This is a genomic window from Oceaniovalibus sp. ACAM 378, from assembly GCF_008085915.1.
Taxonomy (GTDB): domain Bacteria; phylum Pseudomonadota; class Alphaproteobacteria; order Rhodobacterales; family Rhodobacteraceae; genus Oceaniglobus.
Genome location: NZ_VSJK01000009.1, coordinates 1 through 113,287 on the forward strand (window position 1 = coordinate 1; position 113,287 = coordinate 113,287).

At 61.7% G+C, this 113,287-nt stretch carries 110 protein-coding genes and 1 tRNA gene; 60 read left to right on the plus strand and 51 right to left on the minus strand.

All coding sequences use genetic code 11. The annotated features are described in order from the left end of the window. Window positions 1-358: 358 nt before the first annotated feature. Window positions 359-781, plus strand: a complete 423-nt coding sequence (locus FQ320_RS13200; RefSeq protein WP_148472988.1) for a VOC family protein — start codon at window positions 359-361, stop codon at window positions 779-781. Between the two features lie 228 nt (window positions 782-1,009). Here FQ320_RS13200 and FQ320_RS13205 read toward each other — a convergent pair whose 3' ends face one another. After that, window positions 1,010-1,288, minus strand: a complete 279-nt coding sequence (locus FQ320_RS13205; protein WP_148472990.1) for a DUF167 domain-containing protein — start codon at window positions 1,286-1,288, stop codon at window positions 1,010-1,012. A gap of 381 nt (window positions 1,289-1,669) precedes the next feature. Between FQ320_RS13205 and FQ320_RS13210 the strand changes: the two genes are divergently transcribed. Then, a complete protein-coding gene (locus tag FQ320_RS13210; protein ID WP_148472992.1) occupies window positions 1,670-2,878 on the plus strand; it encodes an alanine--glyoxylate aminotransferase family protein in 1,209 nt (402 codons plus the stop codon). Between the two features lie 160 nt (window positions 2,879-3,038). On the opposite strand, the gene tldD is transcribed toward FQ320_RS13210, so the two are convergent. Beyond that, the gene (gene tldD / locus FQ320_RS13215) at window positions 3,039-4,460 is read right to left on the minus strand and encodes a metalloprotease TldD (protein WP_148472994.1); all 1,422 of its coding nucleotides are present in this window, start codon (window positions 4,458-4,460) and stop codon (window positions 3,039-3,041) included. A 213-nt stretch (window positions 4,461-4,673) separates the two neighbouring features. Here tldD and coxB point away from each other — a divergent pair, with 213 nt between their 5' ends. The 10 genes from coxB to FQ320_RS13265 all read left to right on the plus strand — a co-directional run bounded on the left by coxB (window position 4,674) and on the right by FQ320_RS13265 (window position 13,791). Further along, entirely contained in the window at window positions 4,674-5,558 is an 885-nt protein-coding gene (gene coxB, locus FQ320_RS13220; protein ID WP_148472996.1) for a cytochrome c oxidase subunit II, read from the plus strand. Between the two features lie 99 nt (window positions 5,559-5,657). Then, on the plus strand, window positions 5,658-6,584 hold the full coding sequence (gene cyoE / locus FQ320_RS13225) for a heme o synthase (RefSeq protein WP_148472997.1): 927 nt from the start codon (window positions 5,658-5,660) through the stop codon (window positions 6,582-6,584). After that, window positions 6,584-6,772: a hypothetical protein gene (locus FQ320_RS13230; RefSeq protein ID WP_148472999.1), complete on the plus strand. Its 189-nt coding sequence runs from the start codon at window positions 6,584-6,586 to the stop codon at window positions 6,770-6,772. Before cyoE ends, FQ320_RS13230 begins: the two co-directional genes overlap by 1 nt. Then, window positions 6,772-7,317, plus strand: coding sequence for a cytochrome c oxidase assembly protein (locus FQ320_RS13235; RefSeq protein ID WP_148473001.1), 546 nt, complete (start codon window positions 6,772-6,774; stop codon window positions 7,315-7,317). The genes FQ320_RS13230 and FQ320_RS13235 overlap by 1 nt, the downstream gene beginning before the upstream one ends. 24 nt (window positions 7,318-7,341) lie before the next feature. Continuing rightward, window positions 7,342-8,142 (plus strand): cytochrome c oxidase subunit 3, encoded by an 801-nt coding sequence (locus tag FQ320_RS13240; RefSeq protein ID WP_148473003.1) that lies wholly within the window; start codon window positions 7,342-7,344, stop codon window positions 8,140-8,142. 74 nt (window positions 8,143-8,216) lie between these two features. Beyond that, window positions 8,217-8,894, plus strand: a complete 678-nt coding sequence (locus FQ320_RS13245) for an SURF1 family protein (protein WP_187393896.1) — start codon at window positions 8,217-8,219, stop codon at window positions 8,892-8,894. Window positions 8,895-8,898: 4 nt separating this feature from the next. Continuing rightward, window positions 8,899-10,284 (plus strand): threonine synthase, encoded by a 1,386-nt coding sequence (thrC, locus tag FQ320_RS13250; RefSeq protein ID WP_148473007.1) that lies wholly within the window; start codon window positions 8,899-8,901, stop codon window positions 10,282-10,284. Then, window positions 10,281-11,543, plus strand: coding sequence for a pitrilysin family protein (locus tag FQ320_RS13255; protein ID WP_148473009.1), 1,263 nt, complete (start codon window positions 10,281-10,283; stop codon window positions 11,541-11,543). The genes thrC and FQ320_RS13255 overlap by 4 nt, the downstream gene beginning before the upstream one ends. A 21-nt stretch (window positions 11,544-11,564) precedes the next feature. After that, entirely contained in the window at window positions 11,565-12,149 is a 585-nt protein-coding gene (locus FQ320_RS13260) for a GNAT family N-acetyltransferase (RefSeq protein ID WP_148473011.1), read from the plus strand. Between the two features lie 217 nt (window positions 12,150-12,366). Further along, on the plus strand, window positions 12,367-13,791 hold the full coding sequence (locus tag FQ320_RS13265; protein WP_148473012.1) for an FAD-binding oxidoreductase: 1,425 nt from the start codon (window positions 12,367-12,369) through the stop codon (window positions 13,789-13,791). A gap of 18 nt (window positions 13,792-13,809) precedes the next feature. Here the strand turns inward: FQ320_RS13265 and FQ320_RS13270 are convergent, their stop codons facing one another. Both FQ320_RS13270 and FQ320_RS13275 read right to left on the minus strand, forming a co-directional pair. Further along, window positions 13,810-14,343 carry an adenine phosphoribosyltransferase gene (locus FQ320_RS13270; RefSeq protein ID WP_148473014.1) on the minus strand — a complete coding sequence of 178 codons (534 nt, stop codon included), beginning with the start codon at window positions 14,341-14,343 and terminating at the stop codon, window positions 13,810-13,812. 80 nt (window positions 14,344-14,423) lie between these two features. Beyond that, a complete protein-coding gene (locus FQ320_RS13275) occupies window positions 14,424-15,296 on the minus strand; it encodes an S-methyl-5'-thioadenosine phosphorylase (RefSeq protein ID WP_148473016.1) in 873 nt (290 codons plus the stop codon). A gap of 298 nt (window positions 15,297-15,594) precedes the next feature. Between FQ320_RS13275 and FQ320_RS13280 the strand changes: the two genes are divergently transcribed. Next, window positions 15,595-17,187 carry a SulP family inorganic anion transporter gene (locus tag FQ320_RS13280; RefSeq protein WP_370513067.1) on the plus strand — a complete coding sequence of 531 codons (1,593 nt, stop codon included), beginning with the start codon at window positions 15,595-15,597 and terminating at the stop codon, window positions 17,185-17,187. A gap of 47 nt (window positions 17,188-17,234) precedes the next feature. On the opposite strand, the gene FQ320_RS13285 is transcribed toward FQ320_RS13280, so the two are convergent. Beyond that, window positions 17,235-17,840: a flavin reductase family protein gene (locus tag FQ320_RS13285; protein WP_148473020.1), complete on the minus strand. Its 606-nt coding sequence runs from the start codon at window positions 17,838-17,840 to the stop codon at window positions 17,235-17,237. A 107-nt stretch (window positions 17,841-17,947) separates the two neighbouring features. Between FQ320_RS13285 and FQ320_RS13290 the strand changes: the two genes are divergently transcribed. Further along, window positions 17,948-18,433 (plus strand): GNAT family N-acetyltransferase, encoded by a 486-nt coding sequence (locus FQ320_RS13290; protein WP_148473022.1) that lies wholly within the window; start codon window positions 17,948-17,950, stop codon window positions 18,431-18,433. Between the two features lie 41 nt (window positions 18,434-18,474). After that, window positions 18,475-19,257: an EcsC family protein gene (locus tag FQ320_RS13295; RefSeq protein ID WP_255509495.1), complete on the plus strand. Its 783-nt coding sequence runs from the start codon at window positions 18,475-18,477 to the stop codon at window positions 19,255-19,257. A gap of 46 nt (window positions 19,258-19,303) precedes the next feature. Here the strand turns inward: FQ320_RS13295 and ptsP are convergent, their stop codons facing one another. From ptsP to FQ320_RS13330, 7 genes are all read right to left on the minus strand, one after another. Further along, complete coding sequence (gene ptsP, locus FQ320_RS13300; protein ID WP_148473024.1) at window positions 19,304-21,550, minus strand: phosphoenolpyruvate--protein phosphotransferase; 2,247 nt, start codon at window positions 21,548-21,550, stop codon at window positions 19,304-19,306. A 150-nt stretch (window positions 21,551-21,700) separates the two neighbouring features. Beyond that, window positions 21,701-22,456 carry an SDR family oxidoreductase gene (locus FQ320_RS13305; RefSeq protein ID WP_148473025.1) on the minus strand — a complete coding sequence of 252 codons (756 nt, stop codon included), beginning with the start codon at window positions 22,454-22,456 and terminating at the stop codon, window positions 21,701-21,703. After that, a complete protein-coding gene (locus FQ320_RS13310; RefSeq protein ID WP_148473027.1) occupies window positions 22,453-23,445 on the minus strand; it encodes an MBL fold metallo-hydrolase in 993 nt (330 codons plus the stop codon). The genes FQ320_RS13305 and FQ320_RS13310 overlap by 4 nt, the downstream gene beginning before the upstream one ends. Before the next feature lie 156 nt (window positions 23,446-23,601). Next, complete coding sequence (locus FQ320_RS13315; RefSeq protein WP_148473029.1) at window positions 23,602-24,846, minus strand: aspartate kinase; 1,245 nt, start codon at window positions 24,844-24,846, stop codon at window positions 23,602-23,604. Window positions 24,847-24,975: 129 nt separating this feature from the next. Then, a complete protein-coding gene (locus FQ320_RS13320) occupies window positions 24,976-25,617 on the minus strand; it encodes an SDR family NAD(P)-dependent oxidoreductase (RefSeq protein ID WP_148473031.1) in 642 nt (213 codons plus the stop codon). 11 nt (window positions 25,618-25,628) lie between these two features. Next, a complete protein-coding gene (locus FQ320_RS13325) occupies window positions 25,629-26,072 on the minus strand; it encodes a DUF1178 family protein (protein WP_148473033.1) in 444 nt (147 codons plus the stop codon). A gap of 83 nt (window positions 26,073-26,155) precedes the next feature. Further along, window positions 26,156-26,629, minus strand: a complete 474-nt coding sequence (locus tag FQ320_RS13330; protein WP_148473035.1) for an NUDIX hydrolase — start codon at window positions 26,627-26,629, stop codon at window positions 26,156-26,158. Window positions 26,630-26,773: 144 nt separating this feature from the next. Here FQ320_RS13330 and FQ320_RS13335 point away from each other — a divergent pair, with 144 nt between their 5' ends. Beyond that, window positions 26,774-27,907: an acetoin utilization protein AcuC gene (locus FQ320_RS13335; RefSeq protein WP_255509496.1), complete on the plus strand. Its 1,134-nt coding sequence runs from the start codon at window positions 26,774-26,776 to the stop codon at window positions 27,905-27,907. 9 nt (window positions 27,908-27,916) lie between these two features. On the opposite strand, the gene FQ320_RS13340 is transcribed toward FQ320_RS13335, so the two are convergent. Further along, on the minus strand, window positions 27,917-28,885 hold the full coding sequence (locus tag FQ320_RS13340; protein WP_148473039.1) for a threonine dehydratase: 969 nt from the start codon (window positions 28,883-28,885) through the stop codon (window positions 27,917-27,919). Between the two features lie 80 nt (window positions 28,886-28,965). Between FQ320_RS13340 and pseB the strand changes: the two genes are divergently transcribed. Genes pseB through pseF form a run of 3 tightly spaced genes read left to right on the plus strand, consistent with a single transcriptional unit; the run spans window position 28,966 to window position 31,810 of the window. Continuing rightward, the gene (gene pseB / locus FQ320_RS13345; RefSeq protein ID WP_148473041.1) at window positions 28,966-29,964 is read left to right on the plus strand and encodes a UDP-N-acetylglucosamine 4,6-dehydratase (inverting); all 999 of its coding nucleotides are present in this window, start codon (window positions 28,966-28,968) and stop codon (window positions 29,962-29,964) included. Further along, entirely contained in the window at window positions 29,961-31,106 is a 1,146-nt protein-coding gene (gene pseC, locus FQ320_RS13350) for a UDP-4-amino-4,6-dideoxy-N-acetyl-beta-L-altrosamine transaminase (RefSeq protein ID WP_148473043.1), read from the plus strand. The genes pseB and pseC overlap by 4 nt, the downstream gene beginning before the upstream one ends. Further along, the gene (pseF, locus tag FQ320_RS13355) at window positions 31,103-31,810 is read left to right on the plus strand and encodes a pseudaminic acid cytidylyltransferase (protein WP_148473045.1); all 708 of its coding nucleotides are present in this window, start codon (window positions 31,103-31,105) and stop codon (window positions 31,808-31,810) included. Before pseC ends, pseF begins: the two co-directional genes overlap by 4 nt. Here pseF and FQ320_RS13360 read toward each other — a convergent pair. From FQ320_RS13360 to FQ320_RS13385, 6 genes are all read right to left on the minus strand, one after another. Further along, a complete protein-coding gene (locus FQ320_RS13360; protein ID WP_148473047.1) occupies window positions 31,770-31,970 on the minus strand; it encodes a hypothetical protein in 201 nt (66 codons plus the stop codon). The two genes, pseF and FQ320_RS13360, sit on opposite strands and share 41 nt — an antisense overlap. After that, window positions 31,967-32,536 carry a UDP-4-amino-4,6-dideoxy-N-acetyl-beta-L-altrosamine N-acetyltransferase gene (pseH, locus tag FQ320_RS13365; protein WP_148473049.1) on the minus strand — a complete coding sequence of 190 codons (570 nt, stop codon included), beginning with the start codon at window positions 32,534-32,536 and terminating at the stop codon, window positions 31,967-31,969. The genes FQ320_RS13360 and pseH overlap by 4 nt, the downstream gene beginning before the upstream one ends. Next, the gene (locus FQ320_RS13370) at window positions 32,533-33,867 is read right to left on the minus strand and encodes a 3-deoxy-D-manno-octulosonic acid transferase (RefSeq protein WP_187393897.1); all 1,335 of its coding nucleotides are present in this window, start codon (window positions 33,865-33,867) and stop codon (window positions 32,533-32,535) included. The genes pseH and FQ320_RS13370 overlap by 4 nt, the downstream gene beginning before the upstream one ends. Then, window positions 33,854-34,903: an N-acetylneuraminate synthase family protein gene (locus FQ320_RS13375; RefSeq protein WP_148473054.1), complete on the minus strand. Its 1,050-nt coding sequence runs from the start codon at window positions 34,901-34,903 to the stop codon at window positions 33,854-33,856. The genes FQ320_RS13370 and FQ320_RS13375 overlap by 14 nt, the downstream gene beginning before the upstream one ends. Next, window positions 34,900-35,967 carry a hypothetical protein gene (locus FQ320_RS13380; protein WP_148473056.1) on the minus strand — a complete coding sequence of 356 codons (1,068 nt, stop codon included), beginning with the start codon at window positions 35,965-35,967 and terminating at the stop codon, window positions 34,900-34,902. Before FQ320_RS13380 ends, FQ320_RS13375 begins: the two co-directional genes overlap by 4 nt. Before the next feature lie 700 nt (window positions 35,968-36,667). After that, window positions 36,668-36,741 (minus strand) — tRNA-Cys (locus FQ320_RS13385). Between the two features lie 723 nt (window positions 36,742-37,464). Between FQ320_RS13385 and FQ320_RS13390 the strand changes: the two genes are divergently transcribed. The 3 genes from FQ320_RS13390 (at window position 37,465) to FQ320_RS13400 (ending at window position 40,557) form a co-directional block, all read left to right on the plus strand. Then, complete coding sequence (locus FQ320_RS13390; RefSeq protein ID WP_148473058.1) at window positions 37,465-38,118, plus strand: protein-L-isoaspartate O-methyltransferase; 654 nt, start codon at window positions 37,465-37,467, stop codon at window positions 38,116-38,118. 36 nt (window positions 38,119-38,154) lie between these two features. Continuing rightward, window positions 38,155-39,534, plus strand: coding sequence for a TolC family outer membrane protein (locus FQ320_RS13395; RefSeq protein ID WP_148473060.1), 1,380 nt, complete (start codon window positions 38,155-38,157; stop codon window positions 39,532-39,534). A 117-nt stretch (window positions 39,535-39,651) separates the two neighbouring features. Beyond that, the gene (locus FQ320_RS13400) at window positions 39,652-40,557 is read left to right on the plus strand and encodes a hypothetical protein (RefSeq protein ID WP_148473062.1); all 906 of its coding nucleotides are present in this window, start codon (window positions 39,652-39,654) and stop codon (window positions 40,555-40,557) included. Window positions 40,558-41,007: 450 nt separating this feature from the next. Here the strand turns inward: FQ320_RS13400 and FQ320_RS13405 are convergent, their stop codons facing one another. Then, entirely contained in the window at window positions 41,008-41,325 is a 318-nt protein-coding gene (locus FQ320_RS13405) for a DUF6280 family protein (protein WP_148473064.1), read from the minus strand. Window positions 41,326-41,561: 236 nt separating this feature from the next. On the opposite strand from FQ320_RS13405, the gene efp reads away from it, so the two are divergent. After that, window positions 41,562-42,125, plus strand: a complete 564-nt coding sequence (gene efp, locus FQ320_RS13410; protein ID WP_148473066.1) for an elongation factor P — start codon at window positions 41,562-41,564, stop codon at window positions 42,123-42,125. 173 nt (window positions 42,126-42,298) lie between these two features. Here efp and FQ320_RS13415 read toward each other — a convergent pair whose 3' ends face one another. Then, the gene (locus FQ320_RS13415) at window positions 42,299-43,051 is read right to left on the minus strand and encodes a folate-binding protein YgfZ (RefSeq protein WP_148473068.1); all 753 of its coding nucleotides are present in this window, start codon (window positions 43,049-43,051) and stop codon (window positions 42,299-42,301) included. 58 nt (window positions 43,052-43,109) lie between these two features. Between FQ320_RS13415 and FQ320_RS13420 the strand changes: the two genes are divergently transcribed. Beyond that, the gene (locus tag FQ320_RS13420; RefSeq protein ID WP_148473070.1) at window positions 43,110-43,793 is read left to right on the plus strand and encodes a glycosyltransferase; all 684 of its coding nucleotides are present in this window, start codon (window positions 43,110-43,112) and stop codon (window positions 43,791-43,793) included. Window positions 43,794-43,837: 44 nt separating this feature from the next. Here FQ320_RS13420 and trpS read toward each other — a convergent pair whose 3' ends face one another. Next, window positions 43,838-44,881 (minus strand): tryptophan--tRNA ligase, encoded by a 1,044-nt coding sequence (gene trpS / locus FQ320_RS13425; RefSeq protein WP_148473072.1) that lies wholly within the window; start codon window positions 44,879-44,881, stop codon window positions 43,838-43,840. A gap of 75 nt (window positions 44,882-44,956) precedes the next feature. Here trpS and FQ320_RS13430 point away from each other — a divergent pair, with 75 nt between their 5' ends. Next, the gene (locus FQ320_RS13430) at window positions 44,957-45,643 is read left to right on the plus strand and encodes a rhomboid family intramembrane serine protease (RefSeq protein ID WP_148473074.1); all 687 of its coding nucleotides are present in this window, start codon (window positions 44,957-44,959) and stop codon (window positions 45,641-45,643) included. 322 nt (window positions 45,644-45,965) lie between these two features. Continuing rightward, window positions 45,966-47,105 (plus strand): aromatic ring-hydroxylating dioxygenase subunit alpha, encoded by a 1,140-nt coding sequence (locus FQ320_RS13435; protein ID WP_148473076.1) that lies wholly within the window; start codon window positions 45,966-45,968, stop codon window positions 47,103-47,105. A gap of 75 nt (window positions 47,106-47,180) precedes the next feature. Here FQ320_RS13435 and FQ320_RS13440 read toward each other — a convergent pair whose 3' ends face one another. Then, window positions 47,181-48,554, minus strand: a complete 1,374-nt coding sequence (locus FQ320_RS13440; RefSeq protein ID WP_148473078.1) for an L-serine ammonia-lyase — start codon at window positions 48,552-48,554, stop codon at window positions 47,181-47,183. 250 nt (window positions 48,555-48,804) lie between these two features. Here FQ320_RS13440 and rpiA point away from each other — a divergent pair, with 250 nt between their 5' ends. The 6 genes from rpiA to FQ320_RS13470 all read left to right on the plus strand — a co-directional run bounded on the left by rpiA (window position 48,805) and on the right by FQ320_RS13470 (window position 55,375). Next, entirely contained in the window at window positions 48,805-49,593 is a 789-nt protein-coding gene (gene rpiA, locus FQ320_RS13445) for a ribose-5-phosphate isomerase RpiA (RefSeq protein ID WP_148473080.1), read from the plus strand. A 267-nt stretch (window positions 49,594-49,860) separates the two neighbouring features. Next, window positions 49,861-51,219: a glutathione-disulfide reductase gene (gor, locus tag FQ320_RS13450; protein ID WP_148473082.1), complete on the plus strand. Its 1,359-nt coding sequence runs from the start codon at window positions 49,861-49,863 to the stop codon at window positions 51,217-51,219. Window positions 51,220-51,279: 60 nt separating this feature from the next. Continuing rightward, the gene (gene hflK / locus FQ320_RS13455; protein WP_148473084.1) at window positions 51,280-52,461 is read left to right on the plus strand and encodes an FtsH protease activity modulator HflK; all 1,182 of its coding nucleotides are present in this window, start codon (window positions 51,280-51,282) and stop codon (window positions 52,459-52,461) included. Continuing rightward, window positions 52,461-53,525, plus strand: coding sequence for a protease modulator HflC (hflC, locus tag FQ320_RS13460; protein WP_148473086.1), 1,065 nt, complete (start codon window positions 52,461-52,463; stop codon window positions 53,523-53,525). Before hflK ends, hflC begins: the two co-directional genes overlap by 1 nt. Window positions 53,526-53,531: 6 nt before the next feature. Further along, on the plus strand, window positions 53,532-53,729 hold the full coding sequence (locus FQ320_RS13465) for a DUF2065 family protein (RefSeq protein ID WP_370513061.1): 198 nt from the start codon (window positions 53,532-53,534) through the stop codon (window positions 53,727-53,729). A gap of 134 nt (window positions 53,730-53,863) precedes the next feature. Continuing rightward, window positions 53,864-55,375 carry a Do family serine endopeptidase gene (locus tag FQ320_RS13470; protein ID WP_148473088.1) on the plus strand — a complete coding sequence of 504 codons (1,512 nt, stop codon included), beginning with the start codon at window positions 53,864-53,866 and terminating at the stop codon, window positions 55,373-55,375. Window positions 55,376-55,504: 129 nt separating this feature from the next. Here the strand turns inward: FQ320_RS13470 and FQ320_RS13475 are convergent, their stop codons facing one another. Beyond that, window positions 55,505-55,960 carry a peptidoglycan-binding protein gene (locus FQ320_RS13475; protein ID WP_255509497.1) on the minus strand — a complete coding sequence of 152 codons (456 nt, stop codon included), beginning with the start codon at window positions 55,958-55,960 and terminating at the stop codon, window positions 55,505-55,507. A gap of 379 nt (window positions 55,961-56,339) precedes the next feature. Beyond that, window positions 56,340-56,711, minus strand: coding sequence for an OB-fold nucleic acid binding domain-containing protein (locus FQ320_RS13480; RefSeq protein WP_255509498.1), 372 nt, complete (start codon window positions 56,709-56,711; stop codon window positions 56,340-56,342). Window positions 56,712-56,881: 170 nt separating this feature from the next. On the opposite strand from FQ320_RS13480, the gene FQ320_RS13485 reads away from it, so the two are divergent. Continuing rightward, complete coding sequence (locus tag FQ320_RS13485) at window positions 56,882-57,205, plus strand: 2Fe-2S iron-sulfur cluster-binding protein (RefSeq protein ID WP_148473094.1); 324 nt, start codon at window positions 56,882-56,884, stop codon at window positions 57,203-57,205. A gap of 5 nt (window positions 57,206-57,210) precedes the next feature. Next, window positions 57,211-57,996 (plus strand): VCBS repeat-containing protein, encoded by a 786-nt coding sequence (locus tag FQ320_RS13490; RefSeq protein WP_255509499.1) that lies wholly within the window; start codon window positions 57,211-57,213, stop codon window positions 57,994-57,996. Between the two features lie 28 nt (window positions 57,997-58,024). Here the strand turns inward: FQ320_RS13490 and purD are convergent, their stop codons facing one another. After that, window positions 58,025-59,290: a phosphoribosylamine--glycine ligase gene (purD, locus tag FQ320_RS13495; RefSeq protein ID WP_148473096.1), complete on the minus strand. Its 1,266-nt coding sequence runs from the start codon at window positions 59,288-59,290 to the stop codon at window positions 58,025-58,027. A gap of 91 nt (window positions 59,291-59,381) precedes the next feature. Here purD and xseA point away from each other — a divergent pair, with 91 nt between their 5' ends. Continuing rightward, the gene (xseA, locus tag FQ320_RS13500) at window positions 59,382-60,944 is read left to right on the plus strand and encodes an exodeoxyribonuclease VII large subunit (RefSeq protein WP_148473098.1); all 1,563 of its coding nucleotides are present in this window, start codon (window positions 59,382-59,384) and stop codon (window positions 60,942-60,944) included. A 27-nt stretch (window positions 60,945-60,971) separates the two neighbouring features. Here the strand turns inward: xseA and FQ320_RS13505 are convergent, their stop codons facing one another. The 6 genes from FQ320_RS13505 to eno form a co-directional block, all read right to left on the minus strand. Beyond that, entirely contained in the window at window positions 60,972-61,736 is a 765-nt protein-coding gene (locus FQ320_RS13505) for an SDR family NAD(P)-dependent oxidoreductase (protein WP_148473100.1), read from the minus strand. After that, window positions 61,733-62,398, minus strand: coding sequence for a hypothetical protein (locus tag FQ320_RS13510; RefSeq protein WP_148473102.1), 666 nt, complete (start codon window positions 62,396-62,398; stop codon window positions 61,733-61,735). The genes FQ320_RS13505 and FQ320_RS13510 overlap by 4 nt, the downstream gene beginning before the upstream one ends. A gap of 40 nt (window positions 62,399-62,438) precedes the next feature. Then, window positions 62,439-62,873 (minus strand): cupin domain-containing protein, encoded by a 435-nt coding sequence (locus FQ320_RS13515; RefSeq protein WP_148473355.1) that lies wholly within the window; start codon window positions 62,871-62,873, stop codon window positions 62,439-62,441. Between the two features lie 107 nt (window positions 62,874-62,980). Further along, entirely contained in the window at window positions 62,981-63,130 is a 150-nt protein-coding gene (locus tag FQ320_RS25685) for a hypothetical protein (protein ID WP_187393898.1), read from the minus strand. After that, window positions 63,130-63,276 (minus strand): entericidin, encoded by a 147-nt coding sequence (locus tag FQ320_RS13520; protein WP_148473103.1) that lies wholly within the window; start codon window positions 63,274-63,276, stop codon window positions 63,130-63,132. Before FQ320_RS13520 ends, FQ320_RS25685 begins: the two co-directional genes overlap by 1 nt. A 126-nt stretch (window positions 63,277-63,402) precedes the next feature. Then, window positions 63,403-64,677: a phosphopyruvate hydratase gene (eno, locus tag FQ320_RS13525; protein WP_148473105.1), complete on the minus strand. Its 1,275-nt coding sequence runs from the start codon at window positions 64,675-64,677 to the stop codon at window positions 63,403-63,405. A gap of 133 nt (window positions 64,678-64,810) precedes the next feature. Between eno and FQ320_RS13530 the strand changes: the two genes are divergently transcribed. After that, a complete protein-coding gene (locus FQ320_RS13530; RefSeq protein ID WP_187393899.1) occupies window positions 64,811-65,728 on the plus strand; it encodes a diacylglycerol kinase family protein in 918 nt (305 codons plus the stop codon). Beyond that, the gene (locus FQ320_RS13535) at window positions 65,725-66,525 is read left to right on the plus strand and encodes a metallophosphoesterase (RefSeq protein ID WP_148473109.1); all 801 of its coding nucleotides are present in this window, start codon (window positions 65,725-65,727) and stop codon (window positions 66,523-66,525) included. Before FQ320_RS13530 ends, FQ320_RS13535 begins: the two co-directional genes overlap by 4 nt. Before the next feature lie 4 nt (window positions 66,526-66,529). On the opposite strand, the gene FQ320_RS13540 is transcribed toward FQ320_RS13535, so the two are convergent. The 5 genes from FQ320_RS13540 to FQ320_RS13560 all read right to left on the minus strand — a co-directional run bounded on the left by FQ320_RS13540 (window position 66,530) and on the right by FQ320_RS13560 (window position 71,276). Next, the gene (locus tag FQ320_RS13540; protein WP_255509500.1) at window positions 66,530-67,408 is read right to left on the minus strand and encodes a DMT family transporter; all 879 of its coding nucleotides are present in this window, start codon (window positions 67,406-67,408) and stop codon (window positions 66,530-66,532) included. Beyond that, window positions 67,405-67,824, minus strand: a complete 420-nt coding sequence (locus tag FQ320_RS13545) for a Fur family transcriptional regulator (protein ID WP_148473111.1) — start codon at window positions 67,822-67,824, stop codon at window positions 67,405-67,407. Before FQ320_RS13545 ends, FQ320_RS13540 begins: the two co-directional genes overlap by 4 nt. Window positions 67,825-67,974: 150 nt before the next feature. Then, window positions 67,975-68,832, minus strand: a complete 858-nt coding sequence (locus FQ320_RS13550) for a PhzF family phenazine biosynthesis protein (protein ID WP_148473113.1) — start codon at window positions 68,830-68,832, stop codon at window positions 67,975-67,977. A 108-nt stretch (window positions 68,833-68,940) separates the two neighbouring features. Continuing rightward, window positions 68,941-69,672 (minus strand): DUF533 domain-containing protein, encoded by a 732-nt coding sequence (locus tag FQ320_RS13555; protein WP_148473115.1) that lies wholly within the window; start codon window positions 69,670-69,672, stop codon window positions 68,941-68,943. A 335-nt stretch (window positions 69,673-70,007) separates the two neighbouring features. Continuing rightward, the gene (locus FQ320_RS13560) at window positions 70,008-71,276 is read right to left on the minus strand and encodes a sodium:proton antiporter (protein ID WP_148473117.1); all 1,269 of its coding nucleotides are present in this window, start codon (window positions 71,274-71,276) and stop codon (window positions 70,008-70,010) included. A 321-nt stretch (window positions 71,277-71,597) separates the two neighbouring features. Here FQ320_RS13560 and FQ320_RS13565 point away from each other — a divergent pair, with 321 nt between their 5' ends. The 3 genes from FQ320_RS13565 (at window position 71,598) to FQ320_RS13575 (ending at window position 75,263) form a co-directional block, all read left to right on the plus strand. After that, complete coding sequence (locus tag FQ320_RS13565) at window positions 71,598-73,145, plus strand: acetolactate synthase large subunit (RefSeq protein ID WP_255509501.1); 1,548 nt, start codon at window positions 71,598-71,600, stop codon at window positions 73,143-73,145. Window positions 73,146-73,321: 176 nt separating this feature from the next. After that, window positions 73,322-74,110, plus strand: coding sequence for an SDR family oxidoreductase (locus FQ320_RS13570; protein WP_148473119.1), 789 nt, complete (start codon window positions 73,322-73,324; stop codon window positions 74,108-74,110). 163 nt (window positions 74,111-74,273) lie between these two features. Beyond that, on the plus strand, window positions 74,274-75,263 hold the full coding sequence (locus FQ320_RS13575; RefSeq protein ID WP_148473121.1) for a LysR substrate-binding domain-containing protein: 990 nt from the start codon (window positions 74,274-74,276) through the stop codon (window positions 75,261-75,263). A gap of 6 nt (window positions 75,264-75,269) precedes the next feature. Here FQ320_RS13575 and FQ320_RS13580 read toward each other — a convergent pair whose 3' ends face one another. From FQ320_RS13580 to FQ320_RS13590, 3 genes are read right to left on the minus strand one after another with little or no spacing between them, the layout of a single operon-like run. Beyond that, complete coding sequence (locus FQ320_RS13580; protein ID WP_148473123.1) at window positions 75,270-75,617, minus strand: carboxymuconolactone decarboxylase family protein; 348 nt, start codon at window positions 75,615-75,617, stop codon at window positions 75,270-75,272. Beyond that, a complete protein-coding gene (locus FQ320_RS13585; RefSeq protein ID WP_148473126.1) occupies window positions 75,617-76,378 on the minus strand; it encodes an amino acid ABC transporter permease in 762 nt (253 codons plus the stop codon). The genes FQ320_RS13580 and FQ320_RS13585 overlap by 1 nt, the downstream gene beginning before the upstream one ends. Beyond that, window positions 76,378-77,106 carry an amino acid ABC transporter ATP-binding protein gene (locus tag FQ320_RS13590; protein ID WP_305080834.1) on the minus strand — a complete coding sequence of 243 codons (729 nt, stop codon included), beginning with the start codon at window positions 77,104-77,106 and terminating at the stop codon, window positions 76,378-76,380. The genes FQ320_RS13585 and FQ320_RS13590 overlap by 1 nt, the downstream gene beginning before the upstream one ends. A 154-nt stretch (window positions 77,107-77,260) precedes the next feature. Here FQ320_RS13590 and FQ320_RS13595 point away from each other — a divergent pair, with 154 nt between their 5' ends. The 12 genes from FQ320_RS13595 (at window position 77,261) to FQ320_RS13650 (ending at window position 92,829) form a co-directional block, all read left to right on the plus strand. Next, complete coding sequence (locus tag FQ320_RS13595) at window positions 77,261-78,031, plus strand: transporter substrate-binding domain-containing protein (protein ID WP_187393900.1); 771 nt, start codon at window positions 77,261-77,263, stop codon at window positions 78,029-78,031. Between the two features lie 205 nt (window positions 78,032-78,236). Further along, complete coding sequence (locus FQ320_RS13600; protein ID WP_148473128.1) at window positions 78,237-80,030, plus strand: patatin-like phospholipase family protein; 1,794 nt, start codon at window positions 78,237-78,239, stop codon at window positions 80,028-80,030. A gap of 47 nt (window positions 80,031-80,077) precedes the next feature. After that, window positions 80,078-81,361 carry an FAD-binding oxidoreductase gene (locus FQ320_RS13605; protein ID WP_255509502.1) on the plus strand — a complete coding sequence of 428 codons (1,284 nt, stop codon included), beginning with the start codon at window positions 80,078-80,080 and terminating at the stop codon, window positions 81,359-81,361. Beyond that, window positions 81,362-82,309 carry a hypothetical protein gene (locus FQ320_RS13610; protein WP_148473130.1) on the plus strand — a complete coding sequence of 316 codons (948 nt, stop codon included), beginning with the start codon at window positions 81,362-81,364 and terminating at the stop codon, window positions 82,307-82,309. It abuts the gene before it with no gap. A gap of 85 nt (window positions 82,310-82,394) precedes the next feature. Next, complete coding sequence (locus FQ320_RS13615; protein ID WP_148473132.1) at window positions 82,395-83,456, plus strand: dipeptidase; 1,062 nt, start codon at window positions 82,395-82,397, stop codon at window positions 83,454-83,456. A 40-nt stretch (window positions 83,457-83,496) separates the two neighbouring features. Further along, window positions 83,497-85,095 carry an ABC transporter substrate-binding protein gene (locus tag FQ320_RS13620; protein WP_148473134.1) on the plus strand — a complete coding sequence of 533 codons (1,599 nt, stop codon included), beginning with the start codon at window positions 83,497-83,499 and terminating at the stop codon, window positions 85,093-85,095. 54 nt (window positions 85,096-85,149) lie between these two features. Further along, entirely contained in the window at window positions 85,150-86,154 is a 1,005-nt protein-coding gene (locus FQ320_RS13625; protein ID WP_148473367.1) for an ABC transporter permease, read from the plus strand. A 9-nt stretch (window positions 86,155-86,163) separates the two neighbouring features. Further along, window positions 86,164-87,075, plus strand: a complete 912-nt coding sequence (locus FQ320_RS13630; RefSeq protein ID WP_148473136.1) for an ABC transporter permease — start codon at window positions 86,164-86,166, stop codon at window positions 87,073-87,075. After that, a complete protein-coding gene (locus FQ320_RS13635; RefSeq protein ID WP_148473138.1) occupies window positions 87,072-87,926 on the plus strand; it encodes an ABC transporter ATP-binding protein in 855 nt (284 codons plus the stop codon). The genes FQ320_RS13630 and FQ320_RS13635 overlap by 4 nt, the downstream gene beginning before the upstream one ends. Continuing rightward, window positions 87,923-88,669: an ABC transporter ATP-binding protein gene (locus tag FQ320_RS13640; RefSeq protein WP_148473140.1), complete on the plus strand. Its 747-nt coding sequence runs from the start codon at window positions 87,923-87,925 to the stop codon at window positions 88,667-88,669. The genes FQ320_RS13635 and FQ320_RS13640 overlap by 4 nt, the downstream gene beginning before the upstream one ends. Window positions 88,670-88,721: 52 nt before the next feature. Then, window positions 88,722-89,087 (plus strand): glyoxalase, encoded by a 366-nt coding sequence (locus tag FQ320_RS13645; RefSeq protein ID WP_148473142.1) that lies wholly within the window; start codon window positions 88,722-88,724, stop codon window positions 89,085-89,087. Between the two features lie 160 nt (window positions 89,088-89,247). Beyond that, window positions 89,248-92,829, plus strand: a complete 3,582-nt coding sequence (locus FQ320_RS13650; protein WP_148473144.1) for a hydantoinase B/oxoprolinase family protein — start codon at window positions 89,248-89,250, stop codon at window positions 92,827-92,829. A gap of 56 nt (window positions 92,830-92,885) precedes the next feature. Here FQ320_RS13650 and FQ320_RS13655 read toward each other — a convergent pair whose 3' ends face one another. From FQ320_RS13655 to FQ320_RS13665, 3 genes are all read right to left on the minus strand, one after another. Beyond that, the gene (locus FQ320_RS13655) at window positions 92,886-93,785 is read right to left on the minus strand and encodes a 5'-methylthioadenosine/S-adenosylhomocysteine nucleosidase (RefSeq protein ID WP_148473146.1); all 900 of its coding nucleotides are present in this window, start codon (window positions 93,783-93,785) and stop codon (window positions 92,886-92,888) included. Window positions 93,786-93,880: 95 nt separating this feature from the next. Next, window positions 93,881-96,025: a serine/threonine-protein kinase gene (locus FQ320_RS13660; protein ID WP_148473148.1), complete on the minus strand. Its 2,145-nt coding sequence runs from the start codon at window positions 96,023-96,025 to the stop codon at window positions 93,881-93,883. Between the two features lie 84 nt (window positions 96,026-96,109). Continuing rightward, window positions 96,110-96,685: an OmpA family protein gene (locus FQ320_RS13665; RefSeq protein WP_148473150.1), complete on the minus strand. Its 576-nt coding sequence runs from the start codon at window positions 96,683-96,685 to the stop codon at window positions 96,110-96,112. A gap of 233 nt (window positions 96,686-96,918) precedes the next feature. Here FQ320_RS13665 and FQ320_RS13670 point away from each other — a divergent pair, with 233 nt between their 5' ends. Together FQ320_RS13670 and FQ320_RS13675 are read left to right on the plus strand one after the other, a co-directional pair. Then, window positions 96,919-97,809 (plus strand): M15 family metallopeptidase, encoded by an 891-nt coding sequence (locus FQ320_RS13670; RefSeq protein WP_148473152.1) that lies wholly within the window; start codon window positions 96,919-96,921, stop codon window positions 97,807-97,809. Window positions 97,810-98,091: 282 nt separating this feature from the next. Then, the gene (locus FQ320_RS13675) at window positions 98,092-99,567 is read left to right on the plus strand and encodes a caspase family protein (RefSeq protein ID WP_148473154.1); all 1,476 of its coding nucleotides are present in this window, start codon (window positions 98,092-98,094) and stop codon (window positions 99,565-99,567) included. A 96-nt stretch (window positions 99,568-99,663) separates the two neighbouring features. Here FQ320_RS13675 and gph read toward each other — a convergent pair whose 3' ends face one another. Further along, complete coding sequence (gene gph / locus FQ320_RS13680; protein WP_255509503.1) at window positions 99,664-100,317, minus strand: phosphoglycolate phosphatase; 654 nt, start codon at window positions 100,315-100,317, stop codon at window positions 99,664-99,666. A gap of 321 nt (window positions 100,318-100,638) precedes the next feature. On the opposite strand from gph, the gene FQ320_RS13685 reads away from it, so the two are divergent. From FQ320_RS13685 to FQ320_RS13700, 4 genes are all read left to right on the plus strand, one after another. Then, window positions 100,639-101,742, plus strand: a complete 1,104-nt coding sequence (locus FQ320_RS13685) for an ABC transporter ATP-binding protein (protein ID WP_148473156.1) — start codon at window positions 100,639-100,641, stop codon at window positions 101,740-101,742. Window positions 101,743-101,900: 158 nt separating this feature from the next. Then, window positions 101,901-102,992, plus strand: a complete 1,092-nt coding sequence (locus tag FQ320_RS13690; RefSeq protein WP_148473158.1) for an ABC transporter substrate-binding protein — start codon at window positions 101,901-101,903, stop codon at window positions 102,990-102,992. Window positions 102,993-103,064: 72 nt separating this feature from the next. Next, window positions 103,065-104,375 (plus strand): ABC transporter permease, encoded by a 1,311-nt coding sequence (locus FQ320_RS13695; protein WP_148473160.1) that lies wholly within the window; start codon window positions 103,065-103,067, stop codon window positions 104,373-104,375. A 62-nt stretch (window positions 104,376-104,437) separates the two neighbouring features. Beyond that, on the plus strand, window positions 104,438-105,349 hold the full coding sequence (locus FQ320_RS13700; RefSeq protein ID WP_148473162.1) for an ABC transporter permease: 912 nt from the start codon (window positions 104,438-104,440) through the stop codon (window positions 105,347-105,349). A gap of 35 nt (window positions 105,350-105,384) precedes the next feature. Here FQ320_RS13700 and FQ320_RS13705 read toward each other — a convergent pair whose 3' ends face one another. From FQ320_RS13705 to FQ320_RS13715, 3 genes are all read right to left on the minus strand, one after another. After that, window positions 105,385-106,314, minus strand: coding sequence for an AEC family transporter (locus FQ320_RS13705; protein ID WP_148473164.1), 930 nt, complete (start codon window positions 106,312-106,314; stop codon window positions 105,385-105,387). An 81-nt stretch (window positions 106,315-106,395) separates the two neighbouring features. Continuing rightward, a complete protein-coding gene (locus FQ320_RS13710; RefSeq protein WP_148473166.1) occupies window positions 106,396-107,697 on the minus strand; it encodes a homoserine dehydrogenase in 1,302 nt (433 codons plus the stop codon). Between the two features lie 117 nt (window positions 107,698-107,814). Beyond that, window positions 107,815-108,108, minus strand: a complete 294-nt coding sequence (locus FQ320_RS13715) for a hypothetical protein (RefSeq protein WP_148473168.1) — start codon at window positions 108,106-108,108, stop codon at window positions 107,815-107,817. Between the two features lie 73 nt (window positions 108,109-108,181). Here FQ320_RS13715 and FQ320_RS13720 point away from each other — a divergent pair, with 73 nt between their 5' ends. Beyond that, on the plus strand, window positions 108,182-108,898 hold the full coding sequence (locus FQ320_RS13720; RefSeq protein WP_148473170.1) for an aspartate/glutamate racemase family protein: 717 nt from the start codon (window positions 108,182-108,184) through the stop codon (window positions 108,896-108,898). Here FQ320_RS13720 and FQ320_RS13725 read toward each other — a convergent pair. Further along, a complete protein-coding gene (locus FQ320_RS13725; RefSeq protein WP_148473172.1) occupies window positions 108,879-109,790 on the minus strand; it encodes a pirin family protein in 912 nt (303 codons plus the stop codon). The genes FQ320_RS13720 and FQ320_RS13725 overlap by 20 nt on opposite strands. A 168-nt stretch (window positions 109,791-109,958) precedes the next feature. Between FQ320_RS13725 and FQ320_RS13730 the strand changes: the two genes are divergently transcribed. Next, window positions 109,959-110,453, plus strand: a complete 495-nt coding sequence (locus FQ320_RS13730) for a hypothetical protein (RefSeq protein ID WP_148473174.1) — start codon at window positions 109,959-109,961, stop codon at window positions 110,451-110,453. On the opposite strand, the gene FQ320_RS13735 is transcribed toward FQ320_RS13730, so the two are convergent. From FQ320_RS13735 to FQ320_RS13745, 3 genes are read right to left on the minus strand one after another with little or no spacing between them, the layout of a single operon-like run. Next, a complete protein-coding gene (locus tag FQ320_RS13735) occupies window positions 110,450-111,010 on the minus strand; it encodes a TadE/TadG family type IV pilus assembly protein (RefSeq protein WP_148473176.1) in 561 nt (186 codons plus the stop codon). The genes FQ320_RS13730 and FQ320_RS13735 overlap by 4 nt on opposite strands. After that, the gene (locus FQ320_RS13740) at window positions 111,007-111,531 is read right to left on the minus strand and encodes a TadE/TadG family type IV pilus assembly protein (RefSeq protein ID WP_148473178.1); all 525 of its coding nucleotides are present in this window, start codon (window positions 111,529-111,531) and stop codon (window positions 111,007-111,009) included. Before FQ320_RS13740 ends, FQ320_RS13735 begins: the two co-directional genes overlap by 4 nt. Further along, window positions 111,528-113,150, minus strand: coding sequence for a TadE/TadG family type IV pilus assembly protein (locus FQ320_RS13745; RefSeq protein ID WP_187393901.1), 1,623 nt, complete (start codon window positions 113,148-113,150; stop codon window positions 111,528-111,530). Before FQ320_RS13745 ends, FQ320_RS13740 begins: the two co-directional genes overlap by 4 nt. Window positions 113,151-113,287 lie beyond the last annotated feature (137 nt).

Genomic DNA, 113,287 nt, shown 5'->3' on the forward strand with positions numbered 1-113,287 from the left:
TGTCCTCTGTCAATCGAGGCAAAATCACCTCGATCAACAGCACACACCCAACATCACAAAACGCGAAACAAATCCCAGCTCAGCACATAGGCAGAAACAAGCGCCCTATCGCGGAGCGATTTAGTGCAAGAGCCCAAAGTTACGTGATTCTGCATTATGCGCGAAGGTCCGGCTCGTTCATATGATTGACGTTCTGCCGTGTTCAATTAAGCTGCGACTACCAGAAACAGGTTAGGTCGGTGCGGTTGGCCCGGCCCCCAATTCCTAGCGGGTCCTTACGTGCATCGGCGCTCCGATAGTCGTGTCCCATGGTCCAGATACCCGCGCATGTCGTGCGGGCAGAGCAAAGGACATGGAAATGCAGCAACAGATCGCAGTTGTAACACTTGGGATATCCGACCTCGAAAGATCAAAGGCTTTCTATCGCGACGGGTTCGGCTGGACTCCGGTCTTTGAGAACGCGGAAATCGCCTTCTACCAGATGAACGGATTTGTTTTAGGCACATGGCTGAAATCGTCCCTTGAAGAAGACACAAAGCACCAAGTTCTTCCGGGATCGGGTGCTGTGGCGCTTGCGCACAATGTGTCTAAAGAAGGCGATGTTCAAACTGTCCTCGACAAGCTCGTTGCCGCCGGAGCGACGGTGCTTCGTGAAGCTGATGAGCCTCCCCAAGGCGGACGTCGCGGATATATCGCAGACCCGGACGGTCATATCTGGGAAATCGCATTTAACCCAATGTGGCCAATCGACGAAGACGGACATGTGACATTCAAAATGTAGCGCGATGAAAGCCTGTCGAGCGTCGTGTCCGGTGCGTCGCTCGACAGATCTTTTAAACCAGATGCGAAATGTCTTGCGACAATGTCAGACGGCAGCTTGGTCCGCACAGTAGACCTCGGTGCCCCCGAGAACCCGGCAAGGTGATCGAATGGCCGATTTGAGGAAGCTATGATGCGCCGCCTGGAGAGCTGGTGAAGGTGGCGGTTGTCGCCAACAAGGGACCAGGAATCAGGGCCCGCGATAGACGAACATCTTGTCCCGCGAAGTCTGACCACGCTGCAATGTCAGATGCGAAGGGGCGACTTTCATCGCACGCGCCAACACCCAGCGTACCGCGTCATTTGCTTTGCCGCCCTCTGGCACGGTCGTGACTGCGATCCGCACAACACCATCCATAACCGTCACGGCGTTTTGACGCGCTCCCGGCGTCACCTGAACCGTGATTTCAGCATCGGGACGGGCCAGATCGGAAAGGTCCGGCAGGTTACGAATTTTCGGTTTCGCCATGGACACACTATGCTCCGGCGCGGGGCGAAAAACCATAGCTTGAATATTAATTGAACGGTAGAAATAGGCCAAGAATGGCGGTAGGGCGGGATATTACGAACGGCGGGAAAGTCCGCAGCGCGGCCGTTGATGATGCTGGATGCGACGCTCAGCTGCCCGGCGGTAAGGGCGAATCTGTTTGACGGATCGGCCGAGATTGCATGCCGGTAAATGTGCACGGATTTCGCGATTTGTGCCAAATGTGTCGAGATCGGCTGAAGGTCCACACGCGGGCCATCTGGCACCTTGCCCAAAGACGCAAGGATGCGCCATATTCGCGATGGATTGACGGCGGGTGGGCGAGGCCCTAACTCCTGCGCCATATCACCGCAGGAGCCGCAGATGAGCCTTTCGAACGGTCGCCAATATCTTGCCATTCCGGGTCCTTCGGTCGTGCCCGACCGGGTGTTGAACGCCATGCACCGCGCGTCGCCCAACATCTATGAGGGCGAGTTGGTTGAAATGATGCCCGGTCTGATCACAGGGCTGAAATCCATCGCCCGCACCCGCCACCACTGCGCGATCTACATCTCGAACGGGCATGGCGCATGGGAAGCGGCGCTGGCGAATGTGATTTCGGACGGCGACCGGGTTCTGGTGCTGGCAACCGGACGTTTCGCGCTGGGCTGGTCCGAGGTCGCGACGCGGATGGGAGCCGTGTGCGAGATCATCGACCATGGCCGCCAAGCGCCGGTGAATATGGGAAAACTGGCCGCGGCACTGGCGGCAGACCCGGATCACCGGATCAAGGCTGTAATGGCGGTACAGACCGACACATCGACCAGCGTGCGCAATGATGTGGCGGCGATGCGCGCCACGCTGGATGCGGCAGGACACCCTGCGCTGCTGATGATCGATTGTATCGCCTCGCTGGCCTGTGATGATTTCCACATGGACGACTGGGGCGTCGATGTGATGGTCGCCGCTTGCCAGAAGGGGTTGATGGTGCCGCCAGGACTGGGATTTGTATTTTTCAACGATCGCGCCGACCGGGTGCGCGAAACCGCAGGTCGGGTGACGCATTACTGGGACTGGCGCCCGCGCGGCTCGGCCGACGAGTTGTGGCAGTATTTCGACGGCACGGCCCCGACGCACCACCTCTATGGGCTGCGCGAATCGCTGGCGATGATCGACGAGGAAGGGCTCGACAACGTATTGTCACGCCACGCCACTTTGTCGCGCATGATCTGGGCGGCCTTCGATGTCTGGGGGCAGGGCGGGCCGATGCAGTTGAATATTTCCGACCCCGCCCTGCGCAGCCATGCCGTAACGGCGGCCCGTCTGGGCGCTCCACACGGCAAGGCGTTGCGCGACTGGGTCACAGCAAACACCGGAGTCACACTGGGAATCGGGCTTGGCATGATCGAGCCCGGCGATCCGTTGGCAACCGGATACTTCCGGATCGGCCACATGGGCCACGTCAATGCACATATGGTGCTGGGCGTTCTGGCAAGCATCGATGCGGGGCTGAAATCCATGGATATTCCCCACGGACGTGGCGCACTTGATGCCGCAGCCGAGATCTGTGCCGAGGCGGTCAGAAAGCGCTGACGCGCTGCCTTCGGCGAGAGTATTTTTGCAAAGAAGAAGCCGGGGGTCCGGATTCGTCAATTTGGCAGATTGCCGGAAGGGGCGGGCGGTGCGTGGCCTTGATCGCACCGGCGTCCGCTTTGCCCCGTTGCCGCCAGAGGTGCGGAACGGGGCGGACGGATCAGGCCGCGCTGCCGCCCACGGTCAGGCCGCCGATCATCAGCGTTGGCTGGCCGACGCCCACGGGCACCCATTGGCCCGCCTTGCCGCAATTGCCGATGCCGGGGTCCAGGGCGAGGTCGTTGCCGATGGCGCGGATCTGTTTCAGCGCGGTTGCGCCGTCACCGATCAGGGTGGCACCGCGCACCGCCGCGCCGACCTTGCCGTTCTTGACCCGGTAAGCCTCGGTGCAGGAAAACACGAACTTGCCACTGGTGATATCCACCTGTCCGCCACCGAACCCGACCGCATAGATGCCGTCCTTGAGATCGGCAACGATATCGCCCGGCGCGGCATCGCCCGACAGCATATAGGTGTTGGTCATCCGCGGCATCGGGATATGCGCAAAGCTTTGCCGCCGCCCGTTGCCTGTGGGATGAACCCCCATCAGCCGCGCATTCTGCCGGTCCTGCATATAACCGACCAGCACCCCGTCCTCGATCAGCAGGTTGCGCGCGCTTGGCGTGCCTTCGTCATCGACCGAGATCGACCCGCGCCGGTCAGGAATCGTGCCGTCGTCCAGTACGGTCACGCCCTTTGATGCCACTTGTTGCCCCATCAGGCCCGAGAAGGCGCTGGACTGCTTGCGGTTGAAATCGCCCTCGAGCCCATGGCCCACCGCTTCGTGCAGCAGGATACCGGGCCAGCCCGGGCCAAGCACGACATCCATGATTCCTGCGGGGGCCGGTTCGGCCGAGAGGTTGACCAGCGCAATGCGCAGCGCCTCGCGCGTGACACCTTCCCAGTGATCGCGGATCAGCAGGCCAGTCAGCCCGGTGCGCCCGCCGCCGCCCATGCCGCCGGATTCGCGCCGGCCATTCTGTTCGACGATCACACTGACGTTCAGCCGGGTCATCGGGCGGATATCGCGCACGGAATGGCCCTCGGGGCGCAGAATTTCGACCTCCTGGATCGATGCCGCCAAAGTGGCCGAGACCTGCACAACGCGGGGATCCAGCGCCCGGGCGAAGGCATCAATCTCGCGCAGCGTATCAAGCTTTACCGCAAACACCGCGTCACCCATCGGATCGCTGTCGGAATAGAGCCTGACGTTGGTGGCGCGGGGCGGTTCAGCCATCGTGCCGCCACCGTCGCCCACGGCAAGCCGGGCGGTTTCGGCGGCGCGGCGCAGCGCCGATTCTGAGATTTCCGTCGAATGGGCATATCCCGCCACTTCGCCGCGGACAGCGCGCAGGCCGAATCCTTCGGAGGCGTCATAGCTGGCGGTGCGCACCCGACCGTCGTCAAAGGCGATAACCTCGGAGCGGGCGCGTTCGAAGAACAGTTCCCCGTCGTCGGCCCCCGAAACGGCGCCGCGCAACACAGACAGCGCGGTATCGGCGTCAAGCAGGGTGTCGAGCGGGCGGAAAGGCGTATCGGTCATGGCGGCTCCTGGTCGGCTTTGCAACGGGTCGGGCGGAAAAACACGGGAAGCGGCTGAATGCCGCAATAGACGTGCTTGTCCCTTCCGGTCTAATATGGTTTCACCACACGGGAACACAACGGGAGTCTGCCCGGGCAGCCGCCCGAGGGGCGGCAGCCGGATGAAGATCGGACGGGGCGGCGCAACCGCTCGCAGCCAAAGCAGGAACGGGACATGCGCATGAACACCAGGATCGCGGGCCTTCTGGCCGGATTTCACGGTCTTTTGATCCAGGGATTTTTCGTCGGGGCCGCCTCGGCCCAGGATGGAATCGACGGGCTTGAGATTGTCGGCAAGCCGATCGCCGGCGGAGTCAATTTTCAGTTCGCCGCGACCGAACTGGCGCGCGACATCCACTGGCTGGACTGGGGGCTGGTGATTGTCTGCACCGTGATCACCCTGTTCGTCGTTGGTTTGCTGGCCATTGTGGCGATCCGTCACAACCACCGCGTCAATCCGGTGCCGGCAAAATTCACCCATAACACTCCGATCGAAATTGCCTGGACGATCGTTCCTATCGTCATTCTGGTGTTCATCGGTGCGTTTTCCCTGCCGGTTCTGTTCAAGCAGCAGGAAATTCCGACAGCGGATGTGACGATCAAGGCAACCGGGTATCAGTGGTACTGGGGCTATGAATATCCTGACAGCGAATTTGCCTTCGACAGCTTCATGCTGAAGCGCGACGAGCTTGAGGAATACGGCTATACTCAGGGCGAATACCTGCTTGCGACTAATGCCGCCATGGTGGTTCCGGTGAACAAGACGATCGTCGTACAGGTGACCGGTGCCGATGTGATCCATTCGTGGACGATTCCCGCCTTTGGCGTGAAACAGGACGGAATTCCGGGGCGTCTGGCCGAACTTTGGTTCAAGGCCGAGCGTGAAGGCATCTATTTTGGCCAGTGTTCCGAACTTTGCGGTAAAGATCACGCCTTTATGCCGATCACCGTCAAGGTTGTCAGCCAGGAGGCGTATGACGCCTGGCTGCAACGCTCGATCGAGGAATATGCCGGAGTGCCGCAGGCCGTGACCGGTGTTCAGGTGGCCGCAGCCGAATAGGTGACGTTCCGGGTGCCGAAGACCGGTTTTGATAAGCCGGTCCGCAGCCGCGAAACCGGCGGGGTGAAAGCCCCGCCCCTTAGTCAGTGAAAGCAAGCCATGACCGACGCAACAACATTCGAGATGGAGAACGAAGCCAGCTTCGGTGATTATTTCGCCCTGTTGAAGCCGCGCGTGATGTCTCTGGTTGTCTTCACGGCCTTTGTCGGGTTGATGGTTGCGCCGGTCTCCGTTCATCCGATGATCGGGTTCTGCGCGGTTTTGTTCATTGCTGTCGGGGCGGGCGCCGCCGGTTCGCTGAACATGTGGTGGGACGCCGATATCGACGCGGTGATGAACCGCACCAAGAACCGTCCGATTCCGGCTGGCAAGGTCACCGGCGACGATGCGTTGGCAATCGGTCTGACATTGTCGGTGTTTTCGGTCGTCATGCTGTGGCTGGCGACCAACGTTCTGGCGGCTGCACTTCTGGCCTTCACCATATTTTTCTATGCCGTGGTCTATTCCATGTGGCTCAAGCGCAGCACGCCGCAAAACATCGTCATTGGTGGAGCCGCAGGGGCCTTTCCGCCGCTGGTCGGCTGGGTTGCGGCGACCGGCTCGGTCTCGCTTGAGGCGCTGTTGATGTTTGGGCTGATCTTCATGTGGACGCCGCCGCATTTCTGGGCGCTCGCGCTGTTCCTGAAGAAAGATTACAACAACGCCAACGTGCCGATGCTCACAGTGACCCATGGGCGTCGCGTGACGCGGGCACATCTGCTGGTCTATACCCTGTTGCTGGCACCCTTGGCGGTTGGTCTGGGATTCACCACAATCGGCGGACCAGTCTATCTGGCGGTGGCGATCGGGGCGAACGCCTGGTTCGTCAAAGGCGCCTTCGACATTTTTCGTCGGGACGAGGAACAGGCCGAAGCCGACAGCTATCGGACGGAAAAGGCGTTTTTCCAGTTTTCGCTGCTGTATCTTTTCCTGCATTTTCTTGCGCTTCTGGCCGATGCCGGACTGCGTGCAGCGGGGGCAATCTGATGGCAATTCGGGTGGAACATGAACTTCACAAGCGGCGGTTTTCCCGCAACTTGGGTGTCGGTCTGGTGCTGGTGGCCTTTGTCGTCATCGTATTCGGTCTGACCGTGGTCAAGGTCAAACAACTGGGCGCAGTACAGGGATTCGACCATGTCGTGCGCCCGGAACTGATTCCGGAGGTGAAACAGTAATGGATGGCAAACTGCGTACATTGTGCCAGACGGTGACGGTTGTCGTCGGCATGGGCGCAATGGCCTGGGCTTCGGTGCCGCTTTACAGCTGGTTCTGTGCCGTGACCGGGTTTGGCGGCACGACGTTGGTCGGGGCGGGCAGCGATACGGTGCTGGACCAGACCATCGCCATCCGGTTTGACGGCTCGACCGAGCGCGGCATGCCGTGGGAATTCAAACCTGTCGAGCGGCAGATGACCGTAAAGATCGGCGAAACCGGGTTGGCCTTTTATGAGGCATACAACCCGACCGATCGTGTTGTCGCCGGATCGGCTGCCTATAATGTGGCGCCGTTCAGTGCGGGTGGTTTCTTTACCAAGATCGATTGTTTTTGCTTCGAGGAACAGGTTCTGCAACCCGGTGAACGGGTGTTGATGCCGGTTACCTTTTATGTCGATCCTGAAATTGTCGATGACCGTGACGGGAAGTTTGTCAAACACATCACACTGTCCTACACGTTCTATGAAATCGATCTGCCTGAACAGCAGGCATCGCTGATCCAATAAGCCCGAACCGAGGGAACGCTCATCATGGCGCACGAAAAGAACCACGACTATCACATCCTTCCGCCGTCGATCTGGCCTTTGATCGGCGCTATCAGCGGCTTTATCATGCTGTTTGGTGCCGTCATGTGGATGAAGGGAATCACCGCCTTCATGTTCATGATCGGCCTGGCGGGTGTACTTTACACCATGTACGCTTGGTGGTCCGAAGTGGCGGTCGAGGGCAATCAGGGCGATCATACCCCGGTTGTGCAGATCGGCCTGCGGTACGGCGTCATCTTTTTCATCATCTCCGAAGTGATGTTCTTTGCCGCTTGGTTCTGGAGCTTTTTCAAACACGCGATGTATCCCGGCGGCCCCGAGCAGCCGGCCGAGTTTCTGACCTGGCCCCCGACGGGTATCGAGACTTTTGATCCCTGGCACCTGCCATTGATCAATACGCTGATCCTGCTGTGTTCGGGCTGTGCCGCCACTTGGGCACACCACGCCTTGGCCCATGAGAATAACCGCAAGGATACGGCAACCGGCCTGATCATCGCAGTGGTTCTTGGCCTGCTGTTCACCTTTTTTCAGGCCTATGAATACAGCCATGCGGCCTTCGGGTTCTCGGGCAATATCTATGGCGCCAACTTCTTTATGGCGACCGGGTTTCACGGGTTCCATGTGGTGATCGGAACGATCTTCCTGTTTATCTGCTATATGCGACTGCGGGCCGGGCATTTCACACCGGAGCAGCATGTCGGGTTTGAGGCGGCAGCCTGGTATTGGCACTTTGTCGATGTGGTCTGGTTGTTCCTGTTTGCCGCCATATATGTCTGGGGCAGCTGAACCTTCGGGTTGTTATCAATACGGATTGAAAGGGGCGCGGGACATGGTCCGGCGCCCTTCCGGTTTCAGGGGGTATGATGGGGCGGTTCATTCTGCCGGTTCTCTTCGGAGTTGTTGGCTGCGCGATCCTGCTGGCGCTGGGTGGCTGGCAGGTGCAACGTTTGACGTGGAAAAACGAGATCCTGTCAGATCTGCGTTCCGCGATTACGGCAGCGCCTGTTGCTGTGCCCGAGTACCCAACGCCTGACATGCGGTATCTGCCGGTGCATCTGGCGGGGCGGCTCACGGGGGCTGAACTCCACATTCTCGCGTCGATCAAGGATCAGGGCGCGGTGTACCGTATCATCTCCGCCGTCGAATCGGAGGCAGGGCGGCGGGTCATGGTCGATCTGGGCACCGTTCCAACCACGGCCAAGGATGTGGCCCGTGCTGGCACCGTCGCAGTGACCGGCAACTTGCACTGGCCCGAAGAAACCGACGGGTTCACTCCCGAACCCGATCTGCCGAAGAACATCTGGTTCGCCCGCGACGTGGCCACGATGGCCGCCGCACTGGACACCGAACCGGTGCTGATCGTGGCCCGCAATATCGACGCGCCACTGCCGGGCGTCACGCCTTTGCCCGTGGGCACCGAAGGAATACCGAACGATCATCTGCAATACGCCATCACCTGGTTTTCCCTCGCCGCGATCTGGGCGGGGATGACAGGGTATTTCCTGTGGCGTATGAGGCGGACGGAACAAGAGGGATGAGCCGTTGAAATACGTTTCTACACGGGGCCGTGCGCCTGTGCTGTCGTTCGAGGATGCGATGCTGGCCGGGCTGGCCCGCGATGGCGGGTTGTATGTGCCCGAAACCGTGCCGCAGATGGCCGCTGATGACATCGCCGCACTTGCCGGGCTCAGTTATGAAGAGGTGGCGTTTCGCGTCATGCGCCCCTTTGTCGATCTGCCTGACGATGTGTTCGCCGGGCTGATCGCCGATGCCTATGCTGGATTCGGCCACCCGGCCCGCGCGCCGCTGGTGCAACTCGCGCCGGGGCATTTCCTGCTGGAGCTGTTTCACGGCCCCACCTTGGCGTTCAAGGATTTCGCGATGCAACTGATCGGTCGGCTGTTCGCCGAGGCGATGGCCCGCAAAGGCGAGCGGATCACCATCGTCGGCGCCACATCGGGCGACACCGGGTCCGCGGCGATCGAGGCTTTCCGCGGCTTGGAAAATGTCGACGTTTTCATCTTGTTCCCCCATGGCCGGGTGTCCGAGGTGCAGCGTCGCCAGATGACCACACCGGTGGAAAGCAACGTTCACGCGCTGGCACTGCACGGCGATTTCGATGATTGTCAGGCGGCGGTAAAGGCGATGTTCAACGATCACGCTTTCCGCGATGCGGTGAACCTGACGGCGGTGAATTCGATCAACTGGGCGCGGGTTCTGGCGCAGGTGGTGTATTTCTTCACCTCTGCCGTCGCCTTGGGCGCGCCGCACCGCAAGGTCAGCTTTACCGTGCCGACGGGCAATTTCGGCGATATCTTTGCCGGGTATATCGCGCGCCGTATCGGGCTGCCGATCGACCGGCTGGTGGTGGCAACGAATCGCAACGACATCCTGCACCGCACTCTGGCCACCGGTGAGCATCGCAAAGAAGGCGTTGAGCCGACGATCAGCCCGTCAATGGACATTCAGGTGTCGTCAAACTTTGAACGCGCGCTGTTTGATGCCTATGGCCGCGATGGTGCTGCGGTGACGCAACTGATGGACGAATTGCGCGACAATGGCGGGTTCCCGGTGTCTCAGGGTGCGTTACAATCCCTGCGCGAAGTCTTTGATTCGGGCCGCGCATCTGAGGATGAGACCGGCGCGACGATCCGCGCCACCCATGCCGAAACCGGCGAACTTCTGTGCCCCCATTCTGCCGTTGGGGTCAAGGTGGCGGCGGAACATCTGGACCCCGCGGTGCCAATGATCACGCTGGCCACCGCCCATCCGGCAAAGTTTCCCGATGCAGTTGAGGCTGCAACGGGGTATCGTCCGCCTCTTCCCAACCGCATGGCCGATCTTTATGACAGGCCCGAGCGGATGACCGAGGTCGCCAACGACCTGACCGACATCCAGTCCCTGATCCGAAAGCGTATTGCCTCGTGAACGTCCAGATACATACCCTGAAGAACGGTCTGCGCATCGTCACCGAAAACATGCCCGGGCTGAAATCGGCCAGCGTCGGCGTCTGGGTGTCGGCAGGCGGGCGACATGAACGCCCCGAACAGAACGGCATCGCGCATTTTCTGGAGCATATGGCCTTCAAAGGCACGGCCCGGCGCAGCTCGCTTCAGATCGCCGAGGCGATCGAGGATGTCGGCGGCTATATCAATGCCTATACCAGCCGCGAAACCACCGCCTATTATGCCCGGGTGCTTGAGGCCGATGTGCCGCTGGCCTTGGATGTGATTGCGGATATCGTGTTAAATCCAGTGTTTGCCGAGTCCGAGATCGAAGTCGAGCGGGGCGTCATCCTGCAGGAAATCGGCCAGGTTCTGGACACACCCGACGACATCGTGTTCGATTGGTTGCAGGAAGTTGCATACCCGGATCAACCCATGGGCCGCTCGATCCTTGGCCCCGCCGAGCGGGTTTCGGGGTTTGCCCGCTCTGATCTGTCCACTTTTGTCAAAGAACGTTATGGCCCCGGCGAAATGATCGTTGCGGCGGCGGGTGCGGTCGATCACGACGCCATCGTCAAGGCGGCTGAAAAACTGTTCGGCGATCTGGCACCGCGCCCCTCGGACCCGTTTACTCCGGCGCTGTTTTCGGGCGGCGAACGCCATGAAACCCGTCAGTTGGAGCAGGTGCACTTTGCACTGGCCTTCGAATCGCCAGGTTACCGCGATCCCGCGTTCTTTACCTCGCAGATCTACGCCAGCGCATTGGGCGGCGGCATGTCGTCGCGACTGTTTCAGGAGGCGCGTGAAAAGCGCGGTCTGTGCTATTCGATCTTTGCCCAGTCCGGCGCCTATGCCGATACGGGAATGATTACCGTCTATGCCGGCACCAGCGCGGCACAGATCGGCGAACTGGCGGATCTGACGGTTGATGAACTGGCCCGGGCCGCCCGCGACATGACCCCAGAAGAGGTGGCCCGCGCCCGCGCGCAGATGAAGGCCGGGCTGCTGATGGGGTTGGAAAGCCCGTCATCGCGGGCCGAGCGGCTGGCGCGGCTGCTGTCGATCTGGGACCGTATTCCCGACCTCGACGAAACCATCGCCCGGATTGATGCCGTCACCACGGGTGACGTGCGCGATTTCGCCGCGACTCTGGCGGGGGGCGGGCGTGCTGCGCTGGCGCTGTATGGTCCGCTTAAGGGAGGGCCGCGTCTGGCCGAACTGACAGGCAGATTGGCCGCGTGATGGCAGTTTGGGGCTGACGCGGTGTTTGCGGGGCGGAAGAGGTTTCGGATCGACGCCGAGCGCTTGGTCCTGCGCGCGCCTCAGCATGGAGATTTTCGTGCCTGGTCGTCCCTGCGCCATGACAGTGCGGGTTTCCTGACCCCTTGGGAACCCACGTGGTCGGCTGACCACCTGTCGCGCAAGAGTTTCACCAATCGGGTGTATTGGGCGCAACGCTCGATCAGCAACAGCACGGCGATGCCGCTGCTTCTTGTGCGGCGGGCCGATGACATGCTGCTTGGGGCGGTAACGCTTGATAATATCCGCCGTGGCCCGGCGCAGGCGGGCACTATCGGATATTGGATCGGAGAACCCTTTGCGCGTATGGGATATATGCGCGAGGCGGTTCTGGCGGTGATCCACCACGCCTTTGCGCAACTTGACCTGTCGCGGATTGAAAGCGCCTGTCTGCCGGAAAACACCGCCTCGCGGGCGCTTTTGGAACGTTGCGGATACAAATACGAAGGTGTCGCGCAGAGTTACCTGCAGATCGCCGGGCGGTGGCGCAATCATGTTCTATACGCCAACCTGCGCAATGACCGGCGCGGCAAGACCACTGTCGGATAGCCCGGCGGGTGACTTTGTCATCGGCGACGCAGTCGGTTGGCGATCTGCGTCCGGTCTGCACCGTCCCCCTCGGGGATCGTCCGGAAAATGCAGGCTTTCCTTCTGTGATCCGACTGGCCGAAGGGCGGCCCGTGATGTTTCCGCCAATGTGCCGCATCCGAAGTTTCTGGGCGATCGGTGACTTGCAGTCGGCGGCACCGGAGCGTTAAATCGCGCCATGCTGAATCCCATGACCGATGCCCTGACCGCCGATCTTGCCGCGTTGCTGCCACCCGGCACAATGCGCGAGGTGACTCCGACCTATCTTGAGGAACCGCGCGGCAGATGGCGCGGTCAGGCGGGATGCGTTGTGGCGCCTGCCGACACCGAACAGGTGGCGGCAGTGGTGCGGTTCGCCGCCGCGCAGCGTGTCGGTATCGTGCCATGGAGCGGCGGCACCGGTCTGGTTGGCGGACAGTTGATGTCCGAGGGGCCGGATGCAGGGCCGGTGCCGATCCTGCTGACGCTGGAACGGATGAACCGGGTACGTGCGATTTACCCCGAGGAAAACGTGATCCTGGCCGAGGCGGGCGTGATTCTGGCCGAGGTTCAGCGCGTTGCGGATGAGGCGGGCCGCCTGTTTCCACTGTCGCTGGCCTCGGAAGGATCATGCCGTATCGGCGGCAACCTTTCGACCAATGCAGGTGGGGTGAATGTCCTGCGTTATGGCAATGCACGCGAATTGTGTCTGGGGGTCGAGGCGGTGCTGCCCGACGGATCGATCCTGAATGGCGCACGGCGGCTGCGAAAAGACAACACCGGCTATGATCTGCGGCATCTGCTGATCGGAGCCGAGGGCACGCTGGGTGTGATCACTGCCGCGTCCCTGCGCCTGTCGCCCCGGCCCGCCCGCATGGGGGCGGCGCTAATCGTGGTGCGCGATCCTGCGGCGGCCCTGTCATTGCTGGCGCTGGCACAGGATGTGGCGGGGGGCGCCGTTTCGGCGTTCGAGCTGATTTCGGGCATGGGGCTGCGGTTTCTGGCCGAATCCGGACTGGCACCCCGCGCACCGTTTGCCGAAATTCCCGACTGGATGGTGTTGATTGATCTTGGCCTGACGGCGGCACAGGATCCGGCGGACCTGCTCGAGACGATTTTTGCCGAAGCTGCCGAGAGGGAGTTGGTCAGCGACGGTGTGATTGCCAGTTCACTGGCCCAGCGTGATGCATTCTGGGCGATCCGCGAAACCATTCCGGCGGCAAACAAAAAGGTCGGAGCGATACTGTCGAACGACATATCTTTGCCCCTGTCCGCAATACCCGGTTTCGTCACAGCGATGGCACAGAAGATTGCCGCATTAGGCGACTTCCGGATCAACGCCTTTGGCCATTTGGGCGACGGCAACCTGCACTACAACGTCTTTCCGCCAAAGGGCCGGGACCGGGCCGAATACGCCGCTCAGGCCGAGCGCCTGCGCATGCTGATCAACGATGAAGTCGCGGCATTGGACGGGTCATTCAGCGCCGAACACGGCATCGGCAGGCTCAAGGTCGCCGATTTGGAGCGTTACGGCGACCCGGCCAAACTGGCGGCGATGCGGGCGATAAAGGCGGCTCTTGATCCGCTGGGAATCATGAACCCCGGCGCGGTGTTGCGCGGCTGATCCCAACCGCGCATCAGATCACGCGCCGTCGAATTCACACAGGGCGTGAACCTCCATGCCCAACGTTTCCAACAGTTTGCGCCCACCCAGCTCGGGCAGGTCGATGATGAAGGCGCAGCCAACGATCTCGGCTCCCAGCCGTTCGATCAGCGAAATCCCTGCCCCGGCGGTACCGCCGGTCGCCAGAAGATCATCGACCAGCAGCACCCGGTCGCCGGGCTTCAGAGCGTCATCGTGGATTTCGACAATCGCCTCGCCATACTCCAGCCTATAGTCCTGACTGATCACCCTGCCGGGCAGCTTGCCCTTCTTGCGGATCGGCACGAATCCGGTCCCCAGCTGATGCGCGATGGCCCCGCCCAGAATGAACCCCCGCGCCTCAAGCCCGACCACCTTGTCGATGTCCAGCCCGGCATAGGGGTGCAGCATCTGATCGACACACATGCGAAACCCGCGCGGATCGGCGAACAGGGTGGTCACATCACGGAACATGATTCCCTCGTGGGGGAAATCGACGATGGTGCGGATATAATCGCGGACGGATTTTGGCATGGGATGCCCTCTTGGCTGGCGGGGGAAGGGGTGTTGCGCCCCTGTTTTCCCCTCTGAAGATGTGAGAAATTGAGGTCTTGTCAGGCGAACATGCGTCCCGCGACGGCGTCAAGTTTTGCGACAAGTTCGGGGTCGCGTTTTTCGGGGGCGGTCATGATGGCAAATTCCAGTGCGCGGTCGCAGCCGTGCGGGCAGGGGGCCCGGTCAGCGCCCAAAAGCGCGGGCAGCCGGGCGACAAGCCCCCGCGCCTTGGCGGCATTTCCGGTAAGCGTCTTGATGATGTCAGTGACGTCAACTTCGCCGTGGTCGGGGTGCCAGCTGTCGAAATCGGTGATCATCGCCACGCTGGCGTAACAAAGCTCGGCCTCGCGGGCCAGTTTCGCCTCGGGCATGTTGGTCATGCCGATCACGTCGGCGCCCCAGACTTCGCGGTACATCCGCGATTCGGCCAGCGACGAGAATTGCGGCCCTTCCATCGCCAGATAGGTGCCGCCGCGATGCACGGTCACGCCCTGCGCCTCGGCCGCCGTGAAACAGGCATCACCCAGACGCGGACAGGTCGGGTGGGCAACCGACACATGGGCCACGCAGCCCGCGCCGAAGAACGACTTTTCCCGAGCGAAGGTTCGGTCGATGAACTGATCCACGATCACGAAATCCCCCGGCGCCATGGTTTCGCGGAATGATCCGCAAGCCGAAACCGAGATCACATCCGTTACGCCGATCCGTTTCAGCGCATCGATATTGGCGCGGTAGGGTACTGAACTCGGCGAATGCACGTGGCCGCGCCCATGGCGGGGCAGAAAGGCCATTTTTACGCCGTCCAGCGTGCCGGTCAGGATCGCGTCCGAGGGTGCCCCCCAAGGACTGTCCACAGTAATCCATTCGGCGTCCGACAGCCCGTCGATCTCGTAAATCCCCGATCCGCCGATCACACCCAACATCGTTTCCATATCCGCCCCGTCTTTCGTTTCGCCAACTGTCTAGAGCAAGATGTCTTTGCAATGAATCGAAATCCGCCCGAAGGTCTGGCAAATTGCGACCCCACAGCCCCCAGAGGAAGCCATCCCGCAGTAGTGCAGGAGCAGCGCGGTGAAAAGTTCCCTGCCGACGGCGGTATCGGGCAAGAATCCCCGTGCCTTTTTGGCCGATGCCTGCTAGGGGCGTGCTTCATAGCAAAAAATTTGAGACGGAAACGAGGTCATTCCCTTGGCAAGATCGCTTTTGGCAACGTTCGGCGACGCGCTGAACCTGAAAACCCAGGCCTTAAAGTCGCAGGCGGTCGATCTGTCGCCCGCGCTGTTGAAAACCGAGATCTTGTCGGGACTTACCGTTGCTTTGGCGCTGGTGCCCGAGGCTGTGGCCTTTTCCTTTGTTGCCGGGGTTCACCCGCTGGTCGGGCTTTATGCGGCGTTCATCGTCGGGCTGATCACCGCGCTGATCGGCGGGCGGCCCGGAATGATTTCTGGTGCTACGGGCGCATTGGCCGTGGTCATGGTGTCGTTGGTCAGCCGTCACGGCGTGGAATATCTGTTTGCAACCGTTGTTCTGATGGGGCTGATCCAGATTTTCGCAGGCGTCATGCGCTGGGGGAAATTCATCCGGCTTGTGCCGCATCCCGTGATGCTTGGCTTTGTCAACGGATTGGCCATCGTGATCTTCCTTGCGCAAATGACCCAGTTCAAGGTTCCCGGCACCGCCGAAGTGGGTGCCCATGGCATGTCCGGCGGTGACTGGATGACCGGGCTGCCGCTGATCCTGATGCTGGGGCTGGTGGCGCTGACCATGGCAATCATCTATGCGATGCCAAAACTGACCAACGCCATTCCCGCACCATTGGCCGGAATCGGGATCGTCGCGGCGATTGTCATCGCTTTTGGCATTGATGTGCCGCGCGTCGGCGATCTGGCCAGCATCGAGGGTGGGCTGCCGACCTTTCACATCCCCATGGTGCCGCTGACGTGGGAAACGTTCAAAATCATCCTGCCGTTTTCGATGATCCTTGCGGCGATCGGGTTGATCGAATCTTTGCTGACCCTGAATCTGGTGGGTGAAATCACCGGCAAGCGGGGCGGGGCGTCGCAGGAATGCGTGGCTCAGGGCGTCGCCAACACCGTCACCGGGTTTTTCGGTGGTATGGGGGGGTGCGCAATGATCGGCCAGTCAATGATCAACGTGAAATCCGGCGGGCGCACACGCATCGCCGGGGTTGCGGCGGCATTGTTCCTGCTGGCCTTCATCGTTGTCGCCAGCCCGGTAATTGAAATCATTCCGCTCGCGGCGCTTGTCGGCGTGATGTTCATGGTGGTGATCGGCACCTTCGCCTGGTCGTCGCTGATGATCCTGCGCAAGGTACCTTTGGTCGATGCCTTCGTGATCATTCTGGTGACGGTGGTGACGGTGATGACCGATTTGGCCACTGCCGTGGTTGTCGGGGTGATCGTCAGTGCGCTTGCCTATGCCTGGCAGAATGCCACGCGGATCCACGCGAAGACCTATACCACGCCCGAAGGCGCCAAAGTGTATCAGGTGCAGGGGCCGCTGTTCTTTGGATCGGCAGACGGTTTCACCGAACTGTTCGATCCCGAGGATGACCCCGAAACCGTGATCGTTGACTTTGAAGGCAGCCGTGTTGCCGATCAATCAGCGTTGAGCGCGATCGAAACCATGGCCGCCCGGTATGAATCCGCAGGCAAGCGGCTACAGTTGCGCCATCTGTCGCGCGATTGCCATTATCTGCTGACCAAGGCCGGGCAACTGGTGATCGACAGCGACGATGACCCCGATTACGAGATCGCCACGGATTACGGCGTGCGCACCGGACAGCTAAGCAGCGGGCACTGAGCGCCCGCGCGGCAGAGCCCCCAGAGCAGTGAGTGCCGGTCAGGCGGTCACTCTCCGGGACGTTTCAGGCTGAACAAATCGGTCACCCGCGCATAATCGCGGTATCCCAGCCGGGAGAGCGGTTGAAACCGGGTCACATCGAATTGCCCGTCGACCATGCAATCGTCGCGCAGATGCACGCCCGTCACCTCGCCCAATACCATGAAATTTGCCGCGCCGGGCAATTGCACAATCTGCGTCAGGCGGCATTCCAGATTGGCGGGCGCGGCGGCGACGCGTGAACATGGGATCGTGTCGCATTCCGCCTTCTCAAGGTTGGCGACGACGAATTCGTCGGTTCCGGCGGGCAACATGGCCGATGTCGCGTTCATCGCGTCGCGCATGGCGTATTCCACGATGTTGACGCAAAACACACCGGTCTCGCGGATTTGTGCAACGCTGTCCTTGGTGTCGCCACGGTCGTCCTTGGCGCTGGTCGAGGCAAACATCACCTGCGGCGGGACATAGGCGACGGCGTTGAAGAACGAATAGGGCGCGAGATTGTCAGCCCCGTCTTTCCCTCGGGTAGAGATCCATCCGATCGGGCGCGGGGTGACGACAGCATTGAAAGGATTGTGCGGCAGACCGTGACCGTTTTCGGGACGATAGAACATGGGCAGGCCTTTGCTTTCTGGGTTCGGGCAGGGATCGGACAGGGATCGGGTTTGAACCTGACCTAACCTCATGCTAGGGGCGATTCCAATGGCAAATGGGGGCGCGCTTGATCCGGCTTGAGGAAGAAACCGGCGAAGACTGGTGGGAGGTCGAGGCCCTGTATGACCTGTGTTTCGCCCCGGGCCGCGAGGCGCTGTCGTCGTACCGTCTGCGCGAAGGTGTCGAGAAGGTAAGCGCTCTGTGTCTGGTCGCCCGTGATGACGGCGGTGTTCTGGCCGCGGTGATCCGCTACTGGCCGGTGCGGGTGGCGGGGCGCGAGGTGCTGCTTCTGGGGCCGATTGCCGTGCATCCGACGCGGCAGGGCGAAGGCTTGGCGGCGCTGCTGATGATGGAATCGCTGGTTCTGGCCACGGGTTTGGGATGGCAACGGGTGTTGTTGGTGGGGGATGAACCGTTCTATGGACGCTTCGGGTTTCACCGGCTTGACGCGGTGGTGATGCCGCCGCCAACCAATCCCGCGCGCGTGCTTGGTATGGCGTTGCAGCCGCGTGCCTGGGACGGGGTGGTCGGGCCGGTGGAAAAGGCTGACTGACGGCCCTTGCCAAGCGTGGGTGATCGAACCATCTACATTGCATGAACAGCGATAACACCGATCAATTTGACGACATGAGGCTGGACCCGGCGATCCGGGCCGAACTGGAGCGTTTGGCGCGACGCCACCGCGAGGCTGACGGGCTTGGCATGAAAGTCCTGAGCCTTGTCGGAACCCAGGCCGAGAACCTTTTGGAACGACTGCCGATGCCGGTGCGTCAGGGACTGGACAGCACCACGCGCAAGGCGCTCGAACTGGCCTTTCGTGCTGCGCGCCGGTCGCGTGACAATGTGGCCGACAGGTCTGACTGGCTGAACACCGTGGTGACGACCGCCATGGGTGCGGCAGGGGGCATGGGCGGGCTGCCGACTGCGCTTGCTGAAATTCCGGTGACGACGACCGTCCTGTTGCGCGCGATCCAAGGCATCGCTGCCGATTGCGGTTTCGATCCCGACGATGAGGTTGTGCGGATTCAATGCCTTCAGGTATTCACCGCCGCCGGACCATTGTCACGTGATGACGGCACAGACGTTGCATTTTTGACCACACGGATCGCTTTGAACGGCGCGGCTGTTCACGGAATGATCGCCCGGATCGCGCCCCGTCTGGCGACGGTCATGGGGCAAAAGCTGGCCACGCAAACCGTGCCGGTGATCGGTGCTGTGGCAGGTGCGGCCACCAACTATGCGTTTACCAGCTATTATCAGGAAATGGCGCGGGTGTATTTTGGCCTGCGTGCCATTGCGCGGGACAGCGGCATAGAGACTGAGGTTTTAATGCGCGAGTTCCGCATGATGGTCGATCCACCCAAGGTGCTGCGCTGATTGACCTGTGGCGGCGCGGGTTCGCGCAAGGACAGGTGAAGTGGCGTTACGACTGACTGCGCAGCCAATCCATGATTGCCGGGCGTGCCGATTGTTCGCCGCTCTCAAAGACGCCGTCGATCACCTCTTTGACCTGACCCAGATCGACGCGGCGCAACAGATGTTTCACCGGTCCGATCGACGCCGGACGCATCGACAGGGTGCGCAATCCCATGGCGGCGAAACACATCGCCTCGATCGGACGACCCGCGTCTTCGCCACAGAATGAAACCGGCGTGCCGGTATCGGCGCAACGCCCGACGATGTGTTCAATGATCGACAGATAACTGACGTTCAGGGTGTCATAACGCCGGCGCACCCGTTCGTTTTCACGATCAGCGGCAAAGAAGAACTGTTTCAGATCGTTGCCGCCGATCGAGATGAAATCAGCCATTTCAAAGAACTGTTTTGGCGCGAACGCCAGGCTGGGGGTTTCCAGCATCGCGCCTATCCGGGTTTCCGACGGCAATATGCGGCCCAGCTTGTCCTCGCGCTCAAGCTGATCCAGCAAATGCTGCCGGGCCTCCCTGAACTCGTCGAATTGGGCGACGAAGGGGAACATCACCGTCAGGGGGCGGCCATTCGCCGCGCGGATCAACGCCTGCAACTGCATCCGCATGACACCGGGCATGTCCAGCCCGACACGGATCGCCCGCCAGCCGAGCGCCGGATTGGGCTCATCATCCTGTGGCTTCATATAGGACAGAACCTTGTCCGACCCGATATCGAGCGTTCGGAAAATCACCGGTCTGCCCATGGCCGCGTCGATCACCCGTGAATACAGCGCTGCCAACTCGCCCCGGCGTGGCATGTGGTTGCGGATGAGGAACTGCAATTCGGTGCGAAACAGGCCAACGCCCTCGGCCCCCGATCCGGTCAGCGACGGCAGATCGGCCATCAGCCCCGCATTCATCATCAGCCGGACGGTCGTACCGCATGTCGATTGGGCGGGCAGATCGCGGATCGAGGCATAGCGTTCCTGCGCCTTTGCCTGCATCAGGATCTTGTCGCGAAATGCGTTGGCCACGTTGTCTTCGGGGCGCAGGTGAATGATGCCCTGATCGCCGTCGATCAGAATTCGGTCACCGTTCAACGCCTCGGACGTGATTCCCGCGGCGTGAATCACCAGCGGAATCGCCAGCGCCCGGGCGACGATGGCTGCATGCGAGCCGACCGATCCCTTTTCCAACACGACGCCGCGCAGCCTGCGACCGTACTCCAACAGATCACCGGGGCCGATGTTTCGCGCGACCAGAATCGGATTCAAGGGCATTTCCGCCCCAGTTTCATTGCCCTGACCGGTCAGGATCCGCAGCAGCCGGTTCGACAGGTCATCGAGATCCTGCAACCGTTCGCGCATATAGGCATCGGGCACCGATTGAAGACGCGCACGGGCAAGCGACTGTTCCTTTTCCACCGCAGCCTCGGCGGAAAGGCCGCTGGCGATATCCTCTTGCATGCGGCGCATCCAACTGCGCGAATTGGCGAACATTCGATAGGTTTCAAGAACCTGCCGGCTGTCCGTGTCACGGGTTACCGTATGGCCGAGCATTTCGTCCACCGACATGCGCAGGTTTTCAACCGCTTCGGTAAGGCGCACTGCCTCGCGGTCGGGATCGTCGGCAATGGGGTTGGTGACGACAACACGGGGTTCGTGCAGGAAGACATTCCCGTCTGCCGCGCCCTCCTGACCGATGGTGCCGCGAAACATCACCGGTTGCATGTGGCGGGCCGACAATGCGGCACCTTCGCCGACAAAGGCGCCCAGCTCGGTCATCTCGGCCAGAACCATGGCCACGACTTCCAGCGCATAGACTTCGTCTTCGGAATAGATCCGTGCGTCTTTCGATTGCACCACCAGCACGCCCAGACGTTCGCCCAGCCGTTGAATCGGCACCCCGAGGAACGAGGAATAGATTTCCTCGCCGGTCTCGGGCATGAAGCGGAAACCGCGCTCTTGCGGGGCATTGGCGCTGTTCACCGGCCGCGCCGTACGGGCCACCCGCCCGACCAGACCCTCGCCCAGACGCATGCGCGTCTGATGCACAGCCTCTTGGTTCAATCCTTCGGTCGCACACAGTTCCAGCGTCTCCGAATCGCGGAAAAGATAGATCGAACAGACCTCGGTTTGCATGGAATCGGCGGTCAGGTCGGTGATCCTGTTCAGCCGGGCCTGACCCGCACTGCTTTCGGCCAGCGCCTCGCGGAGGCGGCCCAGCAGTTTACGACTCTCGCTTTCGGTTCTTTCGGGCATGCGGGCGCGCGGTCTCCAATGGGTATCGCCATTTGCTTTAATCACAGGTGGCGGCAAAGTGGAACGTTCGTCAATCGTGTTGGAAGAAACGCGGGTTCACGCAGGGCGTGTGGGGAAATGGCTGCGGGGTGCGCGGAAATCCGGCCCGGCCTATCGCCCGCCTGCCACATCCACCACGGCGCCGGTGACATAGCTGGCCGCCTCGGTGCACAGCCAGAACACCGCTTCGCCGGTTTCCCGCGCCGTGCCCGCGCGTTGCATCGGAACCAAGGGCGCCATCCGTTGCGCGCGCCCGGGTTCACCGCCGCTGGCGTGAATGTCGGTTTCGATGATCCCGGGGCGCACTCCGTTGACGCGGATGTTGTTCGCCGCCAATTCTTTTGACAAGCCGATGGTCAGCGTATCGATTGCGCCTTTGGATGCGGCGTAATCGACATATTCATTGGCCCCACCCAGCCGCGACGCCGCGGAGGAGATCAACACAATCGATGCGGCCGGTTGATCCAGAGGGCGGGGCAGGTGGCGTGCGGCGGCCCGCGCGCACAACAGCGCGCCGATCAGATTGGTGTCGATCACCCGGCGCATCCGTTCAAGGGTCATCTCTGCGATCGGGGATGCGGGGGCGACGATTCCCGCGTTCACCACAACCGCGTCAATCGCGCCAAAGGCGGTACGCGTCGCGTCAAACATGGCGTCGACTGCCGCTTCGTCACTGACGTCGCCCTGTACGGTGATGGCTTGCCCGCCCGCCGCACGCACCCGTTCGGCACAGGCCTCGGCAGCGGCGCTGTCGGAGCGGAAGTTAACGGCGACATTCCAGCCTGCCGCCCCGGCGATTTCGGCTGTGGCAGCCCCGATGCCCCGCGATCCGCCGGTGACAAGGATGGTTCTGGCGCGCCCGGTCATTGTGCACCAAGCGCAAGCAGCGCACCCTGCTGTGGCATGATGAACCGCAGGCCGAGGGTGTCCATGCTTTGCAATTCGTCCAACACCTGCTGTTGCGGCGAGGCGCCGGTCTTCAGCGAGTATTTCACATGACTGATGATGACCGGCATGTCTTTCAACGTGTCCTCACCGGCAAGGGCGGCAAGCTGGCCGAGTTCGGCAAGGATATGTCGCGGGGTCAGATGACCGAACAACAGATCGTCCGGACGCTCCGAGGTATAAGAACTTTCGATGATCACGCCTTTCAGCGCGCCATTTGTCGCCAGCGGGGCGACGGCCTGCCACAGGGCCGCCAAGGCACCCGAGCCGTTGACGCTGTCCGGGCCGGTGTCACCAAGGCAAAGCAGTGCGTCGCCGCCATGTTCCAGCAGGAACGCAGTGGATTCAACGCCGCTGTGCAGCAGCGGAAAGGCAGTGACCAACATCCCGGTGCCCTCGACCTTGGTCTGTTCTGCGGGGGTCAGAACCGTCGCCGGATATTTTCCCAGATGCGGTTCAACCCCCGACGTGCCAAAGTTGGGCCAGGCTTTCCAGTTGAAATAGGTATCGCGGATGTCGTCATGCACCGAGGCCAGACCATAGATCGGTTTCGCTGAATCGTCGGGCGAGGCGGCGATCAGCCCGGCGATATGATCCAGATGGGCGTGACTGATCAAATAGCCCTGGATCACTTCGGTCAGGGTGTGGCCGATGCGGGTAAAGTCCGAACCCTCCGGCGGTGTGATCCCATCAAGGCTGCCCTGAGCGTCGGCAGCGATAAGGCCCGCGACCAGCGCACCCGCGTCGCAGGTCACAGCGCGCGGATCGCCCTTTGGCGCAATCATGAAGGCCGACAGGTTGCCATCCTGAATACCGCCGGTGGCGCCCAGCACGGTGACGTCAAACCCTTGGGCATAGGCGGCGGGGGCACACAGAAGCGCGGCGAGCGAAGTGGCAAGGATACGGTTCATCGTCAGGACTCCGGGCTGTGATCCATTGATCGGCCCGTCCATGGTGCGACGAAAAAGCAGCCCGCGCCAGAGCAAGATAACGTGGGGAGAAATCTTATTCCGTCCCGAAATCAGACGAATTCAGCTCCGACACCCGCCACCCAAGGGCACCGCGTTTCAGGTCGGATCGGGTTTTTCCAGCTCGAAGCAATCGTGCAGCGCCTGCACCGCAAGTTCCATGTACTTCCTGTCGATCAGGACCGAGATCTTGATTTCAGAGGTCGAGATCACCTTTATGTTGATGTTCTCGTCCCGCAGGCTCTGGAACATCCGGGCGGCGACGCCTGCATGGCTGCGCATGCCGATGCCCACGACAGATACCTTTGCCACCTCGGTGTCAGCGACGAGTTCGGTATAGTCGATCTTGCCCTCGGCTTTGGCCTGCGACATCGCACGATCGGCGCGTTTCACCTGATCCACGGGGCAGGAGAACGTCATGTCGGTGCGCCCTTCCTCGGATATGTTCTGCACGATCATATCCACGTTCACCCCCGCCTCGGCCAGCGGACCGAAAATCGCGGCGGCGATGCCGGGTTTGTCGGCGACCGAAATCAGGGTCATTTTTGCCTCGTCACGGGAATAGGCCACACCGGCCACGGCCTTGGATTCCATGATTTCCTCCTCGTCGCAGACCAGCGTGCCTGCATTTTCATCGTATTCGTCAAAGCTGCTCAGGACACGCAGTTTCACCTTGTACCGCATCGCCAGCTCGACGCTGCGGGTTTGCAGAACCTTGGCGCCGAGACTGGAAAGCTCCAGCATTTCTTCAAAGCAGATGCGGTCCAGCTTGCGCGCCTTGGCGCTGATCCGGGGGTCGGTGGTGTATACGCCATCGACGTCGGTATAGATATCACAGCGCACCGCACCGAATGCGGCGGCAAAGGCCACGGCGGTGGTGTCGGACCCGCCCCGGCCAAGGGTGGCGATGCGGCCTTCGGGGCTGACGCCCTGAAACCCGGCGACCACGGCAACCCTCATCCCGTCAGCGAATTTGGCGTTCAGGTTGGCGGTCGGGATGTCCAGAATACGTGCGGCGCTGTGGGCGCCGTTGGTCAGCAGCGGCACCTGCCAGCCCTGCCAACTGCGGGCCGGAATTTCCATTTCCTGCAAGGTCAGCGCCATCAACCCGGCCGTCACGTTTTCACCGCTGCTGACGACGGCGTCGTATTCACGTGCGTCGTATATGGGCGAGGTTTCGTTGACCCAGCCGACCAGTTCGTTTGTCTTGCCCGCCATGGCAGATACGATGACGATCACGTTATGGCCATTGGCCACCTCGCGTCCCACACGTTTCGCCACCCGTTTGATCCGGTCGGGCGTGGCAACAGAGGTGCCGCCGAATTTCATTACCAGAATTGTCATCAGTCCCCGGGCCTTCCCGCGCTTTTGGGGCGGTATTTACGGCCTGTGCCGGGGCGAGGCAAGGGGATGTGGAGCGGCGGGCGTCAGCGTTGCGTTTTCTCGGGGGTGGACCGGAACCGGGGGGGCGGATCAGAAGGCCAGCGCCCGGCCTTCCCAGTTTTCAAAGCATCCGGTTGTCGCAAGATCAAGCGCCGCGAACCGTTGCAAAAGGCCCTTGGCCGACTGTTCCGGGGTGATGTGGGCGCTGCTGCTGCCCATGTCGGTCTGAACCCAGCCGGGATGATAGATACCGACAGCAATACCGTCATCCTTCAGATCGGCGGCCAGATTGCGCCCGAGGTTCAGCGCCGCCGCCTTGGATGCGCGATAGATATACGAACCACCGGGCGCCTTTTCCTGGCTGGCCATCTGGCTGGAGATGATCGCGATCTTGCCCTTTGCGGCGCGCAGGTTGGGCAGCAGCGACTGGACGGCAAAAAACACTCCGGCGACATTCGTGGCAAAGGTATCCGCCCAGAGCGGTGCGGCATAGCCAGTGTCAAGCGGCTGTCCCTTGTCGCGGTAGACGCCGGCATTGCACACCAACAAATCCAGCGGCGTCGTGCCGAAGGTGGCGGCCAGCGCGGCGTGAGAGGCCGGATCGGTCACGTCCAGTGTCAGCAGCCCCGGATCGGAACGCCCTGTGCCCTGAGCCTCGTGGCCGTCCGCCTTGGCGCGGTTCAAAAGCGCGGCACCGATACCACGGCTTGCTCCGGTGATGAGGATGCGCATGGACGTTCCTTTCAGTTTGATTTTCGGGTCGGGAAAAACGGCAGGGGGACAATGGGAATGCCATCTTCGATCAGCGCGCGCGCCTGATCCGGGCGTGCCTGACCACGGATTGCGCGTGCGGGCCGGTCGCCCAGATGGATCGCCCGGGCCTCGGCCACGAAACCTGTGCCCACATCGTCGCTGTTCGCCTCGATCTGGCGGCGCAGTTCGGCAATCGCGGCATGGGAAGGATGGTTGGGCGGGCCGGAAAGGGGGCGGGATGGCACCGCAACAGGCGCCGGGCCGGTATCCGAAGTGCGCACTGGCGGCGCCATCGGGGCCTTTGTGATCACTGTGTCGTCACATTCGGGACAGGCCAGCGTGCCGGATGCGGCCAGCCGGTCAAAATCGTCGCCAGAGCGGAACCAGCTGTCAAACCGGTGGTCTTTGGCGCAGCGCAGGGAAAAAAGGATCAATGGGTTGCCCGTCCGGTGCTTGTCCGCGTCGTGGTTGCCCATCTGGCGGACTTGGAAATAAAGTAAGACACAACCACCTGCGTTCAAGCCTTGCCGGACAGGTGTCTGGGATCAAAGTCACGCAGAAGGCGGCGCAATTCGGGTTCTTTGACGCTGGCGGCTGCCTTTTTAGGGCACATCCATTTGCGCCGCCGCTGGTGCATTTCGGGCCATACCGCGTGCACTTTGGTCACCCGGATCGCGAACAAGGCGACGACACAGGGCAGATCATCCCCGGGCATTTCCTTGGTATAGGTATAGATTCCCAGACAGGCACCGTTAGACTCGCCCTCGACACCCGCTTCCTCGAAGGCCTCGACGGCGGCGGCGCCTGCGGGGGTCGCGCCATCCATGGGCCAGCCCTTGGGCGGAATCCAGCGGCCGGTGCCACGGGTGGTGACCAGCATCACCTGAACCTCTCCCTTTTTTCTGCGCCAGCACAGGGCACCGAATTGCGTACGCACGTCACGCTTGCCGGTTGGGCCCAATCGCAGGGGATGTTCTTTCTCTCTGGACATCAAGGGGCGTGGCACCATTCTGTTGATTGTTTCGGGCGCGGGCCGGTATGTGACAGTCGCGCAAGTCCGCTCAACTTTAGCATAACGGGGCGGTATGACAATCGGCAAGATAGTGCGCATAGCCTTGATAATCAGGTGTTTGCGGTGATCCGACCTTGGCCGCACGCACCGCGATTCATTGGATCAGAGATCTATCGCGGATCCAGCTATGGAGCGCATCATCCGTTGCGCGTGGCGCGGGTGTCAACGGTGATTGATCTGGCCCGTGCGCTGGGTTGGTTCGCCGATGGGCAATATGTGATCAGCCCCCGGGCGAAACCTTCTGCCCTGGCCGCATGGCACGACCCCGCCTATCTGTCGGCGCTTATGCGGGCCGAAAACGGTACATTGGCGAGCGATGAGGCGCGCCGTCATCACTTGGGCACCGCGTCGAACCCGATCTTCCCCGAGATGTTCCGCCGGCCCGCGACAGCGGCGGGGGGCTCGATCCTTGCGGGGCAGATGCTGCGCCATGGTGGCGTGATCCATTCCCCCGGGGGCGGCACACATCATGGGCTGCCCGACCGGGCCAATGGTTTTTGCTATCTCAACGATCCGGCTCTGGCGATCCTCTCGCTCAGGTCAGTGGGGGTGCGGCGGATCGCCTATGTCGATATCGATGCCCACCATTGTGACGGGGTGGAGCACGGATTTGCCGAAGATCCGGATGTGATGCTGATTTCGGTACACGAGGAACGCCGCTGGCCGTTTACCGGCGCGCTGGAGGATCGCGGTGCGGGGCAGGTCTGGAACCTGCCGGTGCCGCGTGGGTTCAATGACACCGAAATGTCTGCGGTGCTGGACCGGCTGATCCTGCTGCGTCTGGCCGATTTTCGCCCCGAGGCTGTGATCCTGCAATGTGGCGCGGATGCCTTGATGGAGGATCCTCTGTCGCGCCTTGCCCTGTCGAACAATGCCCATCTGGAGGTCGTCGCCGCGCTGCAACAGGTTGCGCCGCGTTATCTGGTGCTGGGCGGCGGTGGCTACAATCCGTGGTCGGTCGGACGGTGCTGGGCGGCGGTCTGGGGGGTGCTGAACGGGCATAGTCTGCCGGAGCGCCTGCCACCCGTGGCCGAAGCCATCCTGCGTGCGCTGAGCTTTCCCGGGCACCGGATGGGCAAGGCGCCGCCGGACCACTGGTTCACCACCCTGCGCGACACTCAGCGCACCGGAAAGGTCAGCGAGACCGTCGACGCGCGGTTGCACAGGCTCGAAGCCCGGGCCGTTGTCTGGCATTAGCGGGCCGTGTCAGGGTACGGGCGTCTGTCCCTGCATCACCTTGACGAACCAGTCGGTATCGATGTTTCCGCCGCACAGGATCACGCCAACCTTTCGGCCCTGCATCCGATCCCTTTCCTGCATCAGCCCGGCCAAAGGGGCTGCGCCCGCGCCTTCGGCAAGGTTGTGGATATCGATGAAATAGGTGCGGATCGCCTGCGCAATCTCATCGTCGCTGACGGTGATGATCCGCGCCGCACCCGGACCATAGATATCCAGCGCCGCCTGAACGGGAACGCGCACTGCCATGCCATCGGCAAAGGTGCGGGCGGTTTCGGTTTCGATCAACTGGCCGGATTCAGCCGAAAGTTTCGCGGTCTGGGCGTTCTCGCTGACCACGCCGACAATTTCGGTCGACAGACCCAGCGCATCGCGGGCGATGATCGTGCCGCAGATCCCCGAGCCACAGCCGATCGGCACATAGACCGTCTCAAGATCCGGGCGGGCGGTGAACAGTTCATAGGCATAGGTGGCCACGCCGCGTACAAGTTCGGGGTGAAACGGCGGAACGATTTGCAGGCCCAATTCGCCGCCAACCCGCACTGCCTCTTCCTTCGCGGTATCGAAATCCTCGCCGAATTCGACCAGTTCCGCGCCGAATGCCCGCATCGCCGCATTCTTTTCGACCGAGTTGCCCTTTGGCACATAGACCAATGCGCGCAGTCCCGCCGCCTTGGCCGCCATCGCCTGACCCTGCCCATGATTGCCCCGGGTCGCGGTGACGATTCCGGGGCAGTCGGGATGGGTGCGGGTCAGCCAGTCGATGAAGGTCAGCGCGCCACGCACCTTGAACGCGCCTGTGGGGGTGTGGTTCTCGTGTTTGACCACCACTTCGCACCCCAGCCGCGCGGCCAGTTGCGGCCATGCATATTGCGGCGTCGGTGCCATGTGGCGGTGCACAAGGTTGGCGGCGTCTTCAAGCTGTGATCGGTCGAACATTCTGCGCACTTTCGGTTTTGTCGTGGCGTCCGGGGCGCCAAACCCCTATTCCTTCGGGGACACTGACAAGAGAGCGTACAATGTTCAACGGCAAGAACATCCTGATCACTGGCGGCACGGGCAGCTTCGGCAAGAAATACGTCCGCCATATCCTCCGCGATTACACCCCCAACAAGGTGATCATCTTTTCGCGCGACGAGCTGAAACAGTTTGAGATGCAGCAGACCTTCAATGCGCCCTGCATGCGGTATTTCATCGGCGATGTGCGCGATGGCGAACGCATGCGCGAAGCGATGGATGGCGTCGATTTCGTGATCCACGCCGCGGCTCTGAAACAGGTGCCAGCGGCGGAATACAACCCGTTCGAGGCGATCAAGACCAACATCAACGGCGCGCAGAACGTCATCAAGGCGGCGCTGGCCAACAATGTGGAAAAGGTGATCGCCCTGTCCACGGACAAGGCCGCGAATCCAGTCAACCTGTATGGCGCGACCAAACTCGCTTCGGACAAGCTGTTTGTTGCGGCCAACAACATGGTCGGGTCGCGGCGCACCCGGTTCGCCGCCGTGCGATATGGCAATGTCGTCGGATCGCGCGGATCGGTGGTGCCATTCTTTCGCCGGTTGATCGATCAGGGCGCGACCGAATTGCCGATCACCCATGCCGACATGACCCGTTTCATGATCACGCTGGATCAGGGCGTGCAGTTCGTGCTGACCAACTTCAGGCGGATGCATGGCGGCGAGATCTTCGTGCCCAAGATTCCGTCGATGAAGGTGACCGAACTGGCCAGCGCGATGGCCCCCGGATTGTCGCAGGAAATCGTCGGTATCCGTCCGGGCGAAAAGCTGCACGAAGTGATGTGCCCGGCCGACGACAGTCATCTGACGCTGGAATTCAGCGACCATTTCGTGATCAAGCCAACGATCACCTTCGGCTTTAAGTGCGACTTTTCAGTAAACGGGTTGGGCGAAATCGGCGTGCCGGTGGGTCAGGACTTCGTCTATGACTCGGGTTCCAACACAGAATGGCTGAGCCATGAAGCGTTTCTGGACATGGTCGCGGGCGTAGACGCATGATTCCCTATGGGCGGCAGGATATCACGCAGGGCGATATCGATGCCGTGGTCGATGTCCTGCGGTCCGAATTCCTGACCCAAGGGCCACAGGTGCCACTGTTTGAAAAGGCACTCTGCGCGGCCACCGGGGCGACACATGCCGTTGCGGTGAACTCGGCGACATCAGCGCTGCACATCGCCTGTCTGGCGCTGGGCCTTGGGCGTGGCGGACTTTTGTGGACCTCGCCCAATACCTTTGTCGCCACGGCAAACGTCGGGCATCTTTGCGGCGCCGATGTCGATTTCGTCGATATCGATCCTGACACATTCAATATGTCCGCCAGTGCGTTGCGGATTAAACTTCATGTAGCACATGAAGCCGGGAAACTGCCGGATATCCTGATCGTCGTGCATATGTGCGGACAGTCAGCAGATATGGCGACCATCGGTGCCCTTGCGCGGGAGTTTGGTGTCAGGGTGATCGAGGATGCCAGTCATGCAATCGGCGGAAGGTATCAAGAACATCCCGTAGGCTTCTGTGAACATTCAGATATTTGCTGTTTCAGCTTTCATCCGGTGAAGATCGTGACAACCGCCGAAGGAGGTGCGTCCACGACGAACGATGCGGAACTGGCGGCGCGGATGGAGCGGTTGCGCAGTCACGGGATCACCCGCGATCCCGCACTGATGCGCGGCGAACCGGATGGCGATTGGTACTATCAGCAGATCGAGCTGGGCCTGAATTACCGGATGACCGAATTGCAGGCGGCGCTGGGCGTGGCGCAGATGGCGCGGCTGGAGGACTATGTCGCCCGGCGCAACGCGCTTGCCGAACGTTATGACCGGCTGCTGTCTGACTTGCCGTTGCGCAGGCCGGGGCGGTTGTCGGGGGTGTTGTCGGCCTTTCATCTCTATGTGATCCGGGTCGATCCAGCGCGGCGAAAGGCGGTTTTCGATCACATGCGCGCCGCCGGAATATTGGTCAATGTCCACTATATCCCCGTTCATACCCAGCCTTATTGGCGTGATCACGGCTTTGCCTCGGGCGATTTTCCCGCAGCCGAGGCATATTACGCAGCCGCGATCTCGATCCCGCTCTATGCGACGTTAAGCGATGAACAACAGGACCGTGTCGTGGCTGAACTGGCGCGGGCGCTGGCGTGACGGTCTGCCTGATACCGGCGCGGGGCGGCTCAAAGCGTATTCCGCGCAAGAATATCCTGAAATTTGCCGGGCGCCCGATGATTGCCTGGTCCATCGCAGCGGCGCACGAGGCTGGATGTTTTGAGCGGATCATCGTTTCGACCGACGATGACGAGATCGCCGAGATTGCCACCGCTGAAGGTGCCGAGGTGCCGTTCCGTCGCCCGGTTGCCCTGTCGGACGATCACGCGACGACGGTTGACGTGATCCGGCATGCCCTTGATTGGCTGGAAGAATCCGCGATGGTGCCCGATACCTTGTGCTGTCTCTATGCGACCGCGCCATTTGTGCGGGCACAGGACATTCGCGCCGGGGCCGACATGCTGAAGGATGCGCAGTTCGCGATTCCGGTCACCAGTTTCGGATTTCCGATACAGCGTGCCGTGCGGATCGAACAGGGGCGACTTGCCATGTTCGATCCGCAAAACTATGCGACCCGCAGTCAGGATCTGGAGGAGGCGTATCACGACGCCGGGCAGTTCTATTGGGGTCGGTCAGAAGCCTGGCGCGGTGACATCAACCCGTTCGGGGCGGAAAGCGCGCCGATCCTTCTGCCGCGCTGGCGGGTGCAGGACATCGACACGCCCGAAGACTGGGTCCGGGCCGAACTGATGTTTCAGGCGCTCAGCTCTGGCGATCGGTCAACTGACGGGTCAGATCGCTGACGGCCCGATCCTCTTTATAGATCTCGGCCAGGATCGCTGCCGCCTCATCGGGCGAATGGCGGAAAGCCAGACGCAGAATATCCATCCAGTTCTTGTTGTTCTTGGTCCGGACAGCTTCGATCTGGTCGATGACTTCGTCGTATTGGCTTTTCTCGGTCATGGGGTTTTGTCCTTTATTGCGGCGGGACGGATGGCCTGCCATTCTTGCGCTGTAATGCCCAGAAGATACACGTCATGGAAGACCCCGTCGCGCAGCACATGGTCGCGGCGGCGGCCCTCTTCGATGAACCCAAAGCCTTTGTGCATGGCGATGACGGCGGTGTTCCAGGCGATGACCTCGCAGTTGAGCTTGTTCAACCCAAGCGATCCGAAGGCCAGGTCAAGCGCCCGCAGCTCCAGCGCACGACCAAGCCCCTGTCCACGCACCGCGGCGGTCAGATAGAACGCCCAGTCGGCGCGCCGGTGTGTGCCGTCGATCGCGCTGAAGGCGAGGGCGCCGATCAGCGTGTTATGGTAGCGGACCAGATAGAGACGTCGCGCCGGATCGTCGCGCACTCCAGACAGCCAGCGGCGGTGTTCTTCGGGCCCGATTTCACGGTGGGTATACATGTTGGCCCGCACGCCATCTTCGTTGCGGATGTCGCGCAGGGCCAGAGCCTGGTCGTCCGGGGCATCGGACAGCGCGCAAAGGCTCAGTGTATCGGCGCGTGATTGAAGAATACTCATGATGCCAAATCCGGAAGATAAGGGCGCAGGGCGGTGACGGTAAGATCTGCCGCCCCCGTATGATGGATTGTAAACGCGCGGGCAGCGGCGGTCATTTGCGCAAGCTCTGCCGGTGAGGACAATAGCGCGGCACAACGCGCCGTCAGGGCAGCGGCGGTGGGCAGGCTTTGGAATGCCCCCGCAGCAGACGCGGCGTCGGCGGCAAAGCGGATGCCAAAGATGCTCGGCCCCATGAGAACCGGCTTGCCCTGAGCCAGCGGCTCCATGATGTTATGGCCTCCATGATCCACGAGCGATGCGCCGACCACGACCAGATTCGCCAGGCCGAGGTAAAAGTCCATCTCGCCCAGCGAGTCGCCGATCAGTATGTCACAGTCGTCCAAGAGAGTGCCGCCAAGATCCTTGTCCAGCGATGTCGACCGTCTGGCGCAGGTCCATCCCTGTGCGATGCAGAGATCGGCAACCGCATTGAACCGGCCAGGACTGCGCGGCACCCAGACAATGCGCGCAGCCGAATCCAGTTGGCGCAGGGCGGTGATCAGATCGCGGAATGCGGGTTCCTCGCCCTCGACAGAGCTGGCGATGGTCAGGACCAGCCGCGAACTTTCGGTCGCCCATTGACTGCAAATTCGTTCGGCAGCACTGCTTTGGATCGCATTGACCGGTTGGTCGAATTTCAACTCGCCCACCACACGGATCTTCTCGCTATCCACTCCGATGGCGCGAAATCTGTCAGCGAAATCATCGGTTTTGGTGCAGATCACATCAAACAGGCGATACAGCGCAAGGCGGGCGCCCCCGGTTCGTGCGCGGTCGCGCAGGATGGACCGTTCGACCAGATTGCCGTTCACATGAGCCAGCGGAATTGACCGGCGCGCGGTTTCAATCAACATCGCGGGCCAGAGTTCAATCTCGACCACCACCAGAACGGCAGGCTGAATGCGCGCCAGAAACAGGCGCACCGCCCAGAAAAGATCCATCGGCGCATAGTGCGATGTGATGCGTGCATCATCGCCGAACAACCGCTGAGCCGTCTCGAGTCCGGCTGGTGTCGAATGGGTCAGGGTTACGCGGTGGCCCTCGGACAGCAGCCGGTCGATGACGGGACCGACTGCCTTGGTCTCGCCCGCCGAAGCAGCAAAAATCCAGATAGAACCGGGGGTGACTCGTGGCACGAGACCAAATCGGCACGCGAGCCCTTGCCGATATCCCGGCTCGCGACGCGCGCGTATCAACAGATAAAGCAGTGTAATCGGCAAAAGCAGGTGCGCGGCGATTTGCCAGATGACATAGCCAAGCCAGAACCGAGCACCCTGCTTATCTCGGGGCAAGATCATCGTCCGTGATCGGGTCGCCACGGGCCACCGTCCGGGACAAATGCGCTGCGATCAGGCGTTCGGGCCGGTTGGCCGGCCAGCCAGCGCCCGGTCGCACAAAGCGATAGTCTTCCGGGGTCAGGGTATGGCCGGCGGGAAGATCACGCAGGGCAAAGGCAGAGCGTCGACCGGCCGCCTTGGACACCTGTTCGGCCTCGGTCGTGTGTTTCAGACCAGTGCCCCGTGCCGCGTGAATTTCGGCCACGCCATATGCGATTTCGGCCATCACTTCGGGCGTGGCCGAAAAGCGGTGGTCGGGGCCGGGGCGGGAGGGATCGTTGGTAAAGTGTTTCTCGATGGCAACCGCCCCCATGGCAGCGGCGGCAAGGGGGCCGCGCGCTCCTATGGTGTGGTCGGAAAACCCGACCATCCGACCAAAGGCATCGCCCATGGCGGTCATCGCCCGCAGGTTGATCTGATCCAGTGGGGCCGGATAGCTGGAACAACAGTGCAGCAACACGACCGTCCCGGAGCCAGCCCCGTCAAGCACGTCGAGCGCATGGGAAACTTCGTCCAGCGTGGCCATGCCTGTGGATAGGATTACCGGTTTTTTCGTGCCCGCGACGGCGCGCAACAGGTCGTCAAACGTCATTTCGAAACTGGCAATCTTATAGACGGCGCAGCCAAGGTTTTCGATGAAATCCAGATCGCGCGGATCATAGATTGAAGTGAAAGGCAGCAGTCCCCGTTCCCGGGCGCGATCAAACAGAGGGGCGTGAAACTCCATCGGCATGCCGGCGGACTGATACAATTCGTACAGGTTTTCCTTGCCCCAGACCGGATCGATTTTCATCGACGGATGATCGGACCGGATCGTCAGACTGTCTGCGTCATAGGTTTGCAACTTGAGACAATCCCATCCCGCATCGGCGGCGATATCGACCAGCGCCAGCGCCTGATCCAGATCGCGGTCGTGATTTGCGCTGATCTCGGCGATCAACAGCGGCGGGGCCTCGCGGCCGATTGTCTTGCCTTCCAGGGTCAGCGTCACGGTGATCTCCGGTCTTGTGTCAGTACCCGGTCAACCACATTTGCCGCGCCTTGGCCATGCACGGCGGCCATGGCGGGCGAATTGAGCGCGAAAAGGGCGTCACGGATTTTCGGGTCGGACAGGGATGAAAGCCGCTCCAGAAACGGACCGTCGCCGGTGGGGGGATCGGAAAAATACACCTCGGCCAAGCCCGACCGGTCGAAGTGTTCAAGATAGACGCGATATTCCGGACCCTCAAACAGATAGATGCCCGTGCGTCCCAGCATCGCCGCCTGATATCGCAACAGCCCGATCCGTCCGACAACCAGCCCACAGCATTCGATCAGCCCGGACAGCCCGGATTTAGGGCCGTGCAGGGTCAAATTTGGGTGATCGTTTGCCATCCGGGTTAACGCAGCGCGGACATCCGGCGGATAAAGCGGGCCAAGAACCAGATCGATCGCGGCCCCGGTGGGTGCCAAACGTGCGGCGACGCGCTGTGACAATCCGGTCGGATCCGCACCGCCGCAAAATACAAGAATCCGGTGGGGCAGGGGCGGCGCAATGCGCGCCCGGGCAGCGGCATAGGCGGGGTCCATCACCGCAAAATCGGCACCTGCCGCCCAGTCGGGCGTGCGCGGAGGCGGGCGAAGGTGCTGCGCGCCCAGATAGGGCGTGACGACACAGGCAGGGGGAATCGCGCTGTCGGGCGTGACAAAGTGATCGGGCGGCATTGAATCGATGACAGTGACGGGCAGACCGGTCGCGGTCAGGGCTGAAACCTCGCGCGCGGCAGAAAAAGCGTTACCCGACCACATGATATCAGTGACGATATGAGTGGTGCCGGATGGCGCAGTCCAATTCGAGCCGTCGGCTACTGTGATGATCGATGCCGCAGGAATGCCCTGCGCCCGCAGCACGGAGTGCGATTCAAGCCGGCAGGCATAACTGCAGGTCGCGCCGCGCGCCGCGAACTCTGCCGCCAGATCGCGCATCCGCATCAGATGCCCCATGCCGATGGCGCGGGATGCATCCACCCGCAAGACGACATGCGCGGCGATGTTCGGATCTTTTGACCCGGTCATTTGATCGTCCGCTCCGGACACGCGCGTCGGGCTGCGCCAAGATTCGCCGCACTCACGCCGGGTGCACGGAATTGAAAAGCGGCCACCGCATCAGAGGCGCCAGATGTTGCTGCCGGACCTTGGGCACTCCTCTGCATTTCACCTTGTGATGACGCCTGTCTGGCTGGGGCAGCAGTGAAACAGAGGCAGGGGGCGGTGACCACGCGCCATTCCCGCACCAAAAATTCTCTGACGTTGCGCCAGCGCGTGTTGCCAAGGGGCAAGCCCACCGACACCATATCAGCCATCGCATAGGAAACTTCCATTCCGCCCACCAATCGCCCCGGGGCAGGATCGATCCCCGCCCGCACACAGCCGTCGATACGCCGGAGTGTTGGTGAGCGCCAGCGCCAGCCCTTTCAAGAGGAGCCATCGCAAACGTCCGGTCGCCTTTGATTGATCCCGCCTTGGCGAGCGTTCGTTCCGGTTTACGTAAGCCTCGGCGACGGGAACGCCCACATTCAGACAGGCGGTGATCTGCGCTGGCCCAAGTTGTGAACCCGCGATCCGGGCAACGCCGGACGGACGTGGGCATCGCAATGTCTGAGGGAGATTTCTGCAAGCTTGCCCAGACGGCCCAAAGCATAGGCCGGTTTGTAGACTGCCCGGTTTTGGAGACGGGTTCGGACGGAACCCGTGCCATATGTTCATGAAAATAAGGTGGAGGCGAGTGGGGGAATCGAACCCCCATACACGGATTTGCAATCCGCTGCGTAACCACTCCGCCAACTCGCCAAAGCCGTGGTTTCTTTAGCTTTGCCAGTGAAAAGGTGCAAGGGGTATCACTCGTGTTGTCGGGTTCGCGTTCTGTGACCCTTTGGGTTAGCGGCATTCCAGCCGAGTTTGGCACGTCCGGATGATCGGTCGCACCCCGCCTGCATACCTGCGAAATAGGGTGATTGGGGGGGGGCCGCTAAGTCAGCAACGCCGCCTCAGCTGTACGCCGCTCAGGGAATTATCATCCGCGGCGCTGGGAGGTTTCAGGCTGACATTCGCAATTCCCTCCCTCAACCCTTTGAAGGAACATTTAAACAGACGTATCAATAGCGTCGTGATCGGAGCCAAACTGACATGGCGGTTCATGGTGCTGATTGTCCGACCCCGTGCCGGGGGAGGCCATCGCGGTGGAAGGCGCCGGTTTGCCGGAGGCTGTCCAATCTAGGGGATTGGAACGTGTCGGTTCGCGCATTGAGGGCATGGAACTTTGCGTTTGCATCGGCCAGCGGCACAGCACCCGACCGAAAAACCGTAAATGGCGGCTCAGCTTTAAATGCTGCACCGCTTCGGAGATCACGAAATTACCAACCTGTCACAGGTTTTGCGGTGTCCGGTGGTCTGCCGATTAAGTCATGCGTGTATCGCTGCAACGCTGGGCAGGATACGCTGGGCACCCTGTTGCCCAGCCCGGATGATTGTGTCAAACCGATGAGAACGTCAACGAACGGATGAGTTTAGTCCATGCCCGACTTTGTCACACGCCGCACGATGATGGTGGATACTCAGGTTCGCACGTCCGACGTGACGAAGTTTCCGATTATCGACGCCATGCTGCGCATAGAGCGTGAACGCTTTGTACCCGCCGGTCTTACCGAGGCGGCCTATGTTGGTGAAAACATCGAACTTGGGGGCGGGCGCTGCATTCTCGATCCGCGCACTTTGTCCAAGATGCTCGATGCGCTGGATGTGCAGCCTCACGAACTCGTGTTGGATATCGGCTGTGCCCAAGGTTATTCTGCGGCGGTCCTGTCGCGTCTCGCCGAGGCGGTTGTCGCGGTTGAGGAAGATGCGGACATGGCGCGCGACGCAACCGCGATTCTCAGCGAGGTGAACGCTGACAATGTCGCCGTCATCGCCGCGCCATTGGCCGAAGGATCCGCGAAACACGGACCCTATGACGTCATTACAATTCAAGGTGCGGTCGAACAACTGCCCGAAGCTCTGATTGCGCAACTGCATGAGGGCGGGCGCATCGCCTGCATTTTCATGGAGGGCGCTCTGGGGATCTGCCGGATCGGACGAAAGTTCGACGGGCGGATCAGTTGGCGCTTTGGATTCAACGCAACAGCGCCGGTGCTGCCTGGATTTGCAAGTCAGCCGGCGTTTGTATTCTGATCCGGTCACCGAAGTGACCACGAAGGAGATTTCCAAATGAAAACGGATCGGATTGTAAGGCGGCTCTGGTCAGTCGTGTTGGTTGCCGGGATGGGTCTGGCCCCCCTCAGCGTCTCAGCCGAATCCCTGACCGATGCGATGATCGGCGCCTATCGCCACAGCGGACTTCTCGAACAGAACCGCGCCACCCTGCGCGCGGCGGATGAGGACGTGGCACAGGCCATGGCCACCCTGCGCCCGGTGATCAACTATGTCGGGACATTCACCTATAACAACTCGTTTTCGTCGGGACGTGACAGTTCTGACACCACACTCGCGCTCACCATGGAGCAGTTGCTGTACGACTTCGGTACATCGCGTCTGGGCATCGACATTGCCAAGGAATCCGTCCTGGCAACGCGAGAGGCGCTGATCGGCATTGAACAGGATGTTCTGCTGGCCGCGATCACCGCATTTCTGAACGTGCGGCGCGATTCTGCACAGGTGAACCTGCGCAACAGCAACCTGCGTTTGATCGACCGTGAATTGTCCGCCGCCCGTGACCGGTTCGAAGTGGGCGAGGTGACACGCACCGATGTCGCCATCGCCGAATCGCGCCTTGCCGCCGCCCGTTCGGGTCTTGCGCTGGCCAAGGGCAACCTGGAACGTTCGAATGAAGCATACCGCAACGCGGTCGGGCGCTATCCCGGCACGCTGAGCCAGCCGCCGCTCCCGCCGCAAAGTGCGAAAACGCTTGACGACGCCCGCGCTGTCGGGCGCCGCACCCATCCGAATATCCGCCGCTCCATGCGATTGGTCACTGTACAGGAATTGGCGATCGAGCGGGCGATGGCGGGAATGATGCCGCGGATTACCGCCGAAGGCCGGGTCGGCGTGAACGAGAATTTCGACAATGCGTCCTCGATCGGCATCCGTATCGGCGGCCCGATCTATCAGGGCGGGCGGCTCAGTTCCGGCGTGCGCAAGGCGCAGGCGGGGCGTGATGGCGCAAGGGCCGGATTGCACACGACCCAGCATCTGGTCGAACAGAATATCGGCAACGCCTGGGCGCAACTCGCCGTTTCGCGCGCCAGCCTCTCGGCAAGTGACGAACAGGTGCGTGCCTCGACCGTCGCCTTTCGCGGCGTCCAGGAAGAGGCGACGTTGGGCGCCCGGACCACGCTGGACGTGCTGAACGCCGAGCAGGAACTGCTGAACGCCCGTGCGGCGCGGATCACTTCGGATACGGATCAGGTGACCTCGGTCTATACCCTGCTGGCCGCCATGGGCCTGCTGACCGTCGAGCATCTGGGACTTGATATCGTCACCTATGATCCCAACGCCTATTACAACGCTGTGCGTGACGCACCGACCCGTTTTGTCAGCCCGCAGGGCGAGAAACTGGACCGGATCATGAAATCGCTTGGCAAGAAATGATCGGATTCTGCAGATATTCGGTTTCTGCCAAGCCTTCCTAAACCTTTCCGGTGTCTACCAGTTGTGCGCGGACCCGTCTGCGCTTACACTCACTGGTGAGCAGACAGAGGCAGACCAATGTCCGATCCCGTCCAGAACGTTGAGATTGAAGATGTCCTTTCGTCGATCCGGCGATTGGTCACAGTGGATGCCGGGCGCCCTGCGCGTAAGACGGCGCGCGATATCGCAACCGACTCCCTTGCAACCGCGCCTGCGATCAGGCGCGACGACAAGCTGGTCCTGACGGCGGATCTGCGAATTCCCGACGCCGAGGTTGACCCTGCACCGTCTCAGATTGCTTCCGAACCTGCGCAAACCCATGCGACAGAAGATTTTAATACCGACATTGCCGGGGATACGACGGGGCGTCTGACGCTGACCCTTGAGCAGCGGATCGCCGAACTTGAGGCCGCCGTGACAGCCCAAGCCGCCGACTATGAGCCCGACGGGAGCGAGGACACGTCGCAGCACCGCCCCTCGGCGGTTCCGTTGCGGCGCATCATTGTTCAGGAAATTGAGCGGTCCACAGCTTCGTTGGATCCGCATTCCGATGGCGCGGTCGATCTTGAAACCCTTGTCGCCCACAGTATGCAGGCAGGCGTCGAAGAACACGCCCTGCCGCTGGTTGAACCCCGGTCACACCAGACTGACCCGGTGCCACCAACGGCATCTGACGCCGCGCTGGACGTAGCAGACGCGGGAAACTCCGGGTCGACCCTGCCGGAACACCAGTTGTTTATTCACAATCCCACACGCGACCATGGCCCGACCGAGGCCGACGGGTCGGATAGGGCTGCAGAGTCAGATGGGATCGATCTGGCCTCTGACGAAGCTTTGCTCGATGAAGAGGCGCTGCGCGACATGGTGGCGGAAATCGTGCGCGAAGAACTGCAAGGCGCACTGGGCGAGCGGATCACGCGCAATGTGCGCAAACTGGTCCGGCGTGAAATCATGCGTGCAATCTCGATTCGCGATTTCGAATAACGGCTTTGCCGGGCCGGGGCGGCCTTGTTCAACGACTTTTGCGTTGACCGCCGGATCTCTCGAGGCCTGATCAAGAACGTCTAAACGCGCTATCCTGCTCAGATTAAACGCAATATCCGGCTCAGTCGCAGAACCGCGATCCGGGACGATTTGCCCGGGCGGTTGTGGATGTGCATCACGTCTTCGGCGGGCAACGTCAGGCATCTGTGCACGTCTCCCAGAGAAGCCCAGCCGGTGCGCGTCAAATCACCCTCACAGTTGCATATCCGACATGAACGGGGCGAGCGGTGCCCGAACTGGCATGTCTGCGCAAAAGCCGTGAGGCAGCACAGAGCATATCAGACGAACGGGCCGCCAGTTTTTCAAATCGCGGCCACAGCGGCACCCGACAGCGGCAACGAAAAAGCGCCGGCAAGATACACCGGCGCCCGTTCGATCTGAAAGGTTTTTTCAGGCGGCTTCTGCTTGGGCGGCGTTGCGACGCTCGCTTTCTTCGCGTGACAGGGCCACCGACGTGCGGATCCCCTTGGACACGAAATCCATCAGGCCGGTCACAACCCGTTCGTTGGGGTCAATCCCGGCGCAGGACAGCACCTCGCGGCCATCGCGCGACCGTGCCCACCGGGCGATCTGCTCGGGGCCGTTACCATATTTTTTGTCATCGGCGATTGCATCATCCAGCGCAGCCAGAACAACAGCGGCAAAGAGTTTGCGCGCCCGGTTGCCCTGCTCGTGATTGAAAGCAGTTCCGTCAACGAAATCTGACATCTCGTCGTATCCTTATTCTTGCACTTGCATATTCATTCTTGCACTTGCGTTTTCGGCATGACGTCCCTTATGGACGCGATCGAACTGATTCTGTGACACTCATTTCGCATATCGCCTATGCGCCTTGCGCATGGCTCGCGGGTGACCCAACCCTAATTGTGCGGCTTGCCAGTCCTGCCTATGCAAGATATAGGGTTTGCCAAATTCCGATCAACCTTTTGACATGGTTTTGCCACATGCCTAAAATTAACGGTAACGAAATTCGTCCGGGCAATGTGCTCGAACACAACGGTGGTCTTTGGGCCGCTGTAAAGGTGGATCATGTAAAGCCGGGCAAGGGCGGAGCCTTTGCCCAGGTCGAAATGCGTAACCTTCGTAATGGCTCAAAGCTTAACGAACGGTTTCGTTCCGCTGACAAGGTCGAAAAAGTCCGTCTGGATCAGAAAGATCAACAGTTTCTTTACGAATCCGACGGTATGTTGGTGTTCATGGACACTGAAACCTATGAACAAATCGAACTCCCGACCGAACTGTTGGGCGAACGTCGCCCGTTTCTTCAGGACGGTATGACGATCCACATTGAATACTACGACAGCGAGGCGCTGAGCGCGACGCTGCCGCAAAAAGTAACCTGCAGAATTGCCGAGACCGAGCCTGTGGTCAAAGGCCAGACGGCCGCTAACAGTTTCAAACCTGCGATTCTGGACAATGGAATCAAGGTGATGGTGCCGCCTTTCGTCGGGCAGGACGTAGATATCATCGTTAACACCGAGACGATGGAATACGCCGAACGCGCCTGACGCGACGGCGTGACCTACTTTGCGTCAGCGAAGTGTGAGGGAAAGAACAGGATTATCGAGGGGCGCGACTCCGGCAATGTAGGGGCGAACTTGCCGGGTCGGTGGGTTCGCTTTCTGAATTTACGAACGAAACCAACCGAAAGTTGAGCCAAGATTCTAACGCCGCGCCGCGCTCAGGTGTCGAGCGTCAGTTCGGTTTCGCCAGCATGCATCACACCCGTTGCCCGGTTGAACCGCAACCAGGCCAGCGCCCGGTCGCCCGACCTTGTGCCCAAACGGCCCGCCGGTTTTCCATCTGCCAGAATCTCGCTGCCCAACTCAGGCTCTGATCCGCTTGAACCGATGATGCGCACCCGTCCCAATCCCTTTTTCAGATCGATCTTGTGCTTCATCCGTGCGGTGACTTCCTGCCCGACATAGCATCCCTTGCGGAAATCCACACCGTTCAGCGTCTCGAAACCAAATTCCAGGATATAACTGTCGTTTGGAATCAACTCACTGATCGCCTCGGGGATCAGGTGCTGGACCCGTATCGCGTTAAAATCACTGTTGTCTGTGGTGCCATTGCCATACAGCCGCCAACCCAGTGCGGGATGCCGGGGGTCGGCCAATGCGCCCGCGGGGGCGGGGCCCGTCCCTCGATGGAGCCCTATGTCCGCCTCGCTCAGCGTCACCTTGCGGCGCAGGCGATACATGGTCAGGCGTTTGACTAAATCGTCGAAAAGCACGGCAGGGGCATCGAGGAACAGCGTGTCGTCCTGTTCTAACATCATGAAATCGCACAGATACTTGCCCTGCGGCGACAACAGCGCGGAGTATCGCAGATTGCCCGGATCGCTGGGAACGTCGTTGGTGACCAGCCCTTGCAGGAAATCGCGCCGGTCGTCGCCGCCGATGGCCAATATGCGCCTGTTGCTGTCGTTCATTCTGTCTGCTCCTGTGCCAAGGCTTGCCTTTATATAGGATCCGTCAGACATCTTGGCCATGCCCGCACCCCTGACTGTTGTCATTCCCACACTGAACGCCGCCGATGACCTGCCTGCCACCGCCTCGGCGCTGATGCCGGGGGTTGCGGCGGGGCTGATCCGTGCGCTGATCGTGTCTGACGGCGGGTCAGAGGATGGCACACTGGCGCTGGCGGATGCGCTGGGGGCGGTGGTGGTGAGCGGACCGGCAGGGCGGGGCGGTCAGATCCGGCGCGGGGTGGCGGCCGCCGACACCGACTGGGTGCTGATCCTGCACGCCAATACATGGCCTGCGGGCGATTGGGTGGCGGCGCTTACCGCGCATCTGGCGAAACATCCCGACAAGGCCGGTTATTTCCATCTGCGGTTTCGCGCCGAAGGCATCGCACCCCGATTGGTCGAAGGCTGGGCCAACCTGCGCTCACGTCTGTTCAAACTACCCTACGGCGATCAGGGGCTGGTCATTTCGCGCCATGTACTGGCCGAAGTCGGCGGCATGCCTGACCTGCCGATCATGGAAGATGTCGCCCTTGCACGGGTGTTGAGGCGCCGGTTGCGCCCAATGCCCGCCTTGGCGGTGACCAGCGCCGAAAGATACCAACGTGCCGGGTGGCTGCGACGTGGTTCACGCAACTTGCTGACCCTGCTGCGCTATCTTGCAGGGGCATCGCCCAAGGATCTTGCCCGCACCGATCACCTCTGAAGGCGGGATCGGGCGGGGGCAGGATGTTGCGCGGATCGAACCGGTCAGCGCACCATGCCGACGATTTTATAAACATCGCGCAGGATCGGTTCGGCGATGACGCGGGCGCGTTCGGCACCGCGCGAAAGAATCGCGTCGATTTCATCGGGATGCTGCATCAACCGCGCCATTTCCGCCGAGATGGGCGACAGTTTTGCCACAGCCAGATCGGCCAGCATCGGTTTGAACGTGCCAAACTGCTGACCCGCCACTTCGACAATCGCGGCTTCCGAGGTGATATCCTGCAACGCGGCATAGATATTGATCAGGTTTCGCGCCTCGGGCCGGTCGGTCAGACCTTCCAGCGTGTCGGGCAGCGGCTCGGGGTCGGTCTTGGCCTTGCGAATTTTCTTGGCGATGGTGTCGGCGTCGTCGGTCATGTTGATCCGGCTGGCGTCTGAAGGGTCGGATTTGCTCATCTTTTTTGTGCCGTCGCGAAAGCTCATCACCCGGGTGGCGGCGCCTTCGATCACGGGTTCGGTCATCGGAAAGAACTCGACGCCGTAGTCGTGGTTGAACTTGGCCGCGATGTCGCGGGTCAGCTCAAGATGCTGTTTCTGGTCCTCGCCCACGGGAACATGGGTCGCGTGATAGATCAGGATGTCGGCGGCCATCAGCGCGGGATATGCGAACAGGCCCAGCGATGCATTCTGCGTGTTCTTGCCGGCCTTGTCTTTCCACTGGGTCATCCGCTGCATCCAGCCCATGCGCGCGACGGTGTTGAAGATCCACGCCAGTTGCGCATGTTCGGGCACCTGGGATTGGTTGATCAGCACCGATTTTTCCGGATCGACGCCCGAGGCGATGAACCCTGCGCACAACTCGCGGGTGTTCTGACGCAGCGCCGCCGGATCCTGCCAGACGGTGATCGCGTGCAGATCGACCATGCAATAAATCGTCTCGATCGGCGTGCCGTTCAGCCCGCGATCCTGCATGTCGACAAAGCGTTTGATCGCGCCAAGGTAATTGCCAAGATGCAGACCACCCGAGGGCTGGATGCCCGAAAAAACGCGGGGGGTGAAAGTGCTTGATGCCGCGGCTTCGGTCATGATGCGCGCTCCGTCTGGATATTCCGGTTGCGCTCGCTTACCCATGGCACCAATCGCCGTCAAGGAAGGCCCGATATGAACACTGACCGCAACGCGCCCCCGTTCAACCCCATTCCGCCCGTCGTTCTGGGGCTGGCAGTGGCGATCGTACTAATCGAACTTGTTTTTCAGGCCGGAGCGCGCGGATTCGCCGGTGGGGCAGGTGGCGTTGGATGGCGGATCGCCGCGTTCAACGACTATGCCTTTTTGCCCGAGCTGTTCGACCGTGCCATTGCGACCGGTGACTGGGGGAACAACGCGCCGCTGCGGATGGTCAGTTATCTGTTCCTGCATCAGGGCTTCTCGCATCTGATCTTTGTCGTAGTGTTTCTGCTCGCATTGGGGAAATTCGTCGGCGAAATGTTTCATCCGCTGGCGGTTCTGGCGATCTTTTTCGGTGCCGGCGCAGTGGGGGCGGCGACCTATGGACTGGTGCTGGACGATCCCGTGGCGCTGATTGGCGGCTATCCCGGAGTTTATGGCTTGATCGGCGGCTATACCTTTATCCTGTGGACCGGGCTGGGCGCGATGCAGCAGAATCGCGGCAAGGCGTTCATCCTGATCGGGTTCCTGATGGCGTTTCAGCTGTTGTTCGGCTTGCTGTTCGGCGGTGGCAACTACTGGGTGGCGGAATTGGGCGGGTTCGTTGCTGGGTTTCTTCTGTCCTTTGCGGTCAGCCCGGGCGGCGTGGCGCGACTGCTTGGCAAGGTGCGTGAGCGATAACGGCCACTGCAACGACCCGGCCAAGGACATAAGAACGGTGCGTGTGACAGACATGGCGGGTGCATTGGCCCCGCCAGTGCGCTCAGCACCGCAAAGACTCATCTGCGGGCCGAATTGCGCGGCGGGCTGGCGGGTTTGGCCAATCGATTGATCGGTTTTGGCTGAAATCTGGTCTCCGGTTCAACGCTGTTGTCGGTCGGGACCGGGAGAACAGCAGTTTCACTGCGGCCAGGATGCCGCAAACCGATCCGGCGAAAACGCGCGACGACGCGGGCAACGCATTGTATGGTGCGCCCGATCACATAGTAGCGGAGTGCCCCCGATGAACGATCAATCGCCCCCCGACGCCGCAGGTGAACTGGCCCGCAACGTCGCCCGCCCTTTCGATCAGGCGCGGGCAATGCCAAGCAGCGTTTACACGTCAGAAGAATTTCTGGCGCAGGAGCTGTCGGGAATTTTTGCCAAGGAATGGCTGTGTGTGGGTCGGGTGGATCAGTTTGCCAAAGCGGGCGATTATGTGACGACCGAAATCGCCGGACGCCCGATCATGGTGATCCGTGACGGCGACGGCACGCTGCGCGCGCAATCCAACGTCTGCCTGCACCGGATGTCGACCCTGCTGGAAGGCCAGGGAAACGTTCGCTCGGTGGTCTGCCCCTATCACGCCTGGACCTATAATCTGGACGGTACGTTGCGCGGCGCGCCCGGCATGGGGCGCAACGAAGGGTTCAAACGCGGCGACTATTGCCTGCCGCAACTCAGGTGCGAAACATGGCTGGGCTGGGTGCTTGTCTCGCTCAATCCCGACGCCCCGGACCCGCAAAGCCATCTGTCCGAGGTCGAGGCGCTGATCGCACCCTATGGCATGGAAAACTATGCCCAGACATTTCAAGAGCACCATCACTGGAACACCAACTGGAAGGTGCTGGCCGAGAATTTCATGGAGAGTTACCATCTGCCGGTCTGCCATGCGGGCACCATCGGCGGTTTCGTCAAACTGGAAGAAATGGATTGCCCGCCATCCGGGGCAGCGTGGAATTATCACACGATCCTCAAGGATCCGAACGCCCCGCTGACCAACGCCCATCCCGACAACACCACGTTGCAGGGCGACATGCGCCGCACCACCGTACTGCTCACCATCTATCCCGCGCTGATGATCACGCTGACGCCGGGATATTTCTGGTATCTCTCGCTGCGTCCCGACGGACCGGACCATGTGCATATCACTTACGGCGGCGGACTGTCGCCCGATTATGTCAATGATCCCAAGTCACAGGAGCATTTCGCGGCGCTGAAATCACTGTTGGACCGGGTGAATGACGAAGACCGGGGCTGTACCGAAAAAGTGTATCGCGGTTTGTGCTCGGATCTGGCGCGGCCCGGACATCTGAGCCATCTGGAGCGTCCGAACTACGACTTTGCCACCTATATCAATGCCCGGATTCAGGACCGGGCATAGTGATCGCGTTGCGTGGTCGGTGTCATGGGGCGGGGAGCGGTGCGCAATTTGACCACCGCTCCTCGGTTCACCGGTTCAGCAGTTCGGCACGTTGACCGCCAGCCCGCCAAGCGAGGTTTCCTTGTATTTCTCGCTCATGTCCGCGCCGGTCTGGCGCATGGTTTCGATCGCAGCGTCCAGTGGCACCAGATGCGTGCCGTCACCGCGCAGGGCAAGCGATGCCGCCGAGACTGCCTTGATCGTGCCAAGACCGTTCCGTTCGATACAGGGCACCTGAACCAGACCGCGCACCGGATCGCAGGTCATGCCAAGGTGATGTTCCAAAGCGATTTCTGCGGCGTTTTCCACCTGTTCCGGAGTGCCGCCCAGAACCGCGGCCAGACCGGCGGCGGCCATTGCGGCGGCGCTGCCGACCTCGGCCTGACAGCCGGCTTCTGCGCCTGAAATGCTGGCGTTATGCTTGACCAATCCGCCAATGGCGGCGGCGGTCAACAGAAAGTCGGGGATCCGGGCGGGGTTGGCCCCCGGCACATGGTCCAGCCAATACCGGATCGTCGCGGGAATCACCCCCGCCGCGCCGTTGGTCGGCGCGGTGACCACCTGTCCACCGGCGGCGTTTTCCTCGTTCACCGCCATGGCATAGGCGGACATCCAGTCGTTGATCGTGTGCGGTGCCTTTTGGTTCATGCCCCGTTCGGCAATCAGCTCTCGATGAATGCCTGCCGCGCGCCGCCGCACATTCAGCCCGCCGGGCAGAACGCCGTCGGTCTCTAGCCCCCGGTCGACGCAATCGTTCATCACCTGCCAGATCCGCATGATTCCCTTGTCGAGCGTCGCGGCATCCCGACGGGTGAGTTCATTGGCGCGTTTCAACTGGGCGATGCTGCACCCCGTGGTGGCACACATGTCCAGCATCTCGGCTGCCGATTTGAACGCAAACGGAACGGGCGGGCCGTCGTTGGTGTTTTTGCCCGCCGCCAGTTCGGCCTCGGAGAGCACGAAACCACCGCCGATGGAATAATATGTCTCGCGTACGATCACGTCGCCTTGGGCATCGGTGGCCATCAGGATCATCCCGTTGGCGTGACCGGGCAGGGGCGGGCCATAGTCAAAGGTCAGATCGCTGTCGGGGTCGAAGCTCAGGGGGGGCAGACCGTCGGGCAGCACTTTCTTGTCGGCCCGGATGGCCGCAAGCGCGATGTTTGCAGTCTCGGCGTCATAGGTGTCGGGTGCGAATCCGGCGAGCCCCAGGATCACCGCGCGGTCGGTCGCATGGCCAACGCCGGTAAAGGCCAGCGAGCCGTGCAGCGATGCGCGCACCCCATGCGGGGTGAACGGACGGTCGCGCAGCAGGTCGATAAACCGCGCCGCCGCGACCATCGGGCCCATGGTGTGCGATGAGGACGGACCAATGCCGACCTTGAACATTTCGAAGACGGACAGGAACATGGAGCCTCCTTTTGACGCGAACATCACAGCCTATAACCCGCCGGGGAGGCGGCGGCTATGACCCGTCCGGGCGGCAGGCGGGATATTCACCCTGCGGCAGGGAATCCTCAGGGTGCCATTGCCTGGCAGCCGGGCAGGCAAAACTCATCGCCAAACGCAGGGGTAAATTCACTGATCGGCGGCGAAAGGCACTCGCGCCCCGGTGCCGCCATGACTATAAGCCCGCTGAACCCATCCAAGGAGTCAGCCCATGTCAGGCCGCCTTTCCCCGATCGACACAGCGAAATTTGTCGCCGCCAAACGCGCCTGCGACTTTGTCGAGGACGGAATGCGCGTCGGGCTTGGCACCGGATCAACCGCTGCATGGCTGGTGCGGTGCCTTGGCGAAATGGTGCGCGACGACGGGTTGCGGATCACCGGTGTGCCCACATCCACCCGCACCGCCGAACTTGCGCGCAAGGTGGGAATCAAGGTGGTCAGCCTGGACGAGGCAAAGTGGCTGGATGTCACCATCGACGGGACCGATGAATTCGATGACGAACTGAACCTGATAAAGGGCGGCGGTGGTGCCCTGCTGCAGGAAAAGATCGTCGCGACGGCCAGCGACCGGATGGTGGTGATCGCCGACAAAAGCAAACAGGTGTTGACCCTTGGCGCATTCCCGCTGCCGATCGAGGTGGTGCCCTTCGGCTGGCAGACCACCAAGGCGCTGGTGGAGGAGACTCTGGCCGCGCTGGACGTGCTGGGCGATTCCGGCACGCTGCGGCTGAATGGCGAGGCGCCGTTCATCACTGATGAGGGCAATTATATCGTCGATCTGCACCTGAACCGCATCGGCAATGCGCGGCAATTGGCATTGATCCTGAATCAAATCCCGGGAATCGTCGAAAACGGTTTGTTCATCGACATCTGCGATATTGTCGTGATTGGCCACGGCGATGGCCGGGTCGAAGTGAAGGATGTGAACACCGGGGTCAGCACCGAAGACCGGGTGGAATTTGTGGATACCGAGAATCTGTTCCGCGATCTGGGTGAGTGACGGCGCGCCAAACTTCATGCCAGAGGTTGTGCGGGTCGCGAAACCTGCTCTGATCTGGGTGCGGGGTCGGTCCTGTGGGTTGGAATGATCCGCAAACCGGTCCGGTTATGCCCACAATACCCTGCCATCTGCGCGCTGCATCGTCTCTGCCGTCCCCTGTACCTGCCCGGGTCATTCGACATCCACCGCACCGGCGCCGCCGCGTGCTCTGGCTATCTCGCGCCACTTGTGTGATACCCTGCGGCGCAAACTCGGGAACCTGAAAACATGACCTTCGACTTCGACCTTTTTGTGATCGGCGGCGGCTCGGGCGGCGTGCGCGCAGCGCGTATTGCGGCGGCCGAACACGGGGCCAAGGTGGCTCTGGCAGAAGAATTCCGCATGGGCGGCACCTGTGTGATCCGCGGCTGCGTCCCGAAAAAGCTGATGGTATTCGCCAGCAACTTTGCGCAAAGCGTCGAGGATGGCCGTGAATACGGCTGGGACATCCGCCAGAACGGTTTTGACTGGAGCAAGTTCCGCCCAAGGCTGGACACCGAACTTGACCGGCTTGAGGCGGCGTATCGGCGCACCCTCCATAACGCGAATGTAACAGTCTTTGACAGCCGCGCCGTGCTGGACGATGCCCATACCGTCCGGTTGGCCGATGGCTCGGTGAAAACCGCAAAACACATTCTGATCGCCACGGGGGGCCATCCCTTCGTGTTCGATTTCCCCGGCAGCGAACTGGCGATCACCAGCAACGACATATTCCTGCTGGACGAATTGCCGAAATCAATCCTGATTGTCGGTGGCGGTTATATCGCCTGTGAATTCGCCTGTATTCTGAACGGTCTGGGGGTTCAGGTAACACAATACTATCGCGGCGATCAGATCCTGCGCGGCTTCGACGATGAGGTGCGCGGGCATATTTCTGATCTGATCTCCAAGCAGGGCGTCGACCTGCGTCTCAACGCGGACGTCGCCGAAATGCAGCGGAACGAGCATGGAGTCTCTGTGACCGCGACGGATGGCGGGATCCATCAGTTCGGCGCGGCGATGTTTGCAACGGGGCGCATTCCCAACACCTTGGGTCTGGGGCTTGAAGATATCGGCGTCAAGATTGGCAAGCGCGGCGAAATTCAGGTTGATGAATGGTCGCAAACCAGCGTGCCTTCGATCTTTGCCGTGGGCGATGTGACCGACCGGATCAACCTGACACCCGTGGCGATCCGCGAAGGCCACGCCTTTGCCGACACGGTGTTCGGCGGCAATCCGACAAGGGCCGATCACGATCAGGTGCCCGGCGCGGTGTTCACTCAGCCCGAATACGGCTATGTTGGCATGTCCGAGGAAGAAGCACAGAAGGAACACCGGATCGAGGTCTATGCGACCGCCTTCCGCCCCATGCGCGGCGCGTTCATCGGGCGTGACGAAAAAGTGCTGTTCAAGCTGATCGTCGACGCCGACACCGACAGGGTGCTCGGAGTTCATATCGTCGCCGACGGCGCGGGCGAATTGATCCAGCTGGCCGCGATTGCGGTCAAGATGGGCGCCACCAAAAAGGATTTCGACCGCACTGTTGCGGTTCACCCGACGATCGCCGAAGAACTGGTGACGATGCGCACTCCGGTGCGGACAGCTTGATTTCGGCGCAAAGATGCACAGTTACAAATGACACTGACCGACAAGAGGGAAACAACCTTAATGGCCAGCAATAATGGCGGACCCTGGGGCGGCGGCTCCCGCGGGGGCGACGGCGATGGAAACGGCGATGGGAATGGCGGCGACCGTCGGCCCGGCAGCGGACGACGTCCCGGTGAAGGCCCGCAAATGCCCGAGATCGACGAACTCATGAAGAAGGGGCAGGAACATCTCCGTGTCCTGATGGGCGGGCGCGGCGGACGCCGCAACAATGGCGGGGGCTCCGGAGACGGCAGTGGCGGTGGGCCCGCAATGACCCGCGGCACAGTCGGCATCGCGGCGCTGGCGGTCATCGGGCTGTGGGCATTCTCCAGCTTTTACACCGTGAAACCAGAAGAACAGTCAGTTGAATTGTTCCTTGGCAAGTACTCTTCCACGGGTGGGCCGGGTCTGAACTTTGCGCCATGGCCGCTGGTCACCGCCGAAGTGCTGCCGGTGACGCGCGAACAAACGATCCCGATCGGAGTAGGCGGGGCAGGCGGGCGCAATTCCGAGGGCCTGATGCTGACCACTGACGAAAACATCGTCGACATCGACTTTGAAGTTGTGTGGAATATCAGCGATCCGGCGCAATATCTGTTCAACCTGCGTGACCCGCAGCAAACCATCTCTGCTGTGGCCGAATCCGCCATGCGTGAGGTGATTGCGCGTTCCGAACTGGCGCCGATCCTGAACCGCGACCGTGCGCTGATCGCCGATACTGTTCAGCTACTGATCCAGACCACGTTGGACAGCTATAGTTCCGGCGTTAACGTCGTGCGGCTGAACCTCGACAAGGCCGACCCCCCGCGTGAGGTCATCGATGCCTTCCGCGAGGTGCAGGCCGCCGAACAGAAACGCGACACGCTGCAACGTCAGGCCGATGCCTATGCCAACAAGGCGCTTGCCGGTGCACGCGGTGAATCCGCCAGGCTGCTCGAAGAGGCCGAGGCGTACCGCGCTCAGGTTGTCAACGAAGCATCGGGTGAGGCCAGCCGTTTCTCTGCCGTTCTGGCCGAATATACCAAGGCGCCCGAGGTGACGCGCAAGCGTCTTTATCTTGAAACCATGGAAGAAGTGCTGGGCCGCGTCGAGAAGATCATCCTTGACGATACCGCTGGCGGCGGGCAGGGCGTCGTGCCCTATCTGCCCCTGAACGAACTGCGACGGAACACTCCCGCCGCTCCTGCCACCGGAGGCAACTGATGCGCAAAACGACTCTTCTGATCCCGATCATCGTGATCATCGGCGCCGTGCTGGTGTCCTCGGTGTTCATCGTTGACGAACGGCAAAAGGCGCTGGTGCTTCAGTTCGGCCAGATCAAGGCCGTCAAGGAGAACCCCGGTCTGGCGTTCAAGATTCCTCTGATCCAGGACGTCGTGCGGTATGACGACCGGATCCTGTCTATCGACACCGACCCGATCGAGGTGACGCCCTCGGACGACCGGCGGCTCGTGGTCGATGCCTTTGCACGATATCGCATTTCTGATGTGGTGCAGTTCCGTCAGGCCGTTGGTCTGGGAGGCGAACGCGCAGCCGAAGACCGGCTGGAAGGTATCCTGAACCCGCAGATCCGCGCAGTTCTGGGTTCGGAAGGCGTGACTTCGAACACCATCCTGTCGGCTGACCGTTCCATTCTGATGGAGCGGATCACAGCGCAGGCAAGAACCCGTGCAGCACCTCTGGGGCTGGAAGTGATCGACGTACGGCTCAAGCAAACCGCGCTGCCCGAACAGAACCTCGAAGCCACATTCGACCGGATGCGGGCCGAGCGTGAGCGTGAAGCAGCGGACGAAATCGCCCGCGGTGAAGAAGCCGCGCAGCGGGTTCGTGCAACCGCCGACCGGACCGTGGTCGAACTGGTATCCGAGGCAACACGCGACGCCGAAGTAACACGCGGTGAAGCTGACGCCGAGCGGAACGGGATCTTTGCCGAAGCCTTTGGCGCAGATCAGGAATTCTTTGAATTCTATCGCTCGCTCACAGCCTATCAGCGGGCGCTGAAGGCCAACAACTCCACGATGGTCCTGTCGCCGGACAGCGAGTTCTTCAACTATCTGCGGTCCGACAATCCACGCGATATCGACACGACATCGAACCAGACGGCGGCCACCGATACTCCGGCCACCGATAGCCCCGAGGCTGAAGCTCCGGCGGCTGAGTTACCGGTCACCGAGACACCATCTACGCCAGCCCCGGTCGCCCCAACCCCTGAGGAGGGCGCGGATGCGACCGAGGAAGGCGCCGCAGACGCCACGGTCGGACAGTAACCGCCAATGCTGGCCGCCACTCTGACGGCGCTCGGCCTTGTATTATGTCTTGAGGGGCTGGTGTTCGCACTGGCCCCTTCGCGTCTCGAAGATCTGCTGAAGACGCTGGCGGATCTGTCACAAGACAAACGACGTCTGCTGGGGTTGGGCGCTCTGGCACTGGGCGTGGCTCTGATCTGGCTTGCCCGATCGCTTGGCGGTTAGGCAAAAAACGATTCACGACCGGTTCACGTCATGTTGACAGAACGCGATTGGGGTTTGCGTTGCGGCCAGACAGACCTATCTACACATTATGCCCGAGCGGGACAAACGCGCAGACCGGATGTTCCCGCGACACAATGCCTGCTGGAGGAGCAATCGTGAACCAGAGACCACAGATTCCAAAAGGGTCCGGCGTCGCCGTCGCCCGATCCGTTGATGCCCACCATCCGCTGCGCGCCCTCTGGGTGCTGGTGCTTGGTCTGGTGTTGCTGCTGGCGCAAGCCATGTCGGCGAGCGCTCAGGCCACTCCCAAAAGCTTTGCTGATCTGGCTGACAAGATCAGCCCGGCTGTGGTGAACATCACCACGACCACCACAGTCGAGTCGCGCAGCGGGCCAAGCCCGATCGTGCCCGAAGGCTCCCCGTTCGAGGATTTCTTTCGCGAGTTCAATGATCGCAACAACGGCAACCGCAACGGCTCCCCGCGCCGCAGTCAGGCGCTGGGATCTGGTTTCGTGATTTCCGAAGACGGTTATATCGTCACCAACAACCACGTCATCGACGGGGCCGACGAAATCATGATCGAGTTCTTCTCGGGCGGCGAACTTCCCGCCACCGTGATCGGCACCGATCCCAACACCGACATTGCCCTGCTCAAGGTCAAGGGTGACGCAGCGCTTCCCTTTGTGCCCTTCGGCGACAGCGACACCATGCGCGTTGGCGACTGGGTTGTGGCCATGGGCAACCCTCTGGGGCAGGGATTCTCTGTCTCGGCGGGTATCGTCTCGGCGCGTAACCGGGCGCTTTCGGGCACCTATGACGACTATATCCAGACCGACGCGGCGATCAATCGCGGCAACTCGGGCGGCCCGCTGTTCAACCTCGACGGCGAAGTGATCGGCGTGAACACCGCGATCCTGTCTCCGAATGGCGGATCGATCGGCATCGGGTTCGCCATGTCGAGCAAGGTTGTGACCAAGGTTGTCGAACAGCTCAAGGAATTCGGCGAGACCCGGCGCGGCTGGTTGGGTGTGCGGATTCAGGATGTGACATCCGACATCGCCGAATCCATCGGTCTGGAAAAAGCGGCGGGTGCGCTGGTGACAGATGTGCCCGAAGGTCCGGCCATGGTCGCGGGAATGAAGGCCGGTGACGTGATCACCAGTTTCGATGGGGTCGAAGTGGTCGACACCCGCGGTCTTGTACGCACCGTCGGCAACACGAAAGTCGGCAAATCGGTGCGCGTCGTGGTGTACCGCGATGGCAAGACCGAGACGCTGAAGATCACCCTTGGTCGTCGCGAAAACGCGGAAGGCGCCGTGCCTGCTTCGGCCCCGGCCGACGCACCGGTCGAATCCGATGTGTTGGGCCTGACCGTTTCGACGATCACGCCCGAGCTGAGTGAACAGCTGAACCTGTCAGGGCCGAATGACGGTCTGGTGGTCACTGACGTGGCCGAAGACAGCGAAGCCTTTGAAAAGAACATCCGTACCGGTGACATCATCACCGAGGCGGGTCAGCAAAAGGTGAAGGATGTGGGCGATCTGGATGACCGGATTGCCGATGCGCGCGAAGCCGGTCGCAAGTCTATCCTGCTGCTGGTGCGCCGTGCGGGCGAGCCGCGGTTTGTGGCGCTGACGCTGCAATAACACGCGCGCAGTCAATGAATGATAAAAGGCGCCTTTCGAGGCGCCTTTTTTATGGCTCAGCAGTGCTTGCGTGCGTCGCTTGGGTGAGGGTGCAAAGATCAGGGCAGGCGGGGTGGTTGCGGCAGTGCCTCACCGGGGTGGTTGTGGCAGTGCTTCTCCGGGATGATAGACGGCCAGTCCCAGTCGTTTCGCTGCGGCCACCGACAGTGTGCTGCTGGCCAGACCCTCGGGGCGCTGAAACGCCCGCACAGCGGCGCGGGTGGCGCTGTCGACCTGTCCGGTGATTTCGCCCCGGTAATGTCCGCGAACCGCCAGCGCCCGTTGCAGGCTGGCTGTAAACGCGGGGGTCATCGTCTCGGGACACACGGTTTCGAACCAGATCTCGCGCCTGTCCTCGACAATCTTCTGATGCGTTTCTGTGCGAAAGGCGGTCGGGCGCTGGGTCGTGCTGTCCTGCGTGGGGTCGGGCGAGGTGACGATTACCTGCTCGGTCACGGTTTCGATCACCGCCGGGGTGACATCGCGGTCATAGCATGCATCGGGATCGACCTGTGCCGGACGCTCGGCACTGGTGTGGGCAACCATTTCGGGTTCCAGAAATCGCGAGACATCAGGCCGGGATATGGCAACGCACCCCGTGACAAGCACGAGTCCGACCGCCGGGCCAACAAGGGCCGGGATCCTGCGAAATAAGGTCATACGACTGCTCGGCCTCTTGCGGGACGTGCCGGAACCTAGCCCCCGGCAGGGCCGGTGCAAAGAAGTATTACCCCGGATGCCGGCCGTGGGCGGCTTTGTGTTGCTGCGTTGCGTGCTCCGGGCCACAACCGTGGGCCAGTGCCGCCGGGCAAATCATCCGCCATATCGCGATACCGGTGCAGTCGGCTGCCGTGCCATCGGATCAGACCGTCTGTCGCGGCCAAATTGTCCGGGCGGATCACCCGGCCAATTCATCCGGCCAAATTCATCCGGGCAGCAACCGTTCGGGGCGCAACAGATCGTCGAGCATCCAGCTGATATCCTCGATCTCTTCGGCGATCACATGGGTGATTCCGCCTTCGCGCTGCAACCGCCCGGTCACGGCCAGACAGCGCCCGGAGATCACCGCCCGACGAAACCTTTCATACAGCTTCTTCCAGACGATCACGTTGACGACACCGGTTTCATCCTCAAGCGTCAGAAAGATCACGCCCCGGGCGGTTCCGGGACGCTGGCGCACCAGCACCAACCCGGCCACCCGGATACGCGCGCCGTTTGGCGGTTCATCCAGCCGGATATTTGGCAGACAGGACGGCGGGCGGGGCCAGTCATCGGGGATCGGGGCGAATTCGGTCATGGAGTCCACGTTGGATGCATGAGAACAAATATGGAACATTTGCCGCCGCTGTCCAGTGCCATTGCCGTGAGCCTTGCCGTCGCAGCGGTCTGCGGCGCAAATGGCACTGGAAACGCGCGGGCCGCACCATTAGGAACGTTGCGACACAGAGAGCAAGGGAACAGGGGCCGATGGCAAAGATCACTTATATCGAACATGGCGGCAAAGAACATGTGGTCGAGGTTGCAAATGGGCTGACCGTGATGGAAGGCGCCCGCGACAATGGTATCCCGGGGATCGAGGCTGACTGCGGCGGCGCCTGCGCCTGTTCAACCTGCCATGTCTATGTCGCCCCTGATTGGGTCGAGAAACTGCCTGCCAAAGACGGTATGGAAGAAGATATGCTGGACTTCGCCTTTTCGCCTGACCCCCTGCGTTCGCGCCTGACCTGCCAGTTGAAGGTGACCGATGCGCTGGACGGGCTGGTGGTGCAAATGCCCGAAAAACAGATCTGACGCTGTTGGGCCGCGGTTTGCACCCGGCGTGGGCGATCCTCGCGCTTTTCGCCCTGACGGGGGCGGGGCTGGCGCAGGATGGCACTGTCGTCAGAGCGCCGTCCGCCGATTGTCTGGGCGTGATCACTGCCGCCGAATACGACGGTCCGACCCGCCGCTATGACCACGGAATTCTCGGCGATGCCGTTGAATGGGGCGCGCTGCACCTCACCACGCGAGGCAGTGGCACCTGCACGGGGCAAACCCCGGACGTCGAAGTAACCCTACCCGTAACGATGGTGTTTGAAGATACCGCCCCCCGTCTGGCCGATATCACCGGTGACGGTACGCCCGAGGTGATCACGGTGGAAACGCGGATCGACCTTGGCGCGCGACTGGCCGTCTGGGGCATCACCGCCACCGGAGTCGCGCGTATCGCGGTCACGCCGTTCATCGGAGCCACGCACCGCTGGCTGGCGCCTGTCGGTGCGGCCGATCTGGATGGTGACGGAACGGTCGAAATCGCCTTTGTCGACCGCCCGCATCTGACGCGCGAGCTGGCGGTCTGGCGCTATGACAACGGCAGTTTTGCGGAAATCGCCCGCACGCCCGGCCTAACCAACCACCGTATCGGCGATTCCAGCATCTCTGGTGGCATCCGTGACTGCGGCGATGGCCCCGAGTTGATTACTGCGGATTCACGCTGGCAGACTGTCATGGCGACACGACTGGTCGGCACGCGGCTTGTCTCGCGCTCTGTCGGCAGCCTGACGGGACGTGACGGGTTTACCAAAGCGTTGGCCTGCCGGTGACAGCAGCCACCTGCCGGCGCGATCCTGCCTAACCCAGCGCCCGCCAACCGATATCGCGGCGCACCACCGCCCCGGGCCACTCGACCGCGTCGACCATGGCATAGGCCCGCGCCCGTGCCTGCGCCAAAGTATCACCACGCGCCGTCGCACCCAACGCGCGTCCGCCCGCCACCACAAAGCGGCCATCCTGCCTTGCCGTGCCTGCGTGAAACATCATCGCAAAGCTGTCGCCGGTCATCGCATCCAGCCCGCCGATCAGGTCGCCGGTCCGCGCGGCCTCGGGGTAACCCGGCGCCGCCATCACCACGCACATGGCGTGATCGTCGGCCCAGTTCACCCGCGCCTTGGCCAACTGCCCCCGGGCGCAGGCCAACATCAGGTCCAGCGCCTGTGCGCCAAGCCGCAGCATCAGGCACTGACATTCCGGATCGCCGAACCGCACGTTGTATTCCACCAGCCGGGGTTGGCCGTTCTCGATCATCAGACCAACGAACAACACTCCCTGAAACGGCGTGCCGCGCCGCGCCATCTCGGCCATGGTGGGAAGCACAATCCGATCCAGCGTTGTTTGAACGATCTCATCGCTCATCACCGGCGCGGGGGAATAGGCGCCCATTCCGCCGGTGTTGAGGCCAGTATCGCCCGCGCCCACACGTTTGTGATCCTGTGCGGTGCCGAACGGCAGAACGGTTTTTCCGTCACACAGCACGAAGAACGACGCCTCTTCGCCCTGCATGAATTCTTCGATCACCACTTCGGCTCCGGCCGCGCCAAAGCTGCCCGAAAACATGTCATCAACAGCGGCCAGAGCGGTGTCTATGTCCATTGCCACGACCACACCCTTGCCCGCAGCCAGCCCGTCCGCCTTGACCACGATGGGCGCGCCTTTTTCGATGACATGGGCGCGGGCCGATTCGGCATCGGTGAACCGCGCCCAGGCTGCGGTCGGCGCGCCCGCCGCATCGCAGATTTCCTTGGTGAAGGCCTTTGACGCCTCAAGCTGTGCCGCATCGGCGCCCGGGCCCAAAACGAGAATTCCTGCCTCGCGCAGACGGTCGGCCACCCCAGCGGCGAGCGGGGCTTCGGGGCCGATAATCACGAAATCGATTGATTCCTCTTCGGCAAAATTAACCACTGCGCCGCCGTCCATGATATCCAGCGCGGCGCAATCGGCGATCAGAGCGATCCCGGCGTTGCCCGGCGCCACGATCAGCCGGTCGCATTTGGGGTTCTGCAATACGGCCCAGGCAAGCGAATGCTCGCGCCCGCCGCCGCCCAGGATCAGAATGTTCATCGCGGTGACCTTTCCCTTGCCGTCGTGGGGTTCTAGGGTGGTGGGGATTTCTGCACAAGCCAATCCAAAGGCCCCGACCCATGTCTGACCCATGTCCGATCTGATCGACGATATCCCGCCGGGCGACAACCCGGATCAAGGCGGCAATGCCCCCGAATTCACCGTGTCCGAAATTGCCGGCGCGGTGAAACGGGTGATCGAGGGCGAATTTGGTCGGGTCCGCGTGCGTGGCGAAGTGGGGCGCGTGTTCAAAGCGCGTTCCGGGCATCTGTATTTCGACATCAAGGATGACCGCAACGTATTGGCCTCGGTCACCTGGAAGGGGCAGGTGAGCGCGCTGTCCACCCTGCCCGAGGAAGGGATGGAGGTTGTCGCCACCGGTCAGCTGACCACCTTTGGCTCGCAGTCGAAATATCAGCTGACGGTCGATGATCTGCGCCCTGCCGGGGTGGGCGCGCTGATGGCGATGCTCGAGAAACGCAAGGCACAGTTGCAGGCCGAAGGGTTGTTCGACGAGTCCCGTAAGCGCCCGTTGCCGTTCCTGCCCGATGTGATCGGTGTCGTCACGTCGCCCTCGGGCGCGGTGATTCGCGATATCCTGCACCGGTTGCGCGAGCGTTTTCCCCGACAGGTCCTGATCTGGCCGGTGGCGGTGCAGGGCAAGGAATGCGCGCCCCAGGTCGCGCGGGCGATCCGCGGGTTCAATGCGCTGACGCCCGGCGGGGCGATTCCGCGCCCGGATCTGATTATCGTCGCAAGGGGGGGCGGCAGCATCGAGGATCTGTGGGGGTTCAACGAAGAAATCGTTGCCCGCGCCGCCGCCGAAAGTGAGATTCCGCTGATCTCAGCCGTGGGGCACGAAACCGACACCACGCTGATCGATTTCGTATCCGACAAACGCGCACCCACCCCGACGGCAGCCGCCGAACTGGCGGTTCCGGTGCGCGCCGATCTATTGGCATGGGTCACCGGGCAGGGGGCACGGATGACCGGGGCGTCCGGGCGCAGTCTGGCGCAGCGCGGCCAGCGGTTGCGCGATATTGCCCGGGTGTTGCCCCGCCCCGAGACCCTGTTGGCACCGGCGCGTCAGCGGCTGGATCTGGCTGCGTCGCGCCTTCCGACGGCTCTGGAACGACGGATCGACCGCGAGCGGTTGCGCCTTGGCACGGCCACGGCAGTGCTGCGCCCCCGCACGCTGGCGCAGCGTCTGGCGGATGAACGCCAGCGTTTGGACCGGCTGACAGCGCGACTTGATCCCGGCTTGCAACGCGCTTTGGCGTTGCAGGGCGAACGCTTGGCGCAACGGGCGGGGCGGCTGACCCCGGTGCCGATTGTGCGGGCACTGGCGCAGGGGCGGCGCGATTTGGCGGCTCTGTGGCCCCGTGCCGGACGGTCGCAGGCCGACCGTCTGACCACTGCGGCATCGCGGCTGGCTGGGCTCGAGAGGTTGCGCCGGACTTTGGGGTACGAGGCGACGTTGCAGCGCGGCTATGCGGTGGTGCGCAGCGACGGCGATGTGATCACCACCAAGGCGGCGGCGCAGAATGCGGCGCAACTGGATATTCAGTTTGCCGATGGCACGATCACGCTTGGGGCCGCACCGAAACGGCGCAAACCGCGCGATACACCGCCCGAGCAGGGCGAACTTCTCTGAAATCGGCGCGGGGGTGGCTGGCGGTGATCAGCCTGCCGTCCATCCCCCATCGATCAGCAGCGCAGTGCCGGTGACCATCTGCGCCGCATCCGACGCCAGAAAGACGACCGCGCCCATGATGTCGGTCACTTCGCCCATGCGGCCAACCTTGATCTTGTCTTCGATCCATTTCACCCGTTCTGGATTGGCAAAGGTGGGTTCAGTCAGCGGCGTGCGGATGAAGGTCGGGCAGATCGTGTTTACCCGGATACCCAACCGGCCCCATTCAATCGCCATCGCCTTGGTGAACCCCTCAAGCGCATGTTTTGTGCCGCAATAGACCGCACGCTCGATCCCGCCCACATGGGCCATCTGCGACGATATGTTGATCAGGCTGCCGGGCTTTCCCGCCTCGATCAGACCTCTCGCGACCGCCCGTGTCAGGAAATACGCGCCCCGCAGGTTTACATCTGCCACCGCATCGAAATCCGCGATGGTGGTGTCGAGCGCGGGTGTGTGACGGGCCAGCCCGGCGGAATTCACCAGCACGTCGAACGGCCCATGGGCGGCCACCGCTGCCTCGGTTGCCGCGATGTCGGCGACGTCCATCGTCAATGTGTCGGCCAACCCGCCTTCGGCATGGATCTGTTCGGCAAGGGTATTCAACGCCGCGTGCCCGCGGGCGGCAAGTGTTACATGCGCTCCGGCTTCGGCCAAGGCCACGGCACAGCCGAGCCCGATGCCCGAGGATGCGCCGGTCACAAGCGCGCGGCGCCCGTCCAGACGGAAAGACGGAGTTCGGGGCAGGGTCATGTTGGATTGCTTTCGGGCAGGGAGGGATAGGCGATGCCCCGGAACGGCGGAAAATCGGCATAACGCGCCGCACGATCGCGCAGGGGCTCTGCCGGATCGGTGCCGGGTTTCAACAGGGTGATGCGGTGCGGCATATAGCCGGAAATGGCGCGCGCCGGTTCCTCGCGCCATGTCAGGTTGCAGGCGGCGAGGCGCGGGAAAAAGAACATCTCGTGATAGGGCAGGTGGTCATGCACCCACCACGCCAGATCGCGCCAATCGCGACCCCGGTCATATTGATCGGCGAACCATGGCACGACGATACAGGCGGTGGCACCCATCCGGCCCTTGTGATCGCGATGATCCCAGATATGCCCGGCGAAATTGGCCGGATTGCGCGCGCATTTCTGCGGCCGCACCCCGGTTGCGCCGAAATGGTTCAGATCGGCAGACCGGAACGAAGATCGCACATGGATCGGCCCGAAAGTCTCGACCAGCGGGTCAAGCAATTCACGGCACAACGCGCCCCCGGCGGCGATAGCAAGGTCGGGATTGTCGGGAATGTTGCGGCGGGTGTGGAAATTGGCGATTTCCGAATAGAGAAAATCCCGCATGAAGAAATACTGTGACAACCGCACGCGGCCAAATGTCTCCAGCGATACAAAGGAGCGGGGCGGGCGCATGATCTTGCATCTCCTTGGGTGAAACACGACGGGGAGGGTGTCAGCGCGGAATGTCGAACCCCGGATCGGCGAGTGTGAATCCGTCAAAGGTGAACCCCGGCGACACGGTGCAACCCACCAGCGCCCAGCCATCCGGCGGCGCACGCCCGTCAAGTCTCGCCGCTTGCCAGTGGTCCTTCGGCACAATCACCTGTGGCGACTGCCCGGCCAACAGATCAGGGCCCAACAGGTGGTCGCGGGCCGGACCGGCAGCCGTTTCGGCGAGTGAAAGAACCACCGGATACCCGGCGTAAAAATGCCAGATTTCAACAGCATCGACCCGGTGCCAGTGGCTGCTTTCGCCCTGTTTCAACAGGAAATAGATGCAGGTGCCCGTGGCGCGCGGTGTTTCGTCGCCCGCCCATGTCACGCGATACCAGCCGCCTTCGGGGTGGGGCTGCAGCTTCAGGCGGGCGATGATGTCGTCGCCCGTCATCTGGTCAGCACCGAATGTCGCCTTGGATTGGTTCATCGAACGGTCCTTCCAGCAGCGACACTCCCGCCAGATACAGGAAAGACATTCGCACGGCCCCGGTCAAGGGATCAGTGGGGGCGGAAATCCGATTGCGTGACGGCTAGAATTGTGTGGCCCACAACGGTGCCCGCGGCCTTGACCGGCAGTTTGACCACCGCGCACCCCGCCAGAGCCAGCGCAAGAAACAGGCCCGGAAGAATGCGCGGCAGTCCTTGCATCACTTGTCGTCCTCGCCCGAACCGGTGACTTTTTTGGCAACGTATTTCGTGCCGCCGTAAACGTCCTTGGCGGCGCCGACGGCGGTGTTGCAGGCGACAAGACCGGTCAGGGCCAGGATCGCGATCGCGATTTTGGTCAGTTTCATTTCGTTCCCTCCAAAGGGTGCAGACCGGGTTTGGCCCTGCGGAAGGGCGCATATAAACATGCGAACAGGCGATTCACATGAAAGATTGCCCATGTTTCACACCTGCAACGCAATGTTATGTGCCGTTCAGCGCAGAACCGACCTGCCTGCGTAAACCGCAGTCTCGCCCAGCATTTCCTCGATCCGGATCAACTGATTGTATTTGGCCAGCCGGTCGGACCGGGCCAGCGAGCCTGTCTTGATCTGACCGCAGTTGGTCGCGACAGCCAGATCGGCGATGGTTGCATCTTCGGTTTCGCCTGACCGGTGCGACATCACATTGGTGTAACGGGCGCGGTGTGCCATTTCGACGGCGCGCAGGGTTTCCGACAGGGTGCCGATCTGGTTGACCTTGACCAGCATGGAGTTGGCGCAGCCGCGTTTGATCCCCTCGGCCAGACGCTCGGGGTTGGTGACGAACAGGTCATCGCCGACCAGTTGCACCTTACCGCCCAATTCGTCGGTCAGCATTTTCCAGCCGTCCCAATCGTCTTCGTCCATGCCGTCTTCGATCGACAGGATCGGATAATCTGCGACCAGTTTCGCCAGATAGGCGACGTTTTCCTCGGAGGAAAGCGAGACGCCTTCGCCCTTCATCTCGTATTTGCCGTTCTTGTAATATTCGGTCGCGGCGCAATCCATCGCCAGCATGATGTCGTCGCCCGGGGTATATCCGGCCTTTTCGATGGATTTCAGGATGAAATCCAATGCGTCGCGCGTGCTGGAGATGTTGGGCGCAAAGCCGCCCTCATCGCCGATGCCGGTGGACAGGCCGGCATCCGTCAGTTCCTTCTTCAGGGTGTGGAACACCTCAGAGCCCATGCGCACTGCTTCGCGAATGTTCTCTGCCGACACCGGCATGATCATGAATTCCTGAATGTCGATCGGGTTGTCGGCATGTTCGCCGCCGTTGATGATGTTCATCATCGGCACGGGCAGGGTGCGCGCAGCGGTGCCGCCGACATAGCGAAACAGTGGCTGGCCGCTGAAGTCAGCCGCCGCCTTGGCCACGGCGAGGGATACGCCAAGAATGGCGTTGGCACCCAGACGGGCCTTGTTTTCGGTGCCGTCCAGCTCGATCATTGCGGCGTCAAGCGCCTCTTGCTCGGTGGCGTCCGAGCCGACCAGCGCATCTGCCAACTCGCCGTTCACCGCCGCCACTGCGTCCAATACGCCCTTGCCCATATAGCGGGCCTTGTCGCCGTCGCGCTTTTCCACTGCCTCGTGGGCACCGGTCGAGGCACCAGACGGAACGGCGGCGCGGCCCAAGGTGCCGTCTTCCAGGATCACGTCGACCTCGACCGTCGGGTTGCCCCGGCTGTCAAGGATTTCACGGCCGATGATATCGATGATGGTGCTCATGGTGTGCTCCCGCAGGGTGGAATTTCCGGCTCTATACCAGTGGCGCGCCAGAACGCAAAGCACCGGCGCAATCGGCAAGGGAACCGCAGGGCAGCGGGTCATGTTACCAAAGAGAGCAGGCGAGGGCATCATCTTGGACAAACGACACATTGCGATCATCCTGAACCCGGGCAGCGGCCGCGACCGTGATGACGACCCGGGCGAACAGGCGGTGCGCCTGCTGGCCGAGGCCGGACACGAGGCAAAACTGTACCGGTTCTCAAAAGGTCAGCCGTTGGCCAAAACCGTCGCGCGTGCCCTGTCGGCTGGCGCGCAAACCGTTGTTGCCGCCGGGGGTGACGGGACGATTTGCGGTGTCGCTGGCGCGCTGTCGGGCACCGGGGTGGCGATGGGCGTTCTGCCGCTTGGCACGTTCAACTATTTCGCCCGTTCGCTGAAACTGCCCGAAGATCTGTCCGAGGCGATCGGGGTTGTCGTCAATGGCAGGGCCCTGGCGGTGCGGACCGGCACGATCAACGGCAAGGTATTTCTGAACAACACTTCGGTCGGACGCTATCCCGAGATTCTGGCGAACCGCGAAGTTGTCTATAAACGCTGGGGCCGGTCGCGCATTGCCGCCTATTGGTCAGTGCTGAAAACGCTGGCCACCCTGCGCCGCCCGCTGGAACTGTCAATCGATGCCGACGGAGAGGTGCACCGATACCGAACGCCGCTGATTTTTGTGCTGAACAACGCCTTCCAGATGGAACAGATGGGTCTGGAAGGGCATGACGCTCTGAACGAGGGCAAGCTGGCCATGTATATCTCCCCGGATTCCGGGCGGCTGGGGCAGGTGCGGCAGGCGCTGGCGCTGGCCTTGGGGATTGCGCAGGAAAAGCGCGATTTCCTGTTTCTGAGCGCGCATAAATTTCAGATCACCGGCCGTCGTCGCCGCCATCGTATCGCTCTGGACGGCGAACGTGAAAAGATGTCGACTCCTTTGACCATCGAAAGCCACATCGATACGTTGCGGGTTATCGTGCCAGAAGATTACAACAGGGAGATCAGATGAGACGTGTCGTCCATCTGTCGGATCTGCATTTCGGGCGCGACCGTCCCGATCTGGTGGCGGGGCTGATCGAGTCGGTGAACCGGCTTTCGCCCGATCTCGTGGCGATTTCCGGCGATCTGACCCAAAGGGCGCGGAACTCTCAATTCGAGGACGCCCGTGGATTCATCGAAGCGCTGAACGCGCCTGTCCTGTGCGTTCCGGGCAATCATGATGTGCCGTTGGATAATATGTTCATGCGACTTTTGATGCCGTGGCGGCGCTATCGGCGCTGGATCGGCAAAGATTTGGAGCCGCAGGTCAGTGACGATGAAATGCTGGTCGTCGGGATCAACACGGTCAATCCTCTGGCATGGCAACAGGGATGGTTTTCTCCTGAAGACATCGAAAGGGTGCGTGCCGCGCTAAAGGAAAAGGCGGGGCGCGTGGCTGTGATTGTCGTTCATCATCCGCTGGAGCAACGCCCCGAGGATGAAAAACGGCTGATGCGCGGCGCTGAGCGAGCGCTGGATGCGCTGGCGGGGTGCGGCGCCGATATCGTTCTGTCGGGCCATTTGCACAACTGGCACGCGGGCGCCTTTGTGCACCGCGAAGGCCGCGCGACGATCCTGCAGGTACATGCGGGCACCGGCCTGTCGACCCGGCTGCGCGGCGAAGAGAACGATTTCAACCTGTTGACCCTGACGCCCGGACAAGTGCGGGTCGATCGCTATGTAGCCACGCAGGATGGTTTGACGTTCGGGCAGGGACGCAAGGCGTTGTTTTTGCTGGGGCCAGAGGGTTGGGCCGCCGCGCCGTGACGGCTCAGGCTGGGTATCGCCGCACTCGGGTTTCGCGCCAAAGCGTGTAAAGCCCCGCTGCCGCGACCACCGCCGCGCCGATCAGCGTTGACATGCTTTGGCGTTCGCCGAAGACCACCGCTCCCAGCGTGAAGGCAAAGATCAATCGCGTATATCGAAACGGTGCCACCGCCGAAAGATCGCCCAACCGGATCGAAGCGGTCATCGCCATATACGCCGCCGACCCGAAGACAATCATGCCCAGCAGCAACAGCAACGACTGTCCGTCAATCGCGCGCGGCCCGTCGCCGATTGCCATGACCACGATCCCGGCGGGTACCAGAATGGCAAAGCCGTAGGCAGCCAGCGCCACCGTCGGCACGCGGGCGGGCACCGACCGGGTGGCAAGATCCCGCGTCGACAGTCCGACCACCGAGACCAACGCCATCAAGGCACCTGAATTGACGCCACTGCTGTCGGGCTTCAGCATCACCATGACCCCGACAAAGCCGACCATGATCGCCGCCCAGCGACGCCATCCCACCGGTTCGCGCAGAAGAACCGCGGCGCCCAGTGTCACCACCAGCGGATTCGCCTGAATGACCGCCGAGGCAACGGAAAGCGTGGTCATCTGCAACGCCAGAACGAAACCCAACGTTCCCGTCGCCTCGGCCACCGTCCGAAGCAGGATTGCCGGGTGCAGAATGTCACGGCTGAACAGCCGCACCCCCCTCAACCGTGCCAGCACGCCAAAAATCAGCGCACCACCCGTTCCCATGATCGCGACGATCTGACCGGCCGGGACCAGCCCGGTCGACAATTTTACGAATGTGTCAGAGGCAGCGAACCCGGCCATGCCGAGGGTCATCAGCAGAATGGCGCGCAGGGGTGCGTTGGTGTTCAACTCCGCGACCGTTTTCGCGGTATGCCGTACAGTTCCAGCCGGTGCCCTTTCAGCTCGTACCCCAGACGTTCCGCGATACGGTCCTGCAAGGCTTCGATTTCGTCATCGACGAATTCGATCACCGCGCCGGATTGCAGGTCGATCAGGTGGTCATGGTGTTCACGCTCGGCGTCTTCATAGCGGGCGCGGCCATCGCCGAATTCCAGCTTTTCAAGAATCCCCGCCTCTTCGAACAGCTTGACCGTGCGATACACCGTCGCGAGCGAAATCCGGGGATCGATGGCGCTGGCGCGGGCGTGTAAAATCTCGACATCGGGGTGATCGTTGGCCTGTTCCAGAACGGCGGCCACGGTGCGCCGCTGCTCGGTCATCCGCAGCCCTCTTGCTGCACAGCGTTCGATGATGGTTTCGGACATGGGCCGGTTCCGGTTGTCAGTTGCGCGGGGTCTTAGCCGATACAGCCGCCCGGCTCCACCGGTATTGTGCGCTTGCCGCCCGCGCCGTGCGATCAGACCTGCCCGGTTGTAGTATCCGGCGCGCAGTTTGCACGGGGTGATCCGGGCAGATCAGAGCGTCAGCCGCCCCTCCATCATCCGCACGGCGCGGCCCGAAACGTGGATTGCGGCGCACAGCCCGTCTGACAATTCGGTTTCCACCTGTATGTGACTGAGACGACCCATATCGGCGCCCTGATTGATCAGCAGGGTCAGCGATTGCCCCTCAAGCTGTGACAGGAACGCGCCCAGGGCGGCACAGGCGCTGCCGGTTGCGGGATCTTCGGGGATGTTGTCGAGCGGGGCGAACATGCGCGCGTGAACCTGCGCACCGTCACGCACATAAAGGAATGTCGCGAAATCCATACCCGCTGGCCACAAAGCGGCAGCGGTGCGAAACGCCTCGGTGACCGGATGTGCGGCGGACAGGGCGGCGGTGTCGTTCAGTTCAACCATCACAAAGGTCAGCCCGACACCGGCCTGTATCGGCAGATGCCGGTCGGTGCGGATCTGTCCGGGCAACAGCCCGGTGCAGGCGGCCACCTCGGCGAGACCGGGATGCGCGTCGATGGTCAGCGGCGCGGTCGTGGTGAATCGCGCCAGTCCCTTGCGCACGCTGCAAGGGATCGGCCCGATGCCAAGTTCCAGCACCATGTCATCACCCCGCCCCAAATCGTGCAGCGCTAGTGCGGTGCCGATCAGCGGATGACCGGCAAAGGGCACTTCGGTCGTCGGGGTGAAGATCCGCACACGGGCCGTGTGAACAGGGTCATCGGGTGGATAGACAAAGGCGGTTTCCGAGAAATTGAATTCGCGCGCGATCTTTTGCAGCAAATCGTCGGGCAGGGTGCTCGCGTCGGGGAACACCGCCAGAGGGTTGCCGCCAAAAGCGGTGGCGGTAAACACGTCATAGACAAGATAGTCGGTCATCCTGATCCCTCGCATTCAGACGCTGCTGTCGTCGATTCTCGTCCCGGTCGGGCGCACAGCATCTGCGCGCCCGCCATGGGGTGAGCCCGGCACAGGCAGGAACCCCGATTACAGCGAATAGAGCGGCGACTTGCCCTGCGCGGTATGCAGGCCGTTCACCGTTTTCTTGTCCAGCCCCATAAGGCGCGCAAGCCGGTCAAGATATTGCGCCTCGTCCCGGTTGTCGGGAGTGATCGCCATCACCGAGGCGGTATAAACCTCGATCTCCATGCCCTTGGGCACATCGGCCGCCAGCGTTTCTGGATCGACGGGGGCGCTCAGGGCCGCTTCGACAAAGGCGCGGTCGGACGGATCGCTGTCGCCCAGAACTTCCCACAATGCGCGCCGTTCGGTCTCGTCGATTTCGCCGTCGGCCTTGGCCGCCATGACCATGGCGCGGATCACCAGACCCGCCTCGGCCTCTTCGGGGATGTCAGAGACGGCAGTGCTGTCCAGCAGCCCCTGCATTTTCTGTGCGCTGCCTGCGGGGCCCTGTGATCCGGCCAGACCACCCAGCATGCCGCCGATGCCACCCGCCGCCGCCCCACCGCCCAGAAGACCGCCCAGCCCGGCGGACGTTGACCCGCCCGCGCCGCCCAGCCCCAACTGGCCCAAAATGCCACCCAGACCGCCCGATGATCCGGCACCCGACAGCATACCACCGATCCCCTGACCCGATGATTTCTGCTCCGCCAGCTTGCGTTTCACGCCGTCCATTCCGCCGTTCTGGGTGAATGCCTGCGCACCTTTTGCGGCGACATAGGCGATGGCAAGTTTGGCCACCATGCTTTTCAGCGACATCTTGGTTCCTCCGTTTGTGTGACTGAAAGATAGGCGGCACGCGACCGGATTCCAGTGTGATGCGCATTGGTTTTCACAGCCGCCGGTTTCCCAGTCTGTGGAGCACGATCCCGTCGCACAAATCAAAACCCGCCCCCGGGATCGGGCGCATTTCGACCCAACCCGCGGCAGATCAAGTCACCAGCCCTAAACCAGTTCGGGCTGTCGGCCGACCCGTTTGGCCAGACTGGCAACTGTCAGACCCTCCACGACGATGGAGAAGACGACGACGACCTAGGTGCAGGTCAGGAGCAGCGGTTTTTGATCCGCCCCGCCGCAGATCAAGTCACCCCGCCCTAAACCAGATCGGGTTGTCGGCCGACCCGTTTGGCCAGACTGGCGACTGTCAGACCCTGCACGACGATGGAGAAGATCACGACGACATAGGTGCAGGTCAGGATCAGCGGCTTCCACTCGCCCTCGGGCAGGGACAGGGCAAGCGCGACCGATATGCCGCCCTTCAGCCCGCCCCATGTCATCACCGGAATGACGCCGGTGGCAAAGGTGCGGAACGGTCTCAACAACAGCACCGGCACCGCCACCGCCACCAGCCGCGCCACCAGCGCCAGAGCGATCGACGCAGCGGCAATGATCAGGGCATCGCTGCCAAAGGCGACGGCGAAGACCTCGAACCCGATCAGCAGGAAAAGCACGGCATTCAGGATTTCATCAATAAGTTTCCAGAACCCGTCAACATATTGACGTGTCTGCTCGCTCATCCCGTATTTGGTGCCGACGTCACCGATCAGCAGCCCGGCACAGACCGCCATGATCGGTGCCGAAACGTGCAGATAAACGGCCAGCTCATAGCCGCCAAAGGCCAGCCCCAGCGTCAGCAGCACCTCAAGCGAATAGTCGTCGATCTGCCGCATCACCCGGAACGTCAGCCAGCCCAGAACGATGCCGAGAACCGCGCCGCCGACCGCCTCTTGGGCGAACAGGGTCGCTGCTGCCGCCAGCGCGGTCTGTTCGCCGCCGTGGTCCGCCGCGCTATCGCCGATCACCGGAAAGGCCAGCCCGACCAGCACCAGAAATACCACATATCCGACGCCGTCGTTGAACAAGGATTCACCGGCGATCTTGGTTTCCAGAGACTTTTCAAGGTTGGCCCCGCGCAGTACACCCAGAACCGCAACCGGATCGGTGGGTGAAATCAGCGCCCCGAACACCAGCGCGATCAGCAACGGCATGCCGGTCAGCCAACTGAACCCGAACCCGACGACCGCGGTGGAAAGCCCCACACCAAGCGTCGCCATCAGGACCACAGGCAGCCATTCATCCCGCAGATCGCCCATTTTGACATGCAGCGCACCGGCAAACAGCAGCAGCCCCAGCATGCCCTCAAGCAGAGTTTCCGAGAAATGGATGTCGGTCACCAGACGGCGCACCTCGTCGGCCACCATCAGCGAAGGCACCGCAAGGTCCAGAAGAATGATCGCCAGCGATGCAAAAAGCGAAACGATCAGAATGCCGATCGAGGACGGCAGTTTGAGGAAAAGATAGTTGATCGCCCCGAACCCCCCGGCCAGAACGATCAGCAGCGAGGCGATTTGCAGTACCGTCATGGTATTGTCCCTAAGCGTCGGTTCTGGGGCGAATTGGGGGGTAATAACACGCGCGGCCACACAGAAAAAGCGCCATGCGCTGGTAGGGATTTTAGCGCGCGACCGATTATTTCCATGCTTGCCCCATGATAGCCCCATGCTTGCCCATGCCGGCACGATGCGCCGCCGGATGCGGCGATCCGCACGCTCTTGGCAATTCTAAGGCTGGCTGTCATCCTGACGTGTCAGTGACCCACCCGGTTGCGAAACCGAAACCGACCATCCACAGCCCTGCGGCGCCGTCTCGTGCAGTCCGAGGGTTATACGCATCAAGGAAAACCAATGACGAACGACAAGATGAATGGCGCCGAAAGCGTGGTGCGGTCCCTGCATGGCGCGGGGGTGGACGTATGTTTCGCCAACCCCGGCACGTCGGAAATGCAGTTTGTCGATGCGTTGGACCGGACCGGGTTGATGCGCTGTGTGCTGGCCTTGTTCGAGGGTGTGGCAACCGGTGCTGCCGATGGTTATGCCCGTATGGCGAACAAGCCTGCGGTGACGTTGCTGCATCTTGCGCCGGGTCTGGCGAATGCCGCCGCCAATATGCACAACGCGCGTAAGGGCCGGGTGCCGATGGTCAATCTGGTGGGGGATCACGCGCTGCGGCACCGCGAATATGATGCACCCCTGTCGGCGGACGTAGAGGGCGCGGCCGCGCCGTTCTCGGACTGGGTCAAGACCGCAAAGACCCCCGAAACATTTGGTGCCGACGCGATCGAGGCGCTGGGCGTTGCGAAATCCTATCCCAACCGTGTCGCCACCCTGATCGCGCCCGCCGATGTCGGCTGGGACGCGGGCGGGATCATCGCGCCGCCACCCGCAGCGCCGCTGTTCGCCGCGCTGAACTCTGCGGCTCTGGACCGTGCGGTGTCGATGCTTGGCGAAGGCACGGTGATCCTTGTCGCGGGGCGCGTGCTGGAAGATCCCGGCGCGGTGGCACTGTTGCAGGGCATCGCGCAAAAGACCGGCGCGCATATCTGCGCTCCGACCAGCAACCGCAGGTTTGACCGGGGGGCGGGGCGTGCGGGGATTGCCCGGGTGCCCTATCCGATCAATCAGGCGCTTGAGGCCCTGCGCCCCTGTCGCCGGGCGATCCTGATTGAAACCGTGCCGCCCGTCGCGTTCTTCGCCTATCCCGACCGGCCCAGCCATTTGTTGCCCGAAGGTTGTGAAACCATGACGCTGGCCGGACTGGACGGAGATGGGCCCGCCGCAGTGGCCGCTTTGGCCGACCGGGTGGGGGCGAAGCCGTTTGTGCCCTTCGCCGCTCTGCCCCCGGCACCGCAGGCGGGCGCGATCACCGTCGACACCATTGCCGCTGCCGTTGCCAACGCGCTGCCCGACAACGCGATCATCGTCGATGAAAGCGTGACTGGCGGGCGTGATCTGTTCCGCCAGACCATGGCCGCCCCGCCGCATTCTTGGATCGGCCTGACCGGTGGCGCCATCGGCGACGGTATTCCCATGGCGCTGGGCGCGGCGATCGCCTGTCCCGACCGTCCGGTGCTGAATCTTCAGGCCGACGGGTCTGCCATGTATACCCTGCAGGGGTTGTGGAGTCAGGCGCGCGAGGGGGCCAATGTCACCACCGTGATCTTTGCCAACCGAACCTATGAAATCCTGAAGAACGAACTGTTTGCGGTCGGCGCCAACCCGGGGCGCTCGGCGCTCGACATGCTGGATCTCGACCGTCCGAATCTTGATTTCGTCTCGCTGGCGCGGGGTATGGGCGTGCCCGGCCAGCGGATCGAGGATGTGGCCGATTTGCAGCGCGCCATGGCCGCCGCGATGGAAGAGCCGGGGCCCTATCTGATCGAAGCGGCGATGTGATACGCCGTGGGCCATGTTACGGTTTGAACAACCTGCCTGTGGTGTCTTAGGGTAACAGACAATGGCGCGGCTGCATCTTCAGTCTGCGCGGGTTGCGTCCTGCGGCGGCGCAGGCGGATCACGGCAAAACTGACGCGTCTTGTGGCGCGTCTTGAACAACGGTTGGGAGAATTCTGATGGATCTGGGTCTGAACGGAAAACGCGCGCTGGTCATGTCGTCGTCGCGGGGGTTGGGCCTTGGCTGTGCCCGGGCGCTGGCGGCGGAAGGGTGCCATGTGCTCTTGACCGGGCGGTCGGGCGACAAGCTGGCCGAACATGCGGCCGAGATCACCGCGAAAGGCCCGGGAAAGGCCGATTTCATCACCGCCGATCTGACCGACAAGGCAGCGGTCGACACATTGGCAAAGGCCGCGCAAAGGGTTCTGGGCGGTGTCGATATTCTGGTCAACAACACCGGTGGCCCGCCTCCGGGACGGATGGTGGATGTGGACACCGAAGTGCTGGCCTTTCAGTTTGACACGATGGTGATGAATGTCGTCGAGCTGACCGCGCGGCTGTTGCCGGGGATGCGTGAACAGGGCTGGGGCAGGGTGATCACCATCGGGTCATCCGGCGTGATCCAGCCAATCCCGAATCTGGGTCTGTCCAACGCGATCCGCAGCGCGCTGGTCGGTTGGTCGAAATCCCTGTCCAACGATGTGGCGGGCGACGGGGTGACGGTGAATATGCTTTTGCCCGGGCGGATCCATACCGAACGCTTGGATGAACTGGACGCGGGCGCGGCGAAGCGGACAGGGAAAACGCTTGAGGAAACCCGCGAAGCGTCAAAGGCGGAGATCCCCGCGGGACGCTATGGCACGCCTGAGGAATTCGGCGCAGTGGCGGCGTTTCTGGCCAGCGCACAGGCCGGCTATGTCACCGGCGGGCTGATCCGTTGTGACGGGGGCGCGATCAAATCAGTTTAAACGCTGTTCGATCCGACGAGCCAGATCGCTGCGTGAATGCACGTCGTAAGGAGTTGATGGAATTGTAATCTATCAATACTTTACGGCGCTTTTCCAACCTAACGCATGAACCGCATTTCGAAGGCTGCGATGCGTTGATACTGATACTTCATGAAGGCTCCCGGTGCTCCGTTCGACGCTGAACGGCGTCGCAACGGCATCGGCGGCGGCGCTGGCGGATTGTCTGCAATCGCGTTATGAAATCGTCATGAAAGTCGCACACCGCAATGACCTGTCGCTCCGCCTGCTGGAAATTTTCGGCACGCTGATGTTGCACCAAACCACCGTGGCGGCTGCCGAAGAACTGGGAATTTCCCAGCCTTCGGTATCGACCGCGATCAAGCAACTGGAAGGGCAGGTTGGCATCACCCTGTTCACCCGAGAGAAAAAGCGGCTGATCCCGACGGACGATGCAAGAAGCCTGTTCCTAGAAGTCGAGCCATTGTTCGAACAGATGCGCAGCGTGGAAAGTTGTGTGCGCGATCTGCGCAGCGGGTCGGTGGGCAAGCTCCGGATCATGGCGACACCGCCGATGGGGTATTCGGTGGTGCCCCGTGTGCTGCGCGCTTTTCTGGCGGCTCGACCCGGGGTCACGGTGCATTTCGATGTGGGGCGGCTGGATCGTGTGATCGATTCGGTGACCATCGGTGCCGTCGAAATCGGTTTTTGCCTTGCCGTCGATTCGTTTCCAAGCGTGCATGTGCGCAAATTGCGCACAGATGGCATGGTTGCCCTGATGCGGGCCGATCACCCGCTGGCGAAACTGCCGGTGATCGGGCCACGGGATCTGGTGGGGCACGAACTGATCGGTCTTGAAACCGCGTCCCGTCTGGGGCTGCTGCTTCAGACGGCTTTCGAACAGGCACGGGTGCCCTATCTGCCGCAGACCGAGGTGCGGTATTGCCACACGGCGGCGATCCTGGCTCGCTCGGGCAACGGGGTGGCGGTGGTCGATCGCCACACTGCCGCGTTTCTTCCCGGTCCCGATGTGGTCATCCGTCCGTTTGATCCGCCGATCCCTGTCGCGGCCTGTCTGCTGACACGGCCAAGCCGCCCGCTGACGCGATTGGCCAGCGAATTTTCCGATCTGTTCGTACAGGAATTGATGGGCTGACGCGGCTCAGGCGGTGAACGTGTCGAATGCCTTCAGCGCCCGCGCGGAATAGGCGAGCGATGGTCCGCCACCCATATAGGTCGCCATGGCAAGCGCCTCGCATAATTCGGCCCGGGTGATGCCAAGCCGGATCAGGGATTTGACGTGAAACCCGATGCAACTGTCGCAGCGGGTTGCGATGGCGATGCCCAGCGCCATGATCTCTTTCGTCTTTTCGGGTAGGGCGCCCGATTGCTTTGCCGCGCGTCCCATGGCGTTGAACCCCGCCATTGTATCGGGAATTTCACCTGACAGCGTGCTGACTTCGTCCGAAACGCCATCCATGAACGCCCGCCAGTCGGTTATTCCGCTCATCAAGCTGCCCTTTCGTCGGATCCCATCCGCCGTTCCAGCCAACGGACGAAAAAGCTGATGATCAGCACCAGCACCAGATATTCCACGATCAGCAGGGAATAGATTTCCAGCGGCCGGTATTCCGTGACCACCAGTTCGTTCGCGCGCCGCGTCAGCTCCTGCATCCCGATCACGCTGGCAAAGGCCGACATCTTGACGATGTAGATGAATTGGTTTGCCAGCGGCGGCAGGATGCGGCGCAGGGCCTGGGGCAGGATGACATAGCGCATCGTCTGCCAGTAATTCAGCCCGATGGTCTGGGCCGCCTCGCTTTGACCCCGCGCGATAGACTGGATTCCCGCGCGATAGATTTCAGCGGTAAAGGCCGAGTCCGAAATTGCCAGCGTGATCACCGCGCCCCAGAAGGCATCGATGGGAATATTGAGCCCGAAAGACCGAAAGATGATCGGCAGCCCGTAAAACACCCAAAACAGCATCGGCAACAGCGGAATCGACCGGATGAATTCGACATACACCCGATTGACCAGCCGCCAGCCCCGCCTGTCCGAAAGGCCGGGAAGGGCGACGATCAGCCCAACGCTCATCGATATTGCCGCCGCCAGCACGGACAACAGGATCGTGGCCCCCATGCCGCTGATCAGAAAACGGACATTGGTCCAGCCCTGCGCGGTGCGCGGATCGATCACATACCAGCCCCAGACCTGCCCGCTGCCACATGCCGACAGCGCCAGAAGTGCGGCGAAAAGGACAAACAGCCGCATCAGTGCTTGAGGATCTGCGACAGGAACAATCGGCAGCGTTCGGATTTCGGCGCATCGAAAAACGCGGCCGGCGTGCCGGATTCGACGATCTCGCCCGCGTCCATGAACACCATCTGATCGGCCACCTTTCGCGCAAATCCCATTTCATGGGTCACCACAACCATCGTCATGCCATCCAGCGCCAGTTCGGTCATCACGTCCAGAACCTCGGAAATCATCTCGGGGTCCAGCGCGGATGTCGGTTCGTCAAACAGCATCAATTGCGGCTCCATACACAGGGACCGGGCGATGGCGACCCTCTGTTGCTGGCCGCCTGACAGATGCGAGGGTTTCTTGTCGGCCTGTTCGGGAATCCGCACCCGCTCAAGATATTTACGCGCCCGGATCTCGGCCTCCTTGCGCGACAGACCCAGCGCCTTGATCGGACCAAGGGTGAGGTTTTCCAGAACCGTCAGGTGTGGAAACAGGTTGAACTGCTGAAATACCATTCCGACGTCCGAACGGATCGCGCCAGAGTCCGTGACGGTTTCGCCGTTCAGCCGGATCGTCCCCGCCTGATGCGATTCCAGCCGGTTGATACAGCGCACGACGGTCGATTTTCCCGAGCCGGACGGCCCGCAGATCACCACCTTTTCGCCACGCTGGACGGTCAGATCGATGCCTTTCAGAACCTGGAAGTCGCCAAAGAACTTGTCGACGCCGATCATCTCGATGGCGGGTTCGGTCACGGCGGCTCCTGCGGATCACCCAAGGTTTGTGGTTGTCACAGGATACCTTTGGTCTAACTCTGGCGACAAGGGCATAACGTACACAAAGACGTGCCATGTTTGGGACGTGCCATGTGTGGTTGCAACAGAAATACCGGGAATGCGGGAGATCGCGATGCTGAAACGACTTATGGGGGCCGCCGCCCTTACACTGGCCCTCACTTCGGCAACGGGTGCGGTGGCGCAATCGGCGCTGAACCGCATCCTTGATGCCGGAGTGCTGAAGGTCGGAACCACTGGTGACTGGAATCCGATGAGCGTGCGGGATCCGGCCACGAACAGCTATATAGGGTTCGATGTCGATGTGATGACCGAACTGGCATCGGATCTGGGTGTCGAGCTTGAATTCGTGCCAACCGACTGGAAAACACTGGTGAACGGCGTTGTCGCCGGTCAGTATCAGGTGACCGGCAGTGCCAGCATCAGCCCCGCACGGATGAAGGCGGCCGGGTTCTCGGACCCCTATCTGATGGCCGAGATCTTTCCGTTCACGATCGCCGACAAGTCCGACAGGTTCGACGGCTATGAATCGGTAAACCAGCCTGACGTTGTCGTGGCCACCACCCTTGGCACCACGTTCGAGGTGCTGGCGAAAGAGTGGTTCCCCAATGCCCAGATCAAGGTGGTCGAAGCCCCGGCGCGTGGATATCAGGAAGTGATCGCAGGCCGGGCCGATGTGTTTGTGACGTCGAACATCGAAGGCGCGACGCTGAAAGAGAAGTTTCCCATCGTCCGCGTCCGGAACACCGAGCCTCGCGCACCAAGCCCGATTGCCATGCTCCTGCCGCAGGACGATCAGGTCTGGATCAACTACATCAACAGCTGGATCGAACTGAAAAAGGCGGTCGGCTTTTTCGAGAAGACAAAGGAAAAGTGGGGCCTTTGATCCCTCACCACAATCGGTGCAAGCGGCCATGTCTTCGGGTGTGGCCGTTTTTGTTTCCGCACGTGGTTTGGCCCGCGCAAACCCGTGGCTGGAACGCAGAGCACAGGGCCGGGGGCGCGTTTCTGTTTGCACCTGTCGCATCGCCATCCGATAGTGATGCCGGTGCCGCCCCGGGCGGTGCCGTTATTCACCTGCATCCGGCAAAATGACAGATAAAGCTGCCCTTTCCCTGCGCAACACACCGTTGCTGGCCGCCATGTCCGACGCTAACGCGGCACGGCTGCTGGCGGCGACCCGGCATCGTGCAATCGCGCAGGGTGAACGGCTGATCACGGCAGGCGATGGGGCCGATGAATTGTTTCTGGTCCTGCGCGGGCGATTTTCCGTGCTTTCGGGGGGGCGGCTGATTGCAGCAATCGGCGCCGGTGAACCCTTGGGCGAGATGGCTTTCTTTTCCGGCGGGGTGCGGTCTGCCGATGTGGTGGCATCGCGCAGTGGCGAGGTTCTTGTGTTGCGCCGGGCCGATTGGGATGCGCTGGCCCGCGACCTGCCCGAAATTGCCCAGTCGATACTGGCCGTGCTGGCGCGACGGTTGGAGCAGGCCAGCCGCCATGCCATCCCGCTGCGCCCGCTGGCGCCGACCTGTATCGCGCTGACCGGCGATGTCCCCGAAGCGCTGTTGCAGCCGTTATTGGGTGCGCTGGGGCGGATCGGGCGGTGGAGCGCCCTGCGTGCGGGGGCCGGGGATGCCCGTGCCACGCTGCACAACATGGAGGCGGCAGGGCGCAAGATCGTGCTGGTCGATCCGCCCGGCGATCTGCTGGATGACGTGGACGAGGTGTTTCATTGTGACAGCCTGTCCGCGCCGCCTGTTGCGGGTCCCGGCAACGCGCGCCATCTCGTGCTTTGGCGTGACAGGGCGGGCGACGCGATCACTGGAACGACCGAATGGCTGGCGCTGCGTCCGGGTGTACGCCATCACCATGTGGCACTGGACCGCAGCGGCGATATCGACCGTCTGGCGCGGTTCATCGACGGCTCGGCCCTTGGGCTGGTGCTGTCGGGGGGCGGGGCGCAGGGCACGGCACATTTGGGCGCGCTGAAGGCGTTGTGCGAAGGCGGTATCGCCTTCGATTGTATCGGCGGAACAAGCGCAGGCGCAGCCATGGGCGCGGCGCTGGCGCTGGAGCGTGACCCCGACGCCGTGATGGATCTGATCGAAGACGTGTTCCTGCGCGCCCGGGTTATGGGGCGATATACGATCCCGAAATACAGCGTGATCGACGCGGGCCACTTTGATGCCGCCCTGCAACGCCACTATGGCGCGCACCGGATCGAGGATCTGCCGCTGTCGTTCTTCGCCGTGGCCACCAGCCTGACGACCAACGACATGGCCGTGCTTGAACGGGGTCCGCTGTGGCAGGCCGTGCGGGCCAGCACCTCGATTCCGGCGATCTTTCCCGCATGGATCGCCGAGGCGGGCGAGGTTTTGGTGGATGGCGCACTGATCGACAACGCGCCGATTCAGGCAATGCGCAGCCGCAAACCCGGGCCTGCGGTTCTGTTGAACCTGCTGCGCAGCGGCGACTGGCGGGTCACGGGGGCTTACGGTGATTTTCCCGGGCGCGGCCGACTGATGTGGCAGACCTTTACCGGCCCGCTGCGCCGGCGTGTGCCCGCCCACCTGCCCAGCGCCATTGCGATCCTGACGCGCACGTTCAACGTCAACGCCCAGCGCCGGTTGCGCAGCGTCGATGCGCCGGGCGATGTGATGATCGATATTGCACCGCTGCGCGACATGCAGTTTCTCGATTGGACCCGGGCGCGTGAACAGTTCGAATCGAGCTATCGCGCCTTCTCGGGTGCACTGGAACTGGTTGACCGCAGCCCCGATGCCCCCCGCGATCCGGTAAAGCGCCTTGCCGCGGTGCGCGCTGCATTGCCGTGGAACATGGTCGATGATGTGGGCGGAGGCGAGACCCCCTGGGGCGATGGATAGCAGAATCGGCTTGGAAATCCCCCGGGGTCACGCCAAGGTCGCCGAAAATGACAGCGAGGGCAGGCATGTACGGGGATGTGAGCGGGAAGAAGCGGCATGTGGCCATCGTGGGCGCCGGAATCGTTGGGGTATCGGCTGCGATCTGGCTGTTGCGCGACGGGCACCGCGTCACCCTGATCGACCGGGCTGGCCCCGGTGAAGGGACCAGTTTCGGCAATGGTGGTGTGCTGGCATCCTGCGGGATCGTGCCGGTCACCGGGCCGGGGCTGATCCGGCGCGCTCCGGGCATGCTGTTCGACCGGGATCAGCCGTTGTTCCTGCGCTGGGCCTATCTGCCGCGTCTGATGCCATGGCTGGTGAAATACCTGCGTCATGCCAACGACGCTGACACCCGCCGTATCGCCGCCGCCATGGCGCCCATTGTTGGGGACAGTCTGGCCGATCATCTGGCACTTTCGGCAGGCACGGGGGCAGAACGCTTTGTCGTGCCGTCGGATTATCTTTATGTCTATCGCGACCGTGCGGCGTTTCAGGCGGATGCCTTTGGCTGGTCGATCCGCGCCGATCACGGTTTCACCTGGGAAGAGATGGAGCGTCCGGCGCTGACCGCCTGGGATCCGATCTTTGCACCCGAGCAGAGTTTTGCCGTGAAACTGGCCAATCACGGGCGGATCACTGACCCCGGCGCCTATGTCAAGGCTCTGGCGGATCATGCGGTGAGCCTTGGCGCGCATTTGATCCTGGCGGATGTTTCGGACGTTGTGCGCGACGGCGGGCGGATCAGCGGCGTGCGGGCAGGGGGCGAGACTATTCCCTGCGACGCTGCCCTGATCGCCACGGGGGTCTGGAGCAAACCACTTGCCGCACGCTTGGGCATCGACGTGCCGCTGGAATCCGAACGGGGCTATCATATCGAGTTGTGGGACCCTTCGGTGATGCCGAAAGCCCCGATGATGATCGCATCCGGCAAATTTGTCGTCACGCCGATGGACGGGCGATTGCGGCTGGCCGGTGTGATCGAATTCGGCGGGTTGGACGCGGCCCCGTCGCGCGCGCCCTTCGATCTGTTGTTGCGCCATGCAAAGGCGGCGATGCCCGGCCTGACATGGGCGCGCCAGACCGAATGGATGGGCCACAGGCCCGCCCCCGCCGATTCAATTCCGGTGATCGGCGAGTCGCCGTCGGTGCCGGGCGCGTTCCTTGGATTTGGGCACCACCATGTCGGGCTGACCGGCGGGCCGAAAACCGGGCGGCTGCTGGCGCAGATGATCGCCGGGCGGCGACCGAATACCGACATGACCCCCTATGATCCGGCGCGGTTCGCTGCCTGAATGACCGCTTCTCGGCCCGATCCCCTGCGTTTTGCGGCGCGCCATGGCCGCTGGGTGCTGGTTGTCGGGCTGGGCTTTGGCATCGGTGCGCCGGGGCTGGCCACGGTGCTGCGCCCCTTTGTGCCGCATATGGTGGTACTTCTGCTGTTTCTGGCGGCACTGCGGATCGGGCCTGCGGTGTTCGTGGGGGCGGTGCGTGCGCTGCCTGCGACGCTGGCGATGGTGCTGGCGCTGCAACTGGCGCTGCCGCTCGCGGTGATCGGCTTGGCGACGGCCGCGGGGGTGGCGAATACGCCGACAATTCTGGCCATCGCGATCATGACGGCGGCACCCTCGATCGTCAGTTCGCCCAATATGGTGGCGATGCTGGGCGCACGACCCGATACCGCCATGCGCCTGATGGTTTCAGGCACGGCTCTGTTGCCGCTGACGGTGATCCCGGTGTTCTGGGCACTGCCCGAACTGGGCGCGCTGGATGCGGTTTTGCGGGCCGCGCTGCGCCTTCTGGCGCTGGTTGTCGTGGCCACGGGCGTGGCATTTGCGTTGCGCCGTCTGGCATGGCCGGCGATGTCGGCGGTTGCGTCCCAGCGGTTGGATGGCATGTCGGCGCTGGTGCTGGCTGTTTTCGTGATCGGGCTGATGCCTTCGGTGGGGGCGATGTTGCGCGGCGATCCCTGGCAGGCGGCCTATTGGCTGGCCGTCGTGTTTGCGGTGAATGTCGGGTTGCAGCTGGTCACCAGCCGTTTGTTGCGCCATCGGCCCGGGCGGGTTCCGGTGGCGTTGATTTCGGGCAATCGCAACATGGCGCTGTTCCTTGTCGCCCTCCCGCCCGAGGTGACGGACCCGATTTTGCCGTTCATCGGCTGCTATCAGATCCCGATGTTTCTGACGCCGCTTTTGATGGAGCGCCTCTATCGCCCGAGGGTGCGGGCAACGCCGCCGATCTGACTGCGGATGTGACCGGGTAAAAATTTCGGACTCGCAAGGTGGGAACAATCCTGTAGCGTGGGCGGGTACATCACCTGAGGCGAAAATGACCGAACAGACAGCGCCCCTGATATTCGACGGGCACAATGACGCACTTCTGAAACTCTGGCGCAACGGCGGACTGGCGCAGGCGGCGCAGTTCACCAACGGATATGACGCGGCCGTGGATGCGCCAAAGGCGCGCGCGGGCGGGTTTGGCGGCGGCTTTTTCGCCGTTTATGTGCCGTCTGCCAATGCTCTGGACACCGCGAAGGAAGAGATGAAAAAGCCGGTCTATGACCTGCCGCTGCCTGATCCTCTCGCCTTTGAAAGCGCCATCGGTATTGTCATGGCCGAAGCGGCGATCCTGTTCGATCTGGAGCGTCAGGGCGCTCTGACCATCTGCCGCAGCGTCGCCGACATCCGCGCGACCATGGCTGCGGGCCGGATCGCGGCGATCTTTCACATCGAAGGTGCAGACGGGATCGACCCCGACATGCACACGCTGGATGTGTTGCACGCGGCGGGCCTGCGCTCACTCGGTCCGGTCTGGAGCCGTCCGACGATCTGGGGCCAAGGCGTGCCATTCCGGTTTCCCAGTGACGGAGACATCGGCGGCGGGTTGACAGGGGCGGGTGTGGCATTGGTCAAACGCTGCAACGCGCTGCGGATCATGATTGATTTGTCGCATTTGAACGAGGCCGGGTTTTGGGACGTGGCCAAACATTCGGATGCGCCTCTGGTGGCCACCCATTCCAACGTCCACACCATCTGCCCGCATTCCCGCAACCTGACCGACCGGCAACTTGACGCGATCCGCGACAGCGATGGTATGGTTGGGTTGAATTTCGGGGTCGCGTTCCTGCGCGAAGACGGGCGGATACAGAGCGATACGCCGCTTGATCAAATGATGCGCCATCTGGATTACCTGATCGAACGGGTTGGCGAAACGCGTGTCGGGTTTGGCTCGGACTATGACGGGACGACGGTGCCCGATGGGCTTGAAACCGTCGCCGATCTGCCAAAACTTCGGGCCGCCATGGCGAAACACGGTTACGATGCGCCACTGATTGCCCGGTTGTGCAACGAAAACTGGCTGCGCGTACTCGAGAAAACCTGGGGGGCGTAAGATCCCCCGGTCAACAAGACAACAACAGAGAGGAAAGTTCATGACTTCTTTCAGCAGACTTCTGTCGGGGGCTGCAATCGGCCTTGCGGTTGCTGTGACAGGTGGTTTCGCATTCGCGGAAACACCCGCGAACATGCTGGTGATTGCCAATCGGATCGACGACATCACATCGCTGGACCCGGCACAAAGCTTTGAATTTGCCGGCTCGGATGTGTTGCGCAACGTCTATGGCAACCTCGTCAACTTTGACCCTCTGGATCTTGAGGCCGGCTATCAGCCGGATCTTGCGACGGAATGGAGCGTGTCGGAAGACGGCAAATCGATCACCTTCACCATGCGCGAGGGGATGACTTTCACCTCGGGCAATCCGGTCACGGCCGAAGACGCGGCCATGTCGCTGCGCCGGGTGGTCACGCTGAACAAGACCCCGGCGTTTATCCTGACCCAGTTTGGGTTCACCCCCGAAAACGTCGAGGAAACCATCACTTTCGACGACAAGACCGTGACGATCACGACGGACAAGCAATACGCCACATCGTTTATCCTGAACGCCCTGACCGCGAATGTCGGCAGCGTGATCGACATCAAGACGGTGATGGAGCACGAGGCCGATGGCGATATGGGCAACACCTGGTTGTCCACGAACTCGGCTGGCTCCTATGCTTATAAGCTCGATTCCTGGAAGCCGAACGAATCTGTGACGTTGTCGTCCAACCCCGATTTCTACAAGGGCGCGCCGACGATGGAGCGGGTGATCGTGCGCCATGTGCAGGAATCCGCATCCCAGCGGCTGTTGCTTGAACGTGGCGATATCGACATAGCGCGCAACCTGAACCCCGAAGATGTGGCGGGGATCGAGGGTGCGGACGGCGTCAAGATCATCGACGAACTCAAGGGGCGGTTGATGTACGCCTCGTTGAACCAGAAGAACGAACAGCTGTCCAAGCCACAGGTGAAGCAGGCGTTCAAATATCTGATCGATTATCAGGGGATGCAGGACAGTTTCCTCAAGGGGAAGTACACGATTCACCAGAATTTCCTGCCAGCCACCTATCTCGGGGCGGTAGACGATAATCCGTTCACGCTCGACATAGAAAAGGCCAAATCGCTTCTGGAAGAAGCCGGAGTGCCGGAAGGTTTCGCCATCGAGGCGGGTGTGCGCGAAAGTCAGGAGCGGATCGAGATCGCCCAGTCGATGCAGAACCAGTTTGCCAAGGTCGGCATCACCATGAACATTACCGTAGGAACTGCGGCGCAGATCCTGTCGCGGTACCGGGCGCGCGAACTCGATCTTTATCTCGGTGAATGGGGCCCGGATTATCCCGACCCGCAGACCAATGCCGGCACTTTCGCCTACAACCCCGACAACTCGGACGAAGCGGGTGCGACCGGATTACTCGCATGGCGCAACGCGTGGGATGCGGGTGGGCTGACGGAAAAGGTCGACGCGGCGGTGATCGAGACCGACACCGCGAAACGTATCCAGATGTATCACGACATTCAGGCCGAATTCCGCGAAATTTCGCCGTTCATCATCATGTTCCAGCAGATCGAACAATCGGCAATGCGCGACAACGTCACCGATTTCTCGACCGGTCAGGCGATCACCGCGGCGTCTTATTGGCAGGTGACCAAGTAGGTGGCACTGAACGCGGAACCCGGGGGGCGCGCGCCGCGTGCGCCCCTTGCACCCATGGCGGTGGCTGTGGGCAAGACCATTTTGCAGATCGCCGTGACGATGCTGGGGCTGCTTTTTGTCACCTTCATCATCGGGCGGGTGATGCCCATCGACCCGGTTCTGGCCATCGTCGGCGAACGGGCAAGCCAGTCGACCTATAATGAGACCTATCTGGCGATGGGGCTGGACAAGCCCTTGTTCGTGCAATTTTTTATCTATATCGGCGATGTGCTGCAGGGGGATCTTGGCAAGTCGGTCCTGAATTCCCGCCCCGTGGCCGAAGATATCGCCCGGGTCTTTCCCGCGACCTTGGAACTGGCCACCATCGGCGTGATCATGGGCATCGTTCTGGGCGTGCCGCTGGGGGTGATCGCCGCTGTTCGCCGTGGCAGCTGGATCGATCAGGTGGCGCGCGTTGTTGCACTTATCGGATATTCGATGCCGATTTTCTGGCTCGGACTCATGGGTCTGTTGATCTTTTACGGCATTCTGGGCTGGGTCGGTGGGCCCGGGCGGCTTGATATCTTCTATGTCGATATCGTGCCACAGGTGACAGGAATGATCCTTGTCGATTCCGCGCTTGCCGGGAACTGGACGGTGTTCCAAAACGCGTTTTCCCACATCGTTCTGCCTGCATCGCTGCTTGGCTATTACTCACTCGCCTATATCAGCAGGATGACCCGCAGTTTCATGCTGGAACAGCTTTCGGCCGAATATGTCACCACCGCCCGCGTCAAGGGAATGAGCGAGTGGAACGTGATCTGGGGCCATGCATTCCGCAACATCCGGGTGCAGTTAATTACGGTGATCGCGCTGTCCTATGCCGGGCTGCTTGAAGGATCGGTGCTGACCGAGATCATATTCTCGTGGCCCGGGATCGGCAGCTATATCACCACGGCATTGCTGAGCGCCGATATGAACGCGGTTCTGGGCGGCACGGTGGTGGTCGGATTGGTGTTCATCCTGCTCAACGTGTTTTCCGATTTGTTGTACCGGGTTTTTGACCCGCGTGCGAAATAGGGTGGGCCGATGACCGAACAGACCCTGCGGCAATGGTTGCTGACCGAAACGCCGACTTCGCGCCGACACGCCCGGTTTTCGGCCCTGTACAAAGGGTGGCTGTCGTTTCGGGGAAACTCGATGGCGGTGATCGGGCTGGTGATCCTTGTGGCGCTGTTGCTGGTGGCGCTGTTTGCGCCGCTGATCTCACCCCACGATCCGTTTGTGCAGGATCTGGCGAACCGGCTGGCGCCGCTGGGGACCGACAGTCATGTTCTGGGCACCGACAGTCTGGGCCGCGATATCCTGTCGCGGCTGATCCACGGGTCGCGCATCACGCTTTATATCGTTGCGCTGGTGGCACTGATTGCGCCGGTGGCAGGGCTGCTGGTGGGCACGATTTCGGGCTATGCTGGCGGTTGGATCGACACCATCCTGATGCGGATCACCGATATTTTTCTGGCCTTTCCGCGGTTGGTTCTGGCGCTGGCCTTTGTTGCCGCTTTGGGGGCCGGGATCGAAAATGCCGTGCTGGCGATATCGCTGACCGCCTGGCCGCCCTATGCAAGGATCGCGCGGGCCGAAACCCTGACGATCCGGGGGTCGGATTACATCAGCGCGATCCGGCTTCAGGGCGCGGGGCCAATGCGGATCATCACCAAACATATCTGGCCGCTGTGTGTATCTTCGTTGATCGTGCGGGTCACTCTGGACATGGCGGGGATCATCCTTGCCGCTGCGGGCCTTGGATTTCTTGGCCTTGGCGCACAGCCGCCCAGCCCGGAGTGGGGCGCGATGATCTCGGACGGGCGACGCTTCATTCTGGATCACTGGTGGGTGGCGACGATGCCGGGGCTGGCGATTTTCATCGTGTCTCTGGCATTCAACCTGTTGGGTGACGGGCTGCGCGATGTTCTTGACCCTAAGGATTCAGGCTTATGACCCTGCTGGATGTCGAAAACCTTTGGGTGCAGTTTCCGACCCGGCAGGGAGTGTTTGACGCAGTACGAGGCGTCTCCTTCACTCTGGGCAAGGAACGTCTGGGCATCGTCGGCGAATCCGGCAGTGGCAAGTCGATGACCGGGCGCGCGATCCTGCGGCTGATCCGTCCGCCCGGCATTGTCAGGGCTGACCGGATCGCGCTGGAGGGTGTCGATCTGCTGGGCATGACCGAAAAGGAAATGCGCGCGGTCCGGGGGCAGCGGATTTCGATGGTCATGCAAGACCCGAAATTCTCACTGAACCCGGTGATGACCATCGGTGATCAGTTGATCGAGGCCTATCGACTGGCCAATAAATCCGACCGCAAGGGGGCGAAACAGGCGGCACTGGATGCTCTTGCCTCGGTTTCTATCCGCGACGGGGAACGGGTGATGCGTGCCTATCCACACGAGATGTCAGGCGGAATGGGGCAGCGGATCATGATTGCGATGATGCTGATTCCGGGGCCGCAGATCCTGATTGCGGATGAACCGACCAGCGCGCTGGATGTCAGCGTCCAGCGGCAGGTGCTGGCGATCATGGATGATCTGGTGACCTCGCGCGGCATGGGGCTGATCTTTATTTCCCACGATCTGAACCTTGTCGCTGATTTCTGCGACCGTGTGCTGATCATGTATGCCGGTCGCGTGGTCGAGGTGTGCCGCGCCGACCGTCTGCATGAAGCGACGCATCCCTATACCCGGGGCCTGCTGAATTCGCTGCCCCGGCTGGACGAACCGCGCGAACGGCTGAGCGTGCTGAAACGTGATCCCGCATGGTCCGAAGCCCCGGGCGTGAGTGGCCGGATATGAGCATGTTATCAGTCGAACACCTGAACGTCTGGTTCGGCAAGGGGCACAACCGTGTGGATGCGGTGACCGATGCCAGTTTTGACGTTGCACCGGGTGAAAGCTTTGGACTGGTCGGCGAATCCGGATCGGGCAAATCCACCATCCTGCGGGCGATCACCGGTCTTGTGCCCACCTGGTCGGGCCGAATCACGGTGGATGGTCAGGACGTCGCCAAAAAGCGCCACCGTTCCTTTTACAAAACCGTGCAGATGGTGTTTCAGGATCCCTATGCCTCGCTTCATCCGCGCCATTCGGTGGATGCGGTGTTGGGTGAAACACTGCACCTGCATGGGTTCCGCGACATTGATGCGCGGGTCGTCCGGCTGCTTGACGATGTGGGGCTGGGCCAGAAATTCCGCTTTCGCTTTCCCCATCAGCTGTCTGGTGGACAGCGCCAAAGGGTGGCGATTGCCCGCGCACTGGCGGCGGAACCCAGAATTTTGTTGCTGGATGAACCCACCTCGGCTTTGGATGTGTCCGTACAGGCGGAAATTCTGAATCTGCTGACCGATTTGCGTGCGGAGCACGGATTGACCTATGTCATGGTCAGTCACGATCTGGCGGTGGTCGGCCATGTCTGTGCCCGGTTGGCCGTCATGAAGGACAGTCGGATCGTAGAAATCATGGATGTGGACAGCCTGCGCGCGAAACGGGCCAATCATCCCTATTCGCAGGAACTGCTGCGCAATTCGGTGGGTGCGTGAAGAGATGCCTGAAACGGAGCATGTCTGAAATGCGTCGAAAAGGACGGAAGATATGATGCTGATGAGCCTGCACCATGTGCAATTGGCGATGCCGAAGGGCGGCGAGGCCGACGCGCGTGCTTTTTACGGTGGCATTTTAATGTTGCAGGAAGTGGCAAAGCCGTCCGAGCTGGTCGATCGCGGTGGTTGCTGGTTCGAGGCGGGGTCGGTCCGGGTCCGGCTGGGCGTAGAGACGCCCTTTGCACCGGCGAAAAAGGCCCATCCGGGTTTTATGGTCGCCTCGCTTTCGGTGGTCGAAGACCGGTTGCGCGATCACGGCATATCGTTCGAGCGTGATGTGGTGCTGCCAGATGTGCACCGTCTGCTGGTCCATGATCCATTCGGCAACCGGATCGAACTGATGGCGCGGCGCGACTGACTCGCCGGAACCGGGATTTTCCTTTGTCCGCTTCCCCCCCCGGGAGAAGATGCCTTCACCTTGACACTGTCTGATCAGAATTCGCCGGATTTAGGGCGGATTTCGATTCATTTCAAAGTCATCCTGACCTAGGGTCCCGGTGGAGCAAAGGAGAGACATCATGTGGCAGTTCTGGGTTGATCGCGGCGGCACGTTTACCGATATCGTGGCGCGCCGTCCCGATGGCGGGGTGATCGCGCACAAGCTGTTGTCGGAAAACCCCGAAGCCTATGTTGACGCGGCTGTTCACGGTATCCGGCATCTGCTCGGGCTGGGCGCGGATGATCCGATCCCGCCGGGCACCATCGAGTCGGTCAGGATGGGCACCACCGTGGCCACCAACGCCCTGTTGGAGCGTAAGGGCGAACGCACCGTCCTGCTGATCACCGAAGGGTTCGCCGATCTGTTGCAGATCGGATATCAGAACCGTCCCCGGTTGTTCGATCTGCACATCCGCCTGCCTGAAATGCTGTATTCTGCGGTGATCGAGGCGCCGGAGCGTGTGACCCATAATGGCGAGATTCTGCGCCCGCTGGACAGCGATACGGTGCGCGCGGCGCTGCAATCGGCCTATGACGATGGCTACCGCTCGGTCGCCATCGCGTTCCTGCATGGTTATCGGTTCAGCGACCATGAACAGGCGGCGGCTGAGATCGCGCAGGAAATCGGGTTCACCCAGATTTCCCAAAGCCATCGCGCCAGCCCGCTGATCAAGCTGGTGTCGCGGGGCGATACAACGGTGGTCGACGCTTATCTGTCGCCAATCCTGCGCCGGTACGTGGCACAGGTGAGCGATGCTCTGGGCGGGGAAAAAGGGCAAAACGGCGCTTTGATGTTTATGCAGTCCAATGGCGGGCTGACCGACGCTGCGCTGTTCCAGGGCAAGGATTCGATCCTGTCGGGGCCTGCGGGCGGTGTGGTCGGTATGGCGCGCACGGCTCAGGCGGCAGGGTATGACCGGCTGATCGGCTTTGACATGGGCGGCACCAGCACTGATGTCTGTCACTTCGCCGGGGATTACGAGCGCAGCTTTGAGACTCAGGTGGCGGGCGTGCGGATGCGCGCCCCGATGATGAGCATTCACACCGTCGCCGCCGGAGGGGGGTCGATCCTGTCGTTCCGGCAGGGGCGGTTGCAGGTCGGCCCCGAAAGCGCCGGCGCCGATCCCGGGCCTGCCGCATACCGGCGGGGCGGGCCGCTGACCGTGACCGATTGCAACGTCTTGCTGGGCAAGATCGACGCAGCGATCTTTCCCGCCGTCTTCGGCCCGGATGGCGATCAGCCGCTTGATACCGATGCGGTGCGAAGTGGTTTCGCAGCCATGGCCCGTGACATCGCGGCGGAGCTGGATGAGCCCGAACGCACGCCCGAGGAACTGGCAGAGGGATTTTTGAGGATCGCCGTCGAAAATATGGCAAATGCGATCAAGAAAATCAGCGTTCAGCGCGGCTATGACGTGACCGGGTATACGATGAACTGTTTTGGCGGAGCCGGGGGACAGCATGCCTGTCTTGTGGCCGATGTTCTGGGGATGAAGCGAATTTTCATCCACCCCTTTGCCGGTGTCCTGTCGGCCTTTGGCATGGGTCTGGCCGATGTGCGCGAAATCCGCGAACATCAGTTCGCCGAACCGCTCGACCATGCTGAAAAGGCCGCCGGAGTCTTGGCCCGGTTGGGGCGCGAGGCGACACAGGCGGTCACAGCGCAGAACATCCCCGACGACCGGATTTCCCTGATCCAGACCGCCCATATCCGCACCGACGGCTCGCACCAGACCCTGCCGGTCGAGTTTGGGACGTCAGACGAAATGCGCAGCCGGTTCGACAGCGCGCACAGGTCGCGCTTTGGGTTTGTACCCGAGTACGAAACGCTGATCCTCGATGTTATCACGGTCGAGGCGGTGGGTGAAACCGGTGAGTCGGTGACTTTGCCCGCCGCGAGTGGCGGCGCGTCCGATGCCACCACCCGAATGCACTCCGAGGGCGGATGGCAAGACGTGCCGCTGATCGACCGCGCATCGCTGACCCCGGGGCGTACCGTCACCGGTCCGGCGGTGATTTTCGAACCCACGGGCACCAATATCGTCGAACCGGGCTGGTCCGCATTCACCCCGGACGGCTCCGACCTGATCCTTGAACGCACCGTGCCGTTACAGCGGGCCGAGGCGATTGGCACATCGGTCGATCCGATCATGCTGGAAGTGTTCAACAACCTGTTCATGTCGATCGCCGAACAGATGGGCGCGACGCTGGCCAACACGGCCTATTCCGTCAACATCAAGGAAAGATACGACTTTTCCTGCGCCATCTTTGATCCCGCCGGCGATTTGGTGGCCAATGCGCCCCATGTTCCGGTGCATCTCGGGTCGATGTCGGACTCCGTTCGAACCGTATTGCGCCAGAACCCCGATCTGAAACCAGGCGATGTGGTGATGATGAACAATCCGTTCAACGGCGGCACACATCTGCCCGATATCACCGTAATCACTCCGGTGTTTGACGGTGCAGGCACGATCATCTTCATCGTCGCGTCGCGCGGCCACCATGCAGATATCGGCGGCACCACCCCCGGATCGGCCCCGCCAGACAGCACCCACATCGAGGAAGAAGGCGTGGTGATCGACAACTTCCGTCTTGTCGAGCAGGGCAGCTTTCGGCGCGCCGAGGCAGAAAAACTGTTGCAGGGTGCGAAATACCCGGTGCGCAACGTGGCTCAGAACATGGCCGATCTGGCGGCGCAGGTTGCCGCGAACGCGACCGGTGTCGAAGGGTTACAGGCGATCGTCGCGCAGTTCGGGATCGAAACCGTGCACGCCTATATGGGCCATGTGCAGGACAACGCCGAGGAATCGGTGCGCCGGGTGCTCGATGTGCTGAAGGACTGTTCTTTCGTCAATGAAATGGACAGCGGCGCGCGCATTACGGTGAAAATCACGGTGGACACCGAAAACCGCAGTGCAACGGTGGATTTCACCGGCACCTCGCCGCAGGACAAGGGGAATTACAACGCGCCCTTGTCGATCTGTCGCGCCGCGGTGCTCTATGTTTTTCGCACATTGGTGGGTGCCGACATCCCGATGAACGAGGGTTGTCTGAAACCCCTGACCCTGATCGTACCCGAGGGCAGCATGATCAACCCGGCCTATCCGGCGGCAGTGATCGCGGGCAATACCGAGGTCAGCCAGACGATTACGGATGCGCTTTATGGTGCGCTGGGCGTGTTGGCGGGATCGCAGGGCACGATGAACAACTTTGTCTATGGCAACGCCGTGCATCAGAACTATGAAACGATCTGTGGCGGCACCGGGGCGGGCGATGGGTTTGCAGGGGCCAGTGCGGTGCATTCGCATATGACCAACACGCTGATGACCGACCCCGAAGTGCTGGAAAATCGCTTTCCCGTTCGGGTCGAGTGTTTTGGCATCAGACGTGGTTCCGGCGGGACCGGACACTGGCCCGGCGGCGACGGAATCTTTCGCGAGTTGCGGTTTCTTGAAGAGATGACCGCAACCGTTCTGTCATCGCACCGGATCACAGCGGCCTTTGGTGTCGATGGCGGCGGTTCGGGGGCGATTGGCGTCAATTCGGTACGCCGGGCGGACGGGCGCGAAGAGTCGTTGAAGGGCAATGATTCCCGGCAGATGCAACCCGGCGATGTGTTCCGGATGCTGACCCCCGGGGGCGGCGGATACGGCAATCCCTGACAGCAGAACGGCGCCCTTTGGCGCCGTTCGTTTTTCGCATGTGCAAGTCTGATCCGTCAGTCCAGCTTGGCAACCAGTGCGCGCATGACTTCGGCGGAATTACTCGCGGCGATGGACATGAATGTGCCCATCTCGTTTTCGCCCTCGCCGCCACCGGCCAGATCGGACAGCGAGCGGAAGGCGATGAACGGCACTTCGTTCACCCAGGCCACATGAGCCACGGCGGCGCTTTCCATGTCCAGAACCTGAGCGTCGAAGGTGGCAAAAGCGTGTTCGCGGAAACCGGCGTTGTCGACGAAATAGGGGCCCGACACCCCGTTGCCGCCGACGACGATCACCGGGGGCTGTGACAGGCAGGCGTTCTTGGCGTTGCAGGCGGGCAGGTCGAATTCAACGGCCACTTCCTTGGCAAGCTCCAGCAGGGCGGGATCGGCCTCGAACCAGAACCGCCCGTCAACCTCTTCGGCACGCTCCGAGGCGACACCGAAACTGCGGGTGAACATCATGCCATAGCCGGGGAAATCCGTGCTCATCCAGGGCGGAATGGAGAAACTGCCATCGGTTTCGCGGGCGAGGATGCCCTCAAGATATTTGCCCCATTGGGCGGGCACCACCACGTCGCCCACATTCAGATCAGGGTTCACGCCGCCTGCGATGCCGGAAAACACGATGCGTTCGATATTGAACCGGTCCAGCGCCATCTGTGTTGTCATCGCGGCGTTGACCATTGAAACGCCCGACAGGAACAGGACGACCGGCTGATCGCCCAACTTGCCGGTGACGAAGGTAACGCCGTTGACCCGGTGTTCGGCCCGGTCCGACAGCCCGCTTTGCAGTGCCTGCCACTCCGGCGGAAAAGCCGACATCAGCGCGGTGCGCGGGGTTTCGTCCAACATCTCGGCATTGGCCTGAAACGGCAGGGTGGCAAGCGCGGTGAACAGGACAAGGCGTTTCATGATGGTTCCTTTTGTGAGTGGCGGCAAACTCGGATCAGGTGGTTTCAAAGTCAATGGCGCACTAGGCCTGCACGGCAAGTGAAAATTGCAACCGCTCAGGGGGCGGCCGTCACCAAAATCCGACTGTCAAGCGACAGGACTGGTCCGCTGCGTTCGCCAAGGGCGTGCGCAAAGCTCTCGGCGCTTTCTGTCGTGGGCCGCAGGCCGTTAAAAATGTCGTCGGCCATCCGTATCACCATGATCCGGGATTTTCCCAAGGCGCTGTCGTCCACCTGAAACGCGATCTTTTCGCCCTCGCTTGCCACGCTGTCGGCCAATGGCCAGGCGACCCGCAGGGTGACAGGGCCGGTTTGCCCGTTGCGCAGGGTGGCGATGGAATTGTCGGGGCGGCTCAGGTTCGGCAGGAGGTGAAACACATTGCCCGATACGTCCAAAGCGCTGACCAGAAGGAAACCGTCGGTGATCGCGGCCGGGATCGTCACGTCGATCACTGGATTTTCGCCCACCAGAAACCGCCCCGAAGGATTGTCAGCGCCGGTATCGCCTTGGGAAAACGCGATGTCGAAACCGGCGGGGGGGGCGTCGGGCAGGGCGGCGTCGACGGTGCACAGGGTCGGGTTCAGCACCTCGGTTTCCACCTGCACCGGGCGCGATCCCGCGATATCGATCAGAGCGTCGCGCAGCGCCGAGCGGGTTTCAGGCGCGGCTACACGGCCCAGAACGGCGATGCCGGTATCGTGGCCGAAATCGGTGGCGGGCGCGCCCGGCAGGGTAAGCTCGCCGCAATCGGCAAGTCCGGCAACCAGAGCCCGCACCCGGTCCACAGGCAGGAAACGCGGGCCAAGCTCGATCGATGGCGAAATTTCCAGCCCCGGCGCGATTGCCGCATCCGCCAGCGCTGCCGTCAGTGTGGTGTGCAAGGTACGGTCGTCGGTCAACCCGGTCACCGTGGCGGCATTTCCGGACAGGGCGATGCGGTATTCTTCCAGCGGCATGACCAGATCGATCAGCGAGACGACCCCCGTGCCCCAGTCGGGCCCGATGTCGCCCCGCGCCAGCGTCAGATCGGCACTGCCGCCACCCTTGGACATCTGCCCGGTTACGGCGTCGGCCACCGCCTGTGACGGCACGAACCCCTGTGCAACCGGCGATGCACCTGCCGCCTGTGCAACGTTCAAGGTGAAGGGATCGGCAATCGGCAGTCCCCGGGGAAACAGCCCGCCAAACCACGCACCCGCCGCGCCCAGCACGACGACGGCCAGCGCGGCAATGACCAGAACGCCTTTCCTGCCTTTGGGCGCGTGGGCTTTCGGGTCGGGCGCCTTTGAAACCGGCGCGGCGGGCATGACCGTTTCGCCTGCGTGCTGGCCCGAGGGGCGGGGCACGATCACGGTCGCATGGTCATCGTTCAAGGGCACGCCGCCAAGTGCGATTGCGCGCAGGTCTTCGGCAGTTTGCGGCCTGTCGTCCGGGTCAGGGGCCGTGGCGAGGTCAATCAGCGACTTCAGCGGCTCGGGCACGCCGGCGGTATCCAGCGGCTGTGCTTTGCGAGTGATCACCTCCATCGGATTCGCGCCCATATCCGGCGCACGCCCCCGGAACGTCGCCAGCAGCAGCGCCCCCAAGGCATAGATGTCCGAGCGGGCATCCGCATGCCCGCTTAACTGTTCGGGCGCGGCATAGGCGTATTTCCCGGCGAATTCATTGCCGACGATGGTTTCTGCGCCCGGATTGCTGTCTTTGGCGATGCCGAAATCGATGATCACCGCATCCGCCGGATCGCCGCCGCGCAGGATGATGTTGTCGGGCGACAGATCGCGGTGGGTGATGTTGCGGGCATGGGCGGCGGCCAGCCCTTCTGACACCCGGGCGGCCACGGTCAAAAGATCTTCGGCGGACATTCCGCCCTCGGCCATCTTGCGGTCAAGACCGACGCCATCGACGTGATCCATAACGAGGAAGACGACGCCGGTATCCGTGCGCTGGTTGTGGAAATACCGCACGATGGCGTCATGGCGCACCTCGCGGATCGCCTCTTCGCGGTTCATCAGAAACAGGAAATCGTCGTTGCCGGAAAACTCGCTGCGCAATGCCTTTAGGGCGACCTTGTGGCCCGAAATCTCTGAACGTGCGCGATAGACTTCGGATGTGCCACCGCGTCCGAGGATTGCCTCGATCCGATAGGTGTTGTTCAGCAGATCGCCGATCTGAAAGATGGCGTCCGAGCGGGGCGGCTTCATCGCAGGAACGCCGGACTGTTGGTCGGGGCGGGCGCGTTCACGGGTGTCCTTTCCCGGCAGCGTGCGGGCAGGGGGATGTCACGGTCAGCCGACAACCTGAAATTCGACACGGCGGTTTACATCGGCCCTGGGATCGGCGGGGTCCAGCGGGAATGCCTCGCCCATTCCGGTTGCCTCAAGCCGGTCGTCGGGCAGGGCGCATTGGGCAATCAGGAAGCGTTTCACTTCCTCTGCGCGCAATTTGGACAGACGCTGGTTATAGTCTTCGGGTCCGGACGCATCGGTGTGACCCATGATCCGGAACACCTGTTCCCCCATCGACTGCATTGGCCCGCACAGAGCGATCAGGCGGGGTTTCTGGTCGGCGCGCAATGCGGCGCTGTCGAAATCGAACGAGATGTTGATGCTGACCTGCTGATCGGTTGGCAGGATCTGCGGCGCGGTTGCAGCCGCCACAGCCGTGGTCGCACCGGGCAGATCGGTTGGCTTTCCGACGGGAGCGATGGTCAGACCCCGGGTTTTCTGGCCTTCGATCAGCTGTTTCTGGAAACGCTGGAGAATTTCAGTTTCGGTCAGGTCGGCGGACTGGGCCAGTGCCGGAGCCCCGGTTGCCGCCAGCGCCAGACCGCAGATCAACGCAAATGCGGTGCGGTGGGTCATGCTGGACTCCTTTGAGAAGATCAAAATCAGACAGTTTGAAATGCTGCCGTTACGGCAACTCTAGCCTGTTTGCAGCTTCCTGCCAACGGTCATGCCGGGTGGCACAGGTCTGGAAATCCTGACGTTTGCCGTCATATTTGTCGCAGATAGAATGCAAGCCCCGCGTTGGAAGCGGCGGTTTGACAGGGGCGGGCGCTTGGCGCACTCTGGCCGGGCAACTCCGGAATCCTGACATGCGCGCCATCATCCTTGCCCTGCTCGCGGCGATCCTTCTGCTGGCGGGGGGGCTGACCTGGTTTGTTCTGTCGTCGATGGGGCCGGGGGACGACGCAGGGCCCGCCGGAGGCTTTGGCACAGACGTCGGCACCGGCACCGCCGTGGACAGCGCCGCGCGCATCGAGATCGAGTTCATGCGCCAGCAGATCGAGCAGTTGCAGGAAGGGATGGCGACGCTTGACAGCCGCATCCAGACTTTGGAACAGCGCCCGGTGGGCGGCGGCGGCAGTTTCGCGCCCGGCCCCGAGCTGGGCGGTCAGCCAAACGAGGGCGTGCTGAACAATGGGCCGAACGCGATCATCGATGCCTATGCGCAGGTGGTTCTGATTGCCAATCGCCGCAAGGTGAACGGCAAGATCAATGTCGCGGGACCAGGGTTTCTGGAACAGTTTATTGGCCGGCCGCGTGAAAACCTGTCGGACAACTGCGATCCGATGACCAATCCCAAGCTCAAGGCGATGCTGAAGCTTGAAAGCGTCGGCCCGATCCGGGTGTCCATGCTGCAACCGGCCATCGAAAGCATCACCCGGGTGTTCGAGAACGTCAAAAACACCGATCCAGATCTATACGCCCGGATCAACACCGCCGGATCGCTTTGCGTGCGCCAGATCCGCGGCACCCGGGGGCGCACTTCGACCCATTCCTTCGGGCTGGCGGTCGATCTGAACATCGACGGCAAACTCGACACGCTGGGCGATGGCAAGACCCAGCTTGGACTGACGATTCTGGCCGATTTCTTTCGCGCTGAAGGCTGGGTCTGGGGCGCCGGGTTCAGCCGTGAGGATTCCATGCATTTCGAAGTCAGCCGGCAGATGCTGGAACAATGGCGGGCCGAGGGCAAGATTTAGGGACGGCTTGGTCACACCCACACCGCAGTCCGCATTGGTTCGCCGTCTGGCGGGATCGAGAACCGGCCACACGGTCCCGCCTCGGATGGCAACTTGTGCTGCATTTCGCGGGGCTGGGAATTCTTTGACGATCAACACCCAGACCAATGGCGCGGCGCTGTTTGACGATCTGGAGTTCTTCCGAGCGGGGCAGGGTCGCGGAAACCTGACTTGACCGGTGGCTCGGCGCGGTTTTGAATGACCTAACCCTCTGCAATCTGCCCCCCGCAAGGAGACTTTGCCATGCGTCTGTTGCTGATCCTGATCCTGTCTGCCTTTCCCGCTCTGGCCAATGCCGCCGGAAAGGTCGCGCTGGTGATCGGGCTGGGCGACTATAAGAACGTGGTCAAGCTCGACAATCCCGTCAACGATGCACGCGGCATTGCCCAGACATTGGATTCCATCGGTTTTGAGGTCACGACTCTGTTCGATGTGACGGCCGCCGAGATGCGTGCAGCGGTCAGTGATTTTGCCTTTCGCGCCGAAATTGCCGATCTGGCGCTGATTTATTATGCTGGTCACGGAGTCGAGGTGCAGGGGCAGAACTTTCTCATCCCGATCGACGCAGAAGTGACAAGCAACCGCGATGTGCAACGCATTGCGCTGAGCCTTGACGACCTGCTGGCGGCGGTGGACGGCGCGCGGCAGATGCGTGTCGTGATCCTCGACTCGTGTCGCAACGATCCGTTCGGCGGCGCGCTGGATCTTGAGGCCTTGCAACCGGTCACCGGCGACAGCACCGGCACCCGCGGAACCGGTGGCGGGCTGGCGCCGCCATCGCCCGACCGGGGCACGATGGTGGCTTTTGCCGCCAAGGATGGCGAGGTCGCGCTGGATGGTGTCGGCGCCCACAGCCCGTTTGCACAGGCGCTGATTGACACATTGCCCCGCCAGGTCGAGATTTCGCTGATGTTCCGGCAGGTGCGCGACAGGGTGTTGAGCGATACCGGCAATCTTCAGGAACCACATACCTATGGTTCGCTGTCCGGCGTGCCGTTCTTTCTGACCGGCGGCGCGACGGTGCAAAAGGCAAGCTGGAACCCGGATACCGCATGGTCGGAAATCCCGCGTGATCAGGAAACGCAACTGGCCTCGCTGGCCGAACAGGGTGACACGCGTTCGATGGTCGGGCTGGCCTATATGCGGCTGAACGCGGTCGACCCCCGCTATGCGCCCGCCGACGCGGCAGGGCTGCTTCAGCGGGCGGCGGATGGCGGTTCGGCCGAGGCGATGTTCGAACTGGGGCAGCTTTACGAAAAGGGGCTGGGGGTCATTATGGACGATGCGCGGGCGCTTGAACTCTATCGCGCGGCGGCGGGGCTGGGCTTTGCCGATGCGCTGAACGATCTGGGGTTCATCCACTTTCAGGGTGGGCTGGGTGTGACCCGTGATCCGGCGGTCGCGCTGGATTATTTCGAACAGGCGGCAAACCTGCGCCAACCGCAGGCAATGTACAACTTTGCCGCGCTGATCGACGACGGGAGCGTGGCGGGCAAGGGGCCGGAACAGGCGGCGACCTATCTTTACCGCGCCCTGCGCACCGGCGCGCAGGATGTCTTTGACGTGGTCCGCGACCGCCCGACGATGTTCAAAGCCGAGACCCGCAAGGCGCTCCAACGCAAGCTGGCCGAATTCGGATTTTATGCCGGGGGTATCGATGGCGATTTCGGTGGTGGCACCCAAAAGGCGATCCGCGCCGCCTTTGGCCTGAGCGAATAGCCCGGGAGGTGGCTGTCTCGCGGTTCTTATCCGCTGTCCGGTCGCAACGCCCCGACACAGTTGCCACCGGAATGCGCCGTAAGGTCCGGTTTCAGCCTAGCTTGGCACCCCGCGGTAGGTCGCGATGACGCCGGGCAGATCTGCGAAATCGTCAAAGGCGTGGGCATGGGGCAGGGCGTCCACCGGCGTATTGCGATACCCCCGCGTGAACAGCGCAAAGGGCACACCGGCACGTTCGGCGGTTTCGGCGTCCACCTCGCTGTCGCCAACATAAAGCGCGCGCCCGCCGCCCAATGCCGCGATACAGGTGGTCAGCGGCACTGGATCAGGCTTTTTCACCTTCAGTGTATCGCCGCCAAGGATCGTTCCGAACCGCGGAAGCAGGCCGAAGTGATCCAGCACCGCGCGGGCCGGGGATTCTGGCTTGTTGGTGCAAATGCCCAAGGCGTGGCCGTCCCACGCCAGCTTTTCAAGGCAGGCTTCGACACCGGGAAACAGCTGGGTCAGATGCACCGCATCGTCATACAGCTCCAGAAACCGCGATAGCATAGCGTCATGGCGCTCCGTCTCCAGCCCGCGCGCGGCGATCATCCGTTCAATCAGAAGAGGCGCGCCGCCACCGATGAACCCCGTGGCCTCGGCCAGAGACATCGGCGTCGCGCCCTCGGCGGCCAGAACCGTGTTGCCCGCAGCACAAATATCGGGCGCGGAATCAATCAGCGTTCCATCCAGATCGAAAACAATAATCATCGCACGTCCTTCCATCCTGTCCAAATGCATCCCGAAATCGCAGGCCACGAGAGCAGCCCTGGCGCTTTTTCCGTTGGGTCATTTTCTTAGTGGTTAGGTCGGGCGCGACCAAAGTTACAGCGAAACCTGCCGACAGACCCCCCGATCCCGTCAAAAATCCCGGTCATTCACGCCGTCAAGGGGCCTCTCACGGGTCATCTTCCCGTTCTGCGGCGCAATACCGTGTCAACCCCCCGCGTCGCTTGCAATGCAGTTTCTGATTCGTTTTAATCTGTTGAAAGCTTGGCCGACAAGATCCGGGCGTAAAGACAGGGTTAACTGATGGTGGTATCCGCCGCAGGCGAACGCGCGTTCGTCGAATACGATCACGTGCAAAAAAGCTATGACGGCGAGACTCTGGTCGTGAAAGACCTTAACCTCTCCATAGGCAAGGGAGAGTTTCTGACGATGCTCGGGCCCTCAGGGTCGGGCAAGACCACCTGCCTGATGATGCTCGCGGGTTTCGAGACGGCAACCCACGGTGAGATCCGTCTGGATGGGCGCGAGATCAACAATATTCCGCCCCACAAGCGGGGCATCGGCATGGTGTTTCAGAACTATGCGCTGTTCCCGCATATGACCATCGCCGAGAATCTGGCTTTCCCGCTGGAAGTCCGCAAAATGGACAAGACCGAGCGTGAAACCAAGGTTCAACGCGCGCTGGACATGGTGGAAATGGGCAGCTTTGGCGGCCGCCGCCCCTCACAGCTTTCGGGGGGCCAGCAACAGCGCGTGGCGCTGGCGCGTGCTCTGGTGTTCGAACCCTCGCTGGTTTTGATGGACGAACCTTTGGGCGCATTGGACAAGCAACTGCGCGAGACAATGCAGTTCGAGATCAAGCACATCGCCGACAATCTTGGGATCACGGTGGTCTATGTCACCCATGACCAGACCGAGGCGCTGACCATGTCAGACCGGGTCGCCGTGTTCGAAGACGGGCGGATTCAACAACTGGCTGCACCGGATGAATTATACGAACAGCCCTGCAACAGTTTCGTCGCGCAGTTCATCGGTGAAAACAACACCTTGGAAGGCGTCGTTGAAAGCATCCATGGCGGTGTCGCGCTGGTCAAACTGGACAGTGGCGATTTGATCGACACCGTGCCGGTCAACGTCAATCGGGCCGGGGAGCGCACCCGGGTATCGATCCGTCCCGAACGGGTGGAAACCGACGCAACCCGCCTTGGCCCCGATGCTCACACGTTGAAGGCCGAGGTGCTCGAATTCATCTACATGGGCGACACGTTCCGCACACGGCTGCGCGTCGCGGGCACCGACGATTTCATCGTCAAGACCCGCAACGCCCCCGACCGTGCCCGCCTGCAACCCGGCCAGACGATCGATATCGGATGGATGCCCGAGGATTGTCGGGCGCTGGACGCCTGACCCTGATCCGCGCATTTCAAGCGCGATAGACCTGATCCGCGCATATCAAGCGCGATAGAACCGAGTCGCGCATCTCACGTGCGATCAACGGCAGCGGGGGCAGTCGGCCCGGACCCCCGCCCAAAGCATTAAACCGGGCCGAACAAGGAGTATGCTTTATGAAAACCAGGTCAATTCTGCTGGCGACCGTCTTTGGCACCGCCGCGACCATGGCTTTTGCCGATGCCCACACGGCCAAGGAAATCACAGTGATGTCCTGGGGCGGCGCTTACAGCAAAAGCCAGCTTGAAGCCTATGAAAAGCCGTTTGCCGAGAAGACCGGCATCAAGGTGAATTCGGTTGTGGCCGACAACCCCGCAACGCCGATCAAGGCACAGGTCGAGGCAGGCAACGTCACGATCGATGTCGTAGATGTGGAATATGCCGACGCGCTTCGCCTTTGCGACGATGGGCTTCTGGAAATACTCGATCCCGCCATTCTGGCCGACGGCGCAGACGGCTCCGCAGCCATGGATGATTTCCTGCCCGGCGCGGTGACAGATTGTTTCGTGGCGACAATCGTGTTTTCCACGATGTACGCCTTTGACGAAACCAAGTTCCCTGAAAATCCGCCGTCGAAAATCGAAGATTTCTTTGACGTCGCTGGTTTTCCAGGCAAGCGCGGGATGCGCAAGACGGCCAAGGTGAATCTGGAAATGGCGCTGATGGCCGACGGCGTGGCGCCTGACGAGGTTTATGACATTCTGGAAACGGACGAAGGTGTCGACCGCGCCTTTGCCAAGCTGGAAACCATCAAGAACGATGTCGTCTGGTGGGAGGCCGGCGCGCAGCCGCCGCAACTGCTTGCCGATGGCGAGGTCGCGATGACCACCGCCTACAATGGCCGCATCTTCGGCGCGACCGTATCCGAGGGCAAACCGTTCAAGTCGATCTTTGACGGTCAGGTCTATGAATACGATGGCTATGCAATTCCCAAGGGCGCACCCAATCTGGAAGCGGCATTGGAATTTGTGACCTTCTCCACCCAGACCCAGCAACTGGCCGATCAGGCGAAATACATCAGCTATGGTCCGGCCCGCAAATCCTCAGGCCCGCTGGTCGGTTTGTTCGAGGACGGCAAGACCGAAATGGGCCCGTTCATGCCCACGGCCGAGGCCAATCTGGTCAAGGCGCTGCCGTCAAACACCGAATTCTGGGCTGACCGCAATACCGATCTGAACGAGCGTTTCAACGCCTGGCTCGCTCAGTAAGGCACCGCGACAAGACACTGCGACGGCGGCGCGGATATCCGCGCCGCCACACCCCGATCAGGAGCGCACTGCATGGCCGATTTGACCGCCGACATCGCAACGGGCTCGGCGCCGGGCCGCCTGACGACCGCCGACGGCAAACCGTTGAAAGCCGCGCTTGCCGCCGCCGAGTCCCATGCCCGACGTCGCGCGTTTTTCCTCGTTCTGCCGCTTCTTCTGTTCGTGCTGATCACCTTCATCTTTCCGATTGTGCAGATGCTGCACCAGTCGATCTATAACCCCGGCTTCACCCTCCACAGGGATGTAGGAACCGGTGTCAAAACTCCCATCATGATCAACGTGCGCAACTGGTTCGATGAAAACGAACGCGGGTCAGACCCAGACGAATCCGCATATGCCGCGCTGCACAAGGATTTCCTGTTGCTGGACGAATTGCGCGCCGCCGGGTCGGTGGGGACGCGGATCAACTATGACATGTCCGGCACCCGGTCGCTGTTCACCAAGACCGCCCGCCGCGCCGATAAATTGACACCGCCGTTCCAAGAGGGCTTCCTGGCGATCGACAAGGATTGGTCCGACCCCGAAGTCTGGGCGGTGATGCGCGGAGCCTCAAGCGCCTATACCGCAAACTTCTATCTCGCTGCGGTCGATCTGACCCGCGACGTGAAGGGCGATGTGGTGTCGGTGGATGACAACCGCGCGCTTTATGTCAAACTGTTCGGGCGCACGCTGTTTCTGTCGCTGCTGATCACATTCCTGACCTTCATCCTTGCCTTTCCGGTGGCGCATCTGCTGGCCACGCTGCCGCTGCGCTATTCCAACCTTCTGATGATCTTTGTGCTGTTGCCGTTCTGGACATCGCTTCTGGTGCGCACGACGTCGTGGATGGTTCTTTTGCAGTCCCAAGGGGTGATCAACGATGCGCTGGTGGCCGGCAGCCTTATCGAGGATGAAAGCCGGATTCAGATGATGTATAATCAGACCGGCACGGTCATCGCCATGACGCATATCCTGCTGCCGTTCATGATCCTGCCGCTGTATTCGGTCATGCGCACGATCAAGCCCGTCTATGTCCGCGCCGCGCGCAGCCTTGGGGCCACATCATGGACCGCCTTCCGACGGATCTATTTCCCGCAGACCGTTCCGGGGATCGGGGCGGGGGCGCTGCTCGTCTTCATTCTGGCGGTGGGATATTACATCACCCCCGCATTGGTCGGTGGTGCCGACGGTCAGCTGATTTCCAACCTCATCGCCTTTCACATGACCAATTCCCTGAACTGGAGCCTGGCCGCCGCGCTCGCCTCGCTTTTGCTTGTGGGAATCCTGATCCTCTATTGGCTGTATGACCGGCTGATCGGGATCGACAACCTCAAGCTGGGATGAACGCCATGGGTTTCTTCTTTGCCCAAATACTCAAATCCCACGCCCGCAACCGGAGCTGACCGATGGCCCTGCCGAAACATGCCGACCGTCTGGAGCGTATCTGGTACTATACCTATCTTGTGCTTTGCGGTCTGATTTTCCTGTTCCTGATCGCACCGATCCTGATCGTCATCCCGCTCAGTTTCAACGCCGAGCCCTATTTCACCTTTACCGAAAAGATGCTCGCCTTCGATCCGACGGGGTATTCTTCGCGCTGGTACGATATGTTGCTGACCTTTGGCATGGCCGATGGAAGTGCGGCGCGAGACGGGTCGTGGTGGGCCGATGTCTGGGAAAATTCTGCGTGGGTCAACGCGGCAAAGAATTCCGTGATCATCGGATTTTTCTCGACGATCCTTGCCACCTGCCTCGGGACGCTGGCCGCTCTGGGGCTGTCGCGCCCCGAGATGCCGTTTCGCCGGGTGATCATGGCGGTGCTGATCTCACCGATGATCGTGCCGATCATCATCACTGCGACGGGGCTGTTCTTTTTCTATTCCAAGACCGGGCTGGCGAATTCCTATGTCGGGATCATCATGGCCCATGCGACGCTGGGCATTCCCTTTGTCATCATCACGGTCACCGCGACGCTGGTCGGGTTTGATCACTCGCTGACCCGCGCCGCCGCCAATCTGGGCGCTGATCCGACAACGACTTTCTTTCGGATCACCATGCCGCTGATCCTGCCGGGCGTGATTTCAGGTGCGTTGTTCGCCTTTGTCACGTCGTTTGACGAGGTGGTGGTGGTACTGTTCGTTGCGGCCCACGATCAGCAGACGATCCCGCGGCAGATGTGGAATGGCATCCGCGAGCAGATTTCTCCGGCGATTCTGGCGGTGGCGACGATCCTTGTGGTCATCTCGATCCTGCTGCTGACGACGATTGAATTGCTGCGCCGCAGGTCCGAGCGGCTGCGCGGTCTGTCGCCGGGCTGAGGGTTGGTTGTTCCGCTTGCCGGCGGCCTGCCGGATCAGGGCAGGATCAGCAGCCAGACCCAGACCGTCACGATCGACAGACCGGTTCCGATCAGCACGCCTGACGCCGCCACCCGCCGCGCCGCGCCATACATGTTTGCGAATATATAGGTGTTGACCCCGGGGGCCATTGCTGCGGTCAGCACTGCCGCTCGCAGTTGCTCCACGCTCAGACCCAGCAGCCAGCCCAGCGAATATGCCACCGCCGGGTGCAGGATCAGCGAAGCACCGCAGACCCACAAGATCGCGCGCATGTCGCCTTCGGGCCGATACCGTACCAACACTCCGCCCAATCCGAACAGGGCGGCGGGCAGGGCGGCACGCACCATCAGATCCACGGCATCGGTCACGATTCCGGGCAGCGGCAGCCCCGACAGGTTGACGGCAAACCCAAGCGCGATGCCGATCACCAGCGCGTTGCGGAACATCGCGGCCAGCACCTTTTTCGCTGTATCGGCAGGGTGTCCGCCACGGTTGCGCGCAATCTCCATCGCCGTGACGCCAAGCCCGTAACAGAACGGCGCATGCACCGCGATGATCGCATAGTTGAGGCGAAGCGATTCGACCCCGAACGCCCGTTCGGCAATCGGCAGGCCCAGCAGTACGGAATTCGAGAACAGTCCGGCAAACCCGAAGGCCACGCTATCGGCCCAATCGCGGCCGAAGATGAAACGCGCACCCAGCAGTCCGGCCAGAAATCCACTGGTCGCACCGCCATAAAAGGCCAGCAGAAGACCCAGATCGAATTCCTGCCCAAGATCGAGCGTCGAAATCGCGCGGAACAGCAGGCAGGGGATGGCGAAATTCTGAGTGAATTTCATCAATCCGTCGACACTGGAGTCGGAAAACAGGCCACGCCAGACGGCGAAATAGCCAAACCCGATGACCAGAAATACAGGCAGGATAACATCGATCAGGGACTGCATGGGTCACTCTGCATTGTCGCTTCGCACAGGAGATATTGCGACCCTGCGCGAAGAATACCGGGGGTCAGGACGAAACGGGGTTCACACGCTTTCGATTCGGATTGCCAAGGGTTCGCCTTGCAGAACACGGGTTTCGGCCATGCCGGACAGTGCGATATTCAGCGCGTCGCGCGTTGTCTTGTGGGTGACAATCAGCACCGGAGCCGAAGTGTCGGCGTGGCCGTATTGCCGCATCCGGTTGATCGAGATGCCCGCGTCGCCGAGGGCCGTCGCGATCCGGGCCAGCGCGCCGGGCTTGTCCAGCAACCGCATCCGCAGATAATATGGCGCGGCTGTGCCACTGGTGGCGGGTTTGGCAGACTTCAAAGTGCTCGCAGGCTGTCCAAACGTGGACAGACGGGTTCCACGGGCGATGTCGGCCACATCGGACATCACCGCGCTCGCCGTCGGTCCCATGCCCGCCCCTGCGCCGCGCAGCACGGTCTGACCCACGCTGTCGCCCTCGAGCACCACCATGTTCGTGCCGCCCTCAAGTTGCCCAAGGGGCGATGCGGCGGGCACTAGACAGGGTGTCATTCGTTGTTCCAGCCCGCGCGCCGTCATTTGCGCCACGCCGAGCAGCTTGATCCGGTATCCCATATCGGCAGACTGGCGGATGTCATCGATGGTGATCTGCTGGATCCCCTCAAGAACGACCGAGCCAAAATCGACCTGAACGCCAAAGGCAATGGCAGCCAGCAGCGCCAGCTTGTGCCCCGCGTCGATGCCGCCCACGTCAAGGTTCGGATCGGCCTCGAGAAATCCCAGTTCGGCGGCTTCGGCAAAAACGGCGTCATATCCCAGCCCGTCCTGCTCCATCCGCGTCAGGATATAGTTGCAGGTGCCGTTCATCACACCCATCACGCGGGTCATCTCATTGCCGGCCAGACCTTCGGTCAGCGCCTTGACCACCGGGATGCCACCGGCCACTGCCGCCTCGAACCGGATCACCCGGCCTGCGGCTTCGGCGGCTTCGGCCAAGGACTGGCCGTGGTGGGCCAGCATTGCCTTGTTTGCGGTGACCACATCCTTGCCTGCGGCGATGGCTGCGCGTGTCGCGTCCAGAGCTGGGCCATTATCGCCGCCCATCAGTTCGACAAAAACATCGATGTCATCGCGCCGCGCCAGTGCCGAGGCATCATCCTCCCAAGCGTAGTCTGACAGGCGGACGCCGCGATCCTTGTCCCGCGACCGGGCGCTGACGGCGGAAATCACGATCTCGCGCCCCGTGCGGGCGGCAAGCAGGGCGGTGTGGCGCTGGATGATCTTCACCACGCCGGTTCCGACGGTTCCAAGCCCGGCAATTCCAAGCCGAAGCGGCCCGGGGTTCTGGTGATCTGTCATTGGGCGGGCCTCCGTCGCTGGTGTCGCGCGAGCCTTAGCTGATGGTCGCGCCGGGGGCAACGCACGGACAACCCATGGACCGGTGCAAGGGTGGCGCATGGGTGGCGACGTTACCGGTCAGCCTGACAGTCGAACCACCGCGTCGCGGATGCGCTGACGTTCGGCGGGGGTGAGCGCGGTTTGGCGCAGGGCGGCAGCGCGCGCGTGCAGGCGTGCAGCGCGCCCGGACAGATCGCGTGACAGGGTCGGGTTGGTGATTTGCCCGGTTCGGGCCGATGCAACAAGATCAGTCAGGGGCAAGAGCTGTGGATAATCGGCGCGGGCGGCAGCCGGGGTTTCAACGGTGGTCAGATCGGGAACGGATGCGCAGGCAGAAAGAAGCAGAACCAGTGCCAGCCATCGCATCGCCATCTTGCCATCTCCGGATTGCTGCGTCTTTCTAGCGGGGCAGGGCGCCCGGTGGCAAGGCCCGTGGGAGAATGCGGTGAAACCAGTCGGAATTCTGATGCTCGATACGGGGTTTGAACGTGTGGCGGGCGATATCGGCAATCCGGCGAGTTTTGACTTTCCGGTTCTGTATCATGTTGTTCCCAACGCCACGGTAACCCGCATCGTGGGCGCGGCACAGGCGGCGCGTGCCCTGTTGCCCGGTTTTGTCGCGGGTGCCCGTGTGTTGGAGTCGGCAGGGGCCGGGGCGATCGTCACCTCCTGCGGGTTCCTGAGCGTGGTTCAGGCCGATCTGGCGGCGGCGGTGCGGGTGCCGGTCGCCGCCTCGGCCTTGTCCTTGTGGCCGCTGGTGGCGGCGACCGTGGGCGGGCGACCGGTCGGCATTGTCACCGCTCGCGCCGCCAGCCTGTCACCTGACCATCTGGCGGCCGCGGGCATTCCCACCGATCGGGCGATCCTGCGTGGGATGGAAGCATCGCCTGCCTTTGGCGATGCGATCCTGCACCAGCGCGCAGCCGTTGATCCCCGTCGTATCAGGGCCGAGGTGGTGCAGGTTTGCACCGATATGGCGCGTGAACATCCCGACATGGGCGCGATCCTGTTTGAGTGCACCAACCTGCAACCCTACGCCGCTGCGGTGCAGCAGGCGACCGGGCTTGCCGTGTTCTCGATCCAACATCTGGTGACCATGCTGTCGCAAGCGGCCAATCCCCCCGTGTTCAGCGATGCCCCAATCAATGCGCCGGGCGGATGAATGTGTTGTTCCTGAGGTCGCGCATCGCCTGATGGATTTCATCCTGCGTGTTCATCACGATGGGGCCATGCCATGCGACGGGTTCACGGATCGGCGCGCCCGACACCAGCAAAAAGCGAACGCCCTCTTCGCCGGCCTGCACCGTCACCTCGTCACCCGTTCCAAACCGGATCAGCGTTCGGTCTCCGGAATTATCGCGGATGTTGACCTCTTGCCCCATGACCTCTTTTTCCAGCAGGACACCGGCCGGGGCGGATGCATCGGCAAAGGCGCCCGATCCGGCAAAGACATAGGCAAAGGCCCGGCGATAGGTGTCGACGGGAAATGTCTTTTTGTGCCCCGGCGGCACAGAAATATCCAGATACTGCGGATCGGCGGCGATCCCGTCGACCGGGCCACGGCGTCCGCGGAATTCGCCGGTGATGACGCGCACGACCGTTCCGTCGTCATCCGTCATCTCCGGAATCTCGGTCCCCTTCACATTCTGATACCGGGGCGTTGTCATCTTCAACGAGGCTGGCAGGTTGGCCCACAGTTGAAAACCATGCATCTGCCCAGCCGCGTTTCCCTTGGGCATTTCCTGATGCATGATCCCCGAACCCGCAGTCATCCACTGCACATCGCCCGCCCCAAGGGTGCCGCGATTGCCGAGTGAATCGCCATGTTCCACCGACCCGGACAAAACATAAGTGATTGTTTCGATCCCTCGGTGCGGGTGCCATGGAAAGCCTTTCAGGTAATCCTCGGGCCGTTCATTTCGGAAATCGTCAAACAGCAAAAACGGGTCCAGCGCCTCGGGATCGTGAAACCCGAAGGCGCGGGACAATTTGACGCCGGCGCCCTCAAGCGTCGGCTGTGCGGGCGTGGCGGACAGAACGGGACGGATTGACATGATGGCTCTCCTTTGACCTCAGGATACGAGCGCGGACATTGTGCGGCAATGTCGGTATCCGCACCGGACCTGTGCGGGTTTGCGACATTTGCGGCAGACACCTGCGCTAAACCGCTCGCCATTTGCGGCAGGCCGCGCTAACCCGGATCAGCCAAACCGGAGCCGCCGATGACCACTGTTATTGCCACTGTTACGCCGTCCCTGCCGCGCCGATATCTGGGGGTGGGAATGATGGGTTTTCTGGGGTTTCTGTTGCTCTGGATGGCGGTAAGCAGCGCGACCCATGTAGGCTGGCGCGTCGCACTTCTGGCTTTGGGCGGAGTTGCGATCTTTGGCGCGCTGAGCCTGTGGCGGGCGACTGCCGTGTATCTGGAACTGACCGAAACCGAACTGCGCGACAGTGCGGGAACGGTTCTGGTCCGGGTGGATCAGATCGTCGGGGTGCAACGTGGCGCCTTTGCGATGAAGCCGTCGAATGGTTTCGTGCTGAACCTGTCCGCGTCGCAGCCCCGCGGATGGGCGCCGGGCCTGTGGTGGCGCGCGGGGCGGCGTTTGGGGGTCGGCGGCGTGACCTCGGCACAAGAGGGCAAGGCGATGGCCGAAATCATTGCCGTTCTTCTGGCCCGACGCCGTGAGCAAACCGGGACAGACGGTAAAATCTAACTTGTCGACCAGAGCAGTTGCGGCACGAAACGCGGCGAAGCGATCACCCGGTTGTGAAATTCTGACGACGGCAGACCGATGCTGAACGGCGGAACGTAGCTCATCCAGGTTTCGACAATCACCGCAGTGTCCGCATTCGCCAGCGCCGGGATTCCGGGCGAAAGTTCTGCCATATCGCTTTGCTTGACCTTCGGCTTGCTGCTTTCGGTGGTATAGGACCACACCAGAACATGCCGGTCATTCGGCTCGTCCCAGTACACGACCGACACGCGCATGGCCGTGGCGTGGATCTCGTTGGTCAGGAATTTGTGGAAATTGCCGATGCCGGTCATGAACGATTGGTCGACCGGATTCCACTGTCGGGTCAGCAGATCGGAAATGGTATAGGTGGCCCGCAGGTTCATCGACTGCATGCGGTATCCGTCGACAAAGGTGAATGTCGCCAGCACCCCCCACAAGAGCATCGGCAGAACCAAGACAGTCTCGATGGTAAGGCTGCCTGAGGTATTTTGGGCGAACGCACGTATCCTGCTGCGCAGATGTGCCATGAGTTTCATGTCGGTTCATTCACAAAAAAGGTTGAAGCTATCATCGGATAGCCTTGCCCGGGGCTGCTGGGCAGGATCTTGCCCAGCCCGACGGCGGGAAAGATTGGATCGTGCAATACGCAAAACCGCAAAAGCATCGGTTCATTGTTCGAACCCGAAGTGTAATTGATCACCGGATTTGATTCCTGGGTGCGGTCAATACATCGTGTCCCGCCCTGATAGACGGTGAAGCCGCGCGGATTGATCGGCCCCATTTCAAGTTGCATGTTTTCCATGCAATCGACGATCAGCAATGCCTCATCGCAGACCGCCTGTTTAAGAACCTCGGGATCACGCAATTCGGGTTTGCCCAAGCGCAGGTCCCGCACCACGATGTCCATCGCCCGTTCCAGCATCGCCTGACGCATCTGGATGATCCCCAATTCGCCGGACATCAGAAAGATCACCATGAAGATCGGAAACATTAGCGAGAATTCGACCGACGCGACACCGCTTTCGAGGTGCAGAAACCGCTTGATTCTATTGATCATTGCACCAGTCTCAGCTGGTTTATCGTCGATGCAATGGCCGAAAAGGCATAGATGATGTCTTCGCCGTCGACATCGAAGTAATGGTTCGGCGACGACGCGCAATCCTTCATCAGCACCGCATCAGCGGCATCGATTTCGAAGGCGACGCTGAACACCAGAATGCCTTTGGCTTTGGCGGCGTCGCAGATTTCGATCATCCGCGTATCTTTGGTTGAGCTGCCCACATACTCATAGGGCGTTTCGCGCCAGTTCCAGTAATCGTTGCTGTTGTTGTATTGGGCGTACCAATTGTAATAGGCGTTATAGCTCATCGAGGCAGCGGCCCAGAGGTCCTGATATTTCAGGCGAGTGCTGTCAGAATCTCCGCCATCGCGGCTATTGTCCCAACGGTTGAGCCGGGGCAGATACCAGGTTTCATACCATTTGTTATCGCGGTCCGTGTCCCGGTATTCTTTACTGTCGACGCTGAACCGCCAGCTGTTACCGCTGTACTGGCGGCCCCAGACATCGCTGTAGCCGGTGTTGTACTGATCCTTCAGGGTGTATTGATTGGTGTTTTCGCCGTCGGTCATCACCACCAGCACCTTCATGCTGTTGGGGCGTGTATAATCATAGGGGCGGCCCTCGAAGACGGTATCGAGCTTTTTGGCATCGATCAGATCGTTGGCAATATCGCGGAACGTCGGGTCCAGCAGGGCTGTGCCCCATTTCAGACCGATATCGATCGACGTGTTGCCTGCGGGCGTCAGAGCGTCGATCTGCTTGATAAGTTCGGTCTTGTTTTGGGTGATCGGCTGGACCTTGAAACCGCTGTCGTTGCGGCAGACAAAATCCGTCGCCGGGCTGGTGCGCGACCACGGGTCGAAATGGCCGGTCTGTCGGCGGCCGCTGGAGGGCATCGAGGTCGACCTGAAATCCGTCGAATAGAAGTCAAGGCAGTGAGAATAATTGTGGCCATAGGACACCGACATTTTCTCAATGATATCCTTGCCGATATTCACCTGCGTCGAATAGGGCACGATGGAAATCGACACCTCGCCGTTCGAACCGATGCTGCGTTCCTCGGACAGGACGGTGTTCACGAAACTGCGCGCGGCGGATTTCAGATCCCGTAAACGGTTCGAGCTGCTCATCGATCCGGACACGTCCAGTACCATGGAGATCTCGATGTCGCTGATTTCTTCGCGTGCGGTTCCGGCGGCATTGGCCGGCATCGATGTCACGCCCAGGGCGTTGATAAAGAACGTTGGGACCGACTGTAGCGATGTCGCGGATACGGTGCGCGAATTCAGGTTCTCGACCACATGCACGGTTTCAAGCATGTCGCTCATCCCGGCCTTGGAGAAATAGTCGCGGACAACTGCTTCGGGGTCCAGCTTTTGGTCAAGGTCGGCAGCGGCCAGAACCGCCGTGTCGACCGTGGACTGCAATCTGAGCCGGGAGAGTTCATTGCGCATGATATCCACCGATATTCCGCCGATCAGCAGGATACAGATGAACAGGTACAGCCCGAAGACGATCATCGAACCGTCTTCGTTCCGGGCAAAGCGCGTGACGGGTCTTTGCAACTTGGAAAGCGGTCTGCGAGCCCCGGTACCTTTTGGTTTGGTCTGGATCACGTGCTGTCTCCCGGAGATCATGGCCACGCGGATCGCACGTCGCCTCTGATGATCCTTGCCAGCGAGATTCGTCGCCAATGGGACGACAATTGGGCTTTTTTTGTGGATTAATGGTAATTTTGTGGCGAAGTTGTCCG

Excerpts from the sequence above, each read along its gene's own strand:
- FQ320_RS13685 (WP_148473156.1), top strand. The coding sequence starts at position 100,639 with ATGGTGGTATCCGCCGCAGGCGAACGCGCGTTCGTCGAATACGATCAC.
- eno (WP_148473105.1), bottom strand. The coding sequence starts at position 64,677 with ATGAGCACCATCATCGATATCATCGGCCGTGAAATCCTTGACAGCCGG.
- hflC (WP_148473086.1), top strand. The coding sequence starts at position 52,461 with ATGCGCAAAACGACTCTTCTGATCCCGATCATCGTGATCATCGGCGCC.
- FQ320_RS13730 (WP_148473174.1), top strand. The coding sequence starts at position 109,959 with ATGACCACTGTTATTGCCACTGTTACGCCGTCCCTGCCGCGCCGATAT.
- FQ320_RS13580 (WP_148473123.1), bottom strand. The coding sequence starts at position 75,617 with ATGAGCGGAATAACCGACTGGCGGGCGTTCATGGATGGCGTTTCGGAC.
- gph (WP_255509503.1), bottom strand. The coding sequence starts at position 100,317 with ATGATTATTGTTTTCGATCTGGATGGAACGCTGATTGATTCCGCGCCC.
- FQ320_RS13640 (WP_148473140.1), top strand. The coding sequence starts at position 87,923 with ATGAGCATGTTATCAGTCGAACACCTGAACGTCTGGTTCGGCAAGGGG.
- FQ320_RS13740 (WP_148473178.1), bottom strand. The coding sequence starts at position 111,531 with ATGATCAATAGAATCAAGCGGTTTCTGCACCTCGAAAGCGGTGTCGCG.
- FQ320_RS13645 (WP_148473142.1), top strand. The coding sequence starts at position 88,722 with ATGATGCTGATGAGCCTGCACCATGTGCAATTGGCGATGCCGAAGGGC.
- FQ320_RS13235 (WP_148473001.1), top strand. The coding sequence starts at position 6,772 with ATGGATGGCAAACTGCGTACATTGTGCCAGACGGTGACGGTTGTCGTC.
- FQ320_RS13650 (WP_148473144.1), top strand. The coding sequence starts at position 89,248 with ATGTGGCAGTTCTGGGTTGATCGCGGCGGCACGTTTACCGATATCGTG.
- FQ320_RS13600 (WP_148473128.1), top strand. The coding sequence starts at position 78,237 with ATGACAGATAAAGCTGCCCTTTCCCTGCGCAACACACCGTTGCTGGCC.
- FQ320_RS13505 (WP_148473100.1), bottom strand. The coding sequence starts at position 61,736 with ATGACCCTGCCCCGAACTCCGTCTTTCCGTCTGGACGGGCGCCGCGCG.
- pseC (WP_148473043.1), top strand. The coding sequence starts at position 29,961 with ATGATTCCCTATGGGCGGCAGGATATCACGCAGGGCGATATCGATGCC.
- FQ320_RS13470 (WP_148473088.1), top strand. The coding sequence starts at position 53,864 with ATGCCTGCTGGAGGAGCAATCGTGAACCAGAGACCACAGATTCCAAAA.
- FQ320_RS13415 (WP_148473068.1), bottom strand. The coding sequence starts at position 43,051 with ATGAACGACAGCAACAGGCGCATATTGGCCATCGGCGGCGACGACCGG.
- FQ320_RS13405 (WP_148473064.1), bottom strand. The coding sequence starts at position 41,325 with ATGTCAGATTTCGTTGACGGAACTGCTTTCAATCACGAGCAGGGCAAC.
- FQ320_RS13550 (WP_148473113.1), bottom strand. The coding sequence starts at position 68,832 with ATGACCGACTATCTTGTCTATGACGTGTTTACCGCCACCGCTTTTGGC.
- FQ320_RS13570 (WP_148473119.1), top strand. The coding sequence starts at position 73,322 with ATGGATCTGGGTCTGAACGGAAAACGCGCGCTGGTCATGTCGTCGTCG.
- FQ320_RS13400 (WP_148473062.1), top strand. The coding sequence starts at position 39,652 with ATGTCCGATCCCGTCCAGAACGTTGAGATTGAAGATGTCCTTTCGTCG.
- FQ320_RS13265 (WP_148473012.1), top strand. The coding sequence starts at position 12,367 with ATGCTGAATCCCATGACCGATGCCCTGACCGCCGATCTTGCCGCGTTG.
- FQ320_RS13725 (WP_148473172.1), bottom strand. The coding sequence starts at position 109,790 with ATGTCAATCCGTCCCGTTCTGTCCGCCACGCCCGCACAGCCGACGCTT.
- FQ320_RS13655 (WP_148473146.1), bottom strand. The coding sequence starts at position 93,785 with ATGAAACGCCTTGTCCTGTTCACCGCGCTTGCCACCCTGCCGTTTCAG.
- FQ320_RS13670 (WP_148473152.1), top strand. The coding sequence starts at position 96,919 with ATGCGCGCCATCATCCTTGCCCTGCTCGCGGCGATCCTTCTGCTGGCG.
- pseB (WP_148473041.1), top strand. The coding sequence starts at position 28,966 with ATGTTCAACGGCAAGAACATCCTGATCACTGGCGGCACGGGCAGCTTC.
- FQ320_RS13240 (WP_148473003.1), top strand. The coding sequence starts at position 7,342 with ATGGCGCACGAAAAGAACCACGACTATCACATCCTTCCGCCGTCGATC.
- purD (WP_148473096.1), bottom strand. The coding sequence starts at position 59,290 with ATGAACATTCTGATCCTGGGCGGCGGCGGGCGCGAGCATTCGCTTGCC.
- FQ320_RS13520 (WP_148473103.1), bottom strand. The coding sequence starts at position 63,276 with ATGAAACTGACCAAAATCGCGATCGCGATCCTGGCCCTGACCGGTCTT.
- FQ320_RS13705 (WP_148473164.1), bottom strand. The coding sequence starts at position 106,314 with ATGCAGTCCCTGATCGATGTTATCCTGCCTGTATTTCTGGTCATCGGG.
- cyoE (WP_148472997.1), top strand. The coding sequence starts at position 5,658 with ATGACCGACGCAACAACATTCGAGATGGAGAACGAAGCCAGCTTCGGT.
- FQ320_RS13440 (WP_148473078.1), bottom strand. The coding sequence starts at position 48,554 with ATGTTCCTGTCCGTCTTCGAAATGTTCAAGGTCGGCATTGGTCCGTCC.
- tldD (WP_148472994.1), bottom strand. The coding sequence starts at position 4,460 with ATGACCGATACGCCTTTCCGCCCGCTCGACACCCTGCTTGACGCCGAT.
- ptsP (WP_148473024.1), bottom strand. The coding sequence starts at position 21,550 with ATGCCCGAAAGAACCGAAAGCGAGAGTCGTAAACTGCTGGGCCGCCTC.
- FQ320_RS13555 (WP_148473115.1), bottom strand. The coding sequence starts at position 69,672 with ATGTCGCTGAAAAGCATGGTGGCCAAACTTGCCATCGCCTATGTCGCC.
- FQ320_RS13625 (WP_148473367.1), top strand. The coding sequence starts at position 85,150 with ATGGCGGTGGCTGTGGGCAAGACCATTTTGCAGATCGCCGTGACGATG.
- FQ320_RS13435 (WP_148473076.1), top strand. The coding sequence starts at position 45,966 with ATGAACGATCAATCGCCCCCCGACGCCGCAGGTGAACTGGCCCGCAAC.
- FQ320_RS13710 (WP_148473166.1), bottom strand. The coding sequence starts at position 107,697 with ATGACAGATCACCAGAACCCCGGGCCGCTTCGGCTTGGAATTGCCGGG.
- FQ320_RS13205 (WP_148472990.1), bottom strand. The coding sequence starts at position 1,288 with ATGGCGAAACCGAAAATTCGTAACCTGCCGGACCTTTCCGATCTGGCC.
- FQ320_RS13615 (WP_148473132.1), top strand. The coding sequence starts at position 82,395 with ATGACCGAACAGACAGCGCCCCTGATATTCGACGGGCACAATGACGCA.
- FQ320_RS13605 (WP_255509502.1), top strand. The coding sequence starts at position 80,078 with ATGACAGCGAGGGCAGGCATGTACGGGGATGTGAGCGGGAAGAAGCGG.
- FQ320_RS13660 (WP_148473148.1), bottom strand. The coding sequence starts at position 96,025 with ATGAAGCCGCCCCGCTCGGACGCCATCTTTCAGATCGGCGATCTGCTG.
- FQ320_RS13485 (WP_148473094.1), top strand. The coding sequence starts at position 56,882 with ATGGCAAAGATCACTTATATCGAACATGGCGGCAAAGAACATGTGGTC.
- FQ320_RS13430 (WP_148473074.1), top strand. The coding sequence starts at position 44,957 with ATGAACACTGACCGCAACGCGCCCCCGTTCAACCCCATTCCGCCCGTC.
- FQ320_RS13735 (WP_148473176.1), bottom strand. The coding sequence starts at position 111,010 with ATGAAACTCATGGCACATCTGCGCAGCAGGATACGTGCGTTCGCCCAA.
- FQ320_RS13390 (WP_148473058.1), top strand. The coding sequence starts at position 37,465 with ATGCCCGACTTTGTCACACGCCGCACGATGATGGTGGATACTCAGGTT.
- FQ320_RS13700 (WP_148473162.1), top strand. The coding sequence starts at position 104,438 with ATGGCCCTGCCGAAACATGCCGACCGTCTGGAGCGTATCTGGTACTAT.
- xseA (WP_148473098.1), top strand. The coding sequence starts at position 59,382 with ATGTCCGATCTGATCGACGATATCCCGCCGGGCGACAACCCGGATCAA.
- hflK (WP_148473084.1), top strand. The coding sequence starts at position 51,280 with ATGGCCAGCAATAATGGCGGACCCTGGGGCGGCGGCTCCCGCGGGGGC.
- FQ320_RS13510 (WP_148473102.1), bottom strand. The coding sequence starts at position 62,398 with ATGCGCCCGCCCCGCTCCTTTGTATCGCTGGAGACATTTGGCCGCGTG.
- FQ320_RS13230 (WP_148472999.1), top strand. The coding sequence starts at position 6,584 with ATGGCAATTCGGGTGGAACATGAACTTCACAAGCGGCGGTTTTCCCGC.
- FQ320_RS13610 (WP_148473130.1), top strand. The coding sequence starts at position 81,362 with ATGACCGCTTCTCGGCCCGATCCCCTGCGTTTTGCGGCGCGCCATGGC.
- FQ320_RS13360 (WP_148473047.1), bottom strand. The coding sequence starts at position 31,970 with ATGACCGAGAAAAGCCAATACGACGAAGTCATCGACCAGATCGAAGCT.
- FQ320_RS13630 (WP_148473136.1), top strand. The coding sequence starts at position 86,164 with ATGACCGAACAGACCCTGCGGCAATGGTTGCTGACCGAAACGCCGACT.
- FQ320_RS13675 (WP_148473154.1), top strand. The coding sequence starts at position 98,092 with ATGCGTCTGTTGCTGATCCTGATCCTGTCTGCCTTTCCCGCTCTGGCC.
- gor (WP_148473082.1), top strand. The coding sequence starts at position 49,861 with ATGACCTTCGACTTCGACCTTTTTGTGATCGGCGGCGGCTCGGGCGGC.
- FQ320_RS13270 (WP_148473014.1), bottom strand. The coding sequence starts at position 14,343 with ATGCCAAAATCCGTCCGCGATTATATCCGCACCATCGTCGATTTCCCC.
- FQ320_RS13635 (WP_148473138.1), top strand. The coding sequence starts at position 87,072 with ATGACCCTGCTGGATGTCGAAAACCTTTGGGTGCAGTTTCCGACCCGG.
- FQ320_RS13340 (WP_148473039.1), bottom strand. The coding sequence starts at position 28,885 with ATGTTCGACCGATCACAGCTTGAAGACGCCGCCAACCTTGTGCACCGC.
- FQ320_RS13380 (WP_148473056.1), bottom strand. The coding sequence starts at position 35,967 with ATGACCGGGTCAAAAGATCCGAACATCGCCGCGCATGTCGTCTTGCGG.
- trpS (WP_148473072.1), bottom strand. The coding sequence starts at position 44,881 with ATGACCGAAGCCGCGGCATCAAGCACTTTCACCCCCCGCGTTTTTTCG.
- FQ320_RS13210 (WP_148472992.1), top strand. The coding sequence starts at position 1,670 with ATGAGCCTTTCGAACGGTCGCCAATATCTTGCCATTCCGGGTCCTTCG.
- coxB (WP_148472996.1), top strand. The coding sequence starts at position 4,674 with ATGCGCATGAACACCAGGATCGCGGGCCTTCTGGCCGGATTTCACGGT.
- FQ320_RS13420 (WP_148473070.1), top strand. The coding sequence starts at position 43,110 with ATGCCCGCACCCCTGACTGTTGTCATTCCCACACTGAACGCCGCCGAT.
- FQ320_RS13315 (WP_148473029.1), bottom strand. The coding sequence starts at position 24,846 with ATGACAATTCTGGTAATGAAATTCGGCGGCACCTCTGTTGCCACGCCC.
- FQ320_RS13595 (WP_187393900.1), top strand. The coding sequence starts at position 77,261 with ATGCTGAAACGACTTATGGGGGCCGCCGCCCTTACACTGGCCCTCACT.
- FQ320_RS13545 (WP_148473111.1), bottom strand. The coding sequence starts at position 67,824 with ATGTCCGAAACCATCATCGAACGCTGTGCAGCAAGAGGGCTGCGGATG.
- FQ320_RS25685 (WP_187393898.1), bottom strand. The coding sequence starts at position 63,130 with ATGCAAGGACTGCCGCGCATTCTTCCGGGCCTGTTTCTTGCGCTGGCT.
- FQ320_RS13320 (WP_148473031.1), bottom strand. The coding sequence starts at position 25,617 with ATGCGCATCCTCATCACCGGAGCAAGCCGTGGTATCGGTGCCGCGCTT.
- FQ320_RS13330 (WP_148473035.1), bottom strand. The coding sequence starts at position 26,629 with ATGTCCAGAGAGAAAGAACATCCCCTGCGATTGGGCCCAACCGGCAAG.
- FQ320_RS13475 (WP_255509497.1), bottom strand. The coding sequence starts at position 55,960 with ATGGTTGCCCACACCAGTGCCGAGCGTCCGGCACAGGTCGATCCCGAT.
- FQ320_RS13305 (WP_148473025.1), bottom strand. The coding sequence starts at position 22,456 with ATGACCGGGCGCGCCAGAACCATCCTTGTCACCGGCGGATCGCGGGGC.
- FQ320_RS13200 (WP_148472988.1), top strand. The coding sequence starts at position 359 with ATGCAGCAACAGATCGCAGTTGTAACACTTGGGATATCCGACCTCGAA.
- FQ320_RS13665 (WP_148473150.1), bottom strand. The coding sequence starts at position 96,685 with ATGACCCACCGCACCGCATTTGCGTTGATCTGCGGTCTGGCGCTGGCG.
- FQ320_RS13275 (WP_148473016.1), bottom strand. The coding sequence starts at position 15,296 with ATGGAAACGATGTTGGGTGTGATCGGCGGATCGGGGATTTACGAGATC.
- FQ320_RS13295 (WP_255509495.1), top strand. The coding sequence starts at position 18,475 with ATGAACAGCGATAACACCGATCAATTTGACGACATGAGGCTGGACCCG.
- FQ320_RS13620 (WP_148473134.1), top strand. The coding sequence starts at position 83,497 with ATGACTTCTTTCAGCAGACTTCTGTCGGGGGCTGCAATCGGCCTTGCG.
- FQ320_RS13465 (WP_370513061.1), top strand. The coding sequence starts at position 53,532 with ATGCTGGCCGCCACTCTGACGGCGCTCGGCCTTGTATTATGTCTTGAG.
- pseH (WP_148473049.1), bottom strand. The coding sequence starts at position 32,536 with ATGAGTATTCTTCAATCACGCGCCGATACACTGAGCCTTTGCGCGCTG.
- FQ320_RS13560 (WP_148473117.1), bottom strand. The coding sequence starts at position 71,276 with ATGACGGTACTGCAAATCGCCTCGCTGCTGATCGTTCTGGCCGGGGGG.
- FQ320_RS13480 (WP_255509498.1), bottom strand. The coding sequence starts at position 56,711 with ATGACCGAATTCGCCCCGATCCCCGATGACTGGCCCCGCCCGCCGTCC.
- FQ320_RS13565 (WP_255509501.1), top strand. The coding sequence starts at position 71,598 with ATGACGAACGACAAGATGAATGGCGCCGAAAGCGTGGTGCGGTCCCTG.
- FQ320_RS13285 (WP_148473020.1), bottom strand. The coding sequence starts at position 17,840 with ATGTTCTATCGTCCCGAAAACGGTCACGGTCTGCCGCACAATCCTTTC.
- FQ320_RS13535 (WP_148473109.1), top strand. The coding sequence starts at position 65,725 with ATGAGACGTGTCGTCCATCTGTCGGATCTGCATTTCGGGCGCGACCGT.
- FQ320_RS13515 (WP_148473355.1), bottom strand. The coding sequence starts at position 62,873 with ATGACGGGCGACGACATCATCGCCCGCCTGAAGCTGCAGCCCCACCCC.
- FQ320_RS13695 (WP_148473160.1), top strand. The coding sequence starts at position 103,065 with ATGGCCGATTTGACCGCCGACATCGCAACGGGCTCGGCGCCGGGCCGC.
- FQ320_RS13310 (WP_148473027.1), bottom strand. The coding sequence starts at position 23,445 with ATGAACCGTATCCTTGCCACTTCGCTCGCCGCGCTTCTGTGTGCCCCC.
- FQ320_RS13395 (WP_148473060.1), top strand. The coding sequence starts at position 38,155 with ATGAAAACGGATCGGATTGTAAGGCGGCTCTGGTCAGTCGTGTTGGTT.
- FQ320_RS13245 (WP_187393896.1), top strand. The coding sequence starts at position 8,217 with ATGATGGGGCGGTTCATTCTGCCGGTTCTCTTCGGAGTTGTTGGCTGC.
- efp (WP_148473066.1), top strand. The coding sequence starts at position 41,562 with ATGCCTAAAATTAACGGTAACGAAATTCGTCCGGGCAATGTGCTCGAA.
- FQ320_RS13585 (WP_148473126.1), bottom strand. The coding sequence starts at position 76,378 with ATGCGGCTGTTTGTCCTTTTCGCCGCACTTCTGGCGCTGTCGGCATGT.
- FQ320_RS13690 (WP_148473158.1), top strand. The coding sequence starts at position 101,901 with ATGAAAACCAGGTCAATTCTGCTGGCGACCGTCTTTGGCACCGCCGCG.
- rpiA (WP_148473080.1), top strand. The coding sequence starts at position 48,805 with ATGTCAGGCCGCCTTTCCCCGATCGACACAGCGAAATTTGTCGCCGCC.
- FQ320_RS13715 (WP_148473168.1), bottom strand. The coding sequence starts at position 108,108 with ATGGCGATGCGATGGCTGGCACTGGTTCTGCTTCTTTCTGCCTGCGCA.